At 64.3% G+C, this 115,343-nt stretch carries 100 protein-coding genes, 1 tRNA gene and 1 riboswitch (1 of these 102 cut by a window edge); of the genes, 61 read left to right on the top strand and 40 right to left on the bottom strand.

Annotation, left to right across the window (positions count from 1 at the left end):
• Positions 1–49 precede the first annotated feature (49 nt).
• Positions 50–1,309: a polyamine ABC transporter substrate-binding protein gene (locus A8950_RS14135; RefSeq protein ID WP_133614322.1), complete on the bottom strand. Its 1,260-nt coding sequence runs from the start codon at positions 1,307–1,309 to the stop codon at positions 50–52.
• Between the two features lie 369 nt (positions 1,310–1,678).
• Between A8950_RS14135 and A8950_RS14130 the strand changes: the two genes are divergently transcribed.
• Positions 1,679–2,773 carry a TRAP transporter substrate-binding protein gene (locus tag A8950_RS14130; RefSeq protein ID WP_133614321.1) on the top strand — a complete coding sequence of 365 codons (1,095 nt, stop codon included), beginning with the start codon at positions 1,679–1,681 and terminating at the stop codon, positions 2,771–2,773.
• A 64-nt stretch (positions 2,774–2,837) separates the two neighbouring features.
• Here A8950_RS14130 and A8950_RS14125 read toward each other — a convergent pair whose 3' ends face one another.
• The 11 genes from A8950_RS14125 to A8950_RS14075 all read right to left on the bottom strand — a co-directional run bounded on the left by A8950_RS14125 (position 2,838) and on the right by A8950_RS14075 (position 15,478).
• Entirely contained in the window at positions 2,838–4,526 is a 1,689-nt protein-coding gene (locus A8950_RS14125) for a TRAP transporter large permease (RefSeq protein WP_133614320.1), read from the bottom strand.
• Positions 4,523–5,110 carry a TRAP transporter small permease subunit gene (locus tag A8950_RS14120; protein ID WP_133614319.1) on the bottom strand — a complete coding sequence of 196 codons (588 nt, stop codon included), beginning with the start codon at positions 5,108–5,110 and terminating at the stop codon, positions 4,523–4,525. The genes A8950_RS14125 and A8950_RS14120 overlap by 4 nt, the downstream gene beginning before the upstream one ends.
• Positions 5,111–5,256: 146 nt before the next feature.
• Entirely contained in the window at positions 5,257–5,883 is a 627-nt protein-coding gene (locus tag A8950_RS14115) for a LysE family translocator (RefSeq protein WP_133614318.1), read from the bottom strand.
• An 88-nt stretch (positions 5,884–5,971) separates the two neighbouring features.
• Positions 5,972–7,099, bottom strand: coding sequence for a TRAP transporter substrate-binding protein (locus A8950_RS14110; protein WP_133614317.1), 1,128 nt, complete (start codon positions 7,097–7,099; stop codon positions 5,972–5,974).
• Positions 7,100–7,233: 134 nt separating this feature from the next.
• The gene (locus A8950_RS14105) at positions 7,234–7,956 is read right to left on the bottom strand and encodes an arginyltransferase (RefSeq protein ID WP_133614316.1); all 723 of its coding nucleotides are present in this window, start codon (positions 7,954–7,956) and stop codon (positions 7,234–7,236) included.
• Positions 7,957–8,019: 63 nt separating this feature from the next.
• Positions 8,020–8,472: an RDD family protein gene (locus tag A8950_RS14100; RefSeq protein WP_166645183.1), complete on the bottom strand. Its 453-nt coding sequence runs from the start codon at positions 8,470–8,472 to the stop codon at positions 8,020–8,022.
• Between the two features lie 221 nt (positions 8,473–8,693).
• Positions 8,694–9,674, bottom strand: coding sequence for a flagellar motor protein MotB (gene motB / locus A8950_RS14095; RefSeq protein ID WP_133614314.1), 981 nt, complete (start codon positions 9,672–9,674; stop codon positions 8,694–8,696).
• 33 nt (positions 9,675–9,707) lie between these two features.
• Positions 9,708–10,568: a flagellar motor stator protein MotA gene (gene motA / locus A8950_RS14090; RefSeq protein ID WP_133614313.1), complete on the bottom strand. Its 861-nt coding sequence runs from the start codon at positions 10,566–10,568 to the stop codon at positions 9,708–9,710.
• Between the two features lie 124 nt (positions 10,569–10,692).
• Positions 10,693–11,943, bottom strand: coding sequence for a threonine ammonia-lyase (locus tag A8950_RS14085; RefSeq protein ID WP_133614312.1), 1,251 nt, complete (start codon positions 11,941–11,943; stop codon positions 10,693–10,695).
• Positions 11,940–14,243 (bottom strand): penicillin acylase family protein, encoded by a 2,304-nt coding sequence (locus tag A8950_RS14080; protein ID WP_133614311.1) that lies wholly within the window; start codon positions 14,241–14,243, stop codon positions 11,940–11,942. The genes A8950_RS14085 and A8950_RS14080 overlap by 4 nt, the downstream gene beginning before the upstream one ends.
• 41 nt (positions 14,244–14,284) lie before the next feature.
• The gene (locus tag A8950_RS14075) at positions 14,285–15,478 is read right to left on the bottom strand and encodes a CaiB/BaiF CoA transferase family protein (protein ID WP_133614310.1); all 1,194 of its coding nucleotides are present in this window, start codon (positions 15,476–15,478) and stop codon (positions 14,285–14,287) included.
• Positions 15,479–15,602: 124 nt separating this feature from the next.
• On the opposite strand from A8950_RS14075, the gene A8950_RS14070 reads away from it, so the two are divergent.
• From A8950_RS14070 to A8950_RS14055, 4 genes are all read left to right on the top strand, one after another.
• Positions 15,603–16,754: a type III PLP-dependent enzyme domain-containing protein gene (locus A8950_RS14070; RefSeq protein ID WP_133614309.1), complete on the top strand. Its 1,152-nt coding sequence runs from the start codon at positions 15,603–15,605 to the stop codon at positions 16,752–16,754.
• Between the two features lie 3 nt (positions 16,755–16,757).
• The gene (locus A8950_RS14065; RefSeq protein WP_133614308.1) at positions 16,758–17,600 is read left to right on the top strand and encodes an alpha/beta fold hydrolase; all 843 of its coding nucleotides are present in this window, start codon (positions 16,758–16,760) and stop codon (positions 17,598–17,600) included.
• Positions 17,582–18,553, top strand: a complete 972-nt coding sequence (locus tag A8950_RS14060; RefSeq protein ID WP_133614307.1) for a YheT family hydrolase — start codon at positions 17,582–17,584, stop codon at positions 18,551–18,553. The genes A8950_RS14065 and A8950_RS14060 overlap by 19 nt, the downstream gene beginning before the upstream one ends.
• Positions 18,554–18,669: 116 nt before the next feature.
• Positions 18,670–18,888, top strand: a complete 219-nt coding sequence (locus A8950_RS14055) for a hypothetical protein (protein WP_133614306.1) — start codon at positions 18,670–18,672, stop codon at positions 18,886–18,888.
• 5 nt (positions 18,889–18,893) lie between these two features.
• Here A8950_RS14055 and hemB read toward each other — a convergent pair whose 3' ends face one another.
• From hemB to A8950_RS14040, 3 genes are all read right to left on the bottom strand, one after another.
• Positions 18,894–19,925: a porphobilinogen synthase gene (gene hemB / locus A8950_RS14050; RefSeq protein WP_133614305.1), complete on the bottom strand. Its 1,032-nt coding sequence runs from the start codon at positions 19,923–19,925 to the stop codon at positions 18,894–18,896.
• Between the two features lie 120 nt (positions 19,926–20,045).
• A complete protein-coding gene (locus A8950_RS14045; protein ID WP_133614304.1) occupies positions 20,046–21,359 on the bottom strand; it encodes an O-acetylhomoserine aminocarboxypropyltransferase/cysteine synthase family protein in 1,314 nt (437 codons plus the stop codon).
• Between the two features lie 26 nt (positions 21,360–21,385).
• The gene (locus tag A8950_RS14040; protein ID WP_133614303.1) at positions 21,386–21,799 is read right to left on the bottom strand and encodes an OsmC family protein; all 414 of its coding nucleotides are present in this window, start codon (positions 21,797–21,799) and stop codon (positions 21,386–21,388) included.
• A gap of 183 nt (positions 21,800–21,982) precedes the next feature.
• Positions 21,983–22,056: riboswitch (SAM riboswitch) on the bottom strand.
• A gap of 127 nt (positions 22,057–22,183) precedes the next feature.
• Between A8950_RS14040 and A8950_RS14035 the strand changes: the two genes are divergently transcribed.
• Together A8950_RS14035 and A8950_RS14030 are read left to right on the top strand one after the other, a co-directional pair.
• Positions 22,184–23,206, top strand: coding sequence for an enoyl-CoA hydratase/isomerase family protein (locus tag A8950_RS14035; RefSeq protein WP_166645182.1), 1,023 nt, complete (start codon positions 22,184–22,186; stop codon positions 23,204–23,206).
• 175 nt (positions 23,207–23,381) lie between these two features.
• On the top strand, positions 23,382–23,837 hold the full coding sequence (locus A8950_RS14030; RefSeq protein WP_133614301.1) for a MarR family winged helix-turn-helix transcriptional regulator: 456 nt from the start codon (positions 23,382–23,384) through the stop codon (positions 23,835–23,837).
• Positions 23,838–23,880: 43 nt separating this feature from the next.
• On the opposite strand, the gene A8950_RS14025 is transcribed toward A8950_RS14030, so the two are convergent.
• The 8 genes from A8950_RS14025 to A8950_RS13990 all read right to left on the bottom strand — a co-directional run bounded on the left by A8950_RS14025 (position 23,881) and on the right by A8950_RS13990 (position 36,494).
• Positions 23,881–26,544, bottom strand: a complete 2,664-nt coding sequence (locus A8950_RS14025; protein WP_133614300.1) for a bifunctional acetate--CoA ligase family protein/GNAT family N-acetyltransferase — start codon at positions 26,542–26,544, stop codon at positions 23,881–23,883.
• 88 nt (positions 26,545–26,632) lie between these two features.
• Positions 26,633–27,961, bottom strand: coding sequence for a serine hydroxymethyltransferase (locus A8950_RS14020; protein ID WP_133614299.1), 1,329 nt, complete (start codon positions 27,959–27,961; stop codon positions 26,633–26,635).
• Positions 27,962–29,014, bottom strand: coding sequence for a pseudaminic acid synthase (gene pseI, locus A8950_RS14015; protein WP_208109863.1), 1,053 nt, complete (start codon positions 29,012–29,014; stop codon positions 27,962–27,964).
• 36 nt (positions 29,015–29,050) lie between these two features.
• Entirely contained in the window at positions 29,051–32,077 is a 3,027-nt protein-coding gene (gene pseG / locus A8950_RS14010) for a UDP-2,4-diacetamido-2,4,6-trideoxy-beta-L-altropyranose hydrolase (RefSeq protein ID WP_133614298.1), read from the bottom strand.
• Positions 32,078–32,746, bottom strand: coding sequence for an HAD family hydrolase (locus A8950_RS14005; protein ID WP_166645181.1), 669 nt, complete (start codon positions 32,744–32,746; stop codon positions 32,078–32,080).
• A 48-nt stretch (positions 32,747–32,794) separates the two neighbouring features.
• Positions 32,795–33,619, bottom strand: a complete 825-nt coding sequence (locus A8950_RS14000; RefSeq protein WP_133614296.1) for a class I SAM-dependent methyltransferase — start codon at positions 33,617–33,619, stop codon at positions 32,795–32,797.
• A gap of 14 nt (positions 33,620–33,633) precedes the next feature.
• Positions 33,634–35,079, bottom strand: coding sequence for a surface carbohydrate biosynthesis protein (locus tag A8950_RS13995; protein ID WP_133614295.1), 1,446 nt, complete (start codon positions 35,077–35,079; stop codon positions 33,634–33,636).
• 215 nt (positions 35,080–35,294) lie between these two features.
• Positions 35,295–36,494, bottom strand: coding sequence for an acyl-CoA dehydrogenase (locus tag A8950_RS13990; protein WP_133614294.1), 1,200 nt, complete (start codon positions 36,492–36,494; stop codon positions 35,295–35,297).
• 165 nt (positions 36,495–36,659) lie between these two features.
• Between A8950_RS13990 and A8950_RS13985 the strand changes: the two genes are divergently transcribed.
• The 26 genes from A8950_RS13985 (at position 36,660) to A8950_RS13860 (ending at position 62,380) form a co-directional block, all read left to right on the top strand.
• Positions 36,660–36,920 (top strand): DUF6898 family protein, encoded by a 261-nt coding sequence (locus A8950_RS13985; RefSeq protein WP_243735646.1) that lies wholly within the window; start codon positions 36,660–36,662, stop codon positions 36,918–36,920.
• A 215-nt stretch (positions 36,921–37,135) separates the two neighbouring features.
• Positions 37,136–38,095, top strand: a complete 960-nt coding sequence (locus tag A8950_RS13980; protein ID WP_133614293.1) for an ABC transporter permease subunit — start codon at positions 37,136–37,138, stop codon at positions 38,093–38,095.
• Between the two features lie 4 nt (positions 38,096–38,099).
• Entirely contained in the window at positions 38,100–39,614 is a 1,515-nt protein-coding gene (gene livM, locus A8950_RS13975; protein WP_243735645.1) for a high-affinity branched-chain amino acid ABC transporter permease LivM, read from the top strand.
• On the top strand, positions 39,611–40,444 hold the full coding sequence (locus A8950_RS13970) for an ABC transporter ATP-binding protein (RefSeq protein ID WP_166645180.1): 834 nt from the start codon (positions 39,611–39,613) through the stop codon (positions 40,442–40,444). The genes livM and A8950_RS13970 overlap by 4 nt, the downstream gene beginning before the upstream one ends.
• 6 nt (positions 40,445–40,450) lie before the next feature.
• A complete protein-coding gene (locus A8950_RS13965) occupies positions 40,451–41,161 on the top strand; it encodes an ABC transporter ATP-binding protein (protein ID WP_133614292.1) in 711 nt (236 codons plus the stop codon).
• A gap of 42 nt (positions 41,162–41,203) precedes the next feature.
• The gene (locus A8950_RS13960; protein ID WP_133614291.1) at positions 41,204–41,530 is read left to right on the top strand and encodes a DUF6867 family protein; all 327 of its coding nucleotides are present in this window, start codon (positions 41,204–41,206) and stop codon (positions 41,528–41,530) included.
• A 161-nt stretch (positions 41,531–41,691) separates the two neighbouring features.
• A complete protein-coding gene (locus A8950_RS13955; protein WP_133614290.1) occupies positions 41,692–42,936 on the top strand; it encodes a branched-chain amino acid ABC transporter substrate-binding protein in 1,245 nt (414 codons plus the stop codon).
• A 176-nt stretch (positions 42,937–43,112) separates the two neighbouring features.
• Entirely contained in the window at positions 43,113–43,544 is a 432-nt protein-coding gene (gene rpiB / locus A8950_RS13950; RefSeq protein WP_133614289.1) for a ribose 5-phosphate isomerase B, read from the top strand.
• 101 nt (positions 43,545–43,645) lie between these two features.
• The gene (gene glyA / locus A8950_RS13945) at positions 43,646–44,917 is read left to right on the top strand and encodes a serine hydroxymethyltransferase (RefSeq protein WP_133614398.1); all 1,272 of its coding nucleotides are present in this window, start codon (positions 43,646–43,648) and stop codon (positions 44,915–44,917) included.
• Between the two features lie 31 nt (positions 44,918–44,948).
• On the top strand, positions 44,949–45,407 hold the full coding sequence (gene nrdR, locus A8950_RS13940; RefSeq protein WP_133614288.1) for a transcriptional regulator NrdR: 459 nt from the start codon (positions 44,949–44,951) through the stop codon (positions 45,405–45,407).
• Entirely contained in the window at positions 45,391–46,506 is a 1,116-nt protein-coding gene (ribD, locus tag A8950_RS13935) for a bifunctional diaminohydroxyphosphoribosylaminopyrimidine deaminase/5-amino-6-(5-phosphoribosylamino)uracil reductase RibD (protein ID WP_322090935.1), read from the top strand. The genes nrdR and ribD overlap by 17 nt, the downstream gene beginning before the upstream one ends.
• A gap of 17 nt (positions 46,507–46,523) precedes the next feature.
• Complete coding sequence (locus tag A8950_RS13930; RefSeq protein ID WP_133614287.1) at positions 46,524–47,117, top strand: riboflavin synthase; 594 nt, start codon at positions 46,524–46,526, stop codon at positions 47,115–47,117.
• Positions 47,118–47,197: 80 nt separating this feature from the next.
• Complete coding sequence (gene ribH, locus A8950_RS13925) at positions 47,198–47,656, top strand: 6,7-dimethyl-8-ribityllumazine synthase (protein ID WP_133614286.1); 459 nt, start codon at positions 47,198–47,200, stop codon at positions 47,654–47,656.
• A 3-nt stretch (positions 47,657–47,659) separates the two neighbouring features.
• The gene (nusB, locus tag A8950_RS13920) at positions 47,660–48,205 is read left to right on the top strand and encodes a transcription antitermination factor NusB (protein WP_133614285.1); all 546 of its coding nucleotides are present in this window, start codon (positions 47,660–47,662) and stop codon (positions 48,203–48,205) included.
• 1 nt (position 48,206) lies between these two features.
• Complete coding sequence (thiL, locus tag A8950_RS13915) at positions 48,207–49,217, top strand: thiamine-phosphate kinase (protein WP_243735644.1); 1,011 nt, start codon at positions 48,207–48,209, stop codon at positions 49,215–49,217.
• 72 nt (positions 49,218–49,289) lie between these two features.
• Positions 49,290–49,739, top strand: a complete 450-nt coding sequence (locus A8950_RS13910) for a flagellar basal body-associated FliL family protein (RefSeq protein ID WP_133614283.1) — start codon at positions 49,290–49,292, stop codon at positions 49,737–49,739.
• A 17-nt stretch (positions 49,740–49,756) separates the two neighbouring features.
• Positions 49,757–50,965 (top strand): MFS transporter, encoded by a 1,209-nt coding sequence (locus A8950_RS13905; protein WP_133614282.1) that lies wholly within the window; start codon positions 49,757–49,759, stop codon positions 50,963–50,965.
• Positions 50,966–50,997: 32 nt separating this feature from the next.
• Entirely contained in the window at positions 50,998–51,777 is a 780-nt protein-coding gene (locus A8950_RS13900; RefSeq protein WP_133614281.1) for a methyltransferase domain-containing protein, read from the top strand.
• Between the two features lie 113 nt (positions 51,778–51,890).
• Positions 51,891–53,096, top strand: a complete 1,206-nt coding sequence (locus tag A8950_RS13895) for an MHYT domain-containing protein (RefSeq protein WP_133614280.1) — start codon at positions 51,891–51,893, stop codon at positions 53,094–53,096.
• A 228-nt stretch (positions 53,097–53,324) separates the two neighbouring features.
• Positions 53,325–54,182, top strand: coding sequence for an FAD binding domain-containing protein (locus A8950_RS13890; RefSeq protein ID WP_133614279.1), 858 nt, complete (start codon positions 53,325–53,327; stop codon positions 54,180–54,182).
• A gap of 12 nt (positions 54,183–54,194) precedes the next feature.
• A complete protein-coding gene (locus A8950_RS13885) occupies positions 54,195–54,695 on the top strand; it encodes a (2Fe-2S)-binding protein (protein ID WP_133614278.1) in 501 nt (166 codons plus the stop codon).
• Positions 54,692–57,112 carry an aerobic carbon-monoxide dehydrogenase large subunit gene (locus A8950_RS13880; protein ID WP_133614277.1) on the top strand — a complete coding sequence of 807 codons (2,421 nt, stop codon included), beginning with the start codon at positions 54,692–54,694 and terminating at the stop codon, positions 57,110–57,112. Before A8950_RS13885 ends, A8950_RS13880 begins: the two co-directional genes overlap by 4 nt.
• A 12-nt stretch (positions 57,113–57,124) precedes the next feature.
• The gene (locus A8950_RS13875; protein WP_133614276.1) at positions 57,125–58,015 is read left to right on the top strand and encodes an AAA family ATPase; all 891 of its coding nucleotides are present in this window, start codon (positions 57,125–57,127) and stop codon (positions 58,013–58,015) included.
• On the top strand, positions 58,012–59,199 hold the full coding sequence (locus A8950_RS13870) for a vWA domain-containing protein (RefSeq protein ID WP_133614275.1): 1,188 nt from the start codon (positions 58,012–58,014) through the stop codon (positions 59,197–59,199). Before A8950_RS13875 ends, A8950_RS13870 begins: the two co-directional genes overlap by 4 nt.
• Before the next feature lie 9 nt (positions 59,200–59,208).
• Positions 59,209–60,069: an XdhC family protein gene (locus tag A8950_RS13865; protein WP_133614274.1), complete on the top strand. Its 861-nt coding sequence runs from the start codon at positions 59,209–59,211 to the stop codon at positions 60,067–60,069.
• 235 nt (positions 60,070–60,304) lie between these two features.
• Positions 60,305–62,380: a sodium-translocating pyrophosphatase gene (locus A8950_RS13860; RefSeq protein WP_133614273.1), complete on the top strand. Its 2,076-nt coding sequence runs from the start codon at positions 60,305–60,307 to the stop codon at positions 62,378–62,380.
• A 100-nt stretch (positions 62,381–62,480) separates the two neighbouring features.
• Here the strand turns inward: A8950_RS13860 and A8950_RS13855 are convergent, their stop codons facing one another.
• Complete coding sequence (locus tag A8950_RS13855) at positions 62,481–63,002, bottom strand: outer membrane protein assembly factor BamE (RefSeq protein ID WP_133614272.1); 522 nt, start codon at positions 63,000–63,002, stop codon at positions 62,481–62,483.
• A gap of 81 nt (positions 63,003–63,083) precedes the next feature.
• On the opposite strand from A8950_RS13855, the gene A8950_RS13850 reads away from it, so the two are divergent.
• From A8950_RS13850 to A8950_RS13805, 10 genes are all read left to right on the top strand, one after another.
• On the top strand, positions 63,084–63,776 hold the full coding sequence (locus tag A8950_RS13850) for a ubiquinol-cytochrome C chaperone family protein (protein ID WP_133614271.1): 693 nt from the start codon (positions 63,084–63,086) through the stop codon (positions 63,774–63,776).
• Between the two features lie 211 nt (positions 63,777–63,987).
• Positions 63,988–64,356: a DUF177 domain-containing protein gene (locus tag A8950_RS13845; RefSeq protein WP_166645179.1), complete on the top strand. Its 369-nt coding sequence runs from the start codon at positions 63,988–63,990 to the stop codon at positions 64,354–64,356.
• 153 nt (positions 64,357–64,509) lie between these two features.
• Positions 64,510–64,704 carry a 50S ribosomal protein L32 gene (rpmF, locus tag A8950_RS13840; protein WP_133614269.1) on the top strand — a complete coding sequence of 65 codons (195 nt, stop codon included), beginning with the start codon at positions 64,510–64,512 and terminating at the stop codon, positions 64,702–64,704.
• A 40-nt stretch (positions 64,705–64,744) separates the two neighbouring features.
• On the top strand, positions 64,745–65,794 hold the full coding sequence (gene plsX, locus A8950_RS13835; RefSeq protein ID WP_133614268.1) for a phosphate acyltransferase PlsX: 1,050 nt from the start codon (positions 64,745–64,747) through the stop codon (positions 65,792–65,794).
• A gap of 3 nt (positions 65,795–65,797) precedes the next feature.
• Positions 65,798–66,775 carry a beta-ketoacyl-ACP synthase III gene (locus tag A8950_RS13830; RefSeq protein ID WP_133614267.1) on the top strand — a complete coding sequence of 326 codons (978 nt, stop codon included), beginning with the start codon at positions 65,798–65,800 and terminating at the stop codon, positions 66,773–66,775.
• Between the two features lie 163 nt (positions 66,776–66,938).
• Positions 66,939–67,277, top strand: coding sequence for an integration host factor subunit alpha (locus A8950_RS13825; RefSeq protein ID WP_133614266.1), 339 nt, complete (start codon positions 66,939–66,941; stop codon positions 67,275–67,277).
• Positions 67,274–67,906 carry a MerR family transcriptional regulator gene (locus A8950_RS13820; RefSeq protein WP_133614265.1) on the top strand — a complete coding sequence of 211 codons (633 nt, stop codon included), beginning with the start codon at positions 67,274–67,276 and terminating at the stop codon, positions 67,904–67,906. Before A8950_RS13825 ends, A8950_RS13820 begins: the two co-directional genes overlap by 4 nt.
• A 179-nt stretch (positions 67,907–68,085) precedes the next feature.
• Positions 68,086–68,162, top strand: a tRNA-Pro gene (locus tag A8950_RS13815).
• 177 nt (positions 68,163–68,339) lie between these two features.
• Positions 68,340–69,185, top strand: a complete 846-nt coding sequence (locus A8950_RS13810) for a FecR family protein (protein WP_166645178.1) — start codon at positions 68,340–68,342, stop codon at positions 69,183–69,185.
• Between the two features lie 256 nt (positions 69,186–69,441).
• The gene (locus tag A8950_RS13805) at positions 69,442–69,774 is read left to right on the top strand and encodes a hypothetical protein (protein ID WP_133614263.1); all 333 of its coding nucleotides are present in this window, start codon (positions 69,442–69,444) and stop codon (positions 69,772–69,774) included.
• A 90-nt stretch (positions 69,775–69,864) separates the two neighbouring features.
• Here the strand turns inward: A8950_RS13805 and A8950_RS13800 are convergent, their stop codons facing one another.
• From A8950_RS13800 to A8950_RS13790, 3 genes are all read right to left on the bottom strand, one after another.
• Positions 69,865–70,731: a FecR family protein gene (locus tag A8950_RS13800; protein ID WP_166645177.1), complete on the bottom strand. Its 867-nt coding sequence runs from the start codon at positions 70,729–70,731 to the stop codon at positions 69,865–69,867.
• Positions 70,732–70,944: 213 nt separating this feature from the next.
• Entirely contained in the window at positions 70,945–72,930 is a 1,986-nt protein-coding gene (gene parE / locus A8950_RS13795; protein ID WP_133614261.1) for a DNA topoisomerase IV subunit B, read from the bottom strand.
• A gap of 131 nt (positions 72,931–73,061) precedes the next feature.
• Positions 73,062–73,730 (bottom strand): pentapeptide repeat-containing protein, encoded by a 669-nt coding sequence (locus tag A8950_RS13790; protein WP_133614260.1) that lies wholly within the window; start codon positions 73,728–73,730, stop codon positions 73,062–73,064.
• Between the two features lie 185 nt (positions 73,731–73,915).
• Between A8950_RS13790 and pseC the strand changes: the two genes are divergently transcribed.
• Complete coding sequence (pseC, locus tag A8950_RS13785) at positions 73,916–75,127, top strand: UDP-4-amino-4,6-dideoxy-N-acetyl-beta-L-altrosamine transaminase (protein WP_133614259.1); 1,212 nt, start codon at positions 73,916–73,918, stop codon at positions 75,125–75,127.
• Positions 75,128–75,174: 47 nt separating this feature from the next.
• A complete protein-coding gene (gene mscL, locus A8950_RS13780; RefSeq protein WP_133614258.1) occupies positions 75,175–75,588 on the top strand; it encodes a large conductance mechanosensitive channel protein MscL in 414 nt (137 codons plus the stop codon).
• 17 nt (positions 75,589–75,605) lie between these two features.
• Here the strand turns inward: mscL and A8950_RS13775 are convergent, their stop codons facing one another.
• Complete coding sequence (locus A8950_RS13775; RefSeq protein WP_133614257.1) at positions 75,606–77,087, bottom strand: MBOAT family O-acyltransferase; 1,482 nt, start codon at positions 77,085–77,087, stop codon at positions 75,606–75,608.
• 58 nt (positions 77,088–77,145) lie between these two features.
• A complete protein-coding gene (locus tag A8950_RS13770) occupies positions 77,146–78,372 on the bottom strand; it encodes a hypothetical protein (protein ID WP_133614256.1) in 1,227 nt (408 codons plus the stop codon).
• An 85-nt stretch (positions 78,373–78,457) separates the two neighbouring features.
• On the opposite strand from A8950_RS13770, the gene A8950_RS13765 reads away from it, so the two are divergent.
• The 3 genes from A8950_RS13765 to glpK are packed head-to-tail and all read left to right on the top strand — an operon-like array spanning position 78,458 to position 81,641.
• A complete protein-coding gene (locus A8950_RS13765) occupies positions 78,458–79,459 on the top strand; it encodes a 4-hydroxyproline epimerase (protein ID WP_133614255.1) in 1,002 nt (333 codons plus the stop codon).
• Positions 79,460–79,494: 35 nt separating this feature from the next.
• Entirely contained in the window at positions 79,495–80,148 is a 654-nt protein-coding gene (gene upp, locus A8950_RS13760; RefSeq protein WP_133614254.1) for a uracil phosphoribosyltransferase, read from the top strand.
• Positions 80,149–80,159: 11 nt separating this feature from the next.
• The gene (glpK, locus tag A8950_RS13755; protein ID WP_133614253.1) at positions 80,160–81,641 is read left to right on the top strand and encodes a glycerol kinase GlpK; all 1,482 of its coding nucleotides are present in this window, start codon (positions 80,160–80,162) and stop codon (positions 81,639–81,641) included.
• A gap of 9 nt (positions 81,642–81,650) precedes the next feature.
• On the opposite strand, the gene trmFO is transcribed toward glpK, so the two are convergent.
• Positions 81,651–83,021: a methylenetetrahydrofolate--tRNA-(uracil(54)-C(5))-methyltransferase (FADH(2)-oxidizing) TrmFO gene (gene trmFO, locus A8950_RS13750; RefSeq protein ID WP_133614252.1), complete on the bottom strand. Its 1,371-nt coding sequence runs from the start codon at positions 83,019–83,021 to the stop codon at positions 81,651–81,653.
• 47 nt (positions 83,022–83,068) lie between these two features.
• Between trmFO and A8950_RS13745 the strand changes: the two genes are divergently transcribed.
• Positions 83,069–83,458 (top strand): RidA family protein, encoded by a 390-nt coding sequence (locus A8950_RS13745; RefSeq protein WP_133614251.1) that lies wholly within the window; start codon positions 83,069–83,071, stop codon positions 83,456–83,458.
• A 32-nt stretch (positions 83,459–83,490) separates the two neighbouring features.
• Here A8950_RS13745 and A8950_RS13740 read toward each other — a convergent pair whose 3' ends face one another.
• Positions 83,491–83,859, bottom strand: coding sequence for a DsrE family protein (locus tag A8950_RS13740; protein WP_133614250.1), 369 nt, complete (start codon positions 83,857–83,859; stop codon positions 83,491–83,493).
• Between the two features lie 147 nt (positions 83,860–84,006).
• Between A8950_RS13740 and A8950_RS13735 the strand changes: the two genes are divergently transcribed.
• Together A8950_RS13735 and A8950_RS13730 are read left to right on the top strand one after the other, a co-directional pair.
• Positions 84,007–84,960 carry an AraC family transcriptional regulator gene (locus A8950_RS13735; protein ID WP_279513061.1) on the top strand — a complete coding sequence of 318 codons (954 nt, stop codon included), beginning with the start codon at positions 84,007–84,009 and terminating at the stop codon, positions 84,958–84,960.
• A 20-nt stretch (positions 84,961–84,980) separates the two neighbouring features.
• Positions 84,981–85,241, top strand: coding sequence for a PilZ domain-containing protein (locus A8950_RS13730; protein WP_133614248.1), 261 nt, complete (start codon positions 84,981–84,983; stop codon positions 85,239–85,241).
• Between the two features lie 126 nt (positions 85,242–85,367).
• Here the strand turns inward: A8950_RS13730 and A8950_RS13725 are convergent, their stop codons facing one another.
• Positions 85,368–86,006: a glutathione S-transferase family protein gene (locus tag A8950_RS13725; protein WP_133614247.1), complete on the bottom strand. Its 639-nt coding sequence runs from the start codon at positions 86,004–86,006 to the stop codon at positions 85,368–85,370.
• A gap of 4 nt (positions 86,007–86,010) precedes the next feature.
• Complete coding sequence (gene uvrA / locus A8950_RS13720; RefSeq protein WP_166645176.1) at positions 86,011–88,884, bottom strand: excinuclease ABC subunit UvrA; 2,874 nt, start codon at positions 88,882–88,884, stop codon at positions 86,011–86,013.
• 185 nt (positions 88,885–89,069) lie between these two features.
• Between uvrA and A8950_RS13715 the strand changes: the two genes are divergently transcribed.
• From A8950_RS13715 to A8950_RS13700, 4 genes are all read left to right on the top strand, one after another.
• A complete protein-coding gene (locus tag A8950_RS13715) occupies positions 89,070–89,579 on the top strand; it encodes a single-stranded DNA-binding protein (RefSeq protein ID WP_133614246.1) in 510 nt (169 codons plus the stop codon).
• A 374-nt stretch (positions 89,580–89,953) separates the two neighbouring features.
• A complete protein-coding gene (locus A8950_RS19990) occupies positions 89,954–97,072 on the top strand; it encodes a M10 family metallopeptidase C-terminal domain-containing protein (protein ID WP_133614245.1) in 7,119 nt (2,372 codons plus the stop codon).
• Between the two features lie 278 nt (positions 97,073–97,350).
• Positions 97,351–98,208 carry a GNAT family N-acetyltransferase gene (locus A8950_RS13705; RefSeq protein WP_133614244.1) on the top strand — a complete coding sequence of 286 codons (858 nt, stop codon included), beginning with the start codon at positions 97,351–97,353 and terminating at the stop codon, positions 98,206–98,208.
• 19 nt (positions 98,209–98,227) lie between these two features.
• Entirely contained in the window at positions 98,228–98,602 is a 375-nt protein-coding gene (locus A8950_RS13700; RefSeq protein ID WP_133614243.1) for a VOC family protein, read from the top strand.
• Here A8950_RS13700 and A8950_RS13695 read toward each other — a convergent pair.
• Genes A8950_RS13695 through A8950_RS13685 form a run of 3 tightly spaced genes read right to left on the bottom strand, consistent with a single transcriptional unit; the run spans position 98,589 to position 101,458 of the window.
• Positions 98,589–99,788 (bottom strand): TIGR03862 family flavoprotein, encoded by a 1,200-nt coding sequence (locus A8950_RS13695; protein WP_243735643.1) that lies wholly within the window; start codon positions 99,786–99,788, stop codon positions 98,589–98,591. The two genes, A8950_RS13700 and A8950_RS13695, sit on opposite strands and share 14 nt — an antisense overlap.
• 4 nt (positions 99,789–99,792) lie before the next feature.
• Entirely contained in the window at positions 99,793–100,962 is a 1,170-nt protein-coding gene (locus A8950_RS13690; protein ID WP_133614241.1) for a GNAT family N-acetyltransferase, read from the bottom strand.
• Positions 100,963–100,993: 31 nt separating this feature from the next.
• Positions 100,994–101,458 (bottom strand): RidA family protein, encoded by a 465-nt coding sequence (locus A8950_RS13685; protein WP_133614240.1) that lies wholly within the window; start codon positions 101,456–101,458, stop codon positions 100,994–100,996.
• 184 nt (positions 101,459–101,642) lie between these two features.
• On the opposite strand from A8950_RS13685, the gene A8950_RS13680 reads away from it, so the two are divergent.
• From A8950_RS13680 to A8950_RS13665, 4 genes are all read left to right on the top strand, one after another.
• The gene (locus tag A8950_RS13680) at positions 101,643–102,683 is read left to right on the top strand and encodes a phosphotransferase (protein ID WP_133614239.1); all 1,041 of its coding nucleotides are present in this window, start codon (positions 101,643–101,645) and stop codon (positions 102,681–102,683) included.
• Positions 102,684–102,837: 154 nt separating this feature from the next.
• Positions 102,838–104,157: an aspartate aminotransferase family protein gene (locus A8950_RS13675; RefSeq protein WP_133614238.1), complete on the top strand. Its 1,320-nt coding sequence runs from the start codon at positions 102,838–102,840 to the stop codon at positions 104,155–104,157.
• Positions 104,158–104,159: 2 nt separating this feature from the next.
• Entirely contained in the window at positions 104,160–105,125 is a 966-nt protein-coding gene (gene pip, locus A8950_RS13670) for a prolyl aminopeptidase (RefSeq protein ID WP_133614237.1), read from the top strand.
• A 561-nt stretch (positions 105,126–105,686) separates the two neighbouring features.
• Positions 105,687–107,723, top strand: coding sequence for a HAMP domain-containing methyl-accepting chemotaxis protein (locus A8950_RS13665; protein ID WP_133614236.1), 2,037 nt, complete (start codon positions 105,687–105,689; stop codon positions 107,721–107,723).
• A gap of 78 nt (positions 107,724–107,801) precedes the next feature.
• On the opposite strand, the gene A8950_RS13660 is transcribed toward A8950_RS13665, so the two are convergent.
• The 4 genes from A8950_RS13660 to A8950_RS13645 all read right to left on the bottom strand — a co-directional run bounded on the left by A8950_RS13660 (position 107,802) and on the right by A8950_RS13645 (position 114,286).
• Complete coding sequence (locus A8950_RS13660) at positions 107,802–108,290, bottom strand: GNAT family N-acetyltransferase (RefSeq protein WP_166645175.1); 489 nt, start codon at positions 108,288–108,290, stop codon at positions 107,802–107,804.
• A gap of 8 nt (positions 108,291–108,298) precedes the next feature.
• On the bottom strand, positions 108,299–109,120 hold the full coding sequence (locus A8950_RS13655) for a metallophosphoesterase (RefSeq protein ID WP_133614234.1): 822 nt from the start codon (positions 109,118–109,120) through the stop codon (positions 108,299–108,301).
• 179 nt (positions 109,121–109,299) lie between these two features.
• Positions 109,300–112,998, bottom strand: a complete 3,699-nt coding sequence (locus tag A8950_RS13650; RefSeq protein WP_133614233.1) for a vitamin B12-dependent ribonucleotide reductase — start codon at positions 112,996–112,998, stop codon at positions 109,300–109,302.
• Between the two features lie 352 nt (positions 112,999–113,350).
• Positions 113,351–114,286 carry a DMT family transporter gene (locus A8950_RS13645; RefSeq protein ID WP_166645174.1) on the bottom strand — a complete coding sequence of 312 codons (936 nt, stop codon included), beginning with the start codon at positions 114,284–114,286 and terminating at the stop codon, positions 113,351–113,353.
• 127 nt (positions 114,287–114,413) lie between these two features.
• On the opposite strand from A8950_RS13645, the gene A8950_RS13640 reads away from it, so the two are divergent.
• Both A8950_RS13640 and A8950_RS13635 read left to right on the top strand, forming a co-directional pair.
• Complete coding sequence (locus A8950_RS13640; RefSeq protein WP_166645173.1) at positions 114,414–114,875, top strand: GNAT family N-acetyltransferase; 462 nt, start codon at positions 114,414–114,416, stop codon at positions 114,873–114,875.
• 115 nt (positions 114,876–114,990) lie between these two features.
• Positions 114,991–115,343, top strand: the 5' portion of a protein-coding gene (locus A8950_RS13635) for an NADH:ubiquinone oxidoreductase subunit NDUFA12 (protein WP_133614230.1). The gene runs 1 nt beyond the window's last position; the window shows 353 of its 354 coding nt (coding positions 1–353); the start codon lies at positions 114,991–114,993; only part of the stop codon is in view: it crosses the right edge, with 2 bases visible at positions 115,342–115,343.

The raw sequence follows: 115,343 nt of genomic DNA, 5'->3' as shown, positions 1-115,343 counted from the left end.
CCCAGGTTTCCTGGCCGAGTCTGTTGACCGGACTTGCCGGCGGCCGGACTTACTGGCCGGTCTTGATCTTGGTCCAGGTCCGGGTGCGCAAGCGCTCCACCTCCGCCGAGGCGACCTTGTCGGCGAACAGTTTCGCCTTCACTTCCTCGGGCGGGTAGACGTTGGGATCTTCCAGCAACTCCTTGTCGATCTTCGGCAATGCCGCCGCGACCGGGCTGCCATAGGCGACATAATTGGCGTTGGTGGTGGCCACATCGGCATCCAGGTTGAAGTCGATCCAGGCATGGGCCTGGTCGACATTCACGGCATCCGCCGGGATCGCCATGGCGTCCAGCCACAGAATGGTGCCTTCCTTGGGAATGGAATAGAGCACCTCGATCCCGTTCTGCGCCTCCTCCGCACGGACGGCCGCAATGCCGAAATCACCCGACCAGCCGAGGGCCAGGCAGATGCCGCCATTGGCGATGTCGTTGATGTAGCTGGAGGAATGGAAGTACTTCACATAGGGGCGGACACCCATCAGCAGCTTTTCCGCCTCGGCATAGTCATCGGCACTGGCGGTATAGGGATCCTTGCCGAGATAATGCAGCGCGATCTGCAGCACCTCGCTGGGCGCGTCGAGCATGGAAATACCGCAATCGGCGAATTTCTGCGCCAGTTCCGGCTTGAACAGGATGTCGAGGCTGTTGACCGGCGCATCCGGCATGCGCTTCTCGATCTCGGCCTTGTTGTAGCCGATGCCGGTGGTGCCCCAGAACCAGGGCACCGAGTACTTCAATTCGGGATCGAAGGCCTTCAGGATCTCCATGATCGCCGGGTCGAGATTCTTGTAGTTCGGAATCTTGGAGGTATCGAGCGGCTGGTAGATGCCGGCCTGGATCTGGCGGCCGAGGAAGGCGCCGGAGGGATGCACGAGATCATAGCCCGTGCCGCCGGCCATCAGCTTGGCTTCCAGCATCTCGTTTGAATCATAGACGTCGTACTGCACGGTGATGCCGGTCGCCTTCTCGAAGGCGGGCTGCGTGCTCTCGTCGATATAATCCGACCAGTTATAGATGTTCAGCTTGCCGCCCGAACCGGCCGCCGCCGCGGCGGGCTCGGCAGAAGCGGTCTCGGTCGTTGCCGCAGGCGCCGCGGCGGGTTCAGCAGCCGGCTCGGCGGCCGGCTCTGCAGCCGGTTGCGCTGCGGCCTGTTCGGTCGCTGCCGGCTCGGCGGCTTGCTGGGATTCGGCCGCCTTTTCCTCCTCGCCACAGGCGGCGAGCAGCAGAGCCGAGATGAATGCGACGGCAGTAATCCTGGGTGTTGGCAATCTTGCCTCCTCGTTTTTGCGCAACCTCAATAACGGGTCGCCATTTTCTGGTCCCGGTTCGTTCCCCGCAAATCCGGGGCCCGGCCAGTTCGTCAGACCTTATTCTCACACCGCCTGTCGGTCATGTGTCAACACAGCATGAAGTAAGAAGCAGCGGATTGCGCGGGATCTGTCGCGCCGGGCGACGAGGTCGCGAGCCTCTTCCCCCTGCTTTCGGAGCACTTGCGCGGGGGTTCAGAATCGGCACACTGTCCGGCAGGTGCAGCTGGCCGCGAACCCCTTGATTTTTCAGGGTTAACACGAGCGGCCGGCGCCCCCGAACGACAATCGACCTGAAACCGACATCCAGGATTGGGAGGAAATCATCTGATGCTTCGTCGAAACTTTCTGAAAGGCGCCGGAATCGGCGTTGCGGCCAGTGCCGTTGCTGCGCCGGCCATCGCGCAAAGCGCGCCCGAGATCAATTGGCGCCTGACGTCCAGCTTCCCGAAGAGCCTCGACACCATTTATGGCGCGGCCGAAGTCTTTGCCAAATATGTCTCCGATGCGACCGACGGCAAGTTCAAGATCCAGGTATTCCCGGCTGGCGAGCTGGCGCCGGGCCTCGAGGCTGCCAACGAGGTCTCCAAGGGCACGGTCGAGATCTGCCATACCTGCAGCTACTACTACTGGGGCAAGGACCCGGCCTTCGCCTTCGGCACTGCCGTGCCCTTCGGCCTCAACAGCCGCATGCAGAATGCCTGGATGTATCATGGCGGCGGCATCGAATTGATGAACGAGTTCTATGCCGGGCATAACCTCTTTGGCCTGCCCTGCGGCAATACCGGCGCGCAGATGGGCGGCTGGTTCCGCAAGGAGATCAAGACCGTCGACGACCTCAAGGGCGTCAAGATGCGCATCGCCGGTTTCGCCGGCAAGGTGATGTCGGGGGTCGGTGTGGTGCCGCAGCAGATCGCGGGTGGCGAAATCTACCCGGCGCTGGAGAAGGGGACCATCGACGCCGCCGAATGGGTCGGGCCCTATGACGACGAGAAGCTCGGCTTCTACAAGGTGGCGCCCTACTACTACTATCCGGGCTGGTGGGAAGGCGGCGCCTATCTCCACATCATGATCAACACCGAGAAGTGGAACTCGCTGCCGAAGAACTACCAGGCGATCGTCTGGGCGGCGGCGCAGGCGGCCAACAGCGACACCCAGGCCAAGTACGATTTCCTCAATCCGACGGCGTTGAAGAAGCTGGCCGCCTCCGGTGCGCAGCTGCGGCCCTATCCGCAGGACGTGCTGGAAGCCTGTTTCGCCTCGGCCAAGGCTGCCTATGAGGAGATCAGCGCCAGCAATGCCGCGTTCAAGAAGATGTACGATGCGATGTCGGCAGTGCGCGCCGACCAGTATCTGTGGTTCCAGGTGTCGGAACACACCTTCGACACCTTCATGATGAACCAGCAGCGCAAGAAGGCGCTCTGAGCGTTCTCTCGCCGCCAAGTGCGAAAGGCCCGGAACCTTGGTTCCGGGCCTTTTTCGTGGCGGTTCAGTTGAAATCCGGCGGCTGCGACAGGTCGAGCGGCGGCGGTCCCTCGATCACCGGCAGTTCGCCCAGCCCCTCGCTGGGTGGGATCAGGATTTCGATCTGGTTGGGATCGACGGTCGGCAGGTCCGATTTGTAGTGCAGCACCATGTCGGGATAGAGCAGGGCGGCGGCGACCATGATCGCCTGCAGCACGATGAACACCACCGCGCCGCGATAGATTTCCTCTGTCCTGACGCCGGCGATGGTCCGGCCGGTGACCTTGTCGATCCAGGGCGCCGTCGGCGCCACCGAACGCATGTAGAAAAGAGCAAAGCCGAAGGGCGGTGTCAGGAAGCTGGTCTGCATGTTGATGGCCAGCAGTACGCCGAACCAGATCGGGTCGATGCCGAGATTGATCGCCACCGGCGCCAGCAGCGGGATGACGATGAAAGCGATTTCGAAGAAATCGATGAAGCAGCCCAGGATGAAGACCAGGATGTTGACGGCGATCAGGAAGCCCCAGACGCCGCCGGGCAGGCCCGACATCAATTCCTCGACCCAGACATGGCCGTTGACACCGTAGAAGGTCAGCGAGAAGACGCGCGCGCCGATGAGGATGAACAGCACGAAGCAGGACAGCTTGGTCGTCGATTCCAGCGCCTGTTTCAGCAGGTCCCAGCTCAAACGACGCTTGGCCAGCGCCATCACCAGGGCGCCGCTCGCCCCCATCGCACCACCCTCGGTCGGTGTCGCGATGCCGAGAAAGATGGTGCCGAGGACCAGGAAGATCAGGGCCAGCGGCGGGATCAGCGTAATGATGACCTGCTGCGCGAGGCGCGACAGCAGGTTGAGGCCGAAGGCGCGATTGGCCAGGGCGATGGCATAGGCGACGCTGGCGGCGATCGTCGCCGCCCAGATGTCGGCGCCTGAGCCGATGCGATTCACGAGCAGGTGGTGCGCGGCGAGGCCGATCACGATCGCAAGGGCCACCATGGCGAGCAGCGAAGCCGTCCCGCTGCCCAGCGTCCTCGCCTCCTTCGGCAAGGCCGGCGCGGCGTCGGGACGGAAGATGGAAATCACCAGCACGTAGCCGCAATAGAGTGCGGTCAGAATGAGGCCGGGAACGATCGCCCCGGCATACATGTCGCCGACCGAGCGACCGAGCTGGTCGGCAAGGACGATCAGCACAAGCGATGGCGGGATGATCTGTGCCAGCGTGCCCGACGCCGTAATGACGCCGGTCGCCAGCGAGCGGTCATAGCCATAGCGCAGCATGATCGGCAGCGAGATGAGGCCCATCGCCATAACCGAGGCGGCGACCACGCCGGTCGTGGCGGCCAGGACGGCGCCCACCAGGATGGCGGCATAGGCGAGGCCACCGCGCACCGGGCCGAACAACTGGCCGACCGTGTCGAGCAGATCCTCCGCCATATTAGATTTCTCCAATATGATGCCCATGAAGGTGAAGAACGGGATGGCCAGCAGCGTCTCGTTGTTCATGACGCCGAGCAGGCGCCCGGGCGAGGCCTGGAGGAGCGGCCAGGACAGGGTAATCTCGCCATTGGAGAGCGGCGCCAGCTCGACCCCGATGAAAAAGAAAAACAGGCCGTTGGCGGCGAGCGCAAAGGCGACGGGATAGCCCAGGATCAGGAACAGCACCAGGGAGGCGAACATGATCGGGGCGAGGTTGTGGGCGATGAATTCGATCATCGGCCGCGCCCCCCGTGCTGGTCGCCGCCCATCGATTCCTGCACCAGCGGTGGCACCGCATGCTGCGGGTATGGTTCGTCGATCAGGCCGGCGATGACCGCGGCACGCTTGATGATCTCGGAGAAGGCCTGGGCGAGCAGCAGGATGAACCCGGCCAGAATGATCGCCTTGGCCGGCCAGATGATGAGGCCGCCCGCGTTCATCGACATTTCCTGGCTGGCATAGGAATCGATCAGGAAAGGCGTGCTTAGCCAGACCATCATGCCGACGAAGGGCAGCAGGAAGACGATGTGGCAGACAAGATCGATCCAGTCGCGCGTGCGCTTGCTGAGCCGGCTGGAGAGCACGTCGATGCGGATATGCTCGTTCCTCTGCAGGGTATAGGCCGCCGCCAGCATGAAGACGGCGCCGAACAGGTACCATTGCAGTTCCAGCCAGGCGTTCGAACTGGTGTCGAACGCCTTGCGGATGATGGCGTTGCCGGCGCTGACCAGTACGGCGACAAGGATGAGCCATTTGACCGCGCGGCCGACAAAAGCCGTCACGGCATCAATGCCGCGGCTGACCGCGAGCAATGCCTGCATGCCCCTTTCCTCCCGAAACGGCGCCGTTCGCGGCGCATCTTGAGCCTCGGTTAGAACCTAGCTAATGCCTTGAATTGGCGCAATGATTTAGGTCCTCGGCCGGATGAGACTTTAGTCGGGCGAGGAAAGTGTCGCGGGCGACCGGCTCAACCCTGGCTGCCGCGCAGGCTGACTGTCAGGATGCCGGCACCGATCAGAAGGCTGCCGCCGACCCGGTTGACCGTGCGGATCAGGCTCTGGTTGCGGATTGCCGCCCGCGCCCGCGAGGCGACCAGGGCGTAGACCAGCACGTTGGCAAAGGCGAGTACCAGGAACGTTGCCTCAAAAATGATCATCTGCGTCAGGAAGGGTGCGGTCGGATTGATGAATTGTGGCAGGAAGGCGACGAAGAAGGTGATCCCCTTGGGGTTGAGGGCCGTCACGATCCAGGCATGCCCAACCATCTTCAGGGCGGTCGCCCGGTCGCTGCGCGGGCTGGCCTGGAGGGTGCCGCCAGCCCGCCACAATTTAATGCCGAGCCAGACCAGATAGGCGGCGCCGACCCATTTCAGGGCAGTGAAGATCGTCGCCGACGTGGCGAGCAGGGCGCCCAGGCCCAGAAGCGAAACGGTCATGGCGGTGAAATCGCCCATGGCGACGCCGATCGCCATGGGGAGGGCGCTGCGCCAGCCCTGGCCCAGGGCATAGGAAACGACCAGCAGGATGGTGGGGCCGGGGATCACCAGCAGAATTGTGGTTGCCGCCGTAAAGGCCGCCCATGTTTCCCAAGCCATCGCGCACCTCGCCCATGCCCCGTGAGGGGCACCAAGCCACAGCCGGCCGGGGTTGGCAATCCCGATCGGGGAAGCGGCCTGCGGCCGCTCAGGACGTGGAACCGTCGGGGAAGCGGAAGCCGAGGTCGCGCGCGGCCAAATAGCCGCCATCGGTGATCCGGCTCCAGACCAGGGCGGATTTGCGGTGGCGCAGATAGGAGGTGACGATGCGCCTGGTGATATCGTCGCCGCCCTCGAGCACTTCGCCGACAACGTCACTCGCCGCCGACCCGAAGGCCATCAGCAGGTCGCGCGAGAATTTCTTCAGCTTCACCCCGTGTTCGTTGACCAGGGTGGCGAGGGCGCCGGGGCTGCGGCCGCTGTATTCCGCCGAGGTCAGGTCGTTCTCCGCCTGGCAGGCAGCCGCCACGATCTGGCGCAGATCGTCCGGCAGGGCCGCAAATTTGGCCTTGTCGACGACGCATTCGAGGCCGGTACCGGGCTCCTGGAATCCCGGCCAGTAATAGAGCTTGGTGATCTTGTAGAGGCCGAGGGATAGGTCGTTATAGGGGCCGATCCACTCGGCACCGTCGATGCTGCGGTCCTGCAGCCGGCCGAACAATTCGCCGCTGGAAAGCGTCACCGTCTCGACGCCGAGCTTCTTCAGGGCGTCGCCGCCATAGCCGGGAATGCTGAAGCGGCGGCCCTTGAGGTCGGCGACGTCATTCACCTCGTCAAGGAACCAGCCGCCCATCTGGACGCCGGTATTGCCGGCCAGGAACGGCTTGGCGCCGACGGAATCATAAAGTTCGTCCCATAATTCCTGACCGCCGCCGAAATTGATCCAGCCATTGAACTCGGCCGGTGTCAGGCCGAAGGGCACGGCGCTGAAGAAGCCGGCCGCTGGCAACTGGCCGATATGGTAGAGGGCAAAGTCATGGGCCATCTCGGCCATGCCTTGGGAAACGGCGGCCAGACCCTGCAGCGGCGATACAAGTTCGCCGCCGGCGAACACCTTCACCGTCAGCCGACCGGCGGAGAGCTGGCCGATGCGCTCGGCCAGTCGCTCGGCGCTGGAACCAAGGCCGGGCAGACCCTTCGGCCAGGCCGTGACCATGCGCCATTCGATGCGGCTCTGGGCGAGGGCGGGTCTGGGATAGCTGCCGGCGATTGCCGCGGCACCAGCGCCAGCGGCGCCGGCAGTAAGGGCCCCGGTCAGAAAACGGCGACGTCGCATGAATGGTCCTCGATAAATCTTCCGGCCGTCGCGTGGCGCGTGCCGGCAATCACCTTCAACATGCGGCGGAAGCTATCAGTTCCTGAATGGCAAGAAAAGCGACGCCAGGGTGAACCGGGCCAGCCTGCGGCAGCCTAGCTTTCGATCCGCTGCCAGCCGTCCGGGCCGTACCGCTCCAGCGGGCGGAACCGCCGCTTGTAGTCCATCTTCTGGCTGCCATCGACCCAATAGCCGAGATAGAGATAGGGGAGCTGGGCCTGGCGGGCCAGATCGAGGAGGCGCAGCACCACATAGGTGCCAAGGCTGTTTTGCGGCCGGTCGGTGGTGAAGAAGCTGTAGACCGCCGAGATGCCGTCGCTGCTCCAGTCGGTCAGGCAGGCGGCGATCAGGTTGCGGGCACGGTCGCGGAATTCCACCATCCGGGTATCGACCGGGCTGTCGGCCACCATGCTGGCATAATCCTGCGGCCCCATGCCGACCATCTCGCCGTCATTGTGGCGCATCTCCAGATACTGGCTGAACAGCTGGTACTGCTCCTGCGTCGGATGCGCCGGCCGGACCTCGGCCGTCAGGCCGGCATTGCGGGCAAGGACCCGGCGCATCGAGCGCGATGGCCGGAAACCGGCGATGTCGATCCGTACCGGGACGCAGGCCTGGCAGGCCGCACAGGCCGGGCGGTAGGCGATGGAATGGCTGCGGCGGAACCCGGCGCGGGACAGCAACTCGAACATCTCGCCGACCTGTGTGCCGGCGAGTTCGGTGATGATCTTGCGCTCCATGCGATCAGGCAGATAGGGACACGGTACCTCCGTCGTCACCATGAAGCTGACCGGGAAGCTGCGGCTCTGGACGCTCATGGCATTATCCTACGACAGCGCAGAACCGAGAGCCAGAGGGCTGCGAAGGGGAGGGGGGTGCGATCAGCCGCGGCGGCGGATCACCACCGTGCCGGCAACCAGATCGTGCAGCAGGCGGCTTTTCTCCAGAAACAGTCCGAGCAGCAGCACGGGGAAGAAGATGCTGATGCTGGCCAGGAACATCGCCACCATCAGGAAAGCCTGAACGGTATCGATCGGACGGCCGTTGGCGGTAGCCACCCTGAGATCGAAGGCGCGCATGCCCCATGTACCATTGTTCGTACCGGCGATCATGAAGGTTGCCAGGATGGCGTGGATGACGATGGGGGCTACCAGGAACGCGGGGATGCTGAGCAGGCCCAGGGTGAAGACCGCGGCGGTGCACGAACCCAGCCAGAGAACGAAGGATAGAATGCCGACCAACACGAAATCGAGGATTGCCGCACAACAGCGCCGCAGCAGGATGCCGTCATAGAGTGCCGGGGAATCGAGATCGGGGCTATCGGAATCCGGCACGGCGCCAAATCCGCGCGAAGCCCGGTGATCACGGCTGTCCCGCCCGCCGCCGTTGCCAGCGCGTCCGCTGCCGGATTGGAGCGGTGCTAGGTCGATCGATGGGGGGCGGCGCTCGGTCAATGCTGGTGTCAATCCTCGGTGGGCGCGTGCAACAACATATGGTAGGGCAGGCTGCCGCGTGCAAGTGATGCCCCGGCGGCTCGCCGCTGGTCACGCGAATGTCAGCCGCCGGAATTGCTGGGCGGGATGATTTCGGCCGGCGGGCCGGCCGGAACGGCAGGCGCCGGCGCCTCGGTCGAAGGAGCCGGCGCAACGGCCGGCACGTCGCTCAGCAACACGATGGAAATGCGGCGGTTCTGCGGGTCGTTGGGATTTTCCTTGATGAAGGGGTCGGTTTCGGCGCGGCCCTGGACGGTAGCGATCTTTGCGGGGGCGACGCCGCCCTGAACCAGGACGCGCCTGGCGGCATTGGCTCGATCGCTGGACAATTCCCAATTGCCGCGGCCATCGCTGGTGACGAAGGGGGTCGCGTCGGTATGACCGGAAATGGCCAGCTTGTTGGGCATGTCCTTGACCGCCTGGGCGACCAGGCCCAGCAATTGCTGGCTCCGCCCCTCCAGCGTGGCGCTGCCGGAGGCGAACATGGATTCCTTCTCCTTGTCCAGCAGTTGGATGCGCAGCCCCTCGGGCGTCTGGTCGATCTGCAGATTGTCCTTCAATCCGGAAAGCTCCGGCGTCTGGTCGATCACCTGCCGGATCTGTTCCTTGACCTGCTCGAAGCGCTGTGCCTCCTCGGCGCGCAGGGCTTCTGCTGCCTGCTCCGCGTCGACTGGCGTGGCGCCTTCCGGTCCGGTCTGGCTGTCCGGGCCCTCGCCACCGGCACCGGCGACAGATTCCTCGTCATCGCCTTCGATATCGGCCTGGGCTGCGGCGGCCCCGCTCATGGTTTCCAGAACCTGCGGCTGGCCGTCGAGCACGGCGACGGTGGCGGATTGGTCGGAAATGGCGATGGTCGGCGTGAAATAGTCCGAAAGGCCCTTCTTCTGATCCTCGGTCGTGGAACTGAGCAGCCAGAGCAGCAGGAAGAAGGCCATCATCGCGGTGACGAAATCGGCATAGGCGACCTTCCAGGCACCGCCGTGATGGCCGCCGCCCGATTTCTTGATCCGCTTGATGATGATCGGTCTTTCATCGGCCGCCATGGCCAGGACCTCTCATGACTTCCGGGGGCCGCGTCACGGCGCCGGCAGGGCGCTGACCGCCTGTTCGACCTCGTAGAAGCTCGGCCGTTCGGTCGACCACAGCACCTTGCGGGCGAATTCGACCGAGACGGCCGGCGGATAGCCCTGCATATGTGCCAGCAGCCCAGCCTTCATACACTGGTAGTATTTGGCATCGGCATTATCGACGCCGGCGATCGCATTGGCCAGCGGCCCGGCAAAGCCGTAGGCGACGAAGACACCGAAAAACGTGCCGACCAGTGCGGCACCGATCAATCCACCCAGGATGATCGGCGGCTGATCGATCGATCCCATCGTGTGAATCACGCCCAGCACCGCGGCGACAATGCCGAGAGCGGGCAGGGCGTCTGCCATGCTCTGGATACCGTGGCTGCCGACATGCAGTTCGGCGTGATGCGTCTCGAGTTCCGAATCGATCAGGGTTTCGACCTCATTCGGGTTCTCGGTCCCCAGTGTCATCATGCGCAGATAGTCGCACAGGAATTCCACTGCGTGATGGTCGTGCTGGAACTTCGGGAACTGGCCGAAGAGGGTACTTTCGTCCGGCTTCTCGACATGTTGCTCGAGAGCCAGCATGCCCTTCGTCTTGGCCAGGCGAAACACCTGGTAGAGCACCGAGAGCAGTTCGACGTAATGCTCTTTCTTGTAGGTCGGCCCCTTGATCGCGCGCTTGACGCCTTTGCCGATGGCCTTCAGGCCGGTCTTGGTGTTGCCGATGATCATGGCGCCGATTGCGGCGCCCAGAATGATAATGAATTCCAGGGGCTGCCACAAAATACCAAGATGGCCGCCATGCACCGCATACGGAACAAGCACACAGAGAGTGACAAAGATGGCGCCGACAATGACCAGCATGGATAGCCCGAACCCGCCCCAATGAACAGCCGACCCCAAAATGGCCAATCTTAGTTAACACAAGGTTTAGGATTCGGGGCAAGGGGCTAGGATTGCTGCCGATTTTTCGTTTTTTGCGACGATTTCAGTTCGGCACGTCATCTGACCGGCTGGACAGGCGTCGTGTGTCGAATCCGGCCCCTTCCAGGGCGGCGATGATCTCCTCGGCGTGGCTGGCATTGCGGGTCTCGATCACCACGTCGATTTCGGCCCGCTTGGCCGGCAGGTCGAAGAACATGCGCTGGTGATGCACCTCGATGATGTTGCCGCCGGTGCTGCCGATCAGCCTGGCAACCAGGGCGAGCACCCCCGGCTGGTCGGAGATCTCGATGCGCAGCGTGACGACGCGGCCATCGCGGAACAGGCCGCGCATCAATACCTGGGCCAGGAGGCGGGAATCGATATTGCCGCCCGAGACGATTGCCGCCACTTTCCGGCCGCGGAAATGCTCGGGATAGGCGGCGATGGCGGCCAGCGCCGTGGCGCCAGCCCCCTCGGTCACCAGGCGTTGCACCTCGACCAGCAGGTTGACCGCGGCCTCGATCTGTTCTTCCTCCAGCAGGAGCACGTCCTTGACGTGCTTCTCGACGATGGCGCGAGTGAGCACGCCCGGCGATTTGACCGCGATACCGTCGGCCAGGGTCTGGCCCCCATTGTTGGGCGGCAGCTTCTTCACGGCATGATGCATCGAGGGATAGAGGCGGCATTCGGCGCCATAGATCTCGATCTCCGGGTGCCTTGCCTTCAGCGCCGTGGCGATGCCGCCGATGAGTCCGCCGCCGCCGATCGGCGCCACCAGCACGTCGATCTCGGGCGCCTGCTCCAGCAATTCGAGGCCGATCGTCCCTTGGCCCGCGACAATGAGGGGGTCGTCATAGGGATGCACGAAGACGAGGTCATGCGCCTTGGCGAGTTCGCGCGCATGCAGCGCCGCGGCGTCGATGGTATCGCCCTGCAGCACCACCCGGGCGCCCAGCGCCGCGGTGCGTTCGGCCTTGGTGAAGGGGGTGCCTTCCGGCATCACGATGGTCGCCGGGATGCCGAGTCGCTGGGCGTGGTAGGCGACACCCTGGGCGTGGTTGCCGGCCGACATGGCGATGACGCCGCGCCGCGCCTCCTCCGGCGTCAGGCTCTTCAGCTTGTTGAGCGAGCCGCGATCCTTGAACGAGCCGGTGAATTGCTGGCTCTCCAGCTTCAGCCACAGCCCGGCAAGGCCGAATTGCTGGGCGAGGCGCGGTGCCGCGACGGCGGGGGTGCGGACCACCTCGCCCAGGATGCGGGCAGCGGCGGCTTCGATATCGGCGAAGGTCGGGAGGGGAAGCTCGGTCGTGCTCATGGTGCACTCTGCAGCGGTTTGAGGGTCAGCAATCTGGCCCCGTCCTGGCCGATCGGCCGCAGGCGGCCGGCCTGCCAGTCATCGAGCCAATCGGCATAATGGGACGAGAATGGATTACCGGACTGGCCGCCGGCAATGACGAAACGCGGACCGGCGGGATCGCCCAGATCATGCACGAAGCGCAGACCGGGACCATGCACATGCGGGAGGGCGACGCCGTCGCGGGGCGGCAGCGGGGTGCCGCGGTTGATGGTGAAGAAATCGCCGTCGGTAGCCATGTCCGCGTCGAGCCAGTCGCGCAACAGCGGCACGTTGCGAAAGACAGGGTGGCGGAAATACGCCCGGTGGCTGTCGCCCCAGCGCCAGGACGCCATGTCGGCGCCATAGGCCGCGGTCAGGTCGGTGACCGCCTGGCGCAGCGCGCCGGCGACGATGTCATCGCAGGTCTCGACCACGTCGCTGCCCAGGTCGTCGCAGAAGCGACGGTCATTCAGCACTGCCTCGACCCGGTCAATCTGCCAGAACCACCATTCGTCGAAGGCGCCGCCCATCTCGTCCAGCAGCAGGGCGCGGGCAGTCCGGTCCAGCCACAGCGCAGCGATGAGGGGGGCGGCCTGGTCCCGCGCCATGGCGCCGTTCCAGGATGCCAGGATCCGGGCCGCGTCCGGGGCTGCGCGCGCGGCCAGCGCCTGCCAGCGTCGGGCGAAGGCAAGCATCGGCGCCGAGTGGTTGTCCATCTGCATGCCGGCAAAATCCGCCGCCGCGAGCCCCTCGGTCTGCGCCAGCAGCGTCCTGATCTGCCGTGTCCGCGTATCGTCCGGCCAATCCGCGGTCAGAAACGGCTGATAGCCGGGCGGCCGGATGTCGCTGTTGGCCGTGACGATGATGTCGTCGCCGCCACCCCGGATCTGGGGCAGTTCGGCAAAGGGCAGCACGCCCAGCCAGTCATGGGCGCCGGTCCAGCCGGGTGCCGGCAGGCGGCTGTTCGCATGCGGCGCGCGCCGCACCGGGACGCGTCCGGCGGCGATCATGCCGGTAACGCCGTCCTGGTCGGCGAAAACGATGTTCTGCTGCGGCGCATGGAAATCTGTGAGGGCCACCTCGAGCGCCGCCGCATCGACCGCGTGGTTGATGGCGAGGATGGCCTCGGCTGTGCGGTCGTCGGGCAGCAATGCGGTCCAGGCCAGGGCCAGGACGGTTTCCGCCGCCGGGTCGACGTCGGAGACGACCGGGCCATGCCGTGTCGCCCGCACGGTGACAACCACATCCTCAGCGTCCTTGACGCGAATGCGTTCCTCGCGGGTGGAAAACGGCATCGGGCCATCTGGCGTTTCGTAGCGATCCGGCTGTCCTGCGACCAGCCGCTCGACGAACAGGTCCTGCGTGTCGCTATGAGTCGTGGTGAAGGACCAGCTGACCCGGCCGTTGCTGCCGATGACGATGAAAGGCAAGCCCGGCGCGGTGGCGCCCTGCCAGTCCCAATCGGGTGTGGTCAGGCGCGCGAGATACCAGGTGCTGGGCAATCCCAGGCCAAGATGCGGATCATTGGCCAGCATCGCGCCGCCGCTACCGGCCAGCAGCGGGCCCACGCTCCAGCTGTTCGAGGCAAGGCCGATTGGCTGGCGCCAATCGCTCCGCGCCGCGTTGACGACGGGTCGGTCTACCAGGAGGTCAAAGAGCGGCGCGGGCAGCAAGTCGCGCAGCCGCCGGTTCTGCAGCTCTCCCTCCCAATTGGCCGAGAGGTCGAGCGCCATCAGGCGCCCCCAGATGAGCGAATCAACCGGGTGCCACGGCTCGGGATCGTAGCCGAGCAGACGGAATTCGGGCGGCAGGGCGCCCTGGCGGGTGCCGAGTTGTGCATTGACGCCGGCGGCATAGGCTTCGAGGGCCTCGCGCAGGGCCGGGCTCGCGGCCCGGAACTGCGCCTCGGCCGAGCGGTGGAGGCCGAGGATGCGCATGCGCCGGTCGATGGCGAGGACATCCGGCCCGATCACCTCGGCCAGGCGGCCGGCACCGAGGCGGCGCATCGCATCCATCTGGAACAGCCGATCCTGGGCGTGGAGAAAGCCGAGGGTGAAATAGGCGTCGTGGCTCGAGGCGGCGGTGACGCTGGGCACGCCCCGATCATCACGGCGAATGGTGACTGCGGCCTGCAGCCCCGGTACCTGCAATTCACCCGTTTCCTGCGGCAGGCTGCTGCGCAGATAGAGGAACCCGGCACCCCCCGCCAGGCCAGCCAGCCCGACCAGCCCCAGGATGCAGATAAGGCTTCGGCGCAGCCAGCGGCGCATTCTTGTCATTCGAGCCCTTGCCGGACGTGATGGGCGGGAATTTAGCCCGATCAGGGAAAATCGGCCAGAATGCGCGCGCGGTCCTCGTCGAGATCAGGCGCGCGCGGGCGTTTCTCGGGTACCGGATAGGCCGAGAACTTGATCGGCGATCCGGCCACTTCCAGGGGCGCTACGCTGGCATCATCCAGCGGCAGGACGACCTTGCGATGGCGCACCTGCGGGTCGTTGATGGCTTGCTCGACATCGTTGATCGGCGCCGAGGGAATGCCGGCCTTGCCCAGGAGGTCGAGCCAGTACTGCCTGGTTTGCGTCTTCAGGAAGGCCTCCATCGCCGCCTTGAGGGCGACGACGTTTTCCGACCGCTTCGTGTTGGTCGCGAAGAGCGGGTCGTCGGCTAGCTGGTCGTGGCCGACGGCGCGGCAGAACTGACGGAACAGAGGATCGTTGCCGCAGGCGATGACGATGTGGCCGTCGGCGACTTCATAAGCCTCGAAGGGGGCGATCGACGGATGCCGGGCCCCCAACGGCTTGGGCGAGGTGCCGGTCGAATAGTAGCGGGCGATGGCGTTCTCGAGCAGCGCCAGCTGGCTGTCCAGCATGGCGACATCGACGGCGATACCCTCGCCGGTTCGGCTGCGGTGATGCAGCGCCGAGACGATGCCAAGCGCCGTGAACAGGCCGGCGCCGAGATCGCCGATCGACGCGCCAACCCTTGTGGGCGGCGAGCCTTCATGGCCGGTCAGGCTCATGATGCCGCCCATGGCCTGGGCGATGATGTCGTAGGCCGGGCGGTCGGCATAGGGGCCGGTCTGGCCGAAACCGGAGGTCGCGGCATAGATGAGCTGGGGGTAGAGCAGCTTGAGGGATTCCTGGCCGAATCCCAGCCGCGCCATGGTGCCGGGGCGAAAATTCTCGACCAGCACGTCGGCGCGCCTCAGCAGGCGGTGCAGGATGGCCTGGTCGTCCGGATTCTTGAGATCGAGGGCGATCGATTCCTTTCCCCGGTTCTGGGCGATGAAATAGCCCGATTTTCCGTTGATGAATGGGCCATAGGCGCGCGAATCGTCACCGGATCTGGGATTTTCCACCTTGATCACGCGGGCGCCGAGATCGGCCAGCAGCATGGTGCAGAACGGACCGGCCAGAACCCGTGTCAGGTCGACCACAATGATCCCCGACAGCGGACCGGCCGCAGACCCGACATTTGCCCCGGCTGGCGACCCGGCCCCTGGTTGCGCAATCATCAATTCCCCCGATATGCCTTCTTGTCATTGATCTGACTTGATAGCGGAATTGCCCGACGAGTGACAACAGCAGGCCGATCCGCTAGAAGCCAGCCAGTTCAGATCGCCATTTGGAGCACCGGCCATGGTGAAGGAATTCGACAGCGTTCGCGCAATGATCGAGACGCTGAAGCCCAGCTACCCGGTCTATTGCCTGCGGCCGGAATTGATCAACCGTGCCGCGCAGCGGTTCCTGGAATCGTTTCCCGGGCGCGTGCTCTATGCCGTCAAATGCAATCCGCACCCCGAGGTGCTGCGCGCGCTGCACCGCGCCGGGATCCGGCATTTCGACACCGCCTCGCTGCCGGAGATCGCGCAGGTGCGGGAAAGTTATCCTGACGCCGCCTGCTATTTCATGCATCCGGTGAAGGGCCGCGCCGTAATCGGCACCGCGGCCAAGGTTTATGAGATCGACACCTATGTGATCGACCATCCCCGGGAACTCGACAAGATCCTGGCCGAGACCGGCGGGGCCGAGGGCCTCACCATCTATGTCCGCCTCACCACGCCGCCGGTCGACGGCGCCTTCTATCACCTCGCCGCCAAGTTCGGTGCCGGGGTGGACGAGGCGGCGGCCATGCTGCGCGACGCCGCCTCGCGCGGCTGTCGGGTCGGCCTTGCCTTCCATGTCGGCTCGCAATGCCTCGTGCCCGGCGCCTATGCGACGGCGCTCGGCATCGTCGGCGAAGTGCTGGAGAAGGCCAGGGTCGACATCGTCGGCCTCGATGTCGGCGGCGGTTTCCCGGCGGAATATCTTGGCACCAACATGCCGCCCTTCGAGGACTACATCGCCGAGATCGAGGAGGGTCTGAAGAAACTGAAGCTCAGGCGCGACTGCGTCATCATGTGCGAGCCGGGCCGTGCCCTGGTGGCACCCGCGATCTCGGTGGTGACCCAGGTGCAGCTCCGCAAGGACAACCAGCTCTACATCAATGACGGCATCTATGGCTCGCTCTCCGAGACGGTCGATGCCGGGCTTAAGCTGCCCGCGCGGGCGCACCGACTGAATGGCGAACTCGGCGGCAGCCCGAAGGATTTCATCCTCAACGGCCCGACCTGCGATTCCCTCGACGTGCTGCCATCGACCTTTTCCCTGCCCGGCGATATCGACGAGGGCGACTGGATCGAGATCGACCGTGTCGGCGCCTATTCCAATGCGCTCGCCACCCGTTTCAACGGCTTCACCCCGGAAACGCTGGTGGTGGTACATGACCAGCCGGTGGGCGGGGTGCGCTGAGCGATGCGGCAGGGCTCGGTTCTCGGCCTCAGCCCCGCGGGCTTTCACCGAGTTGCGTATACGGAGTGGGGCGATCCGGCCAACCCGCGCGTGGTTGTCTGCTGCCACGGCCTGACGCGGAACGGGCGGGATTTCGATGCGCTGGCAGCCGATCTCGCCGCCGACTTCCGGGTGATTTGTCCGGACATCGTCGGTCGCGGGGCGAGCGACTGGCTGGCCGATCCGCAGCATTACGGCTATCCGCAATATTGTGCCGACATGAACGTACTGATCGCGCGGCTCGCTGTCCCGGACTTGCTGTGGGTCGGCACCTCGATGGGCGGCCTCATCGGCATGACGCTGGCAGCCCAGGCGGGATCGCCGATCCGGCGTCTTGTCATCAACGATGTCGGGCCCTTCGTGCCGAAGGCGGCCCTGCTGCGTATCGCCGACTATGTCGGCCTCGACAACCGGTTCTCGTCCCTTGACGCTGTCGAGAACCATTTGCGGAAGGTGCTGGCCCCGTTCGGCCCGCTGACCGATGCGCAATGGCGGCACCTTGTGGAGCATGGCCACCGCCGGCGCGCAGACGGTACCTTTGGCCTAGCCTATGATCCGGCCATCGCCGGCAATGTAAAGCTCGCCGTGCAAGATTGGGATTTGTGGGCGCTGTGGGATCGCGTGGCTTGTCCCGCCCTGGTTATCCGCGGCGCGCAATCGGACCTGCTGCTGCCCGAGACGGCGCAGGAGATGACCCGGCGCGGGCCGCAGGCGGAACTCGTCACCTGGGAAGGCATGGGCCATGCGCCGGCCCTGATGGCGCCCGAACAGATCGCGGCTGTACGCCAATGGCTGACTCGCGCCTGATCGTCTTCCAGCATTTCGACCTGCCGCCGTTCCGGCCGCTGCCGCTGTGGCGTGGCGGCGATCTGCAGACCCTGCGCAACTGGCTGAAGCCGCCAAAGGAAACGCTGGACGACTGGCCCGGCACGGAATTGATCCTGGATTGCCGGGATGGCAGCGGCGATCGCCTTTCCGCGAAACTGCACCAGCCGGAAGAGGGCGGGCATCGCCCGCTCATCCTCCTGGTACATGGCCTGTCCGGCTCAGAGGACAGTTTTTATGTGCGGGTGAGTGCTGCGCATCTGCTGCGGGCCGGCTATCCCGTCCTGCGCCTCAACCTGCGCGGGGCGGGGCCGGGGCGGCGCCTTGCCAGGGCGAACTACCATGCCGGCCGCAGTGCGGATATTGCCGCCTGCCTCGCCGGGCTGGATGAGGGGCTGAAGCGCCATGGCGTCGTTGCTGTCGGCTATTCGCTGGGCGGCAATGTACTGTTGAAGTATCTGGGCGAGGCCGGTGCCCATGCCGAGGTAATGGCGGGCATCAGTGTTTCCGCGCCGATCGACCTCAAAGCAGCGCAGGCGCGCCTCGGCACCCATCGCAACCGGCTTTATCACGCGCATCTGCTGGCCAACCTGCGGGACGAAACCGGGCCCGCCGCGCGGCGCATCCGCTCGATCCGCGAATATGATGCGCGCATCGTGGCGCCGGCCAACGGCTTTGCCTCGGCCGATGACTATTATGCGCGCTCCTCGGCCAACCGGTTCCTCATGGGAATCCGCCGCCCGACCCTGGTGATCCATGCCGGCGATGATCCCTGGATCCCCGCCATGTGTTATGCCGAGGTGAAATGGGGCGCCAATCCGGATTTGATGCTGAAACTGCCGGTCTCCGGCGGCCATGTCGGCTTTCATGGCCAGGGCCTCGACCGGCCCTGGTACGACCTCGCGATCCTGCGCTTTCTCGATCGCCTGGTGTGACCTCGGGTCGCAGCCGGCAACTGCATCCGCGACAATTTGGCGGCATCGATCCGGCTTCACTTGATGCTAGTCAATGACGCACATCAAGTTTCTGGACTGTTCCGGAGTTTGCCATCATGTCCCTCACTGAAACCGGCGCCGCATCCGCAGAGGGCGCCCGGCGCCGCAAGTCGGAACTCGACGACAAGCTGTTCTGGATCATTGTCAATTTCGTTCTTGCGGTGGCGCTGGCGGCGATCCTGTGGTCGCCGGCAGTGATCTTCTACGTGGCGCTGGCCCTGGTGCCGGTCCTGTTCGCCGCGATCATCCTGATCACGCTGAAGCCGGAAGCCTGAATTCGTCAGCCCTTGGCCAGCCTCTCCGCCACCTCGATGGCGGAATAGGTGAGGATGCCATCGGCGCCGGCGCGCTTGAAGCAGAGCAGGCTTTCCAGTACGACGCGGTCATTGTCCAGCCAGCCATTGACGCTTGCTGCCTTGATCATCGCGTATTCGCCCGACACCTGATAGGCATAGGTCGGCAGGCGGAATTCATGCTTCACGCGCCAGATGACGTCGAGATAGGGCAGGCCCGGCTTCACCATCAGCATGTCAGCACCCTCGGCGACGTCGAGGGCGCATTCGCGCAGGGCCTCGTCGCCATTGGCCGGGTCCATCTGATAGGTGCGCTTGTCGCCCTTGCCGAGCGATGATTTCGAGCCGACCGCGTCGCGGAACGGGCCATAGAATCCACTGGCATATTTGGCGGCGTAGGAAAGCAGCTTCACGCGCTGGAAGCCATTGGCATCGAGGGCGTCACGCAGGCGCCCGATGCGGCCATCCATCATGTCGGAAGGGGCGACGACGTCGACCCCGGCGGTTGCCTGGGCGAGGGCCTGCTTCACCAGCGCGTCGATTGTCTCGTCATTAAGGATGACGTTGTTATGCATCAGCCCGTCATGGCCGTGATCGGTGTAGGGGTCGAGGGCGACGTCACAGATGATGCCGATTTCCGGGACTACCTTCTTGATGGCGGCGACGGCACGGTTGACCAGATTGTCGGCGCGCCAGGCTTCCTCGGCACGGGGCGATTTCCTGTCGCGCGGCACCACCGGGAAAATCGCCAGGGCCGGAATGCCGAGCTTGGCCGCCTTCTCGGCCGCCTTCACCAGGGCCGGGATGGTGTGACGGAAGACGCCCGGCATCGATGGCACGGGCTCGCGGGCGGCACCACCTTCCTTCACGAAAACCGGCCAGATCAGGTCATTGACCGTCAGCAGGTTCTCGGCCACCAGCCGGCGCGACCATTCCTCCTGCCGGTTGCGGCGCAGGCGGACACGCGGAAACTGGCCGAATGGCTGGCGTTTGTGGCCGTCGCGGGAGAGGTCAGTCATGGCTGTCGCTCGGAATGGGATAGCTATGACAAAGGAATTACAGCGCCACCTGAACGAACGCAATGGATGACGCGCCGCTGGCGTGGGGGCCGGCGCGGGGCCGGCCCCCGATCAGCGCGGTTACTCAGCCGCCTTCGCCTTGCCCGTCGCGGCGTCGAGGGCCTGGGTGAGGTCGGCGAGGATGTCGTCGATATGCTCGAGCCCGATGGAGAGGCGCACATAGCTGTCGTTGACGCCGGTCGCCAGCTGTTCCTCTCCCGTCAGCTGCGAATGCGTCGTGGATGCCGGATGAATGGCGAGGCTGCGCGCATCGCCGATATTGGCGACATGGTAGAACAGCTTCAGCGCATCGATGAACTTGCGGCCGGCCTCAAGCCCGCCCTTGATCTCGAAGCCGAGCAGCCCACCATAGCCGCCCTTGAGATAGGTGTCGGCGCGGCGCTTCTCCTCGCCGGTGGAGAGCCCCGGGAAGATCACCTTGGTGACCGCCGGATGCTGGTTGAGGAAATCGGCGACCGATTGCGCGTTGCGCACATGCTCGCGCATGCGCAGGGGCAGTGTCTCCATGCCCTGGATGAACATGAAGGCGTTGAAGGGGCTCATCGCGGCGCCGAGATCGCGCAGGAGCGTCACGCGCGCCTTGATGATATAGGCGATGGGTCCCAGGGGTTTTACTGCCTGGGTCCAGACGGCGCCGTGATAGGAGGGATCCGGCTGGTTGAGGCCGGGGAAGCGTGCGGCATTGGCCTCCCAGTCGAAATTTCCGCCATCGACGATGGCGCCCCCGATCGAGGTGCCGTGGCCGCCGATATATTTTGTGGTCGAATAGACGACGATGGCCGCGCCATGGTCGAGCGGCCGGCAGAGGATCGGTGCTGCCGTATTGTCCATGATAAGCGGCACGCCCAGCTTGCGGCCGATATCGGCCACTTCCTTGATCGGGAAAACGCGCAGCTTCGGGTTGGGCAGGGTCTCGGCGTAATAGGCGCGGGTCTTGTCGTCGGTCGCCTTGGCGAAGGCCTCCGGGTCCTTCGGGTCGACGAAGCGCACCTCGATCCCCATGTCCTTCAGCGTGTTGGCAAAGAGGTTCCAGGTGCCGCCGTATAGGTCGGTCGAGGAGACGATGTTGTCGCCGGCCTTGGCGATGTTCTGAATGGCGAAGGCCGAGGCGGCCTGGCCCGACGAGACGGCAAGTGCCGCGACACCGCCTTCGAGTGCGGCAAGGCGCTCCTCCAGCACGGCGGTGGTCGGGTTCATGATGCGGGTATAGATGTTGCCGAAGCGCTTCAGGCCGAAGAGGTCGGCGGCATGGGCCGTGTCGTCAAACTGGTAGGAGGTGGTCTGGTAGATCGGCACGGCGACCGAATTGGTGGCGCTGTCGCGGCGGTGCCCGACATGGAGCACGATGGTTTCCGGATGCTTGCTGGCAGACATTGTACTTCTCCCCGATGTAATTCTTTTCACGCTGCGATGGACCGAGTTTCCCGTAAGTCGAGCGCAATCTCAAGCCGCGTCGGGATGGCCTGGCGCACCAGCCTTATCAGAGGGTCGCGATCCTCCACCGCCAGGCGCAGGGCCTCCAGGGCGGCGATGCCAGCCGGGCTTTGCAGGCGCACCTCGATCCGCAGATGGGCGGGATCCAATCTGTCAAAATCCAGACCGGCCTCCACCCGGATATCGACCTGCTCAAGCGGAATGCCGGCTGAAAGTGCCTCCCCGCGATAGGTGGCGGCGAGGCTGTCGGCGAGCGCTGCCAGCACCCGGCGGACCGGCTCCATGTCAGGACGATTTTCATGGCCGGCGAGGTTGGTGCGGGCCGTCAGCGTTATCCGCGCCGACGGCTGGGAGGTGCTGGTTTTGGTATCTCGTGACATGGCGTGCCCCTCGTTGATAGCACAACTAAGCCCCGGGGCCCGGGCGGAAAGCGCTTTAGCCCTTGGTGACGCGGTGCAAGCTGCCCCTCAAATGCCGCGGGTCCCGGAAGCGGGCGGGACCAGACCCAAACGAAAAACCCGCCGATCCGGTTGGGGATCCAGCGGGCAGCCAAGGTCGAGGTTTCACCTGAAACCACGCTTTAGCTGCATTTTTAACGCGCCCGCAAGCTGAGGCTCAAATCGGCGCGGGGCCGAGAATGGGCCAGGGCGCCCCGCCTGTCAAGCAACTGGCCTATCCAGCATCGGTCCAGCATCGCTCTTGACGCCGCCGCGGCCATGCCCGAAGAGTTCCGGCGCCCCACCATGCGGATATCGAATTGCGCCATGACCGAGTTTACCGACGTCCTTTTTTCCATCGCTGATGGCCATGGTCACATCACCCTCAATCGCCCCGAAGCCCTCAATGCCCTGACCCTGCCCATGATCGACGCGATCGCGGCCCAGCTTTCGGCCTGGGAGCGGCGGGTCGATATCAAGGCGATCGTCATCACCGGGGGTGGCGGCAAGGCCTTCTGCGCCGGCGGCGACGTCAAGGCGCTGCATGCCGCGAAAGCGCGCGGCGATCTCCAGCATCTCGAGGATTTCTATCGGCGCGAATACACGCTGAACTACCGCCTTGCCACCTATCCAAAGCCGATCATCGCCGTGATGGACGGCATCACGATGGGCGGCGGTGCCGGGATTGCGCTCAACTGCTCGCACCCGATCGTCACCCACAAGACGCTCTTTGCCATGCCGGAATGCCGTATCGGGTTCTTTCCCGATGTGGGCGCCGCGCTTTTCCTCAACAAGTGCTCGCGCGCGGTCGCCATGGCCCTCGGCCTGACCGGCCTCAGCCTGCGCGGCCCGGGCGTCATCAAGGTGGGCCTCGCCGATCGCTTCATCGGCAGCGGCCGCGTGAACGAGATCAGGTTGGACAATCTGGATGCCCTGGCCCTGCCGGTCGAGACCGCCGGTATCGAGCAGATATTGCCGCAGATCGAAACGGTCTTCGGCCTCGCCGGCGTCGACGAAATCGTGACCGCGCTGGCGGCGCGCCGGGATTCCTGGGGCACGGAAACCCTCAAGCTGATGGCGGATCATTCGCCGACCAGCCTGAAGGTAACCTTTGCACACCTGACCAGGTCGCGCGGCCAGAGCCTATCATCCATCCTCGCCGCCGATTTTCGCATCGCCCAGCATTTCGTCGCCGGCAGCGATTTCTTCGAGGGCGTGCGGGCGCACCTCATCGACCGGGACGGGGCGCCGAAATGGCAGCCAGATACGCTCGCCGCCGTCACGGATGACCGAGTCGAGGCATTCTTTGGCCAGGCACCGGGCATCCGCGACTGGTCGCCGCCAAACTGAAAATGGGCTTGAAGATGGGCAGATTTTGCCGCCGAATCGCCCTGCAACGGCCGGGAATCACTGATTTTTGGCCGAACCGGGCTGGCGTCCGCTTAACCATTGCTTTACGATACAGCCCTAGCTTTGGTCCGACTCGCGGCCTTGTTCGGCCGGATTACGCTATTGGGGATTAGCGGTGAAAAAGGCATATCTGGAGACAATCGCGCTGGTCGAGCGCCTGCATCGCGAGTGCCTTGAAGTGATCAAGGCCGATCTCGACCGCCAGGGAATTCGCGATCTGAACAACGTCCAGGCGATGATCCTGTTCAATATCGGCAGCGATGTGCTGTCGGTCGGCGAACTGACCAATCGCGGCTACTATCTCGGCTCCAACGTCTCCTACAACGTCAAGAAGATGGTGGAGAACGGCTATCTGATCCAGGAGCGTTCACCCCATGACCGCCGCGCGGTCCATGTGAAGCTGTCGGACAAGGCGCTGGCCGTGGTGCAGAAGATGCACGAGATGTACGACCGTCACCTGCAGGCCCTCAACTCCGAGACCTTCAAGGATGACGAGCTCGACAGCGTCAACCTGACCCTGCGGCGCCTGGAGCGCTTCTGGGCAGCCTCGATGGATTACACCCCGCGCTGATCCGCGGGCCGGGCTGGCGCCGCCAGATCCCCCGCGACCGGGTTCATCCAAGCTTCAGGCTCACCCGATACGAATCGAAATCGTCCGGCTGGGTCGCAACGCCGAAACCCAGCGCCTGGCAGAGCGCCAGCATGTTCGCGTTCTCCTTCATCACATAGCCGAACACCTCCTGGATGCCGCGGGTGCGGGCATAGCCCAGTATCCGGTGCATCAGGGCGGTGCCGACGCCCCGCCCGGTAAGCCGGTCCTCGACCACGATGGAATACTCCGCCATTTCGTTGTCCGGGTCGGCCATCAGGCGAACGACACCATGAATCGGCACCTTGCCGGCATCGCCGCGCGTGGTCAGGACCAGCGCCATTTCGCGGTCATAGTCGATCTGGGTGAAGCGCGCCGCGTCGCGATGCGACAGTTCGCGAATGGTGGAAAAATAGCGGAAGCGGATCGCTTCCGGCGAAAGCCTGGTTATGAGGGCCTGCACCTCGGGTTCGTCCTCCGGCACGATCGGGCGCAGCAGATAGGTCGTGCCGTCGCTGGTGGCAAGTTCGGTTTCGAGCTCGCGCGGATAGGGCGAGATGGCAAGGCGCGCCGCACCGGAGCGACCACTCGGCTTCAGGCGGATGCGGGCATCGACCGCGGTGACCCCCTGCGGGTCGGCCAGTAGCGGGTTGATGTCGAGTTCTGCCACTTCCGGAATGTCGACAATGAGCTGTGCCACCTTCACCAGGGTGAGGGCGATGGCCTCGATGTCGGCAGGCGGGCGGTCGCGATAGCCGGCGAGGCGCTTCCATACCCGGGTCGAGGCCATCAGGTCGCGAGCCAGCTTGAGGTTGAGCGGCGGCAGTGCGAGAGCCCGGTCGCCGATGATCTCAACGGCGGTGCCGCCCTCGCCGAACAGGATGACCGGGCCGAACTGGGGGTCCTCGGTAACGCCGAGGATGAGTTCGATGCCGCCCGCCAGCTGCACCATGGGTTCGACGGTGACGCCGATGATGCGGGCATCGGGCCGCTTTGCCCGGGCCCGCGCCAGGATTTCCAGCGTCGCCCTCGCCACCTTGCCCGGCCCGCGAACATTGAGGGCCACGCCGCCGACATCGGATTTGTGACTGATGTCCGGCGACAGGATCTTGATGGCGACCGGACCGCCCAGGCGTTCGGCGATGCCAACCGCAGCCGGCGCATCGGTGGCGATCTCGGTACCGCTGGTTGTGATGCCATAGGCGGCGAGCACCGCCTGCGCCTCCGGCGAGGTCAGCATGGCGCGACCCTCGGCGAGTGCTGGCGCAATGATGCGCTCCACCGCCTTGGCGTCGAAGGCAAAGGAAGTCGGCATCGACGGCGGCGTCTCCATCAGCAGTTCCTGGTTCCGCCGATAGCGCGCTACATGCGAAAAGCCGCGCACGGCAGCCTCCGGCGTCTCGAAGCTGGGGATGTGGAAACGCGAGAACATGGCGCGTGCGTCTGCCGCGGTCGCATCGCCGATCCAGGCGGCGAAAATCGGCTTCGAGGCCTTGGCGCAGGCCTCGATCACGGCCGCCGCCGAGGCGCTGGCATCGGCGGTTGCGGTCGGACAGTTGAGCGCGATGATGGCATCGCAGCCGGGGGCGTCGAGCAAGGCGGAGAGGGCGGCGGCGTAACGTTCCGGCGGTGCGTCGCCGATCACGTCGACCGGATTTCCCTTGGACCAGGTGTCGGGCAGCACGGCATCCAGCCGCGCCATCGTCTGCGGGTCGATTTCCGCCAGGCTGATGCCGGCGTCGACCGCGGCATCCGTCGCCAGGATGCCGATGCCGCCACCATTGGTCAGGATCGCCGCGCGGTCGCCCTTCGGCATCACCTTCAACTGGGCCAGAGTCTCGAAGGCGGTGAACAATTGCGGCAGTCCGTAGACCCGCAACATGCCGGCCCGGCGGAAGGCGGCGTCATAGACATCGTCCGCGCCCGCCATGGCCCCGGTATGCGAGGCGACGGCCCGGGCGGTCTGTGGATGACGCCCGGCCTTGATGACGATGACGGGCTTGACGCGGGCGGCGCGACGGGCGGCGGACATGAATTTCCGCGCACTCGTGATCGCCTCGGCATACATCAGGATCGCGCTTACATTGGGGTCGACCGCAAGATAGTCCAGCAGGTCGCCGAAATCGACGTCGGCCATCTCGCCCAGCGAGACCAGATGCGAGAAGCCAATACCGCGCGGCCCCGCCCAGTCGATCACAGAGGTCAGGATGGCCCCGGATTGCGACAGGAAGGCGATGCCGCCGGTACCGGGCATCAGCTGCGCGAAACTGCCGTTGAGGCCGAGTGGCGGCACGATCAGACCGAGGCAATTGGGACCCTGCAGCCGCATGACATAGGGCCTGGCGGCGTCCAGGGCCTGCTGCCGCAACTCCGCCGTGACGCCCGCACTGATGACGACCGCGGCGCGCGTACCGGCGGCGCCGGCCTCGGCGACGATGCCGGGAACCAATTGCGGCGGCGTCACGATGATGGCGAGATCGGGTGCCTCCGGCAGGGCGGCGAAACCCCTGTAAGCGACGATGCCGCCGACGGATTTGCGCCGCGGATTGACGGGGTAGAGCATGCCTTTGAAACCGGCGCGGGTCAGGTTGCGCCAGATCAGCGATCCCAGCGAGCCTTCGCGATCGCTGGCGCCGACCAGGGCGACCGAGCGCGGGTTCATCAGGGCGTCAAGATTGCGAACCGACATGGCTGTGCGCACTCCGATCCTGGCCGATGCGCGTCAGTGTGACAGCATGATTGCCCGCTGTCAGCCGCTGCCTGCCATGGCGTGGCGATCAGCCGCGAACGAAATGGATCTGCTGGAAACGACGACGGAAGGCGATGACATCCGGCCGCACGCGCGCCGGATCCTCGTCCTGCACCAGGACGCGGGCGGCGAGAGCCGCGATCTCCGCCATGTCGGTTGGCTGCATGCCCCAGCGGGTGATTTCCTGGGTGCCGATGCGGATGCCGTTGGCGTCGCCGTCAACGGACGGCAACGGCAGGCCGATGCTGGTGAATAGTATGTTGGCGGATTCGATCCGGGCGCTGGCACGATTGCCGCCGCCATAGGGGGCGGCGTCCAGCGCCACATGTTGCGAATTCGTGAAGGCATCGCGCGCAGCCGGGCGAAACACGGCAATTCCGGCTCGGTCCATGGCGGCGGCGAGTTCCTGGGCATTGGCGATACAGGCAGCGGCATAGGCGCGTCCATGCGCCAGCAGGTCCAGGACCGCGACGATCATCGCTGATGTGCGACCGAGATCGAAATTGGCGGTGAGGCCTGGAAAGGCAATGCGATCCAGCCTTGCTGCCAGTTCCGCCTCGTTGGTGAGGACGATCCCGGAGGGCGGGCCGCCGAAGGACTTGTAGGTCGAGCCCGTCATCAGGTGGGCGCCCTCGGCGAGCGGCTGCTGGAAGGCGCCGCCGGCAATCAGGCCGCCCATATGCGCGGCATCGTAGAGCACATGCGCCCCGATCTCGTCGGCGATCCCGCGCACCGCGCGCAGGTTGTAGGGAAAGAGGCACATGCTGCCGGCAACGATGATGAGGCGCGGGCGGATGCGCCTTGCCGCCTCGCGCAGGGCGTCGGCATCCACATCCATGCGCGCGGCGTCGAACGGCACCTCGTGCACCTTGAGACCGTAAAGCCCGGCGGCGCCCACCTCGTGATGGGTGGGGTGGCCGGCGGCGGCGTCCGAGAACGCCATGATGGCATCGCCCGGCCGGCAGGTCGCCATGAAGGCATAGAGGTTGGCAAGCGAGCCGCTGCCGACGCGGTGCTCGACGAAGCGCGCATTGAAGAGGCGTCGCAGCAGCATCGACAGCATGACCTCAAGCTGCTCGGCATGCTGCATGCCCTTGTTGTACTTGGCGCCGGGATGGCCGAGATTGGGCCGGCTGCCGATGCTGGAGGCAAGCAGGGCGCCGGCGCGGGGATTGGGGATGTTGGTGCCGGCATAGAGGTTGATGCTCTCGCGATCGACCTGACGCTCCTGCGCCGCCACCAGAAGGTGCAGCTCGCGGTCAAGTTCATCGAGCGACAGGGAGGCGAGGCGCGCTTCCTGCGCAGCGATGAAGCGGGCGGCCGCTGTCGGTATCCAGTCGGGGCCGGTTCCGGTCATTCAGTTCGCCGCAAACATGGTCCAGTCGACCGCGGTGCCGCGCGCCAGATCGCGGGCGGCGATGCGGCCGATCACCTCGGGCAGGTGTTTCGGCGCCAGGCCCTTGCCGGGCCGGATCGAGCGCACATGCTCGGGACCGATCTTTTCGCCGGCCTTCACGTCCTTGACGACGTAGAGCGAGCGGCGCAGCGGCCGGATTCCCGCCTCGGATGCCGTCGGGCCGTAATGGACCGCGCCCAGCGCATCCCAGGCGACATTGACCGCCTCGATCATCTGGCCGAGTTCCGCCGGTTCGAGGCTGAAGGCGGAATCGACGCCGCCATCGGCTCGGGCCAGGGTGAAGTGCTTCTCGACCACCGCCGAGCCGAGGGCCGTCGCCGCCACCGGTACGGCCGTGCCCATGGTGTGGTCGGACAGGCCGACCACGCAGTCGAACATCTCGGCCAGGTGCGGGATGGTGCGCAGGTTGCTCTCGGTCGGCGGCGTCGGATAGCCGCTGGTGCATTTCAGCAGGATCAGTTCCCTGCACCCGGCCTTGCGCGCGGCAGCCACGGCTTCGGCGATCTCGCCCAGTTCCGAGGCGCCGGTCGACATGATCATCGGCTTGCCGGTCCGCGCGACATACTCGATCAGGGGAATGTCGATCAGTTCCAGCGAGGCGATCTTGTAGGCCGGTGCCCCCAGCTGTTCCAGCATGTCGACGGCGGTATGGTCGAAGGGCGAGCTGAACACCGCGATGCCAAGTTCGCGCCCCAGTTCGAACAGCGGCTGGTGCCAATCCCAGGGCATTGCCGCCTGCTCGTAAAGGTCATAGAGGCGCGCGCCATCCCACAACCCGCCCTTGACGCGGAAATCCGGCCCGTCATGGTCGATGGTAATGGTATCGGCCCGGTAGCTCTGCAGCTTCAGGGCGTCGGCGCCGGCCTTCTTGGCTGCGCGCATGATGTCCATGGCGCGTTCCAGGCTGCCATTGTGGTTGGCCGACAGTTCGGCGATCACATAGGGCCTGTGGTCGCGGCCAATGGTCCGACCGGCAATAGTCACCTGCTGCATGCCATCACTCTCCTGAAACTGGTCTCATGGCCGCGCCTAGTCCGGCCGGGCATGGAAGTATCCATCCGCTCCCAACGTATACCCCGCCCGGATGAAGAGGGCGAGGGAGGCGACGTTCTCCGGCAGAATCTTGGCCAGGAAATGTGCACTGGGCGACAACTGGCGGATGGCATGGAGAAGTCCGGCGCCAAGACCCTGACGGTGATGCCACGGCGAGGTGGCAATCGAGACGACGAATTCCGGGCGGCCGGAATCCTCGCCGATCCAGTCGATGCGGACAAAAGCCAGGGGTTCGCCGGCGCGCTCTGCCATCAGGAACCAGTCAATGCTGGAAAGCAGGCGGTCCTGCAGCCACACATGGTGCTCCTGGGAAGACGGCACGGCCGGATTGAGGGCGAAGCGGCGGGTCTCCGGGTTGCGCTGCCAGTCCAGGAGCAGCGCCTCGTCACGCGCCTCGACAATACGGATGGTCATGTCGCCGCTGGCCGTCCGGTACGGCGGCAGCAATGCCGCGATGATACGCTGGCAGCCCCGGCCGTCGCACACCGCGAATGCCGCCCGGGCCATGCGCTGCCTGCGTCGCGGCCAGGCGACAACCTCGTGAAGCTGTTCCTTCAGTCTGGCGCCAACCTGATCCGGTGCCTCGTCGGTCAGGAAACCGGCGACCAACCCGGCCCCCGCGCTGGCAACAAAGGCCGCATTGGCGCGCTGGTTCTCGGCAATGCCGATCAACAGGCTGGGCAGGCCAAGGCAGGCACGTTCCCAGGTCGAGGTGCCGGGCGCACCAATGACGATATCGGCCCCGGCCAGAAGCCCGGCCATGTCGGCAACGTCGGTGATGACGCGGCAACGCGGGCCGAGCTCCGCGGCCTGCCGGCGCACATCGGCCAGATGCGGGGCCGCGCTGCCCAGCACGGCGTCGACCTCGATCTCCGGAAATTCGGCGAGGACCTGCAGCGCCACGGCCGTGCCGTTCAGCGGGTCGACGCCACCGAAGGCCACGACGATGCGGCGGACCGGCCCCGCGATTTCCTCTGCCAATCGGCGGTATGCGTTGGCACGATGCACGGAAAACTGTTGCCGCAGCAGGGCGAAATCGGCGCCCAGCAGCACCTTCGCCGGCCGGGCGTTAAGCCCACCGTATTCCGCTTCCGAGAAGCCCGGATTGGGGTTGATGATGACGTCCGCGTCCAGCGGGCGATCGGCCAGATCGTCAAACCAGACGATCTGGTCGGCAACGGTCCGCATTTCCCGGCCGAGTTCCGCGCCGGCGCCATAGTGGTCGATCACGAAAATGCCGCAGCTTCCAATCGCGGCCGCGATGTCCTTGGCGATCGTGCAGGGGTCAGCGCTGCTCAGCCTGATCAACGAGTTCCTCGGCACGGCACTGCCCAGAAATTCCTCGGTGGCGGCGTCGATTGCCCACAGGCAGCGCCAGCCCATCGGCTCCAGCCGGCTCTGCAGGGCGTTGCAGCGCATGGCGTGACCGGTGCCGATCCTGGCGTTCGCCTCGAAATGGAAAACCACCGTCGCCGCGGCCTCGCGGGATGCGAGGCCCAACGGCAGCCGACGATGGGCATTTACCAGACCCTGCTTGCCATGTGCGCCGATGGTCGTCACGACCTCCTGCCAGCCGGGAAGGCTGCCCGGCGCAAACCTGGCGAAGACATCGTTGAAGAATGTCATGTCCTCGGCATAGTCGAGGGTCCAGCGCTGCTGGTTGGCTGGCCAGCCCGGACCCATCAGGCCGACGCGGCGCAGGCCAGCATCGCGGCGCATCCAGGGGGTCACGTGCTCGCGGTCGAGCGCCAACGTCGCCTCGCGCGCGGATTCTTCCAGCGCCTCGATCGTGAAGGCCTCGCAATCGAGTCCATGCGGGAACAGGCGCGGAAAATTGTTGGCCGCGAAATCGGCCGCATTCCGTTCACGCAGTTCGAGGACGGCATCGCACAATTCCGGGTCAATCAGTGGGCAGTCGCTGGTGACGCGGAGGATGATGTCTGCCCGCACCATGCGCGCCGCCCCGAGATAGCGGAACATCACGTCGCTTTCATCGCCGCGATAGACGCGCAGGCCAAGCGCGGCGGACAGTTCCGCGATGCAGTCGTCGGCCGGGTCGCTGGTGGTCGCGATGACCACTTCGTCCGCCCGCCGGACTTTTTGCAGCCGCTCGACGACATGTTCCAGGACCCTCTTGCCGGCCAGCATCTGCATGGCCTTGCCCGGAAGCCGGGTCGAGCGCGTGCGCGCCTGGACAATGATCGCGGTATGCAGCTTGCGCGGTTGCGGCGTCGCACCTGCAGGAGCGCCGGCAGGTGGTGCGGCCAGGGTCGCAAGCTTGGCCTCGTTCTCCAGCAGTTTCAGCAGCGAAATGGTGAGCGGGGTGATCTCGCCCATCTGCGACTGCGCGAATGCGACGATGTCGCGCAGCGGCAGGATGTCGAGGCTCTCGTATTCGGAGTTCCCATCCGCGGCGTAGGAGGCGAGGATCTGCGGCCAAGGCCTGCTGGTCCGCAGGATGAAGCAGACATCGAATACCTGGCTGTCGGTGTCGCAGGCGATCGCGAGCGGTTCCACCTCGGCGATGTCCGTGGCCGACAGCCCGATTTCCTCCTTGAGTTCCTGCATCAACTGGTTGAGCAGGTTGATGTTGCCCTGTTCGTCCATGGTACCCAGGTCGACCGAGCCGGAGGGCGCCAGTTCCCACAGGCCGGGCGACTGGAAGACCGACTTGCTGCGACGGCCGATGACGACACCTTCCGGGCAGATCAGGATGCCGGTGACGGCGAGCGGCCGGACCTGGAGCCAGCGGAAGATATCAGGGTCACGCGACTGTGCCAGGAGCGAGCGATATTCGGCGCGACGGCCGACGATGGCGGTGTTGTTGAGCGACGTGACGGACACGATTTCGCCGTTGAACAGATCGGCGCTGCGCCGCTGCAACTCCTCGTCCCAGATGGCCTGGGCGCGGCTGGCGACCGCATCCGGCGGCACGAGGGCCGGATCGGCGAGGTGGCAGGTCGGAGTGCTGTGGATCCGGGTCAGCGAAATCGCAAGTGTCATCTAGTCACCGGTTCTGCCGTGCAGGCGCCGAATCAGCGCCGCGGCTGCCGAAAGGTCGGCGGCAATATAGCAGTTTTTGTCGTCCTGCCACTCGGACGCGGGGGCGCCCAGCAGGATAACGGGCAGGCCCGCCGCCCGCGCCGCGCGGGCGCCATTGGTCGAATCCTCGATCGCGATGCTGGCGCCGGCCGTGGCGCCCAGACGGTCCATCAGGGAGAGATAGACGTCAGGGTGCGGTTTGGCGCGGGAGACCAGGTCTGCACCGACAACTTCGTGGATGTACCTTTCGAGCCGATGCCGTCGCAGCCATTCCGCGATCAGGTCGGAGCGCCCGGAGGTGGCGATGCCGATCTTCCAGCCGCCGGCCATTGTCCAGTCGAGCAGGGGCAGCAGGCCGGCGCAGGGCGGTGCCGCGAGGATGGCCCCGCGCACGTCTTGCCAGTATTCCTCCCAGACCAGTTGCGGATCCCGTTCCGGCACGAAGCGGCCGGCCAGTTCAACGATGAGCCCGGCGAGGTCGCGGCCATTGGCTTCCTGGAAGCTGGGTGCTGCGTCGCCGGCGCCGAGGCGCGCCACGAAACCTGCGTAGATCTCGGCCAGCGGCAGGACGGTATCGGCCATGGTGCCATCGAAATCGAGCAGCAGCGCGGTGGGCGATCCTGAGGCCATTGGTTCGCTGTTTCCGCCCAAGCTGTTCTGGCCCATGCAGTAGATCGCCTAGCCGGCCCGACGCCTGCCGACGACATTCCGGTTCTGGCCGATATTGCCGAGGCTGTCGTCGCGGGCGGCGTTCATCGCGATGTTGAGGCGCGCCGCTGCCTCGACGATCGGGTGTTCGTAATCGACCTTGCCGCCATTGATCATCGGCAGGAGAACGTAAAGGACAACGTCATGCAGCGAACTGATCGTTTCGCTGGTGACGATCTCGAAGCCCAGTTCGTCGAGGATGTGCTCGATCGCTCCGTCATGGATGAAGGTGTTGAAGACGTCGATCGGCCTAGCCGGCAGCTCCACCGCGTTGCGCAAGGCGTCCTGACGCAGGCGCTGCTCGTATGAGTTCTCGATCAGCATCACATGGCCTTCCAGCGCGACCCGCTGGCACAGTTTCTCGATCGCCCGGCGCTGCAGTTCCGGCGTATTCAGGTTGATGATACAGCGATTGGTGAAGACGATTTCGAACTGGCCGTCGACATGGTCGAGCGAGAGGGCGTCGTCGACGGCGAAATGCAGCCGCGCCGGGTCGATGCCTTCGTCGCGGCGGCGTTGTTTGGCCGCTTCGATCATGTCCGGAATATAATCGACACCCGTCACGATAGTGTCGGGAAACTGCGTGGCTATCCAACTGCAGTTGAAGCCGTTGCCGCAGCCGACTTCGAGAACCCGCAGCTTTCCGCCGGCGGACCCGGCCGCGCGCGCGACCGTGCGGCCGATCGCGGCGCATTCGATCATCTTTGCTGTGCGTCCCTTAGTGGTCGCGCGCAGATCCTTGCCGAAGGAACTCGCCCAGTTCTGCCAATGCTGCCTGATGTCGTCCAACTGCATATGGCTGTGTTTCCCTAGGCCACGTTCTTCATGATGAACTGGCGCATGCGCACGGACATCGGCGCGTTGCGCTCGGTAATGAGGGCGACCTTGCTGCCGCAGGCATAGGTTCTGGGGTTTATCCTGATGCCCGTTTGTCGCGCCACCTCGGCGAGGCGGGCGGCCAGAACCTGGTGGCTGAAGCCCGGGAACAGGGTGCCGCGAACATTCTTATCGCGCATGATCCATTTGTAGTTGCGGCCCGGACTCCAATGGCTGCGTTCGTCGCTGCCGGCGCCGCCGCGGCTGGCGGCGCCGCGCTGCTCGAACTCCTCGATCAGGCGCTCGATGATTGTGACTGCGCCGAGCTTGTGCTCATCGAAACTCATGCTCGTGGCGAAAAAGTCGAACATCTCCCGGCTGAACGAGATCTGATCCGTGCCGCCGACATGCCTTTTCAGTACATCAAGCGCCTCCTGAGCCGACCGTGCTACCGGGTTGACGCGGTTGGCGAGATAGCGCCGGTTGACGGGCTCGTCGGTCGCGAGGACGCACAGCGCCGGCTGGCCGAGTGCGATCGCTTCGACTCCGGTGGTGCAATTGGTGTGGACCAGGGCGTCGGCAGCGATGATCCAGGGGATCGAGGCGCCTTCGCGGATGATCGTCAGGCGCGGGCTGCTGCCGATTGCATTCTGCCAGGTATCGATGCGCTCGCTGGGATGCGGGCGCAGGACCACGGAGACGTTGGGGATGTCGGTAAGGACATGGCGGACGATTTCGCGGATCGCGGCGAAATTGGCGCGCTCCATGCGAATGACCTGGTCGACATAGTCGCGAACCGTGGGGTTGGCGAGGTCCAGCTTTCCGGTCCGGGCCTGTTCCTCGACGATGCTTTCCGTCGGGCCCTTCTCGGAATTGCTGAAGCCGAGATTGGTGTTGATCAGAATGAACCGGCCAAACCGCTCGCGAATGCGGCTGGCCTCGCGGCGATAGATTTCACGCAGACCCGGCTTCAACAGGTCCCAGCGGGGGTTGAGGCAGGGCACGATCTTTTCGGCAGCTTGCGGAAAGCGGCTGCGGTAGGCGCCGACATTGTTCTCGCCGCCGACGAAAATGAAATCGGCATTGGCGACGCCTTCGTCAGACACCCAGCGCAATTCGTCAGGCTTGGCCACCAGGCCGGGGACCTCCTCGTCGATGGCAGCGATAATCGAGCCGCGCTCGCGCGCCCGCTCCATGATGCGGCCGTCGCGCTGGGTCAGGGTCTTCGACAGGTAGAGGCCGGGCGGCATGGCGTCGAGGTTGCGCTCGATCAGCCATTTCTGGCCCAGCACGATGTCGAAACCCCGTTCGAGCGCGATGGCAGCCAGGAGCAACCGCGAATCCATCTCGCGGGAGGCGATTTCCATCGGCAAATAGAGGATCCGCCGGAGGTGGTCGCGCGCGTTGGTGTTTGCCGTCCGTTCTCTAAGTTGTGTCATGCCTTCAGATCAGGAGTATCGCAGCTCAAAAATTTGGGTCTCGGCCATGCGCCCCGCCGGCGCCTAAACCGCCGGCAGAATCGCCTGCACCATGCCCCATTTTGACCGGAAAGGCATTGATTTTTCACGGGGACCGGCGCCCTGGCGCGGTTTGTCGCGGCGGCCCGGCGGCGTGCCGCCGCCGGGGTCAGGAATCGGCACCGATCCGCTTTGCCTCAGGCGCCGGTGAAGGCCTGCAGGCCGGTCTGGGCCCGACCCAAGATCAGGGCATGGATGTCGTGGGTGCCCTCATAGGTGTTCACGGCTTCCAGGTTCATGACATGGCGGATGACATGGAATTCATCCGACACGCCGTTGCCGCCGTGCATGTCCCGCGCCATCCGGGCAATCTCCAGCGACTTGCCGCAGGAATTGCGCTTGATGAGCGAGATCGCTTCCGGCGGGCAATTGCCGGCATCCTTCATCCGTCCGACCTGGAGGCAGGCCTGCAGGCCCAGCGTGATCTCGGTCTGCATGTCGGCAAGTTTCTTTTGAATCAACTGGTTGGCGGCCAGCGGGCGGCCGAACTGCTTGCGGTCGAGCGTGTATTGGCGGGCGGCATGCCAGCAGAATTCGGCGGCGCCCAGGGCCCCCCAGGCGATGCCGTAGCGGGCGTTGTTCAGGCAGCCGAACGGCCCCTTGAGGCCCGAAACATTGGGCAGCAGATTGGCTTCCGGCACCTCGACATTGTCCATGACGATTTCGCCGGTGACCGAGGCGCGCAAGCTGAACTTGCCCTCGATCTTCGGGGTCGAGAAGCCCTTCATGCCGCGTTCCAGCACGAAGCCGCGGATCACGTCATCCTCGGTCTTGGCCCAGACCACCGCGATGTCGGCAATGGGAGAGTTCGTGATCCACATTTTGGCGCCGGTCAGGAGATAGCCGCCGCTCACCTTCTTGGCGCGCGTCTTCATGCCGCCGGGGTCGGAGCCGTGATCGGGCTCGGTCAGGCCGAAACAGCCGACAATCTCGCCGGTGGCGAGGCGGGGCAGGTATTTCTGGCGCTGTTCCTCGGTGCCATAGGCATGGATCGGGTGCATGACCAAGCTGGACTGCACCGACATGGCCGAACGATAGCCGGAATCCACCCGTTCGATTTCGCGCGCGACCAGGCCATAGCTGACGTAATTGGTGCCGGCGCAACCATATCCGTCGATGGTCGAGCCAAGCAGGCCGAGTTCGCCAAGTTCGTTCATGATCTCGCGGTCGAACTTCTCATGGCGGTTCGCCAGCAGCACCCGCGACATCAGCCGGTCCTGGGCATAGCCGCGGGCGGTGTCGCGGACCAGACGCTCTTCCTCGCTCAATTGGGAATCCAGCAGCAGCGGGTCGTCCCACTGGAATTCTGGCTTGGCGGCATGGCGGGCTGAACTCATGGTCTCGTACTCCGGATTCTCAAGTGAGGACGGCGGGTGCTATATCATGCGCCATATTCGGCTGACAGGCCGCAGGGCACAAGGCCGCCATGCCCTCCGCGTGGAGGTAATGCGGCTGCGCATGGGAGCCATGCCCTGGCAGCGCTATTCCGTGGTAGCGGTGTCATGGTCGACATGCCGCGCGGCAGGGGCGGTTTCGGGCAGGATCGGATGCGTCACCAAGGCTATATACTGGAGTTCCACCAGGTCGGCAGTTACGTCAAGGTCTCTGCCTTTGATCCGGTCACCCTGACCGAGGTTTCGACCATGGGGCCGGCAAATCTCTCGCAGGCGGAACTCGGCCGGCTGGCCATTCGCAAGCTGGAATTTGTCCTGGCCCGGCAGAATGCGGATTCCGCCGGCGGAACGCCCGGCGAACGCAAATAACGCCTTGTCGCATTCCGGAGGCCGGGATAGTTTCCGGCCAACAACGAGCTGCGCGGGCACCGGCAAGCATTTGACCGGTTTTCAAGCGGCCGGAATGGGGGCCTCTTCGCAATCTGGGTGACGGAATCGGGACAAGTTTCCTGACGCCGTTTCCGGGGCATTTCCGATCCGACCGCATGTGCCGCGGCTGCCGGGCGAAGGAGTTGGCGCGTCAGATGGAATGGCTTTTCGAGTTGTTTCACCAGGTCAATTATGAACTCCCAAAATTCGTCCAGTTCCTGATCGTCGGCCTGACCCTGGGCTCCATCTACGGCCTGATCGCCATCGGCTACACGATGGTCTACGGCATCATCGGCATGATCAATTTCGCCCATGGCGACATCTATATGATCGGCGCCTTCCAGGCGATGATCGTGCTGCTCATCTGCGGCACTCTCGGCATCTCCTGGGTGCCGCTGCAATTGCTGCTGATGCTGGTGGTGGCGGTGGCGCTGACGGCCGCCTATGGCTGGTCGGTGGAGCGGATCGCCTACCGGCCCTTGCGCGGGACGCAGCGCCTGGCGCCGCTGATCTCCGCCATCGGCATGTCGATCTTCCTGCAGAATTATGTGCAGTTGGTGCAGGGGCCGCGCCCGAAACCGGTCGAGCCGGTGATTTCGGGCGGCGTCACCGTGCTGACCCGCGCCGACGGCTTCGTCGCCCAACTCGGCTATCTGCAGATCGTCATCGTGCTGCTGACCGTGGCGCTGATGGCCGGCTTTACGCTGCTCATCACCCGCACCTCGCTGGGCCGCGCGCAGCGCGCCTGCGAGCAGGACATGAAGATGGCATCGCTGCTCGGCGTCAATGTCGACCGAACCATCTCACTGACCTTCGTCATGGGCGCCGGACTGGCCGCGGTCGCCGGCATGATGGTGACGCTCTACTGGGGCAACAACGACTTCCACATGGGCTTCAACGCCGGCATCAAGGCGTTCACGGCTGCGGTCCTCGGTGGCATCGGCTCGCTGCCCGGAGCCATGCTTGGCGGCGTGCTGATCGGCCTCATCGAGGCCTTCTGGTCCGGCTACTTTACCGCGGAATACAAGGATGTCGCGGCCTTCAGCATCCTCGTGCTGGTGCTGATCTTCCGCCCCACTGGCCTGCTCGGCCGACCGGAAGTGGAGAAGGTGTGACGTCATGACCGCAGTTCCGAGCACCAGCGCCCCGCTCGTCATCCAGGCCGCCAAGGAGGCCGCCTGGACGATCCTCGTCGTCGGCCTGTTGAGCTTTCTCATGGTCGGCTACCAGACCGAAGTGCTCCAGGGCCAGCAGATGAGCTTCGTCAACCGGTTCGGTGACGTGATCTGGGCCATGGTACTGATCCCGATCGGTCGCTTCCTGCTGGTTCTGGCACGTGGCGGCCTGTTGCTGCCACCGGCCGTTCTGGGCGGCATTGCCACGCTCTATCTGTTCGGGGCGGCCGTTCTCGGTCTCGCCGGTTCGCCGCTCTATGGGCAGCTGCCGCTGCCCTACGATCAGCCGATGGTCAACGCGATCTTCGGCGTCGGCGCCGTCTTCATCCTGGCGGCGGCGATCAAGGGACAGCGCGATCGCCGGCGCGGCGCGCAGACCCTGGAGATGCGCGAGGCGGCGGAAGCGCGGCAAGCGCGCATCGCCCGCAACATGTCGAGCATCCTGGGGCCCATCCTGATCGTGCTGGCGATCGTCATTCCCTGGACCCCCTGGGGTGATCGCGCCGTGGTCGACAGCCTGGTCCTGGTCATGACCTATGTCATGCTCGGCTGGGGCCTCAACATCGTGGTCGGTCTCGCTGGCCTCCTCGATCTGGGCTATGTCGCGTTCTATGCCGTCGGAGCCTACACCTATGCCAAGCTCTCCATCGCCCTGGGCTTCACCTTCTGGGAAAGCCTGCCGATCGCCGGTGCGCTTGCGGCCCTGTTCGGTGTTCTGCTCGGCTTCCCGGTGCTGCGATTGCGCGGCGACTACCTCGCCATCGTGACCCTGGGCTTCGGCGAGATCATCCGCATCGTGCTGATCAACTGGCAGTCTTTTACCGGCGGCCCGAACGGCCTTGGCAACATCACGCGAATCGATTTCTTCGGCCTGCCGTTCGAGCGCAATCCGGCACCCGGTACCGAAAGCTTCCACACCTTCTTTGGCCTGGAGTTCGCCTCAACGCACCGCGTCTTCTTCCTCTACTACGTCATCATCGTCCTGGCCCTCATCACCAATTTCGTGACAATCCGTCTGCGTAAAATGCCGATCGGCCGCGCCTGGGAGGCCCTGCGCGAGGACGAGACCGCCTGCCGGGCACTCGGCATCAATCCGACCAACACCAAGCTGACCGCGTTCGCGATCGGCGCCATGTTTGCCGGCTTCGCCGGCTCGTTCTTCGCAGCACGGCAGGGATTCGTCAGCCCGGAAAGCTTTACCTTCATCGAATCGGCGGTGATCCTCGCCATCGTCGTTCTCGGCGGTATGGGCAGCCAGGTCGGCGTCGCGCTCGCGGCATTGCTGCTGATCGGACTGCCCGAGGTGCTGCGCGATCTCTCGCTCTATCGCATGCTGGTATTCGGCGGCGTCATGGTCCTCATCATGCTGTGGCGCCCGAAGGGGCTGCTGGCCTATCGCGAACCCACGCTGCTGCTGCACGGCAGACGAAAGCGGAACAAGGCGGGGGTGCAGTCATGAGCGCGGCCATGGCGGCGGTGTCCCCGGCAGCGGACACTCTCCTGAATGTCGAGCGCCTGACCATGCGCTTCGGCGGCCTCATCGCCATCAACGATGTCAGTTTCGTCGCCAAGCGCCGCCAGATCACCGGCATCATCGGGCCAAACGGCGCCGGCAAGACGACGCTGTTCAATTGCATCACCGGTTTCTACAAGCCGACGGTCGGTCGCCTGACGCTGCATGGCGATGCCGGGCACACCTATCTGCTGGAACAGATGGACGGGTTCCGCATCGGCCAAAAGGCACGGGTCGCGCGCACCTTCCAGAACATCCGTCTCTTTACCGGGATGTCGGTGCTGGAGAACCTGATGGTGGCCCAGCATAACAAGTTGATGCTGGCCTCGGGCTATACGGTGCTCGGCCTGTTCGGCTGGCCGTCCTTCCGCCGGGCCGAGCGCGATGCGCGCGACAAGGCGGTGCACTGGCTGGAGAAGACCAGGCTGATCGGCGTCGCCGACCAACCGGCGGGCAGCCTGCCTTATGGCGACCAGCGCCGGCTGGAAATCGCGCGCGCGATGTGCACCGACCCGATCATGCTCTGCCTCGACGAGCCGGCGGCGGGCCTCAATCCGCGCGAATCCGCCGACCTCAACAGCCTGCTGCTGTCGATCAGGGACGAATTCGGTATCGGCCTGCTGCTGATCGAGCATGACATGAGCGTCGTCATGGGTATCTCCGACCATATCGTCGTGCTGGATTACGGCCGCAAGATTGCCGAGGGAACGCCGCTGGATATCCGCAACGATCCCGCCGTCATTCGCGCCTATCTCGGCGAAGACGGGCAGGAGTAGGCCGCCATGCTGAAGATTTCCGGCGTTCATACGTTCTACGGCCATATCGAAGCGCTGAAGGGCGTCGACATCGAGGTGAACGAGGGCGAGATCGTGACCCTGATCGGCGCCAACGGTGCCGGCAAGTCGACCTTGCTGATGACCATCTGCGGTACGCCGCGCGCACGGTCCGGCAGCATTGTCTTCAATGGCCGCGACATCGCGCAGATGCCGACCTACGAAATCATGCGCCTCGGCATCGCCCAGTCGCCGGAAGGTCGCCGCATCTTCCCGCGCATGTCGGTGATGGAAAACCTGCGCATGGGGGCAATCACCTCCCAGCCGCAATTCTTCGACGCCGATCTGGAGCGTGTCTTCGCCATCTTCCCGCGCCTCAAGGAGCGCGCGCAGCAGCGCGGCGGTACGCTGTCGGGCGGCGAGCAGCAGATGCTGGCGATCGCGCGTGCGCTGATGAGCCGGCCGCGACTCCTGCTGCTGGACGAGCCGAGCCTCGGCCTGGCGCCACTCATCGTGCGGCAGATCTTCGAGATCATCCGCGAGATCAATCGAGAGCAGGGCATGACGGTGTTTCTGGTCGAACAGAACGCCAATCACGCTCTGAAACTCGCGCATCGCGGCTATGTCCTGGTGAACGGCGTGGTTACGCTGTCCGGAACGGGACAGGAATTGCTCAGCAATGCCGAGGTTCGCGCCGCCTATCTCGAAGGCGGCCATTGAGGGGTTTGGGAACAGGAACGTGAGAGCAGGGCAGGGGCGGACATGAACTGGTGGGTCTTCATCCTCTTGACCGTGATCATTTTCGGCGGCGCCGCCTTTCTCATGGGGCAAGCCATTGCGGAGACCTGGCGGCCGGCTTGGCAGAACATAGCCTACGGCTTCCCGCTGGCCGCGGCGAACCGCTTTCTGGATGGCGCCCTTTTTGGTGGTGACTGGCTGGATATCTGGCAATATGTGCTGGATGCGGCGGTCATCATCGCCATCGCTCTCTTTGCGCACCGCATCACGCTGGCGCGCAAGATGGTGACCCAGTACCCATGGCTGTACGAACCGGCCGGGATCCTGTCCTGGCGGGACCGGGCTGGTTAACGGGTCGCGACCAACCCTGACCGACGCGTCAATTCGTTTGACGGTTGCAGGGCAAATGCTAATTTGTGGCGCAGGCGAACAGGCCTGACCCACAAAAATGGACGACGGGACGCACCCGCCGTAAATCATCACTGGGTAAAACGAGACAAAGGGAGCTCACCATGAGCAAGAAATTCTCGCTGGCGACGCTAGCGGTCGCAGCCACGCTGGTCGTGGCCTGCGGTGAGGAGAAGAAGGAAGAAGCTGCCGCCGAACAAGCCCCCGCGACGACCGAGCAGGCTGCTGCCGAGCCGGCCGCCGCCGAACCGGCTGCGACGCAGGAAGCCGCTGCCACGCCGGCCGCAACGGGTGGCGAGATCGTGGTTGCCGTGGCCGGCCCCATGACCGGTGATCTGGCAGCCTTCGGCGAACAGCTGAAGCGCGGCGCCGAGAAGGCGATCGCCGACATCAACGCCAAGGGCGGTGTCAACGGCAAGCAGCTGAAGCTCGAGATCGGCGACGACCAGTGCGATCCGAAGCAGGCCGTCCAGGTTGCCAACGACCTGGTGAAGAAGGGCGTCGCCTTCGTCGCCGGCCATTTCTGCTCCGGCTCCTCGATCCCGGCCTCGGACATCTATGCCGAGGAAGGCATCGTCCAGATCACCCCGGCCTCGACCAATCCGGACTTCACCGAAGTTCCGGCCTCGAAGGGGGTCAAGACCATCTTCCGCACCTGCGGTCGTGATGACGCCCAGGGCGTCTTCGCCGGTCCGTGGCTGGCCAAGACCTATGCCGGCAAGAAGGTCGCCATCCTCGACGACAAGTCGGCCTATGGCCAGGGTCTCGCCAACGAGACCGCCAAGAACTTCGAGGCGAGCGGTGGCACCATCACCATCCGCGACACCTACACCGCCAAGGAGAAGGACTTCTCGGCGCTGATCAGCAAGCTGAAGGACGCCGCGATCGACGTCGTCTACATCGGCGGGTATCACAACGACGTGGGCCTGATCACCCGCCAGTCGCGCGAGCAGGGTTTCAACGCCGACATCGTTTCGGCTGACGCCCTCAACACGGCCGAGTTCTGGTCGATCTCCGGCCCGGCCGGCGAAGGCGTGCGCTACAGCGACGGCGCCTCTGCGGTCAATCTCGACTCCGCCAAGGACGTCGTGGCGGCGTTCCGAGCCGAGAACTACGAGCCGGAAGGCTATACCCTAAACTCCTATGCTGCGATCCAGGCTTGGGCGGAAGCCGCCAATAAGGCTGGCAGCGTCGAGGGTGCCAAGGTGGCCGACGCGCTCCGCGCCGCGCCGATCCCGACTGTGCTGGGCGAACTCTCGTTCAACGAAAAGGGTGACCTGACCAAGGTCAACTACGCCTGGTATGTCTGGGGTGCCGACGGCAAGGCCGTTCAGGAGCCCCTGAACTAAGCCCCGGCTCTGAAGCCAAACTGGGAAAAGCCCGGGCCTCGGCCCGGGCTTTTTCTTTGCCGGGTTCAGCATAGTTTGTGGTTGGCGGGGGCCCCATGCCGGCTATATGGTAGGCTCCTTCCCGGACCCGCCGCGTTTTGGCGGGTTCCGGCGTTTCTGCGGAGATAATGAGGAATATGGCCGAGAAGATCGCCATCGCCAGTGACCATGCCGGGTTCGAGCTGAAAGCTGTTTTGAAGCAAGAGCTTGAAAAGCTTGGCTTCGAGCCGCTGGACCTTGGCACGGACGGCCCGGCCTCGGTGGACTACCCGGATTTCGGCAACAAGCTCGCCGTTGCCCTCGAGGGCGGCGCGGCGCGGCGCGGCGTTCTCGTTTGCGGCTCCGGCATCGGCATCTCGATCGCCGCCAACCGGCATACCCATATCCGGGCGGCTCTCTGCCATGACGCGCTCTCGGCGCGCCTGTCGCGCCAGCATAACGACGCCAATGTGCTCTGCCTCGGTGCCCGCCTCATCGGGGTCGATGTCGCTCGGGACTGTTTGGCGGTGTTTCTTGGGACAGATTTCGAAGGTGGCCGTCACCAGAATCGTGTCGCCAAACTCGGCTAGCGAGGCCGAGGCGCCGGCGTGGCGGAAGCCCCACGCCAGGAAGCGGCGGTGATGGTCATGAACTGAAGGACAAAAGCGAAATGAGCAGCAATTGCAAGCCGATGCCGGGCTTTTTCGACAAGGCTCTGGCGGCCCAGGACCCCGAGATCTTCGCCGCGATCGGCAAGGAACTGACGCGCCAGAAGGACCAGATCGAACTGATCGCCTCGGAGAACATCGTCTCCCGGGCGGTCCTCGAGGCTCAGGGCTCGGTCCTCACCAACAAATATGCCGAGGGCTATCCGTCGCGCCGCTATTACGGCGGCTGCGAATATGTCGACATCGCCGAGGAACTGGCGATCAACCGCGCCCGGCAGCTGTTCAACTGCAAGTTCGCCAATGTGCAGCCGCATTCCGGCGCCCAGGCGAACCAGGCCGTCTTCATGGCGCTGCTGCAGCCGGGCGATACCTTCATGGGTCTCAACTTGGCCGCGGGCGGTCACCTGACCCACGGTTCGCCGGCCAACCAGTCGGGCAAGTGGTTCAAGCCGGTGCCCTATACCGTTGACCCGGCGACCCTGCGCATCGACATGGACGAGGTCGAGAAGCTGGCCCTCGAAGCCAAGCCGAAGCTGATCCTGGCCGGCGGTTCGGGCTATCCCCGGGTCTGGGATTTCGCCCGCTTCCGCAAGATCGCCGATGCGGTCGGTGCCTATTTCATGGTCGATATGGCGCATTTCGCCGGGCTGGTCGCGGCCGGCCTGCATCCGAGCCCGTTCCCGCACGCCCATGTCGTCACCACGACGACGCACAAGACCCTGCGCGGTCCCCGTGGCGGCATGATCCTCGCGGATGACGAGGATCTGGGCAAGAAGATCAACTCAGCTGTCTTCCCAGGCCTGCAGGGTGGCCCGCTGATGCATGTCATCGCCGCCAAGGCCGTCGCCTTCGGCGAGGCGCTGAAGCCGGAATTCAAGGTCTATGCCCAGCAGGTCATCGACAATGCCAGGGTGCTGGCCGAAACCGTGATCGAAGGCGGCTTCGCCATCACCACCGGCGGCACCGACAACCATCTGATGCTGGTCGATTTGCGACCGAAGAAGCTGACCGGCAAGGCGGCCGAACTGACCCTCGACCATGCCGGCATTACCTGCAACAAGAACGGCATTCCCTACGACACCGAAAAGCCGATGATCACTTCGGGCATCCGTCTCGGCACGCCCGCCGGCACGTCGCGCGGCTTCGGTACCGGGGAATTCCGTCAGATCGGCAAACTGATCTGCCGCGTGCTGGATGGGCTCGCGGCCAATCCCGAGGATAATTCGGCGGTCGAGAAAGCCGTGCGCAAGGAGGTTGAGACCTTGTGCCGCCAGTTCCCGATCTATCCGAACTGACAATCGGGGCAAAAGGGGAAAGAGGGGACCAATGCGCTGCCCGTTCTGCGGCAATGAAGACACCCAGGTAAAGGATTCGCGGCCGACCGATGACAACGCCGCCATCCGCCGGCGCCGGCAATGCAGCAATTGCGGCGCCCGCTTCACCACCTTCGAGCGCGTGCAGTTGCGCGAGCTCGTCGTGGTGAAGGGCAATGGGCAGCGCGAACCCTTTGATCGTGAAAAGCTGCTGCGTTCCATGCAGATCGCACTCAGGAAGCGCCCGGTGGATGCCGAGCGGCTCGAACGGGTGGTGAACGGCATCGTCCGGCGCCTGGAAAGCTCGGGCGAACCCGAGATCCAGACCTCGATGATCGGTGAGGCGGTGATGGACGCCCTCGCCAATCTCGACAAGGTCGCCTATGTGCGCTTTGCCTCGGTCTATCGCAATTTCCGCGAGGCGAAGGATTTCGAGACCTTCGTCGGCAAGCTCGGTGGCGAAGCCGACTAAGCCGGCCGGCGACCTCGATCGCGGCCATATGGCGGCCGCGTTGGGGCTTGCCCGGCGCGGCCTCGGCCGGACCTGGCCCAATCCCAGCGTCGGCTGTGTCATCCTGGATGCGGCGGGGGAAGTCGTCGGCCGTGGCTTCACGCGGCCGACCGGCCGGCCCCATGCCGAGACGGAAGCCCTCAAGGAAGCAGGCGACCGGGCCCGGGGCGGGACGGCCTATGTCTCCCTGGAGCCCTGCGCCCATCATGGCGAGACGCCGCCCTGTGCCGAGGCGCTGGCCAAGGCCGGCATCGCGCGCTGCGTCGTCGCCGTCGGCGATCCGGATCCGCGTGTCGCCGGCGGCGGCATCGCCATCCTGGAGAGGGCCGGGATCGAGGTCGTCCGCGACGTGCTCCGGGACGACGCTGCTGAACTCAATGCCGGCTTCTTCAGGCGGGTGATTGCGGGGCGTCCGCTGGTCACGTTGAAGCTGGCCACGACCCTGGACGGCAAGATCGCCACCTTGAGCGGAGAGAGCAAATGGATCACCGGGCCGCAGGCGCGGGCCATCGGGCACCAGCTCCGCGCCAGCCATGACGCCATCTTGGTGGGGTCCGGCACGGTGCTGGCCGACGACCCGGAACTGGCCTGCCGCCTGCCGGGGCTGGGTGCGCGGTCGCCGGTCCCGGTCATCCTGGATGGCAGGCTGCGCCTGCCGCTCTCGGCCAGATTGGCGCGGCCGGGTACCTGGCTGGTGACGCGGGCTGATCACGGCCCGGCAACCCTGGCGCCCTATCGCCAGGCCGGCATGGAGGTCATTCAGGTGGGCGATGGCGAGGGCGGACTGGATATGGCGTCCTTGATGCTGGCGCTTGGGCGCCAGGGATTGACCCGCCTGCTGGTCGAAGGTGGCGCCGGCGTTGCAACCGCCCTCATCCGCCAGGATCTGGCGGATCGCCTGGCCTGGTTCCAGGCGCCGCTGGTGCTCGGCAATGACGGCATGGCTGCCATCGCCGGGATGGCGGTGAGCCAGCTTGACCGAGCACACCGCTTTACGCTTCTGTCGCGCCAGGAAGCCGGCGAAGACAGCTTCGCGTTTTATCGTCGCAACGGGTCATAACAAGCAGAATTTAAAGCATGTTCACTGGAATTGTGACCGATCTCGGCAAGGTGCGGGCGATCAGGGACGGTACTGTCCGGCGCCTCGAAATCGCCACCGCCTATGAGACCGGCGACATCGCCCTTGGTGCTTCCGTGGCCTGCAATGGCTGCTGCCTCAGCGTGGTGGAGAAGGGGCCCGGCTGGCTCGCTTTCGAGGCGGCGCAGGAGACCCTCGCGGTCACCACCCTCCGGGATTGGCAGCCCGGTACCGAGGTCAATCTCGAGCGGCCGATGAAGATCGGCGACGAACTGGGCGGCCATATCGTTGCCGGCCATGTCGACGGGATCGGCACGGTCACGCGCGCGGTCGAGGATGGCGGATCTCTGAGATTAACCGTCGAAGCACCTGAAAATCTGGCAAAATATATTGCCTCCAAGGGCTCGGTGACGATCGATGGCGTGTCGCTGACGGTGAACGAGGTGGCGGGGAACAGCTTCGGCGTCTGCCTAATCCCGATTACCCAGGAGGCAACCAATCTGGGGCGCGCCCGGAGCGGTCAGCGGGTCAATCTGGAGATCGACCTGATCGCCCGCTATGTCGCCCGCCTTTTGGGCCAGGACGGCAAGTAGACCTGAACGGCGGAAGCCGCTAAGTAAGGCGCCAATCAAACAATCGGGTCCCGGCGGACCCTTTCGGAATATTAGGAATCATGACCGACAAGCCGCATATCATGGTCGTCGAGGCGCGCTTCTACGACGACATTTCCGACGCCCTGTGGGAAGGCGCCGAGCGCGCCCTGAAGGCGGCGGGCGCCAGCTATGAGCGCTTCACCGTGCCAGGCGCCCTGGAAATACCGCCCGCCATCCGCCTCGCCCATCTCGCCGCCGAGGCGGGGACGCTGAAGCGTCCGTTCGACGGTTATGTGGCGTTGGGTTGTGTGCTCAGGGGCGAGACCACCCATTACGACACGGTCTGCAACGAAAGCGCCCGCGGCATCATGGATCTCGGCACCCGCTTCGGCCTTGCCATCGGCAACGGCATCCTGACCTGCGAGACCGAGGAGCAGGCCTGGACCCGGGCCCGCGCCAATGAACTCGACAAGGGCGGCGGCGCTGCCCAGGCGGCCCTTGCCCTGGTCGCCACCCGTCGGCGCCTGGCCCAGGGCTGAGCGATGTCCACCAAGGAAGCAAAGGGCGACAAACCACTCTCTGGCAAGGAACGCAGCCAGCAACTGGCCCTGGAGCGTCGGGCGGCGCGGCTTGCCGCCGTACAGGCGCTCTACCAGTGGGAGCAGACCGGTGCCAAGGCCGAGGCGGTGATTGCCGAATTCGGCGCCCACCGCATGGCAAAGGGCCAAGGCGCCGAGGAAGTGTCCGACCTGGCCCCGGCCGACCGCAAGCTGTTCGCCGAGATCGTGCGCGGCGTTGCCGCGGATGTCGCCCAACTCGACGACATGCTCTCCGCGGTTTTGTCAGAGGAGTGGCGGATCGAGCGGCTGGAATCGATCCTGCGCGCCATCATGCGGGCAGGTGCCTTTGAACTGGTGCACCGGCCGGATGTGCCGCCGCGCGTCGTCATCAGCGAGTATCTGGCGGTCACCGACGCCTTCTTTGGTGATCGCGAGACAGCCATGGTCAATGGGGTTCTCGACAAGCTGGCGCACGAATTGCGGCCGGACGAGATGGGAGCCACGCGCGGTGGCCCAGGCACCAGGTAAGTTGCCCGGAGCCTCAGAACTGCCGGGCGAGTTCGACCTGATCGCCCGCTATTTCGCGCCGCTGAGCGCCGGGATGCCGGGTGCCCTCGGCCTAACCGACGACGCCTGCACCTATGCGCCGCCGCCCGGATACGACCTGGTCCTGACCGTCGATGCGATGGTGGCCGGCATCCATTTCCTGCCCGACGATCCCGCGGCATCGGTGGCGCGCAAGCTGCTGCGGGTCAATCTCTCCGATCTCGCGGCCAAGGGGGCAATGCCGGTCGGCTACCTGATGACGACCGCCTTCACGGCCGAGACCGACGCGGATTGGGTGGCTGGCTTCGCCGCCGGCCTGGCCGCCGATCAGCGCGAGTACGGGATCGGTCTGATGGGCGGCGATACCATTGCGACGCCGGGACCCCTCAGCCTGACATTGACCGCCCTCGGCATCGTCCCGACGGGGCGCGCCCTGCGCCGAAATGGCGCCAGACCGGGCGATGTCGTCCTGGTATCGGGCACCATCGGCGACGGGGCGCTGGGCCTCAAGGTGTTGCGCCACGAGTTCCTTGACCTGCCGCCGGCCGAGCGGCGTTTCCTTGAGGACCGCTATCACCTGCCGCAGCCGCGGCTACGCCTCGGTCAGGCGCTGCTCGCCAGCAACCTGGTCCATGCGATGATGGATGTGTCGGATGGGCTGGTTGGCGACCTCGGACATATTGCCGAGGCATCCGGCGTTGGGGCGATACTGGAAGCGGCGGCGGTGCCGCTTTCCGCGGCCGCTGCCGGCCTGCTGGCCGACGCGCCGGATCTGCTGCCGCTCATCCTGACCGGCGGTGACGATTACGAGCTATTGCTGACGGCGGCGCCCGATGCCGTGAACGACCTCCTCGCCCTCGGCGCCGAGATCGGGACGCCGCTCTCGGTTGTCGGCTGCATCCCGGGCCATGCCGCAGGGGAGAGGCCGGTCCGTGTGATTGATCGCGACGGCGTTGAACTGAACCTGGCCACCGGCGGCTACCGTCACTTTTGAGCGGCGGCTCCCGCCTATTGGTGAATCGCCGGCCTCGTGTAGAGTGTGCCGCTGGGGTTTTCGGTGCGGCGCATGAAGAAACTTCTCATCATCCTGGTGCTTCTGATCCTGCTGGGCGGCGGCGGTGCCGCGGCCTGGTGGTTCTTCCTGCGTCCGCAGGAAGAGGGGGCTGAGCCCGTCGTGGAGGAGGCGCCGCCGCCGGTCCTCAGCCAGATCGGAATTGGTCCGTTTCCGGTTTCCGTGATCAAGGACGGGTCGCCGACGCGCGAATTCTGGTTCCAGATCAATCTGACCTTCGACAACCCGGAAAATCAGGCCTGGGTCAGCGAGCGCCTGCCGCTGGTGCAGGACACGATGATCGCCGAGTTGCACGGCCTGCTGCCGCGCAAGATCGTCGAGCAGGAAGGCTACAACCCCGAATTCCTGCGCGAACGATTGCGCAAGGTTCTGGCGGAGAAGTACGGCACCGGCCGGTTCTATGACGTCACCATCGTCAATATGGAGATCAGGGAGCTGAAATAGCCATCCCGACAGCGCCGATGAATGCTTCCACAAGACATGCCACGCATCGCGTCGTCCTGATCCTGGCGCTGGCCCAGGCGACGGCGATGACCTGCAATTCGATCATGATCGTGACCTCGGCCTTGACCGGGCAGCTGCTTGCCCCCAACGGCGGCATTGCGACCCTGCCGCTGGCCCTGCAGTTCATCGCGACCATGGCGACCACCTTCCCGGCCTCGTTCCTGATGAAGAAGTGGGGGCGCCGGAAGGGCTTCATGCTGGGTGCCTGGATCGGTATCCTGGGCGGTCTGGTCATGGCCGCCGCCGCTTATGCGGCAAACTTCTGGCTGTTTGCGCTTGGCAACACCATCTTCGGCGTGTCGGCGGCCTTTACGCTGTTCTATCGCTTCGCCGCGGCCGAGGCGTCCGACGATGCCTTCCGGCCGAAGGCGATCTCGCTGGTGATGGCGGGCGGCATCATCGCCGCGATCTTCGGCCCGGAACTGGCCAAGCTCGGCCAGGATTTCCTGACGCCGCACATGTTTGCCGGCGGCTTCGTTTTCATCACCTTGCTCTCCGTCCTGGTCGTTCTGCTGCTCCTGCCGCTGCGCCTTCCGCCGGTCGCCGGCGACACGCCGGCAGCGTTGTCGGAAACGCCGCGCCCGCTCTGGGAAATCGCGGCCCAGCCATTGGCCGTCTCGGCCATTGCCGCTGCCATGCTTGGCTATGGCGTCATGTCCTTTGTTATGACGGCAACACCGCTGGCAATGGCGTTCTGCGGTTTCGACCTGGATAGCGGCATCGCCTTTGTCATCCAGTGGCATGTGCTGGCCATGTTCGCCCCCAGCTTCGTCACCGGACACATCATCAAGCGCCTGGGCGAGTTTCGCGTGATGAGCATCGGGGTTGCCTGCTATGCGATCTGCATTGCGATCGGGCTTTATGGCATCGACATCCGGCATTTCTGGGGCGCTCTCGTTCTCCTCGGCCTCGGCTGGAACTTCCTCTATGTCGCCGGCACCAGCCAGCTGACCAAATGCTATCGGCCGAGCGAGCGGGCGAAGGTGCAGGCCTTCAACGATTGCGCCACCTTTTCCGGCGTGGCGCTCTGTTCGTTCGTCGCCGGGACGGTCGAACAGGTCTTCGGCTGGGATTGGGTGCTGCTGGGCGCCATCGTGCCGGTCGCGCTGATCGCGCTGGCACTCGCCTATGGCTATCATCAACATTATCGGGTGGTTCGGGTTTGACCCGCGGATGACGGTGTGAGGGAAAACGGCATATGAGCGATAACGCGACTGAAGAATATGACGGCCGCATGCTGACGCTTCTGCAGATGGTCTGGGGCGAGGGCTTTCTGTCGCCCGGCGGGCCGCAGGCGGTGCGCGAGATCATGAGCGGTGTGGCACTCGAGGGAAAGCGCGTGCTCGATATCGGCTGCGGCCTGGGCGGGCTCGACCAGGTACTTCTTACGCTGGGTGCCGCCCATGTCACCGGCCTCGATGTCGCCGGCCTCATCGTCGAGATGGGCCAGGAGCGGATCCGCCGCGCCGGGCTTGCCAACCGCATCGAGATCAAGCTGGTGGAGCCTGGCCCGCTGCCCTTCGCTGACAACAGCTTCGATATCGTCTTCGGCAAGGACGCCTGGCTGCACATCCCGGACAAGGCAGCGCATTTTGCCGAGATTCACCGCGTCCTCAAGCCGGGTGGCCGCATCGCCGCCGGCGACTGGATGAAATCGCCTGGCCCCTACAGCCGTGACATGGAATACTTCTTCGAGATGGAGGGGCTTACCTACCATCTGGTGACGCTGGCGGAGTATGGCACCCTGCTGCACGCGGCGGGCTTCGTCGACGTGAAGCTCGAAGACATCACCGAGATCTACCGGCGCGAGGCCCAGGACGAACTCGCCCGCATGAAGGGGGAACTGGCCCCGGTCATGCTGGCGGAACTGGGTGAGGCGGGAAACGCCCATTTTCTGGAGGATTGGCGCTCGCTCACCGTCGTCCTCGACAAGGGCGAATTGCGGCCGGCCCGCATCTGGGCGACCAAGCCGGCGTGATCGCCGCCGGCTCTCCGGGCTTCCCTTGGGTAACATTGCGGAGGTAACATCCCCGGCCGGATGATGTCGCCACCTGATATGCGGCAGCGACAATGGGTGAATGGTCTACCGCAATGACGGTTACGCACGAGCCTTGGCTCGTTCTGCTATCGATCCTGATTGCCATCCAGGGCAGCTTCGTCGGCCTGCGCCTGGCCGTGCAGATTCCGTTGGCCGTCGGTATGCGTCGACGTGCACTCCTGGCAGGTGCTGCCCTGTCGCTCGGCATCGGCATCTGGTCGATGCACTTCATCGGCATGCTGGCGGCACGCTTGCCGGCCGAGATCGACTTTCTCGTCTTTCCGACCCTGCTCTCCTTCCTGGTCTGCGTCCTTGTCGTCGGCCTCGCGCTGGTGGCGGTGGCTATCGAGGGCCGCGCCGCCTGGCGTCTCGCGGCATCGGCCATCTTCATGGGGGCAGGGATCGCCACCATGCACTATATCGGCATGAGCGCCCTCCATGGTGCGGCGCATCTCGACCACGCCGCCTGGTCGGTCGTTGCCAGTGTCGGCATCGCCATTGTCACCTCGGGTGGTGCGCTATGGCTTGCCTTCGAGGGCGGCCGGCGCGTGGTCTTGCCGGTTTCCGCCTCGGCGGTGGCGCTTGGGCTTGCCATATCGGGCATGCACTACACGGCGATGGCGGGTTTGACCCTGCACCCGCTGGGATTGCCGGCGGCGGCGCAATCGCCGGTTCTCTCCAGCGATCTTCTCGCCATCCTGGTGGCGGTGGTCGCCTTCCTGGTGACCGGCATCTTCTTTCTGATCCTGGTGCCCGACCGCGCCGCGCGGCTTGCCATCGAGCCGGGACCGGCGGCGGCGCCATCATTGCCAATGGTTCCGAAAATGCCCGCCGACCTGCCGCAGACCACCTCGCTGGGGCCGCTGGGCGGGGCCGGCAGCGCGCCGCTGCGCTACAGCGACCGGATCCCGGCCGAGCGCGACGGGGTCACGCTGATGGTTCCGGCCGACCAGATCCTGGCGGTCCATGCCAATGCCCACTACACCTATATCTTCACCGGCGCGGACCAGCTCTTCTGTTCGCTCTCGATCGGCGAGGTCGAGCGTCGGCTGGATCCCGGCCAGTTTGCCCGGGTGCATCGCAGCCACATCGTCAGCCTGCGCCATGTGGCCGCCCTCCGGCGGGTGGGTGATCACGGGGTGGTGCAGTTGAATTCCAGGCCGCCGGTCGACGTACCGGTGAGCCGCGCCAAGATCCCGACCCTGCGCCGCATCCTGTCGATGCCAGAGCCGCCGACCCTGAGCGAAGCGGCCTCCTGACCTGACTCATCCTGCTGCGCCGCAACAAGGTGCGGGGCGCAATGGCCGTGATTGCGCCTCAGTTCCGGAATTTCGTGAATATTGTCAGCAGTACTGACGCAGTTCATGCGGCAATCCGGCGTTTGATGCGCGTTCCGGTAGGTTGATGCATGCAAAATTGCCGCCGCACCGCAGCATCCGCCACTTTTCCTCCCAACAACAAGAATCACTCAAGGGAGGAGCTGCGCAATGATTCCGGGTGCCTTCGACTATCACCGGCCCAAGAGCGTGGCCGAGGCCATCGCCCTGCTCAATGATCTGGGCGACGACGCCAGGCCGATCGCCGGCGGCCATTCCCTGATCCCCATGATGAAGATGCGCCTCGCCAGCCCGAGCCATCTCGTTGACCTCCGGGGGCTCGCCGACCTTGCCTTCATTCGGGCGGAGGGGGGCGAGGTGGTGATCGGCGCCATGACCACCCAGCATCAGGTCATCGCCTCGGCCGATCTTGCCGCCCGGCTGCCGCTGCTGCGCGAGACCGCGCTGCAAATCGCCGATCCGCAGATCCGCTATCTCGGTACCATCGGCGGCAATGTCGCCAATGGCGATCCCGGCAACGACATGCCGGCCGTCATGATGTGCCTTGATGCGCAATACGAGGTGCAGGGCCAGGGTGGCAGCCGCCGCGTGGCGGCGCGGGAGTTCTATCAGGGAGCCTATTTCACCGCGCTGGAGCCGGGCGAATTGGTGACGGCGATCCGCATCCCGGTGCCGCCGGCCGGTCACAAGGCGGCCTATGAGAAGCTGAAGCGCAAGATTGGCGACTATGCCATTGCGGCGGCGGCCGTCTTGCTGGAAGTGTCGGGTGGCAAGATCACCCGCGCCAGCATCGCGCTTACCAATGTCGGGGAAACGCCCCTGCTGGCTGATGCCGCGTCCGACCTGCTGGTCGGCCAGGCGCCGGACAAGGCGTTGTGCAAGAAGGCGGGTCAGGCCGCGGCAGCGATCGCCGCGCCGGCCAGTGACGCCCGCGGCCCTGTCGCCTATCGCCGCCAGATGGCAGGCATCATGACCGAGCGCGCGCTCATCCGCGCCCTCGGCCTGTGAGGAGCAAAAAAAATGGCGAAATCCCATGTGAAGATGACCATCAACGGCAAGCCGGTCGAGGCGCTGGTCGAGCCGCGGACGCTTTTGATCCATTTCCTGCGCGAACAACTGGGCCTGACCGGGCCGCATATCGGCTGCGAAACCACGCATTGCGGCGCCTGCACGGTCGATCTCGACGGCAAGTCGGTCAAGGCCTGCACCATCTTCGCGGTCCAGGCCGATGGCGGCGAGATGCTGACCATCGAGGGCATGGCCAACCCGGACGGTTCGCTGCATGTGCTGCAGGAAACCTTTCGCGAGCATCATGGCCTGCAATGCGGCTATTGCACGCCCGGCATGATCACCCGCGCCCATCGCCTGCTGCAGGAGAACAAGGATCCCAGCGAGAGCGAGATCCGCCACGGCATTGCCGGCAATCTCTGCCGCTGCACCGGCTACCAGAACATCGTGAAGGCCATCCAGGCCGCCGCCGCCAAGCTCAATGGCCGCGAATTCAAGGAGGCCGCGGAATGAACGACATGACCCCCAATCAGAAGGAACGCGCCGACAAGCTGGAAGGCATGGGCTGCAAGCGAAAGCGCGTCGAGGACGTGCGCTTCGTCCAGGGCAAGGGCAATTACGTCGACGACCTGAAGCTGCCCGGCATGGTGTTCGGCGATTTCGTCCGCTCGCCCTACGCCCATGCGCGGATCAAGAAGATCGACGTCTCCAAGGCATTGGCCCTGCCGGGTGTGAAGGCGGTGCTGACGGCGGCGGAACTGAAGCCGCTGAAGCTGCATTACATGCCGACGCTGGCCGGCGACGTGCAGGCGGTGCTGGCGGAAGAAAAGGTCCTGTTTCAGAACCAGGAAGTAGCCTTCGTGGTGGCCGAGGACCGCTATATCGCGGCGGATGCCATCGAACTGGTCGAGGTGGAATACGAGGAACTGCCGGTCGTGATCGACCCCTTCAAGGCGATGGCGCCGGATGCGCCGCTGCTGAGGGAGGACATCAAGGACAAGACCGACGGCGCCCATGGCAAGCGCAAGCACCACAACCACATCTTCACCTGGGAGGTGGGCGACAAATCAGCGACCGATGCCGTCTTCGCCAAGGCCGAGGTGACGGTGAAGGAGATGATCTCCTACCAGCGGGTGCATCCCTGTCCGCTGGAGACCTGCGCCGCCGTGGCGTCCATGGACAAGATCAAGGGCGAACTGACCCTCTGGGGTACCTTCCAGGCGCCGCATGTGATCCGCACGGTGGGATCGCTGCTCTCCGGCATTCCGGAGCACAAGATCCATGTCATCGCGCCGGATATCGGCGGCGGCTTCGGCAACAAGGTCGGCGCCTATCCCGGTTATATCTGCGCCATCGTCGCCTCCATCGTGCTGGGCCAGCCGGTGAAATGGGTCGAGGACCGCATCGAAAATCTGTCGGCGACCGCCTTTGCCCGCGACTATCACATGACGACGGAACTGGCCGCGACCAAGGACGGCCGGATCACCGGCATGCGCGTCCATGTGCTGGCTGATCACGGCGCCTTCGATGCCTGCGCCGACCCCAGCAAATACCCGGCCGGTTTCTTCAACATCGTCACCGGCTCCTATGACATCCCGGTGGCGCATCTTTCCGTCGACGGCATCTATACCAACAAGGCACCGGGCGGGGTCGCCTATCGCTGCTCGTTCCGCGTGACCGAGGCGTCCTACTGCATCGAGCGGATCATGGATGTGCTGGCCCAGAAGCTGGGCATGGACCCGGCCGAACTCCGCCTCAAGAACTTCGTGCGGCCGGAGCAGTTCCCGTATCAATCTGCCCTCGGCTGGGAATACGATTCCGGCGATTATCACACCGCGATGCAGAAGGCACTGAAGGCCGTCGGCTATGACCAGCTGCGTGCCGAGCAGAAAGCCAAGCGCGAGGCCTTCAAGCGCGGCGAGACCCGGGAATTGATGGGAATCGGGGTTGCCTTCTTCACCGAGATCGTGGGGGCGGGACCCTCGAAGAACTGCGACATCCTCGGCATCGCCATGTTCGATTCGGCCGAGATCCGCATCCATCCCACCGGCTCGATCATCGCCCGCATGGGTACCAAGAGCCAGGGCCAGGGGCACGAAACGACCTATGCCCAGATCCTGGCGACAGAGCTCGGCATTCCCGCCGCCGATATCATGATCGAGGAGGGGAATACCGACACGGCGCCCTATGGCCTCGGCACCTATGGCTCGCGCTCGACCCCGGTTGCGGGCGGCGCCATCGCCATGGCGGCCCGGAAGATCCGCGCCAAGGCGCAGATGATCGCGGCGCATCTGCTGGAAGTTTCGGAATACGATCTCGAATGGGATATCGACGGCTTCCGGGTCAAGGGCGCGCCGGACAAGTTCAAATCGATGAAGGAGATCGCCTGGGCGTCCTACAACAGCCCGCCGGCAGGGCTGGAGCCGGGGCTGGAGGCGGTCAACTACTACGATCCGCCCAACATGACCTATCCCTTCGGCGCCTATATCTGTGTGGCCGATGTCGATGTCGATACCGGCAGCACCAAGATCCGGCGTTTCTACGCACTCGACGATTGCGGCACGCGCATCAATCCCATGATCATCGAGGGCCAGGTGCATGGCGGCCTCACCGAAGCCTTCGGCATCGCCATGGGCCAGGAGATCCGCTATGACGAGACGGGCAATGTCGTCACCGCCTCGCTGATGGACTACTTCCTGCCGACGGCCGTCGAGACGCCAAAATGGGAAACCGATTTCACCGTTACCCCTTCGCCGCACCATCCGATCGGCGCCAAGGGGGTGGGCGAAAGCCCCAATGTCGGCGGCGTGCCCTGCTTCTCGAACGCGATCAACGATGCGTTCTCGTTCCTCGGCTCGACGCATATCCAGATGCCGCATGACAACTGGCGCACCTGGATGGCGGCGGAGAAGCTGGGCCTGCATGGCTGAGGCATAGGCGCCATGCCGGCAGGACTTCCCGGCGATCGCGACGAGATCGCCCGCCTTCTGGTCGAAGCGGGTTACATACCGGATGCCGAATTGCCGACCGCCATCTGGCTGATGGGCCTGCTGGGACGGCCCCTGCTGCTGGAGGGCGAGGCGGGTGTCGGCAAGACGGAGGTGGCGAAAGCCCTCTCCGCCTTGCTGGCAACGCCGCTCATCCGCCTGCAATGCTATGAGGGCCTCGACCAGCAGGCGGCCCTCTATGAATGGAACTATCAGCGGCAATTGCTGGCGATCAAGGCACGCGAGCAATCAGGCGACGCGGCGGCGGTCGAACGGCACGTGTTCGGACCGGAATATCTGCTGGAGCGGCCGCTGCTGACGGCGATCCGGCAGGACAAGCCACCCGTCCTGCTGATCGACGAGATCGACCGGGCCGACCAGGAATTCGAGGCGCTGCTACTGGAGGTGCTGTCGGATTTCCAGATCTCGATTCCGGAACTCGGCACAGTGACGGCCAAGGCGCGGCCCTTCGTCATCCTGACCTCGAACGGCACGCGCGAGCTGTCCGACGCCCTGCGCCGGCGCTGCCTGTACCATCACATCGACTATCCCGACGAGGCGCGCGAGGCTCGCATCATCCGCACGCGCCTGCCTGCGATCGACAGCGACCTTGCTGCCCAGATCGCGGCTGTCATCGCGCGCCTGCGCAAGGAGAACCTGGTGAAGGTGCCGGGGGTGGCCGAGACACTGGACTGGGCGGCAGCACTCATGGGCCTCGGCATCCGGGATCTCGGCGCCAATGTCGAAGCGGCCTATGCGGTGATCGCGACATTGATCAAGACGGAGCAGGACCGCGCCGCCCTGCCGCGCGAGGTCTGGGTGCGCCTGCTGGAGCGGGTGGCATGAGCGTGGCAACGGTCCAGGCACAGGATGCCGGCGCGCTGATGCGCCGAAACCTCATCCGATTCCTGCGGACCTTGCGCGGCTATGGCTTCGGTGTGGGCCCCGCCGACAGTGCCGATGCCCTGACAGCCCTGGCGGCGGGCGCCGGCGCCAACCCGCATCTCTGGCGCCAGGCGCTGAAGACGATCTGCTGCCGCAATGCGCGGCAATGGTCGGCCTTCGATGAAATTTTCGATGCCTTCTGGCAGCGGCGCGAGATGCGCACGCTGTTGCGCCAGAGGGATTTGCCCCATAAACCGCGCGGTCCGACGTTCACGCAGGCCGGGCAGGGGGGCGGCCGTCCCGCCGGGCTGCAGGTCGAGGCCTGGCGGCGCGGACAATCTGGGGATGATGCCGCGCGACCGGCCGAGAGTCCGAGCGACGGCGCCTCGCAGCAGGACGCCAGGCGCCAGGCCGATTTCAAGGATTTGGCCGATCCCGAGGCCTTGCGGGCGGCAGAAGAGGTGGCGGTTTTGCTGGCGGCGTCGCTACGGGCGAGGCGCACGCGCCGCTTCCGGCGCGCAGCAAGGGGGCAAGTCGATCTGCGTCGCACCATCCGCCGCAGCGTCGCGCGGGGCGGCGTACCGATCGATCTCGTGCGTCGCCGGCGCCGCGAGGAACCGATGCGGATCGTGGCGCTGCTCGACGCCTCAGGTTCGATGGAACCCTATCTGCGCGCCTTTGCGCGTTTCCTGCGCGGCCTCGTCATGCACGCGCGCGTGGCGGACGCCTACCTCTTCCATACCCATCTCGTCCATGTGACGCCGGCACTCAAGGAGCGGGATCCGCAGCGCGCCATCGACCGGATGGTGCTGATGGCCCAGGGGTTGGGCGGTGGCACCCTGATTGGCGAAAGCCTTGCCGCCTTCAATGCGCGCTATGCCCAATCGGCACTCAAGGGTCGCGCCTGCGTCATCATCCTGTCCGATGGCTTCGATGCGGGCGATCCCGATCTGCTGGCGACGGAACTGGCGCAGTTGAAGCGCCGCTGCCGGCGCCTCGTCTGGCTCAACCCCCTGCTCGGCACAGCTGGCTACCGGCCGGAAGCGCGCGGCATGCAGGCGGCCTTGCCCTATGTCGATCTTTTCGCCAGCGCCCACAATCTCGACAGCCTGGCGGCCCTCGCGCCGCAACTGGCGCGGCTCTAGGAGGCCGGCATGGTCAGCAGCGACAATATCCTCGACCTCGTCAGCAGCATGAAGGGCGGCAGCAGGCCGTTTGCCATGGCGACCGTGGTGCGTACAGTGGCGGCGACGGCGGCGAAGCCGGGCGCCAAGGCTGTGATCCTGGCAGATGGCTCGATCGAGGGTGGCTGGATCGGTGGCGGCTGCGCGCGCGCCGCGGTGCTGAAGGCGGCACAGGCATCCCTCGAGGATGGCCGACCGCGCCTGGTCTCGATCCAGCCGATGGACCTCCTCAAGGATCAGGGATTGCGGCCCGGCGATGAGCGCTCCGGCATCGCCTTTGCCAAGAACATGTGCCCGAGTCAGGGGACCATGGATGTTTTTGTCGAGCCGTTCCTGCCGCAACCGCGGCTGGTCGTCTGCGGGGCAAGCCCGGTCGCGGTGGCGCTGGCGCGTCAGGCGAGCGGGCTTGGCCTTGCCTTGACGATCGCGGCGCCGCCTGCAGAACTGGCGACCTTTCCGGGCACCGATGGCAGCCGCCTCGACACCTACGACCTAGCCGCCCTGCCAGCCGGCGAGCGTTTCATCGTGGTGTCGACCCAGGGCAAGGGCGACAGTGCCGCCCTCAAGGCAGCGCTGTCGGTTGAGGCCGACTATGTCGCCTTCGTCGGCAGTCCGAAAAAGGCGGCAGCCCTGCGTGCCGAAATGGCGGAGGCGGGCATGCCCCCGGCGCGGCTGGAAGATCTGCGGGCACCGGCCGGCCTCGACCTTGGCGCCATCTCGCCGGAGGAGATCGCCCTTTCCATCCTGGCCGAAATCATCCAGGTCCGGCGGCGCGGACAACGGCGCCAATTGGCCCGGGCCGACGACTCGGCAAGCCGCAGATTGCCTTGATTTTCGCTACATCTAGGGGCGCGCCGGCGGGCGGGCCCAGATATTGCCACGTCTGGGCGATTCCATTAAGGTCGCGGCACTTTGAGTGACCGCTGCAGGCTGTTTTGGGGGGCCTGTCAGAGCCAGGAGGCCGTGGTCCAATAAAAGATTGGCACGGCCTTTCCTCTGGGTACCCGAGGCAGGCACTAGGCGTCGGCCCAAGAATGAATGAAGTTCTGATGGAGGGGATGCACTAATGAATTCGTTACTCTGGTTGGTCATCGGATGCGGCGTGCTCGCGCTGATCTATGGCATCTGGGCGACCCGGTCCGTGCTGGCGGCAAGCGCCGGCACCGCACGCATGCAGGAAATTGCCGCGGCGGTACAGGAAGGGGCGCAGGCCTATCTCAACAAGCAATACACCGCGATCGGCATCGTCGGCGTCATCGTGGCGGTGATCCTCGGGTTGGCGCTGTCCGGGCTTTCGGCCCTTGGCTTCGTCATCGGCGCCGTGCTCTCGGGCCTCGCCGGCTATATCGGCATGAATGTCTCGGTGCGCTCGAATGTCCGCACGGCGGAAGCCGCGCGCCAGGGCATGTCGCAGGCGCTCGACATCGCTGCCAAGGCAGGTGCCATCACCGGCATGCTGGTGGTCGGTCTGGGCCTGCTCGGCGTCGCCGGCTACTACATGTTCCTGCAGTCGATTGGCACGGAAATGCGCCCGATGCTGGAGGCCCTGGTCGGTCTCTCCTTCGGCGCCTCGCTGATCTCGATCTTCGCGCGTCTGGGTGGTGGTATCTTCACCAAGGGTGCCGATGTCGGCGCCGATCTCGTGGGCAAGATCGAGGCGGGCATCCCCGAGGATGACCCCCGCAACCCGGCCGTGATCGCCGACAATGTGGGCGACAATGTGGGCGATTGCGCCGGCATGGCCGCCGACCTGTTCGAGACCTTTGCCGTGACGGTGGTCGCCACCATGCTGCTGGGCTCGATCTTCTATACCGGTGTCGCGCAGGAGCAGTTGATGCTGCTGCCGCTGCTGGTCTGCGGCGCCAGCATCGTCGGTTCCGTCATCGGTACCTTCTTCATCAAGCTGGGCTCCAGCAACAACATCATGGGTGCCCTCTATAAGGGCCTCATCGCAGCCAGCGTGATCTCGATCGCACTCATCGCGCTGCTGATCAACCAGGTGACGGGCTTCGGCCAGATTGGCGATTCGCCGTTGACCGGCACCGCCATGTTCTGGTGCGCCGTGATCGGCCTTGCCGTGACCGGGCTCCTGGTCTGGATCACCGAGTACTACACCTCGACGGCCTACCGCCCGGTGAAGTCGGTCGCCCAGGCGTCGACCACCGGCCATGCCACCAACATCATTCAGGGTCTTGCGGTTTCGATGGAAGCCTGCGCGCTGCCGGTGCTGGTGATTTCGGCGGCCATCATCGCGGCCTATGCCCTGGGGGGGCTCTATGGCATCGCCATGGCTGCCACCACGATGCTGTCGCTGGCCGGCATCATCGTGGCACTCGACGCCTATGGCCCGGTGACCGACAATGCCGGCGGCATCGCCGAAATGGCGGAACTGCCGCCCGACGTGCGCAAGGTGACCGACGCGCTGGACGCGGTCGGCAACACCACCAAGGCGGTCACCAAGGGGTACGCGATCGGTTCTGCCGGTCTCGCCGCCCTGGTGTTGTTCGCAGCCTATACCGAGGACCTGAAGCACTATTTCCCGGACCTCAGTGATGCGATCAAGTTCGAGCTCAACAACCCCTATGTGGTCATCGGCCTGTTCATCGGCGGCGCCCTGCCGTTCCTGTTCGGTGCCATGGGCATGATGGCGGTGGGCCGGGCCGCAGGTGCGGTCGTGGTTGAAGTTCGCCGGCAGTTCAAGGAAATCCCCGGCATCATGGAAGGCAAGGCCAAGCCGGAATACGGCAAGGCGGTCGCCATGCTGACCACGGCGGCGATCAAGGAGATGATCGTCCCGTCGCTGCTGCCGGTGGTGGCACCGATCGTGCTCTATTTCGTGATCGCGGCTGTTGCCGGCCAGGCGGCGGGCTTCATCTCGCTCGGCGCCATGCTGCTCGGCACGATCGTGACGGGTCTCTTCGTTGCCATCCAGATGACCTCTGGTGGCGGCGCCTGGGACAATGCCAAGAAGTACATCGAGGACGGCCATCACGGCGGCAAGGGCTCTGACGCCCACAAGGCCGCGGTGACCGGCGACACGGTCGGCGATCCCTACAAGGATACGGCCGGTCCCGCGGTCAACCCGATGATCAAGATCACCAACATCGTAGCACTTCTGCTGCTGGCCGCCCTGGCGGCCTGACCGGAGATCGCACGATCCCGACGAGAAAGCCCCGGTCGCGAGACCGGGGCTTTTTCATGTGACCAGCCGCATCCCGTCGGCCGGGATACGGGATGCAATCTCAGTTGCTCGCGCCGGGCAGGGAGGGGCCGGTGCCGCCGGGCGCTTTCGGCGCAGACGAGCTGTCCGGATCGAAACGGCCGAAATTGCCAAGCAATTGTTGGATAATGGTCAATTGGTTGCCGTGGGTGGGAGTCTCGCGGTCGACCATCGCGACCAGGCGGCCGTCATTCCGGTCATAGATCTTGAGGTCGTTGACGATGCCCTCCTGGTCGAACGAGATGGCCAGGACGCCCTGGTCCACGACCTCCGGTTCGAAGAAGGCGGTCTGATGCGTGCGCTTGGATACGTAGTACCAAACTTCCTCGCCAAAGGTCCCGCGCGTCGAGGGCGAGCCCAGCAATTGCTGTACCCTTGCCATGTTGTCCTGGCCGGGCTGGATCTGCACCACCTGGTCCTCGTCCGGCACGTTGCCATGCTGGACGATCTTGGGCGCGCAGGCGCCCAGCGCGAGCGCAAATGCCACGGCTGCCAGCCAGGCGTGTCGCCCCTGATTACCCATCCTGCCCCTGCTGGCCGTCATGCCTGAGAACCCGTACCTTGCGTTGGTGTTGCAACACGCCACCCGCCCCGCTACCGTCGGGCGGATTCTGGGGCCCGGCCGATGCCGGACGTGTGCTCAGCGGAAATTCGCACCCGCGCCGGCGATCGTCAAGGTGCGGCTGCAGATGGCGGAAATGGCGAAAATGGAAGGGACCAGCGCGTGACGTCGCGTACCTTGGGCGATCTCGTGGCCCGGCTCCTTGGCGGAACAAGCGACACAAGGAAGGCGGCGGATAAGCTGTTTCTCCGATTGGTCGGACAGGCGCGCCAGCCGGCCTTTTTCCGGAACATGGCAGTGCCGGATTCGATCGACGGCCGTTTCGAACTGCTGGTGCTGCACCTGTTCCTGGTTTTCCAGCGCCTGAAGCCGGAAGGCGCCAGGGGGGGCGATCTGGCGCAGTCGCTTTATGATGTGGCGATGCAGGATCTCGAAGCCTCGTTGCGCCAGCTCGGCGCCGGGGATGCGGGCGTGGGCAAGAGAATCCGGGTGATGACCGAGGCGATGCAGGGGAGGATCCTGGCTTACGAGAGAGCCCTGGGCGGCTCGCAGCTTGACGTCGAGGCAGCCCTGCGCCGGAATCTTTTTGGCACGAGCGAGCCCGAAATCGATGCGCTGCGACGCATGGCGGCTTACCTTAGGGCGGGCAAGGAACTGGCCGACAGCCAGCCGCTCGACCGGATCCTGCGCGGCGACTTCCAGTTTCCGCCGCCGCCCGTGGTGGAACATGCTGCCGGCGTCACGTTTGACGATTGATCTCGGCCTCCAGAAAGAACTGTAATTGTCTGATAATAAAGAATTTACTGCGCTAATAGATGTCGCCTCGATCGGCCCCCGACCGGTTCGCCGGCAGATCGCGACAACCCCCGCCGATCGTGCAGCAATCGCGCAATCGCTCGGTCTGCTGGCTCTCAACGCGCTGACCGCGGAATTGTCGCTGCGGCGCACGCCAGCCGGACAGATAGAGTTGACCGGCGAATTGCAGGCGGAGGTCGAGCAAGCCTGCGTGGTAACGCTGGAACCCGTGGCCGCGTCGATCTCGGAATCATTCCGCATGCGTTTTGCCGAGGATGCGGCCGAGCCGGATCTTGCCGAGATCGACCTCGATTTCGAGGCGGCGGATCCCCCCGACCCGATTGTCGGGGGAACAATCGATCTGGGCCAAGTGGTTGTCGAGCACCTGGCCTTGGCCCTCGATCCCTACCCGCGCAAGCCGGACGCGGCATTGTCAAAGGAATTTGAGCCCAAACCGGACGAGTTGCCCGAGGCGGCGCCGAAAGCAAAGCCCGACAAGACCCATCGGCCATTTTCAGGGTTGGATAAATTATTGAAATAAAACAAGATATATCCAGAGTGACGCGGATGAACCGGAATTCTTCACGGCGCTGTCGGAGCGATCACCCCCTTGCTATCCCTCGGGAATTTGGTTATCTACCCGCCAATTGGCGGCAGGCGGTGCTGCCTCGTTTTTTTTTGAAGAGAGTGGATCATGGCAGTCCCCAAGAAGAAGGTCAGCAAGTCGCGCCGCAACATGCGTCGTTCCCATCACGCGCTGACCGTGTCGGCTTCGGCCGAATGCCCGAATTGTGGCGAACTGAAGCGCCCGCATCATGTCTGCGGTTCCTGCGGTCATTACGACGGCCGCGAAGTGGTTGCGCAGGGCTCGGAAGCCGAGGCAGCCTAACTCCAGACCCGTTCGCAGCATGGCCGGGAAGGAGTAAGGGGTGAGCGCCAGCCTGGCTATTTCATTGGACGCAATGGGTGGCGACAACGCGCCTGACATGGTGGTCAGGGGTGCCGAGATCGCACGCCAGCGCTTTCCCGATGTCCACTTCCTGCTGTTCGGCGACGAGGCGCGGCTGCAGCCGCTGCTGCGCGAGCTGCCCGAACTCGCCAAGGTCAGCACTATCCGTCATACCGACATTGTCGTCGCCATGGACGACAAGCCGAGCCAGGCGCTTCGCGCCGGTCGAGGTTCCTCGATGCGGCTAGCCATCGACGCCGTTCAGGACGGCGAGGCGGCCGCGGTCGTCTCCGCCGGCAATACGGGTGCCCTCATGGCGATGGCGAAATTCGTGCTGAAGACCATGCCCGGCATTGATCGCCCGGCCATTGCCTCGTTTTTCCCGACCATGCGCTCGGAAAGCGTCATGCTGGATCTGGGTGCCAACGTGCAATGCGACGCCAACAACCTGGTCCAGTTCGCGGTCATGGGAAATGTCTTCGCCCGTGCCGTGCTCGGCGTGCAGCAACCCAGCATGGGCATCCTCAATGTCGGTGCTGAAGAACTGAAAGGCCATGACGCGGTAAAGGTTGCGGCCTCGATGCTTCGCGACGTGCCGCTGCCCGGCCGCTTCGTCGGCTTCGTCGAGGGAGATGACATCGCCAAGGGCACGGTCGACGTTGTGGTGACCGACGGCTTTACCGGCAATATTGCGCTCAAAACCATCGAAGGGACGGTCAAGCTCTATGGCCACTGGCTGAAGCAGACCTTTTCCATGTCGATCTGGTCCAAGCTGGCCTATCTGTTTGCGCGCCCGGCTCTCAACGGCCTGCGCGCCCAGGTTGACCCGCGTCGCTACAACGGGGCGATTCTCATGGGCCTCAACGGCATTTGCGTCAAAAGCCATGGCGGGACGGATTCCTTCGGCTTTGCCAATGCAATTGGCGTGGCGGTCAATATGGTGCAGAACGACGCCATGGAACGGATGCGGCAGGATCTCGCCCAGTTGATGGCGGTGCCGGGTGGCGAAGCCATGGCGGCGGCGCTCTAGATCATGAATACGCGTCGCTCCATCGTCCTGTCGGCCGGCAGTTACCTGCCCAGGAACATCGTCACCAACGCCGATCTGGCGGCGCGCATCGACACCAGTGACGAATGGATCCGGCAGCGCACCGGGATCGGCCAGCGCCACATTGCGGCGGATGGCGAGCTGACCTCGGATCTGGCGGTCCACGCCGCCGAGCAGGCCCTGCACCATGCCGGGCTCCGGGGTGCAGATCTCGACGTCATCGTGCTGGCGACGACGACGCCGGACCATACCTTTCCGGCCACGGCCACCAAGGTCCAGGACCGCCTCGGCATGAAGGGCGGCTTTGCCCTCGACGTACAGGCAGTCTGCTCGGGCTTCGTCTATGCCCTCGCCGTGGCCGACAATTTCCTGCGCTGCGGCCAGGCGAAACGGGCGCTCGTCATCGGCGCCGAGACATTCTCGCGCATCCTCGACTGGAACGACCGCAACACCTGCGTGCTGTTCGGCGACGGCGCCGGTGCGGTGATCCTGGAGGCGGGCGAGGGCGAGGGCAATGCCAAGGACCGCGGCGTCCTATGCACCCATCTCTTCTCCGACGGTGCGCATTACGACAAGCTCTATGTAGATGGCGGCCCATCGGCGACACAAACGACCGGGGTCGTGCACATGGAAGGCAAGGAAGTCTTTCGTCACGCCGTGGTCAATCTGGCGGCGGCGGTCGATGCCGCGATCGCATCTGCCGGCATCAGCCCGGAGGACGTCGACTGGCTGGTGCCGCACCAGGCCAACCGCCGCATCATCGACAGCATGGGCAACAAGCTGAAGCTGCCGCCTGAGAAGGTGGTGGTGACGGTCGATCGTCACGCCAATACCTCGGCTGCCTCGATCCCGCTGGCCTTTGCCGAAGCGGTGAATGACGGCCGCATCCAGCGCGGCCAGTTGGTGCTGATGGAGGCCATGGGCGGCGGCTTCACCTGGGGCTCGGCGCTGATTCGCTACTGAATCCAAGGATTCCCGGCCGCGCGCAGGTTCACACATGGGAGCATAGATCAATATCGCTCTCTAATTGACTGATTTCAGAGTAAACGATACGCTCTCACTGCAATTCGGTGACAGGCCCGGAATATGGCCGTTTGAACGCGAAATCGAACTGGCAGGTGGGGAGATGAAGGGCAACACAATCACGCGCGCGCATCTGGCCGAAGCCGTCTACCAGGAAGTCGGTCTATCGCGGAACGAATCGGCCGAGCTGGTCGACACGGTGCTCGATGAAGTGTCGAACGCGCTGGTGCGTGGCGAGAGCGTCAAGATCTCCTCCTTCGGCAGTTTCCTGGTGCGCATGAAGGGCGAGCGGATCGGCCGCAATCCAAAGACCGGCGAAGAGGTACCGATCAAGCCGCGCCGCGTGCTGGTGTTCCGCGCCTCGCATGTCCTCAAGGACCGGGTCAACAAGGGCGCCGAGAGCAAGGTGCCCGACAATCAGGGCGCAGATAGACAATCATGAGCTCGCCAGCCGAACGAGTCCGGGCCGTGGCGGCCGACGCTGCCGAGTCGCGGACAGCCGCGAAGAACGAGGCCGGCAGGATCGATTCCCGGCGCCCCAGCGCGCGACGGGTCGAGAAGGCTGCCGGTGCGTTCCGCACCATCAGCGAGGTCGCCGACGATCTCGAAGTACCGCAGCATGTCCTGCGCTTCTGGGAAACCAAGTTCCCGCAGATCAAGCCGATGAAGCGCGGCGGCGGCCGGCGCTACTACCGGCCCGAAGACGTGGACCTGCTCCGCGCCATCCGCGGCCTGCTTTACGATCAGGGCTATACCATCAAGGGCGTCCAGAAGCTGATCCGCGAGGGCGCCTTGCGGCTGGGCCCGGACGGACCCGAACTGGACGGTGTCGGTGGTGGCGAGGCGGCCCTGGCGGCCGCAATGGTTGCGGGATCCGCCGAGGATGGCCAGCCGGCGGCAGATCATGCGCTGGATCCGGCCCTTGCCGCCAAGGTGGGCCAGGCGCAGGCCATGCTCGACCTGCCGCTGTTCAAGGCTGCCGCACTGGACGAGCGGCAGATCCGCGAAGTGAAGGCGATCACCGCCGAACTCGAGGAATTGCGCGACCGCCTGCGCAAGGTCCTGGGCTGAGGGGTGGACCGGCAGCTGCCGGTCCATGCCATTGGCCCGCACGGGTCCTTTTCATTGCATGCGCCCATGAGGGTCGCTATATAGGGCCCGCCATCGGCACCCCCTGGTCCGGACCACGTCCGGACCCAGCCGAGCGGCAACGGGGCGGCCGGCGGGCTGTCACCCGAGATTGAGAGTGTCGGAGCGTAGCGCAGCCTGGTAGCGCATCAGACTGGGGGTCTGGGGGTCGCTGGTTCGAATCCAGTCGCTCCGACCATCTCTCTCCTTTATTTCATGATATCAGAAAGTTAACTGATTGGCGCCGGTGCTGAGATGCAGCGTGCGCTGCGGCGCGCAGCGCATCAGATAGGTTCAGTGATTCGCGTCACAAATATGTATGATCTCCGGATCATGTCCTTGCTGCCGACGGCGGCATCGCCATATCGGGGTCATGATGAACGCGCACACTCACAACACTGGCCGATGCAGTATCTCGATTTCGGGGCTGCTGGCCCTCACCGTGCTTTCCTTCACCTCGCCCGTACTGGCTGACGGGCCAGCCGGCGCCGCGACACTTGTCGTCAACAATGCGTCGGCCGGTGACGGCCAGCTTGAGCCCGGTGGCGGTGTCAACGCGGCGGATACCATCCGCACGGGCGCCGGCAGCGCTGCCTTGTTGGCGATGGCGGATGGTACCGAGCTAGCCCTCGGCGAGGAGGCGGAACTGACGGTGCTCGATTTCGTCGGCCAGGCAGCCGACAGCATCGGCAAGTTCACCCTGGAGGTAACATCGGGCGCGGTTCGCTTTGCCACCGGAAGTTTCGCCAAGCCCGCCTACACCATACGGACGCCCTCGGCCGTCGCTGCCGTGCGCGGCACGATCTTCAGCATGTATGTGACCGATATCGGTGAAACCTACATCGCCGTCGAAGAGGGCAGCGTTGAAATCCGCAGCCGTCGCGGCACCAAATTCACCGTGCCTGCGGGTGCCGCCATGTTCCTGAACACGCGCGGTGACGTTGATGGTTCGCTCTTCAATCCGCTGGCCGGCGCCGACCTTTCCGCATTGCCGCGCGGTGCGGTGCCGACGGATGCCATCCGCCGCATGGATCGCACGCTTTTGGCCGCGACATCCGTGCCGGGCCAGCCGGCCACCCCACGCGCCCTGGGCCTGCCCGCGGCAATCGAGGCCGGCGTCATAAAGGCAGAAGACCTGCCGCCCTTTGCCACAAAGACTCCGGCCTACGGCAAGAGCAAATACGGCACGGACAAGGACCGGGACAAGGATGGCGGCTACTGAGCCCCGACCCACCAATCCCTGCAAATTCAAGTCACCCAGCAGAGCCACCGGCCTACCAGCCGGTGGCTCTTTGCGTCGCTGCCAGTCTTTCCATCAAATTTGATGGAATTACGACGAAAATGCGATTTGTCACAAAATAGTGTGCTTGAATCGCGGAACTTCCACTGGATGCAGGTACAAAGCCCGACAGGAAAGGGCTATCCTCAACTAGCGGTCGGAATGGGCCGCAACATCTTTGCAACGGGTGGGACGGAACATGAGTGGCATTGGCGATATTCTGGAGCCGAGCGGGGAACTGGCTGAGGGCTTGCCGCCCGCGGCCGAGCCAGTGGCCGACAATGCCATCAGCCTGTCGCTTGCCGACCTGCTGCCGGATAGTTCCGGGGCCATCGTCATCGAAGGCGAGGCCGAGGATCTGAGCGTTCGCATCGTTACCGACGCCACCGTCGTTGATGCCGGCGTTGTCGAGCAACTGGTCACTGCGACAGGCGAAGACGTCTCCGGCCATGCCTATTTCGCTTTCGAGAATGGCACGACGCTTTATGCCCCGCGCGACCTCGACCTGCTGATCGTGAACAGCGACGTCTAGCGCGCCGCGCAAATCAACCTATCATCCTGCCAAGTGCTGTTGCAGCGAACCTGTCTGCAACGCCGTTGTCGCTGCAGTGCGCCAGTTCACCTAGCTATTGTTGTCGTTTCCGGATTCGTGCTCGCCACCTTTCTCGCCATTGTGGCCGCCATATCCGCCTCCACGATCGCCCCGCCCGCCGATATTGCTGCAACCCGGATTGGTCGGGTTGATGCAGTGCGTGGCCTTCTTCCCGTCATCCGCGCCCGCCTTGCGCGGCGCCGGCGGGATGGGAGCCAGATTCAACGCCGGCGCGGCATCCGGGTTGAACGGAATCTCGGCGCCGGGGACAGCGGTCGCCGCGTCGAACTCGGCCATCTGATCGGGTGACCAGCGGCCGACGGGGCCGAGCCCCTCGGCCGTCACGCGGGTACCGAGGCTCCGGGTCAGCGAAATGGCGCTTTCGCCCGAGATGATGTTGCGCCTGATGCCGACGCGCCCGGAAAGGATGATGACGTCACTGTACTGGCTATTGGCAAGGATGCCCCATTCCGTGCCGCGAACTGCAGTGACAGCCAGCGGCGTCCTGATTTCGAAGCGCGACTTGGGCGTCGCGGGCGCCGCGAAAGTCCTGATCGCACCCTGGCCGAGTTCCAGTTCGATCTGCCGGTCGGTACCCGGGCCGGCCGACTGAACGGCCGCCATGGTCAGGGTGGATTGCGATCCCAGATTGATGGTCGAGCCATCGATGAGCTGCAAACGCAGCCGGCCGTCCGCGGCAGTGACGACAATGTCGCCGGGCTCGAGTGCTGCGCCCAGTAGCAATGGCCCCTTGCTGTTTCCACGCTGGATTTCGGCATTGCCTGACAGGCGGATGACCTGAGCAACCGGTTCGGCCGTTGCTGCCGTCGCACCGGCCAGGATGATTGCCAGGGCGCCAATGAATGATTTGAATGAAATGTGCTGAACGAGCGACATGGCCGCCATACCTCAACCGGGAGTTACTAGGGATTATAAGGCAAGTACGCTGGCCGGCGTGAGCCGCAAGTCTGAACTGGCCAGGTACAGTCATCCCGTTAGTCGATCCACCGGCTGTTCGGTTCGGATGGCGGCCCACACAATAATGTTAGGCCGTGAGGCGTGAAATGGTTTAACGACGCTGGACGCCCAGGTCCTCAGACATCCAGATTCTTAAATGTCCAGATTCTGTGCAAACCGGGCGTTCTCCTGGATGTACTGGAAACGCAGCTCCGGCTTCCGGCCCATCAGGCGTTCAACCAGATCCGCAGTCTCCCGCGCCTCGTCGCGCTCTTCCTCATTGTACTTGTGCGGGATGCGGACCTTGAGCAGCGTCCGCCGCTTCGGGTCCATGGTGGTTTCCTTCAGCTGCGTCGCCGGCATTTCGCCCAAGCCCTTGAACCGGCTGATCTCGACCTTGCCGCGGCCCGAGAAATCCCCGGCCAGCAGGGCTTCCTTGTGGGCGTCGTCCTGGGCATAGGCGATCTTGCCGCCCTGGGCGAGGCGGTAGAGCGGCGGCTGCGCGAGATAGAGATGACCGTTCTCGATCAGCTGCGGCATCTCGCGATAGAAGAAGGTCATCAGCAGCGAGGCGATATGGGCGCCGTCGACATCGGCGTCCGTCATGATGATGATCTTCTCGTAACGCAACCGCTCTTCGCTGTACTTGTCGCGCGTTCCGCAGCCCAGCGCCTGCAGGAGGTCGATCAGTTCCTGGTTGGCGGCGAGCTTGTCGGCCGAGGCGGCGGCCACGTTGAGGATTTTCCCGCGCAGCGGCAGCACTGCCTGGGTCTCGCGGTTGCGTGCCTGCTTGGCCGAGCCACCGGCACTGTCGCCTTCGACCAGGAACAATTCGGTTCCCGCCATCGCATCCTTGGAGCAATCGGCGAGCTTGCCGGGCAGGCGAAGGCGCCGCGTCGCCGTCTTGCGGGACAATTCCTTGTCCTGCTTCTTGCGCTGGCGCTCTTCCGCCTTCTCGATCACCCGCTCCAGGAGATCCCTGGCGCGATTGGGGTCGTTCGACAGCCAGTGGTCGAAATGATCCTTGATCATGTTGTCGACCAGACGCGTTGCCTCGGGCGAGGCCAGCCTTTCCTTGGTCTGGCCCTGGAACTGCGGATCGCGGATGAAAACCGAAAGCAGCATCGCAGCGCCGCCGCAGATATCGTCCGAGGTGACGAGGCCGATCTTGCGATTGCCGACCAGTTCGCCATAGGCCTTCAGTGAACGCGTGATGCCGGTGCGCAAGCCGCTTTCATGGGTGCCGCCCTCGGGCGTCGGCACCGTGTTGCAGTAGGAGTTCATGAAGCCGTCTTCATCGACCGGCCAGGCAATCGCCCATTCCAGGCGCCCCTGTTCGTCGGGAAATTCAGCCTGGCCGGAGAAAGGCGCCGCCGTGATCGTCTTGCGGTTGCCCAGCGTCATGGCAAGGTAGTCCATGAGCCCGCCGGGGAAGTGCAGAACCGCCTCGGCCGGGATCTCGTCACTTTCATTCACAAGTGCCGGGTCGCATTTCCACCTGATCTCGACGCCGCGGTAGAGATAGGCCTTGGAGCGGCACATGCGGTAAAGCCGGGCCGGCTTGAAATGTGCCTGCTTGCCGAAGATCTCGGGGTCCGGGTGAAAGCGTATCGAGGTGCCGCGCCGATTGACGTTGCCTCTGTTCTCCAACTTGCTGGTGGGCTTGCCGCGCTTGTAGCTCTGCACCCAGAGCTGCTTCTCCTTTGCCACCTCGACCACAAGGTCGTCGGCCAGCGCGTTCACGACCGATGAGCCGACACCATGTAGGCCGCCCGAGGTCTGGTAGACCTTGCCCGAGAATTTGCCACCGGAGTGCAGCGTGGTGAGGATCACCTCGAGCGCCGACTTGTCCTTGAACTTGGGATGCGGGTCGATCGGGATACCGCGGCCATTGTCACGCACGGTGACATAGCCATCCCTGTCGAGTTCGACTTCGATGCGGCTGGCATGGCCGGCGACGGCCTCGTCCATCGAGTTGTCGAGCACTTCGGCAACCAGGTGATGCAGCGCGCGCTCATCCGTGCCGCCGATATACATGCCGGGACGGCGCCGGACCGGTTCCAGCCCTTCGAGGACCTCGATGTCCTTGGCCGAATAGTCGCTGCCCTTCCTGCCGGCATTCTCGAAAAGATCGCTCATGGTACTCCGGTGCGCCAGAATCTTGGGAAATCACCCGACTCGGATCAGCCGGCCGGGTGTCGTGGGGCGCAGTGATAGCGACCTCAGCCTGCCCCTCGCAAGCCATTGCTAGTCGATTGATTTAAAAAGGCTTACTGCTCCGGCGGCTGGTTGCTGCCGGGATGCCGGCAGGACAGCGCGCGGTGCAGCACCTCGGGCGCCACTTCGACTCCCATCAGATTGGCGCGCCACAGATCGGCGCCTTCCAGATTGGCGCCGGCAAGGTTCGCTGCCTTCATGTTGGCGTCCGAGAGGTCGGCACCGGAAAGGTCGGCATCCCGCAGGTTGGCCCCCGCCAGGTTGACCCCGGCCAGATTGGCCCCCTGCAGCTTGCTTTCCGACAGATCGGCGCCCGAAAAATCGCACCCGGCCAGATTGGCCATGGAGAGATCGAGGCGCGGCAATTTGAGCCCGGAGAGATTGCGGCCGGTAAAATCGGCCCGCTCGCCACCCAGTCCGCGCAGCCAATCGTGGTGGGCGCGCAGGATATCCAGCAATTGCCGCAGGTTGCGGCGCTTGGCGGCCCTTTCTGCGGCTTCGATCTCGGCCCGTTCCCGCAGATCGACATGGGCGGGGATCTGCGGCGAGAGCAGTTTCAGGCGCAATTGCCGCTCGGCATCCGCCTCGTCGGTGGCCGTGATCTCGCCGCGCAGGGGCGGCAGGCCCTTGCGCTGCTGGATGCGGTAGACGAACACCCGGGCCTGGGTGCTGCCATTGTCCTCGATGATGGCGGCGGCGTCGGTCAGATCCAGTTCCGACATTGCGCTGGCGCACTCCTTCCCGACCGGGCGTCGAATCAAGGTTTCCTGTTTTGACTATACCAAGGCGCCCCACGGCGTGCTTGCGGTAATATTGGTTAACCCGAATGTGCGACAAGCCGGTAGGCTGGCATCGGGCCCGGCCCCGGGCTATAGCTTGCCGATCACCCATTCCGCAGCAGCACTCCATGGACAACCATCAGAAATTCCTGCCTTACGGCCGCCAAAGCATAGACGAGGCCGATCTCGCCAGCGTGACCGCGGCCCTGCAGGCCGATTACCTGACCACCGGCCCGACGGTCGGTCGATTCGAGGCCGCCTTTGCCGCAGCCGTGGGCGCCCGCTACGCCGTCGCCAGCAACAGCGGCACCGCGGCCCTGCATCTGGCCTGTCTCGCCCTGGGATTGGCGCCGGGCGACACCGTCATCGTACCCAGCGTCACCTTTCTGGCCACTGCCAATGCCGCGCGTTTTTGCGGGGCCGAAGTGGTCTTTGCCGATGTCGATCCCGATAGCGGCCGCCTGACGGCAGAGCATTTTGCTGCGGCCCTGACGCGAGCCGGCGACCGCAAGGTGAAAGCCGTTCTGCCGGTCCACCTCAACGGCCATTGTGCCGACATGCTCGCCATCGCCAGCCTTGCCGAGCGGCATGGCATTCGGGTGGTCGAGGATGCCTGCCATGCCCTAGGCGGCGCGCAGCGGGCTGGCAATGACAGCGCGGCGCCGGTCGGCGCCTGCGCGCATTCCGACCTTGCCTGTTTCTCGCTGCACCCGGTCAAGACCATGACGACGGGCGAGGGGGGTGTCACCACGACCAATGACGAGCGCCAGTATCAGGCCATGCAGATGTTCCGCAGTCACGGCATGACGCGCGATCCGGCGACCTTCCGCCACCGGGAACTGGCCTTCGCACCCGACGGTCAGGCCAATCCCTGGTATTACGAGATGCACGCGCTCGGCTGGAACTATCGCATCACCGATTTTGCCTGTGCGCTTGGCGAGAGCCAGTTGAAGAAACTGCCGGGCTTCGTCGCGCGGCGGCGTGAACTGGCGGCTCTCTATGACCGCCTGCTGGCGCCGCTGGCGCCTCGCCTCAAGACGGTGCCGGCCCAGTCCGGCGACGATCCGACCCTGCACCTCTACGCCGTCCTCATCGATTTTCCTGCCATCGGCAAGTCACGGGCGCAGTTCATGGCGGAACTGCGGGGGCTCGGCATTGGCACCATGGTCCACTACCTGCCGGTCCACCAGCAGCCCTACTACCGTGACCGCTATGGCCGGGTAGATCTCCCCGGTGCCGATTCCTATTACGCCCGCCAGCTTTCGATTCCACTTTACCCGGACATGACACAAGATGATGTGGCGCGCGTGGTGGAGGCCTTGCGGCGCTGTCTCGGCTGACCTAACGTTCCATTGGGGTCAGCTGCAAAGACAAACGGGGGCGCAGGATGCTGAAGGAATTTCGCGATTTCGCGATGCGCGGCAATGTCGTCGATCTTGCCGTTGGTATCATTATCGGTGCTGCCTTCACCAGCATCGTCAACTCGCTGGTCAAGGATATCCTGATGCCGCCCATCGGCTTCATCATGGGCGGGATCGATTTCAGCAATTTTTTCATCACCATTTCGGGCGAGGATTACACCACGCTGAAAGCGGCCCAGGATGCCGGGGCCGTCACCATCAATTACGGCATGTTCCTCAATGCGGTCATCAACTTCCTGATCGTCGCCTTCGCCATCTTCATCCTGGTGAAGCAGATCAACCGCTTCAAGAAGGCCGAGCAGCCGGCGCCGCCACCCGGCCCCAGCGAGAGTGAAAAGCTGCTGGCAGAAATCCGCGATCTGCTAAAGGCCAGCCGCTGACTGCCTAGAATGACTGCCTAGAACTGGAAATACAGGAACTCCGACTGCCAGCCGAGAATGGCGACGGCGCCCGCCGTTGCCAGCAGGCCGATGATGACGGCCCAGGGCAGCGTGGGGCGCCATTGCAGCCAGCTTTCAAGGCGGCCGAGGCGCCGCTTGCCGAGCGTTACCAGTTTCAGGGTGGCGCCATAACGTCCGAAGATTTCGATCACGTTCGGCGCGGCCACGGCGATGATCGCCGCGGCCGCCACGATCGGAATGCCATCCGCCGGCAGACCGTCGATGTTCGGCGTCTTGAGTGAAAGACCATTGCCACCCACCATGCTGCCCAGCATGGCATGGGCGGCGTCGAGATCCGCCGCGCGGAAATAGACCCAGGCGACGAGCACGGCCAGCATGGTCGTGGCCCAGGCAAGCGACCTTGGCATCCTGAGCCCGGCCCCCGACCAAAGGCGATGGATCACCAGGAAGGCACCGTGCAGGGCGCCCCAGAGCACGAACGTCCAGCCGGCCCCGTGCCACAGGCCGCCCAGCAGCATGGTGATCATCAGATTGGTGACTTGTCGTACACGCCCGCGCCGATTGCCACCGAGGGGAATGTAGAGATAGTCGCGAAGGAAGCGCGACAGGGTCATATGCCAGCGGCGCCAGAAATCGGCGATGTTGGCAGCCTTGTAGGGCGAATAGAAATTGGCCGGCAGGCGGATATTGAACATGCGTGCAAGGCCAATCGCCATGTCGGAATAGGCCGAGAAATCGAAATAGAGCTGCAAGCTGTAGGCGAGGGCGCCGAGCCAGGCTTCGGCCAGGGTCGGCTCGATACCCGACGCGGCAGCATTGAAAACCGGCGATGCCACCTGCGCCAGGCTGTCGGCGATCACCGTTTTCTTGAACAGGCCGACACCGAAAATGGAGAGGCCGACGACGAGATTGATGCCTCGCGCCCGTACGATGCTGTCCCGGCGAATCTGCGGCAGCGCTTCATAGTGATGCACGATCGGCCCGGCGATGAGCTGCGGAAAGAAGGTCACGAACAGGCAGTAGTCGACAAAGGTGTAATGCTGCGCGCGGCGCTGATAGGCGTCCACCAGATAGGCGATCTGCTGGAAGGTATGGAACGAAATACCGAGGGGCAGGATGATGAGGCCGATGCTCAACTCGCTACCGGCGAGGTCGTTGAAGATGCCGAGCAGGAACTGGGTATATTTGAAGTAGCCGAGCACGAGCAGAATCAGGGCAACCGCCATGGCGAGGATGAGCCGGCGGGAACCGGCGGAATGGTCGCGACGTTCGAGCTGGCGGCCGATCAGGAAGCTGAACACCACCTCGCCCAGGATCAGCCAGACATAGACCGGATTCCACCAGGCATAGAAAAAGGCCGATGCCGCCGACAGGAAGCCGATGGCGATCGTCCGGTGCGCAAAGCGCCCGAGAAGGAAAAAGATCGCCAGGGTCGCCGGCAGGAAGGCCAGGAGGAACTCAAATGAGTTGAACAGCATGTCGGGCGGTCCTGGATTTGCAGTCTGGGTCTGGTGGAACTTGCTGGGATGGGACCGGTCAGGATTTCTCGCAACCCAGGGCCAGGAAATCGGCCTCGGGCCGGGCCCCGGGCCGCAATTCGTCAATGCGCGCGTGGCCGGTATTGCTTTCGATCAGGCCCTGGACCGCCGCGCGGTCTATGGCCCGGGCGATCAGCAGGTCCTGCTGACTGGCAATTCGGTCGAGAATACGCAGATAGGTGACCTCGCCGCCATGGAACCCGTCGATGAACTCACATGGCCCGGAGCCGATTTCGGCCGGGTCCTGCGCATCGATGACCGGGGCGCCAGTGGCCCAGACCGAATCCACCCAGGCGGGGATCAGCAAATCGTCCGGATTGTCGGTCAATTGGGAAAGCACAGGCGGCGCCACGGGCGGGAGGAACAGCACCACCTCGATGCCTTCGGCGCGAAGCTTGCCGACGATGGTGTTAAGTTCGGCGATCGATTCCTCGAATGGCAGGACCGCCACGTTGAACTTGCTCGATGCCTTGGCCTTGCGCAGTCGTTCCAGCGTCCGCTCGAAATTCTCGTCCTCGCTGTGCAGACCGCCTTCATACAGCATGCCGTAGTCATAGCGGCCGTGGCGGTCCCATCCCTGGCCCACGAACTGGGCGAGGGCGCCAATTCCCGGTGGCGCCTGATAGCCAGGCAGCATGCCGGCGACAAGCTGGCCCGGGGAAATGCGGCCATCGGACAGCCATTGCAGCGGCTCGGCCAATTGCGTCAGGCTGATGCGGATGGCGTCCGTATCCTGCATCGTGGTGTCGATCTCGTCGTCGCGATTGGGGTTGAACCACCAGAAGTCCAGGCCCAGCAGGACGGATTTCGGCTTGTGCAGCGCGAGCGCTGCGTCGATGAACGCCATCGCCTGATCGATCGTGTTGGCCGCTCCGCCGGCATTGTAGACACTGGCCGAGAAGCCTTCGCCGGCGAAGGCCATGACCCGGGACGAGCCGACCAGAAGCACGTCCGGCTGCACCATGCGATAGCGTTCCAGCTTGAATGCATAGGGACGATAGGCCAGGGCGGCGCCGTATTTCTCGCCGGTTTCGGCCTGGCGATGTGCCGCCGCGACGGGCCCCATCGTTTCTCCGGTCCGCTCCAGGAACTTGTAAAGTCCGGAGACAACCAAGCCGGCCAAGACGAGCGGCACCGAGAAGACGGCCATGTACAGCCATAGGCGTGCCGGGCGCATCCTGGCGTGGCTGGCGGGGCGAAGGCGCTGGGTGGCTAGCTGGGTCATCGGGGCGGGCGCGTTGTCGATTGCCAAGGTAGGAGCCGGGTTATATCAATTGCCGTCAAGCTTGCCCATGCACAAGGTTAACCTGATGGCCCGTTTCACCTTTTCCTGTATCGACGCGCATACCTGCGGCAACCCGGTCCGGGTCGTCTCCGGCGGCGGTCCACGGCTTCAGGGCGCCAGCATGACCGAGCGCCGCCAGCATTTTCTTGCGGAATTCGACTGGGTTCGGACCGGACTGATGTTCGAGCCCCGGGGGCACGACATGATGTCGGGCAGCATCCTCTATCCGCCGACGCGGGAAGATTGCGATGTTGCCATCCTGTTCATCGAGACCTCGGGCTGCCTGCCGATGTGTGGCCACGGCACGATCGGCACGGTCACCATCGCCATCGAGAATGGGCTGGTGACGCCGAGGAAACCGGGGGAGTTGCGACTCGATACGCCGGCCGGCCTGGTCGTGGCGCAATACGACCAGGTGGGCGAGCATGTCGAATCCGTGCGCCTCACCAATGTGCCCGGCTATCTCCATGCCGAGGGCCTCGAGATCGACTGTCCGGAACTCGGGCCGATCAAGGTCGACGTCGCCTATGGCGGCAATTTCTATTGCATCGTCGAGGAACAGCCGGGCTATCGCGACATGGCGGATTTTTCCGCCGGGCAGTTGATCGCGATGAGCCGCGAACTCCGGCGCCGGATGAACGAGCGCTACAGCTTCGTTCACCTCGAGAACCCGGCGATCAAGGGGTTGTCGCATATCCTGTGGACCGGCAAGCCGACGCAGGCGGGCGCCGATGCGCGCAATGCGGTCTTCTACGGCGACAAGGCGATCGACCGGTCGCCCTGCGGCACCGGCACCTCGGCACGCATGGCGCAATTGGCGGCCAAGGGACGGCTGAAGGTCGGGCAGAGCTTCGTGCATGAGAGCATCATCGGCTCGTTGTTCAAGGGTCGGGTCGAGGCTGCGGCCAATGTCGGCAATCGGCCGGCCATCATTCCCTCGATCGAGGGCTGGGCGCGCGTCACCGGCTACAACACCATCTTCATCGACGACCGCGACCCCTACAGGCACGGTTTCCAGGTAATCTGAAAAGGCAAGAACAACAGGCAGGGCAGGGGCAGAACATGGTCAAGACCTTCAAGGAATTCCCGTCGCTCAATGTGCTGGATCATCCGCTGATCCAGCACAAGCTCTCCATGATGCGCGACAAGGCGACGCCGACCACGCTGTTCCGGCAGCTGCTGAAGGAGATCGCGCTGCTGATGGGCTATGAGCTCACCCGCAACCTGCCGATGACGACGCAGGAGATCGAGACACCGATCACGGCCATGCAGGCGCCGGTGATCAAGGGCAAAAAGATCGCCATCGTGCCGATCCTGCGCGCTGGCCTCGGCATGGCGGATGGCCTGATGGAACTGGTGCCGGCGGCGCGCATGGGCCATATCGGCCTCTATCGCGATCACGACACCAAGCGGCCGGTCGAATACTTCGTCAAGCTGCCGGAGCCCGAGGGCCGCATCTTCATCCTGGTGGACCCGATGCTGGCGACGGGGCATTCGGCGGCGGCCGCGATCGATACGCTGAACAAGCGCGGCATCAGCGACGACAACATTCGCCTGATGTCCCTGGTGGCGGCACCCGAGGGCGTCAAGGTGGTGCAGGCGGCGCATCCGGAGGTGCCGATCTTTGTCGCGGCGCTGGATTCACATCTCAACGAGAACGCCTATATCGTGCCCGGCCTCGGCGATGCCGGTGACCGCCTGTTCGGCACGAAGTGAAGGTGGGCGACATGGCAAAGGCCGATCTCATCCTCGCCATCGACCAGGGCACCACCAGCACCCGGGCCATCGCATTCGCTCTCTCCGGCGAGCCACAGGCGAGCGCGCAGAAGGAACTGCCGCAGATCTATCCGGATGACGGCTGGGTCGAGCACGATCCGGAGGAGATCTGGCGTGCGACGGTCGAGGTGACGAAGAGCGTGCTGGCCAAGGTTGGCGCCGCGCGCGTCGCCGCCATCGGCATCACCAACCAGCGCGAGACGGCGGTAGTCTGGGACCGGAAGTCCGGCAAGCCGGTGCACAATGCCATCGTCTGGCAGGACCGGCGTGGGGCGCCCCTGTGCAAGAAGCTGCTGGCCGATGGCCTCGAGCCGGTGATCCAGCGGAAGACCGGGCTCCTTATCGACAGCTATTTCTCGGCCACCAAGATTGCCTGGATCCTGGAGAATGTCGCTGGCGCCCGCGCCGCTGCGGAGCGTGGCGAGCTTGCTTTCGGCACGATCGACACCTTTCTGCTCTGGCGGCTAACCGGCGGCAGGGTGCATGCGACCGATGTCACCAATGCCTCGCGCACCATGCTGTGCGACATCCATCGCCTCGACTGGGACGACGAGTTGCTGAGAGTCTTCGGCGTGCCGCGATCCATGCTGCCGGAGATCCGCGAGAATGCGGCCGATTTCGGTACCACCGATCCGCGGGAAATCGATGTCGCTCTGCCGGTGGCCGGCATGGCCGGCGACCAGCAGGCCGCCGTCATCGGGCAAGCCTGCTTCCAGCCTGGCATGATCAAGAGCACCTATGGCACGGGTTGTTTCGCCCTCATGAACACCGGTGCGACGCCCGTTCTATCAAAGAACCGCCTACTCACCACTGTGGGCTACAAGTTGCAGGGCGAAACGGCCTATGCGGTCGAAGGCTCGATCTTCATCGCGGGAGCCGCCGTGCAATGGCTGCGCGATGGATTGAAGCTCATTCAGCAGGCGGGCGAGACCGAGCGCCTCGCGCGCTCGGTCCGCGGCACCGGCGGTGTCTATCTGGTGCCGGCCTTCACCGGACTCGGTGCGCCCTATTGGGACCCGATGGCGCGCGGCGCGCTATTGGGGTTGACTCGCGACACCGGGATTGCCGAGATCGTGCGCGCGGCCCTCGAAGCGGTCTGCTACCAGACCCGCGATCTGATGAGCGCGATGGTGGCCGATACCGGCACCGAGGTCAAAAGCCTGCGCGTCGATGGCGGCATGGTGCGCAATGACTGGGTGATGCAGTTCCTCTCCGATCTCCTCGCCGTGCCGATCGGGCGCCCTGTCGTGATCGAGACGACGGCATTGGGTGCTGCCATGGCGGCGGCACTGGGAGTCGGCCTGCTGCCCGATCTGAAGGCGGCCGCCGCCAACTGGCAGCAGGAACGCCTGTTCAATCCCGACATGCCGGCGGAGGAGCGCGAGCGCCTCTATGCCGGCTGGCAGGCGGCGATCAGGCGGATCAGGAGTTGAGGCGCTGCGTTAAGCCGATTCCAGCCATCCGGCCAGGTCGCCCAGCGCCCGCGCGCTCAGGCGCGGCTTGCGGCCCGCTTTCCACTCGCGCAAGAGTGCCTTGGTGAGGCCTTCCGGTGGATCGATCTCCGGGAACAGGCCGAAATTCACGTTCATCGGCTGGAAATGTTTCGCATCGGCGCTGCCGGTGATGTGGCCGATGAGGGCGCCCAGCGCCGTCGTGGGCGGGGGTGGGGTGACGGCCCGGCCGAGACGCTCGGCGGCGGCGAAGCGGCCGGCGAGCAGGCCGATGGCGGCACTCTCGACATAGCCCTCAACGCCGGTCACCTGGCCGGCGAAGCGCAGGCGCGGCTCCGCCTTCAGGCGCAGGCTGGTGTCGAGCAGCCTGGGGCTGTTGATGAAGGTATTGCGGTGGAGACCGCCGAGCCTGGCGAACTCGGCATGCTCGAGGCCGGGGATCATGCGGAAGATCCGCACCTGCTCGGCATATTTCAATTTCGTCTGGAAGCCGACCATGTTGTAGAGCGTGCCCAGTGCATTGTCCTGGCGCAGCTGCACCACGGCATAGGGCCGGCGCTGCTCCTTCGGGTCGAAGAGCCCGATCGGCTTCATCGGGCCGAAGCGGAGCGTGTTCGGTCCCCGCGCCGCCATGATCTCGATCGGCAGGCAGCCCTCGAAATAGGGTGTGCCTTCCCACTCCTTGAACTCGGTCTTCTCGCCGGCAAGGATCGCCTCGATAAAGGCGAGATATTGCGGCTTGTCGAGGGGGCAGTTGATGTAATCGGCGCCGTCGCCTTCCGGTCCCACCTTGTCATAGCGCGACTGGAACCAGGCCTTCTCCAGATCGATGCTGTCCTTATGGACGATGGGGGCGATGGCGTCGAAGAAACTCAGGGCCTGTTCGCCGGTTAGTTTCAGGATCGCCTCGGCCAAGGAGGGCGAGGTGAGGGGGCCGGTGGCAATGATGACATTGTCCCAATCCGCAGGCGGCAGGCCGGTGACCTCCTCGCGCGCGAGGGTGACGAGCGGATGCGCGGCCAGGCGCTCGGTGACGGCGGCGGCGAAACCGTCGCGGTCGACGGCCAGCGCGCCCCCCGCCGGCAGCTTGTGCCGGTCGGCGCAGGATAGAATCAGCGAGCCGGCACGCCGCATTTCCTCGTGCAGCAATCCGACGGCATTATTCTCGGCATCGTCCGAGCGGAAGGAGTTGGAGCAGACCAACTCGGCGCATTTGTCGGTCTGGTGCGCATCGGTGCCACGCACCGGGCGCATTTCGTGGAGAATGACGGGGATTCCGGCCGAGGCCAATTGCCAGGCGGATTCCGAGCCGGCAAGGCCGGCACCGATCACATGTACGGGATTTTTGCTAAAGTCGATCATGGCCGGGGTGATAGCGCCCGCCGGCCGTTTAGGCAAGGAACCCGGAAATGCTCAATTTTCTCAACCCACCCTCGGCACCGCCGCCCTTCAGCCGCTATTCGCAGATGGTCGCGGCGCCTTCCGGCTGCCGCTGGCTCCATGTCAGCGGCCAGGTCGGCTGCGACCGCCAGCACCAGACGGCCGAAGGATTCGAGGCGCAGGCGGAACTGGCCTGGGGAAATCTGATTGCCTGCCTTGAGGCGGACGGCATGTCGGTCCATGACCTGGTCAAGGTCAATGTTATCCTGACCCGCGCCGGCGATGTTGCCGCCTCGCGCGTCATCCGCGATCGCATGCTGGCCGGCGCGCAACCCGCCTCGACGCTGATCGTGGTCCAGGCCCTTGCCTCGCCAGATTGGCTGATCGAGGTGGAGGGAATCGCGGCACAGGCGATTTAACCCCCGCGCCGCGTGGTAGCCGAGCCGTCCCCTCAGAACGAGAGGGTGGCGGCCCCCTGCTTCAACTCGGCATGCATCACGCTGGCGCCGGCGATGATGACACCGTCCAACAGATCGGCCTGCTCGTAACCGCGCGCGGTGACACAGGGCGGGCATGCCCAGATGGTGCCGCCGCGCTGCATGAAGTCCGTGATCAGCTTCAGCAGCGGATCAAGCGGCGGCACGTGGGTCATCGCCTGGCCCCTGCGGCGGACGAGGTCGATGGCGGCGCTGGTCAGGAACATATAGACCTTGAGCCCGGCGGTAATCCCGCCATTGGCAATAGTGAAGGCCACCGAGGACAGTTCGGAATCGATGCCCCGGGTGACCAGAATGACAAGCTTGTCGGTTTCGGAAGCCATGGTCGCAAACTCCACTTTCGGTTTATGATTGAGACGGCGGTTTCATAATTCCGTGCGGGAGATTGGTCATTGGCCGGAGCGCCAGAAGAATTGATTGAAAATCCGAAAAAGGTTAACGCGAGAACCGAAACGCTCGGCGCGGAGGACGTGCTGTCGGATGTCTTGCGTACCATTCGACTCAATTCCGCCGTCCAGTTTTGCTTCATGCCGCAAGGGGATTGGGAAACGGACCGGGCGCCGAGGTTGGGCGCCAGTGGCGCCGATTCCAACGCGGCAATCCCATTTCACATCGTCGTGCGCGGAAAATGCTGGGTAAGGATTGGCGCCGAAACGACGCATCTCGAAGAGGGTGATATCGTCGCCTTCCCCTTCTGCACGGGGCATCAATTGGGTGCCGGCCAGGGTGGTCAATTGATCGTGCCGACGCGCGATCTGCCACCGCTTCCCTGGCGCGACCTGCCGGTGCTGCGCTATGGCGATGGCGAGCCCGATCTGCGCCTGCTCTGCGGCTATCTGGAGTGCAGCGTCATCAACTTCCAGCCGCTGCGCGCCGCTCTGCCGGTCATGCTGCATGTGAAGACACGCGGCCAGACAGTTACCGGCTGGCTGGGTGCCGTGATCGGCCAGATCACGGCGGAGGTCGATCGCCCGCGCACCGGCGGCCAGTCGATGCTGGAGCGGCTGACCGAGATCGCCTTCATCGAGATCCTGCGCCACTACATCATCTCGGCCCGCCTGGGGCCTGTGGGCTGGCTGGCAGCACTTGCCGATCCGCAGCTCGCACGCTGCCTTGCCCTCATCCATACCGAGCCGCAACGGGACTGGTCGATCCAGGACCTCGCCGCCGCTGCTGGCATGTCGCGGAGCTCGCTCGCTGGAAAATTCGACTCCGTGCTGCAGACCTCGCCGATCCGATACCTGCGCGACTGGCGCCTGTTCCTCGCGAGCGTCGCTCTTGCGAATGGCGGGCAGCCCATCATCGCCATCGCCGAAGAGGCGGGATATGGCACGGAGGCCGCCTTCAATCGCGCCTTCAGCCGCGCCTTCGGCCTGCCGCCGGCGGCCTGGCGGCAACGGGCGCGGGATGCGGGCACAGCCTGATGGGATGAGGCGGACGGGAAATGGTGGATCAGGGTAGTGACAAAAGGCGGCATCCACGCCGCAAGGTGCTGAAGAGCGCCAAGGCTTTCTTCCGCGGCGGCGCCAGCCTCTACGATTGCCAGGTACGCGACTGGTCGGAAGGCGGGGCCAGGCTGGTCTTCCCGGAACTCACCCCCTTGCCCAGACGCTTCACGCTGCAGCTCAGCGACGGCACTGAGCGCCGCTGCGAAGTCGTGCGTGCTGCCGGCCCCGTCATCGGCGTGCGGTTTGTCGGGAAATAGGGTGGCCCCCTATCGTCACGGCCCGCGAAGGCGGGCTATCCGCGGGTTTGCCGAGAAATGAAGAGAGCAATTCGCGGATCACCCGCCTTCGCTGGGGATCACGGAATTTTAATGTCGCATCCGATTTCAAACCGCCTGATCGATTCCCTGCAACGCCAGCATCTTCGCATAGGCGGGGCGCTTGAGCGTCTCGCGGATGAGGGCGTTGAGGTGCGGGTAGGCGTGGCCGGGTTTCGCCATCATTCGCGACCAGCGGATCAGCATCACCAGGAAATAGTCGCAGGCATAAAAGGGTTCACCGCAGAGATGCGGACCCCTGGTTGCGATCTCGTTGTCGAGGAAGGTCCACATCCTGGCGAGACGTTCTTCCGATTTCGCCTTCAGCTTCGCCTGTTCCGGCTCGCCGTCGATGAAATTCTCGCCATGCCACCAATGCATGATCGCTTCCTGCACGGTATTGGTAAGGTACGCCATCCATTGCAGATAGCGCGCCCGGTCCGGGGCCCCCACCGCCGGCGCCAGATTGAGCTCCGGGTGCTGCTCGACCAGGAACTGGCAGATGGCCGCACTCTCATACATCACCTGGTCGTTGTCATAGACCAGGGTCGGCACGCGGCCATGGGGGTTGAGCTTCAGATAGTCGGCGCCCTTCTGCTCGTTCCTGTCGCTGTCGATCTTCACGAACTCGGCCCTGGCGCCGGATTCCAGGATGATCGCCTGCGGCGCCATGGCGGCACTGCCGGCGCTCCAATAGAGCTTGTACATTGGTTTATCCTCTCGCGGCCTTTTTCTTCACGCGCTTACTAAGATATGGCGCCAGGTACTGCCCGGTATAGCTGCCCGGTGTGTCGGCGACATCCTCGGGCGTACCCTCGGCGACGATGCGGCCGCCCTTGTCGCCACCTTCCGGCCCCAAATCGATGATCCAGTCGGCCACCTTGATGACCTCGAGGTTGTGCTCGATGACGACGATGGTATTGCCCTGGTCGACCAGATGCTGCAGCACTTCCAGGAGTTTTCGCACGTCCTCGAAATGCAGGCCCGTGGTGGGCTCGTCGAGGATATAGAGCGTGCGCCCCGTGGCGCGGCGGGAGAGCTCCTTGGCGAGTTTCACGCGCTGTGCCTCGCCACCCGATAGCGTCGTTGCCGCCTGGCCGATATGGACATAGCCGAGGCCGACCTGGTTGAGCATGGCAAGCTTTTCGCGGATGGCCGGCACCGCCTTGAAGAACTCGACCCCTTCCTCGACCGTCATGTCGAGCACGTCGGCGATGGATTTGTGCTTGAACTGCACTTCCAGCGTCTCGCGATTGTAGCGCTTGCCCTTGCACTGGTCGCATTGCACATAGACGTCGGGCAGGAAGTGCATTTCGATCTTGATGACGCCGTCGCCCTCGCAGGCCTCGCAGCGCCCGCCCTTGACGTTGAAGGAGAAGCGGCCAGCCTTGTAGCCGCGCGCCTGGGCCTCAGGGAGGCCGGCGAACCAGTCGCGGATCGGCGTGAAAGCGCCGGTATAGGTGGCGGGATTCGAGCGCGGCGTGCGGCCGATGGGCGACTGGTCGATGTCGATGACCTTGTCGAGGAACTCGATGCCCTCGATGCGGTCGTGCTCGCCGGGATGTGTGCGCGCATCGTGCAGGCGCTTGGCCAAGGCATTGTAGAGCGTCTCGATGATGAGGGTCGACTTGCCGCCGCCCGACACGCCGGTGACGCAGGTCATGGTGCCGAGGGGGATGTCGACGCTGATATTCTTGAGGTTGTTGTGCCTGGCTCCGACGATGCGCAGTCTCGCCTGCTTGCCGGCCCCCTTGCGTCGTTCGGACGGCACCGGAATGCTGCGCGAGCCGTTGAGATATTGTGCGGTGAGGCTGTCCGACTTCATCACCTCGGCCGGTGTGCCTTGCGCCACCACCGTGCCGCCATGGATGCCGGCGGCGGGACCCATGTCGATGAGGTAATCGGCGTTGCGGATGGCATCCTCGTCATGCTCGACCACCAGCACGGTGTTGCCGAGGTCGCGCAGGCGTTTGAGGGTCGCCAGCAGCCGGTCATTGTCGCGCTGGTGGAGGCCGATCGAAGGCTCGTCCAGCACATAGAGTACGCCGGTGAGGCCGGAGCCGATCTGGGAGGCGAGGCGAATGCGCTGGCTCTCGCCGCCGGAGAGGGTCGCCGAGGCGCGGGAGAGGGTGAGGTATTCGAGGCCGACCGAGTTGAGGAAACCAAGGCGCTCGTTGATCTCCTTCAGGATGCGATAGGCGATGTCGTTCTGTTTCTTGCTGAGTTTCTTCGAAAGGCCGCCGAACCACTCGGCCGCCTGCAGGATCGAATACTCGGCCACGTCGGCGATGTTCTTGCCGTCGATCCTGACGGCGAGCGCTTCCGGTTTCAGGCGGCGGCCTTCGCAGGCCTCGCAGGGGCTGGTCGACTGGAAGCGGCCAAGTTCCTCGCGCACCCAGGCGCTGTCGGTTTCGCGAAAGCGGCGGTCCATATTGGTGATGACGCCCTCGAAGGGTCGCGTCGTCTTGTAGGAGCGCGTGCCGTCATCGAAGGTCATCGTGACGGCTTCCTCGCCCGAGCCGTAGAGGATGATGTCGCGGGTCTTCTTCGGCAGATCCTTCCATGCGGTGCCCAGCGAGAACTTGAAATGCCGGGCAAGGCTTTCCAGGGCTTGGACGTAATAGTTGGAGCTGGAATTGGCCCAGGGCGCGATGGCGCCGTCGCGCAGGCTCTTCGACGCATCCGGCACCACCATCTCGGGATCGAAATAGAGCTTTGATCCCAGCCCGTCGCAGACCGGGCAGGCGCCGAACGGGTTGTTGAAGGAGAAGAGGCGCGGTTCGATCTCGTCAATGGTGAAGCCGGAGACCGGGCAGGCGAAGCGCGAGGAAAACAGAATGCGCTCATCAGGCTTGTCGGCGTAATCGGCATAGAGCAGGCCATCCGCAAGGCCGAGCGCAGTCTCGACGCTGCCAGCCAGACGCGTCTCCAGCCCCGGCTTCACGGCGATGCGGTCGACCACCACCTCGATATCGTGCTTCAGTTTCTTGTTGAGATTGGGCACCTCGGCGATCTCGTGGATCTTGCCGTCGACGCGGACGCGCTGGAAGCCGCGCTTCTGCAGGTCCTGGAATTCCTTCTTGTATTCGCCCTTGCGGCCGCGCGCGATGGGAGCAAGAAGCAGCAGGCGCGTGCCCTCGGGCAGTGCCATGATGCGGTCGACCATCTGGCTAATCGTCTGGCTCTCGATGGGCAGGCCCGTCGCCGGCGAATAGGGGATGCCGATGCGCGCGAACAGCAGGCGCATATAGTCGTAGATCTCGGTGACCGTGCCGACGGTCGAGCGCGGATTCTTCGAGGTGGTCTTCTGCTCGATCGAAATCGCCGGCGAAAGGCCGTCGATCGAATCGACATCCGGCTTTTGCATCAGTTCCAGGAATTGCCGGGCGTAGGCCGAGAGGCTCTCGACATAGCGCCGCTGCCCCTCGGCATAGATGGTGTCGAAGGCCAGCGAGGACTTGCCGGAACCGGAGAGGCCGGTGATCACCACCAGGGCGTCCCGCGGCATGTCGATATCGACATTCTTGAGGTTGTGCTCGCGCGCGCCGCGAACCGAAATCTTGTGACCGGTCAACTGGTTAGCCATGGGGACCTGGGCTGGAAGACGGAAGGAATCGGCGGCCATGCCGTGCCGCAGCAGGGCCGCATCATAGCGATGATCGGCGGGGTGGAATACCCCTTTTGTTCTACTCCACTGGGTGCTAGGAAAGGAGCCGGCGACGCGCTATACGGGCGCATTCACGCATCGGTTCTTCAGCAGGGGGCACATCCATGGCGGGCAGCGTCAACAAGGTCATTCTGGTCGGTAATCTGGGGCGCGACCCGGAAATCCGCTCGACCCAGGACGGCACCAAGGTGGCCAACCTCTCGGTCGCGACGTCGGAAAGCTGGCGCGACAAGAATTCCGGCGAGCGCCGGGAGAAGACCGAATGGCATCGCGTCGTCATCTTCAATGAGCGCCTGGTCGATGTGGCCGAACGCTTCCTGAAGAAGGGCAGCAAGATCTACCTCGAGGGCCAGCTGCAGACCCGCAAATGGACAGACCAGTCGGGTGCCGAGAAATACACGACCGAAGTGGTGCTGCAGCGTTTCCGCGGCGAACTCACCATGCTCGACGGCAAGGGCGAGGGTGGCGGTGGTGGCGGCATGGGAGGCGGTGACGATTACGGCAATGGCGGCGGCTTCGGCGGTGGTTCGGGCGGCGGCGGTGGCTATGGCGGCGGCTCGTCGGGCGGCGGTGGCGGCCGTGGCGGCGACCTCGACGACGACATTCCGTTCTGAAGTACCGGCTCTGCCGCGCCAGATTTTGCGGCATTGAGCGCTGCGATGCATTGCAGGCGGCCGGAATGATGCCACCATCAGCGTGCGCTGGTGGCGCTGCAGATTGCAGTGGCACAGCGACTTCCGGGCAGCGCCGGACCCCCACTCAAATCAGCAACTGATCGCAAATTTCATCCCGCGATGGTTGAGCCGCGCGTACCGGCCCGGTTTGCGCGCCCCTGCTCGGCAACCCGGAAATTGCGCCAAGATAGCGGCATCGCGGCCGGCACCAAAGTGTCATCGACTTTCCACATTTTAACCATTCACATTTTAACTAAAATTGTTAACCTCGCGTTTTACTGGTGCTCTAAAAACCAAACTGAACCGGGTGTCCCTTGCCAAGTCCGAACCACAGCAGCCCCACCTCGACCGTTCCCAATCTCAGCGCTTCTTACAACTACATCAACGCCTTGCTGTCGGGCGGCAAATGGGGCGGCAGCGTCGGCACGGCGGCCCATGTGACCTACAGCTTCCCCGACGCCGGCGCGACCTGGAACAACTGGTTCTACAGCGGCTACGAACCCAGCGCGGCCGGCTATCGCGGCCTGACCGCCTATGAGCAGGAGCGATTCGAGGCGGCCCTGAAAGTCTTCTCGGACGTTGCCAACATCACCTTCGAAGAGGTGGCCGACACGGCCGCAAATGTCGGCGACATCCGCGTCGCCTTCAGCGGCATGGTGGGCGACGAGGGTGCTGCGGCCTGGGCCTATTACCCCGACCAGGGCAGCTACAAGGACCCGACCTATGATCAGTCGCCCTGGGCCGGCGACGTCTGGATCGATCCCTACTACGCGCCGAACCTGCAACTGAATGACGGCCAGTTCGGCTTCTCCACCCTGATTCACGAAATCGGGCATGCACTGGGGCTGCAGCATCCGTTCGACGACGGCGATGGCGAACCGATATTGACCGGCCAGTTCGAAACCCAAATGTATTCGATCATGGGCTACGATCTCAGCCCCTATGCCACGATCGAAGCCTATTCGCTGATGCTCTATGACATCGCGGCGATCCAGTATCTCTACGGTGCCAACATGTCGCATAACGCGGGCGACACGGTATACGAGTTCAGCAGCACGAAGGAATCCCTCTTTACCATCTGGGACGGTGGCGGCACCGACACGATCAGCGCGGCCAACCAGACGCGAGGGGTGACGATCGATCTGACCGATGGAAATTTCAGCTCCATCGGCATCAAGAACAATGGTCAGACCGCTCTCAGCAACATTGCCATCGCATACAATGCCATCATCGAAAACGCGATCGGCAGCAAAGGCAACGATACGATCAATGGCAATGGCGTCGATAACGAAATTTGGAGCGGTGCAGGAAACGATCGTATACGCAGTTTTGGTGGAAACGACAAACTATACGGTGAAGCGGGAAACGACACACTTGAGGGTGGCGATGGCAACGACTACCTGGATGGTGGTATCGGCGATGACATTCTTTGGTCCGGGCCTGGTGAAGACACGCTCATCGGCGGCGCCGGCAACGACAAGTACTATCACAACACCGGGACGATCGCGGACCTGAAAGAGTTCGCCAATGAGGGCATCGATACGGTCTACGTCTATAGCGGGTTTACGCTGGCCGAAAATTTCGAGAATCTCGTCTACAACGCTCCCAGCGGCGCCGCCAATGTGACGCTCAAGGGAAATGCGTCGAACAATGTCATCGAGACCCTTGGTTTCAAGGACGATGAGCTTTACGGCGAAGACGGAAACGATACGCTTCTGGGCGGCACCGGAAACAATCTCCTCGACGGTGGTGCCGGCAATGACAAGATGGTCGGCGGCCTCGGCGACGACACCTATATCGTCGACAGCCTCTTCGATCAGGTCGTCGAGCAGCTCAATGGCGGTATCGACCATGTGAAGGCCAGTGTTGCCTTCAACCTGGCCGGCAATATCCATGTCGAGAACCTGACCCTGTCGGGCAGTGCCAATATCGATATCACCGGCAATGCCCTTGCCAACGAGATCACCGGTAACGACGGCGACAACAAGCTGATCGGCGGTGCCGGCAACGACATTCTGGTGGGCGGCAAGGGCGATGATATCCTGGATGGTGGCGTCGGCGACGACGTGATGTCGGGCGGCGAAGGGAACGACACCTATTTCGTCGACAGCACCAAGGACCAGATCAACGGCGAAGACGGACTGGTCGGCCACGATATCGTCAAATCGACGATCAGCTACGCGCTGGCGGATGGGCTGGAGGAGTTGCATCTGCTCGGTACAGCGGCCGTCGGCACCGGCAATGCCGGCCATAACAGGATTATCGGCAATGCTGCCGCCAACACGCTCACTGGCGGCGAGGGGAACGACACGCTCGATGGCGGATCGGGTGCCGATATCATGATCGGCGGCAAGGGCGAAGACACCTATTTCGTCGACAGTCTGAAGGATGTCGTCGACGAAAGTGGCGGCGATGGCCACGACACCGTCAAGTCGACCGTGACCTTCACGCTGGCGGTGGGGCTGGAGGATCTCTATCTGCTGGGCACCGCTGCCGCCAACGCGACCGGCAATGAAGGCAACAACAAGCTGGTCGGCAATGACGGCAACAATATCCTTGACGGCGGCCTCGGCGCCGACACGATGTCCGGTGGCAAGGGCAACGACACCTATATCGTCGACGATATCGGCGATGTGGTGGATGAATCGGTCGCCGGCGCTACCGGCGGCATCGACCTGGTCATCAGCGCCATCGGCTTCGACCTCGCCGCGCATGTCAATGTCGAGAACCTGACCCTGACGGATGACGGGGTGGACGCCGATATCGACGGTGGCGGCAATGACTCGAACAACGTGATTTCCGGCAATGCCGGCAACAACAAGCTCACCGGCGGCAAGGGCAACGACACACTGCTGGGCCTGGGCGGCGACGACACCCTGGAGGGCGGCGAAGGGATCGACAATTTGCAGGGCGGCCTTGGCGACGACACCTATATCGTCAACCTGGTCCTCGCCGGCACCGCGGCGAAGCTCGAAGATACCGTCACGGAGCAGGCGAACCAGGGCGAGGACACGATCCGCCTGGCGAGTGCCACGCTGGCCCTGGCGGTGCCGACGACCCTGACGCTGGCCGCCAATTTCGAGCATCTCGATGCCAGCGATACCGGCGCCACCAAGCTCAACCTGACCGGCAACACGCTTGCCAACACGCTGACCGGGAATGACGCCGACAACATCCTCGATGGCGGCGCGGGTGCCGACACGCTGATCGGCGGCAAGGGCGATGACACCTACCGGATCAACGACGAGGATCTGGTCACGGAGCAGGACGGGGAGGGCACCGACACAGTCGAGATGACCGCGAAGATCGCCGGCGCCCAGTTCGACATGGCCAGCGACTTTGCCTTTGTCGAGAATTTCAAGCTGACCGGCACGCTCGCCGGGAATGTGGCCGGCAACGATCTCGACAACAGCATCACCGGGAATGCCGCCGTCAACGATCTCTCCGGCGGCGACGGCAACGACACGCTGCTGGGCGGTGCCGGCAACGACACGCTGGATGGCGGCATCGGCGACGATACGCTGGATGGCGGTACCGGCAATGACGTGATGTCGGGCGGCGAGGGCAACGACACCTATCTGGTCGACAACGCCAAGGACGAGATTGTCGGCGAGGACGGTCTGGTCGGGCATGACACCGTCAAGGCGACGCTGAGCTACGCACTGGCCGACGGGCTGGAGGATCTGTACCTGCTGGGCACGGCAGCCAACGGCACCGGCAATGCGGAGGACAACAAGCTGGTCGGCAACGATGCCGCCAACCTGCTCGATGGCGGTGCCGGCAATGATATCCTGATCGGCGGCAAGGGCAACGACACCTATGTGATCGATTCGGCAGACGACGTGATCGACGAGGCGATCGGTGTCGGCGGCGGGATCGACACGGTGCGCAGTTCGATCGGCTTCAGCCTGGCGGCCCATGCCAATGTCGAGAACCTGACCCTGACGGATGACGGGGTGGACGCCGATATCGACGGCGAAGGCAACGACTCGAACAACGTGATTTCCGGCAATGCCGGCAACAACAAGCTCACCGGCGGCAAGGGCAACGACACACTGCTGGGCCTGGGCGGCGACGACACCCTGGAGGGCGGCGAAGGGATCGACAATTTGCAGGGCGGCAAGGGAGATGATCTCTATCTGGTCAACCTGGTCCAGGTGGGATCGGGGGCGACGGCTACCGTCAAGCTGGAAGACACGCTGTCCGAAAGTTCCAATGAGGGCGTGGATTCGATCGAGTTATCGAGCGGCAGCATTGCCCTGGCCAAGGCGACGACACTCGTACTTGCGGCGAACTTCGAGAACCTGGATGCGAGCGGCACGGCGGACACCAAACTGAACGTCACCGGCAATGCACTTGCCAATACCCTGATCGGCAACCAGGCCGACAACATCCTTGATGGCGGCGCCGGCAATGACGTCCTGCGCGGTGGCGCCGGCAACGATATCCTGATCGGTGGATTGGGCGTCGACGAGCTCTATGGCGGCGACGGCGACGACACCTACCGTGTCGACGAGAACGACCTGATCGACGAGGAGGGAAGCACCGGCACCGACACGGTCGAGATGACGGCAACCAAGGCAGGCCTCGCCTTCAGCCTCGGCGCTGATATCGAGAATTTCCGCCTGCTCGGCACGCTGGCAGGCGATGTCGCCGGCAATGAGCTCGACAATCACATTGTCGGCAATGCAGCCGCCAACAAGCTGGAAGGCGGCGACGGCGACGATACGCTGGACGGCGGCGCCGGCGCGGACACGCTGATCGGCGGCCTGGGCAATGACACCTATATTGTCGACAATCTGAAGGATAGCGTCGACGAAACCGGCGGCGACGGCGTCGATACGGTGAAGGCCAGCGCGCTTCTGGCCAGCGGAATTGCCGGCGTCGAGAACTATATCTATACCGGCACGGCGGCCTGGACCTTTACCGGTACCGATGACGACAACGAGATCACGGGTGGCATCGGTGCCGACAAGCTCTTCGGCGGCATCGGCAATGATCTGCTGGTCGGCAATGCCGGCAATGACTGGCTCGACGGCGGGGATGGCGACGATACCCTTGTCGGCGGCGCAGGCAACGACACCTATGTGATCGAATCCAACGACGATACGATCGTCGAGATCGGCGGCCCAGCCGGCGGCGTCGACACCATCCGCAGCCATATCGATCTCGAACTGGAAAACTATGCTGACATCGAGAATCTGGTCCTGCTGAGCGACGCCCAGAAGGGATATGGCAATTCTAGCGCCAACGTGATCATCGGCAATGACGAGAACAACGACCTCGACGGCAAGGAAGGCAACGACGTTCTCGAAGGCGGCCTAGGCGACGATACGCTGACCGGCGGCGAAGGCAACGACATCCTCAAGGGTGGCAAGGGTAACGACACCTATCGGGTCAACCTGGTCTCTGCCGCAGGCGCCGCCAAGCTGGAAGACACGATTACCGAGAACGCAAACGAGGGCGACGATACCCTGGTCCTGCTCGGCAGCGTCGCCACGAGCAAGACCACCACCATCCTGCTCGCGGCCAATCTCGAACATATCGATGCAAGCGGGGCGGATGTCGCCCTGCTCAATCTCACCGGCAATGCGGCGCACAACAAGCTGACCGGCAATGGCTTCGCTAACATCCTGGATGGGGGCATCGGCAACGACACGCTGATCGGCGGTGCCGGCAACGACACGCTGATCGGCGGCGCCGGGATCGATACGATGCAGGGTGGCAAGGACAACGATCTCTACAAGGCGGATGAGGACGATGTCCTGACCGAGGAAGTCGGCGAAGGCATCGACGCCATCGAGATGACGGTACGGACACTTGGCCGGACCTTCGATCTTGCGGCCGATTTTACGAATTTCGAGAACTTCACCCTGATGGGAACGCTTGCAGCGAATATCAGCGGCACTGACGAGGCGAACATCCTGATCGGCAATGCTGCGGCAAACTCGCTCAGCGGCGGCGAGGGCAACGATACGCTGGCGGGCGGTGCCGGCAACGATATTCTTTCGGGCGGTGCGGGCGACGACTATCTTGATGGCGGGACGGGCAACGACACGATGTCGGGTGGTGTCGGGGACGATACCTATGTAGTCGACAACGCCAAGGATGTCGTCGACGAATCCGGCGGTGATGGCATCGACACGGTGCGAACCAGCATCCTGCTGACGACGGCTTTCTCCGGGGTTGAAAACTATGTCTATACCGGCAGCAGTGCCTGGACCTTCACCGGAAGCGACGACGCCAACGAGATCACCGGCGGCAGCGGCGCCGACAAGCTTTCCGGCGGCAAGGGAGACGACATCCTGATTGGCAATGCCGGCAACGATGATCTGGCCGGTGGTGAAGGTAACGACACGCTGATCGGCGGGCTTGGCAACGACATCTATCGCATCGACCATGCGGACGACGTCGTGATCGAATTGGCCGGGCAGGGCATTGATACGCTGGTCGCGTCGGTGGACGTCGACCTCGACTCGGTCGAATTCGAGGAGGTGGAGAACGTCACTTATGTGGCCTTCACGCCGGGTTCGACCCAGTATGGCAACAAATACAACAACAACATCAATGCCGCCGCCATGATTGCCGGCATCACCATTCTTGCCGGAGATGGCCATGACATTGTGACCGGTGGCCAGGGGGATGATGAACTAGAGGGGGGGATTGGCAATGATACGCTTATTGGCGGCAGCGGCAACGATACGCTCACGGGTGGCTCCGGTATCGATTCTGTCCGGGGCGGCGCCGGCGACGATCGCTATTTCATCGATCTCATCCAGGTTGGCACGGGTGCGACGGCCACCGTTAAGTTGGAAGACACCGTGCTCGAAAATGCCAATGAGGGGCGCGATATCATTGAACTGCAGGGCGCAGTCGCGCTGACCAAGGCGACGACCCTGCTGCTGGGAGCAAACATCGAGGAAATCACCGCGGCGGCAACCGGCACGACCAAGCTCAACGTTACCGGCAATGTGCTCGACAATGTCATTGTCGGCAACGATGCCGACAATTTGCTGGATGGCGGCAGCGGCAACGATACGCTTCTCGGCCTGGCCGGCAACGATACGTTGCTGGGGGGGCTTGGGAACGATTTTCTGGCCGGCGGCAGCGGCAACGATGTCATGACCGGTGGTGCTGGAAACGATACCTATGCCTTCGGCAGCTTCGGCGAGGGTGACGATATCATCAAGGATTTCAACAAATCGCAGGATATCCTGTCCTTCGCCGATATCCTCGATGCCAACGACAACGGCATTCTCGACGAACTCAAGGATTCCATCACCGACATTCAGGATCTGGGCATTGGCAAGAACGTCGTGGTGATATTCGATAACGGATCGACCCTGACGTTCGAAAAGGCTGGGACCGGCGCCATAGCCGACATTGAGCAACTCGTGCAGAATGCTGCGACGCAGATCACCACTCATATTTAGGGGGAGGCGGATCGGGAGTGTCGGGAAGGCTGGCTGGCGGCGCCGCTGTGATGAGCGTGACGTAGGTCACAGCGCGGCATGGCCGGGTATTCGGCCTCAATTGCCAACGTCTTGAATGTAGCGCGCCATTTCGTCTGACCACGAAAGCGGGCTCCGGCCCTTAGCAGAAAATTAGGTATTCCGCCGAGTTTCTCGGCGCTAAGAGAGCCGGCGCCAACTGCAGTCCTTTGCTGCCGATTGGCCTTTGATCCATCCGGTGCGCGAAAAGAGATAACCACATGACTATTCAAATTCGGTCTGCGACCGCAACCGATGCCATCGCTTGCGGACGCATTGCCTATGAGGCCTTTGCTGCCATCGCCGGAACCCACGGCTTCCCCTACGACTTTCCCAGTGCCGAGGCGGCCCAGGGACTGGCTGCCGACCTGGTTGCCAATCCCGATGTCTACGGCGTCGTCGCTGAACAGGACGGCATGATCGTGGGGTCGAACTTCCTGATGGAAGATGATGAAATCCGGGGCGTCGGCCCGATTACGGTCGACCCAAGGGTGCAAGGCAGCGGCATCGGTCGCAGGTTGATGGAGGAAGTTCTGCAGCGCGCAGCCGGTGCCAGAGGTATCCGACTGCTTCAGGACTCGTTCAACATGCGCTCGATCGCGCTCTATGCAAGTCTCGGCTTTGCCGTCCGTGAGCCGGTGCTACTCATGCGGGGCCGGCCGATGGGCGACGTACCGGAAGGGGTCGTCGTTCGGCCCATGGACGCAGGCGACGTCGAGCCATGTGATGTTCTCTGCCGCCGCGCCCACGGCATATCCCGCCGCAATGAGATTTTGGCCGCCTTGCGGCGGTCGACACCGCTGATAGCGATGCGCGATGGTCAGATCGTCGCCTATATGACGGCGCCGGAGTTCTGGATCGGCAATCACGGCGTTGCAGCGGCGGTGGAGGACATGCAGGCGCTGGTCCTCGGGGCGGCGAAACTGACGCCGCTCTCGTTCCTCCTGCCGACGCGGCAGGAGGAGTTGTTCCGCTGGTGCCTCGCTATCGGCATGCAGGCAGTGAAGCCGATGACGCTCATGAGTATCGGCGACTACCGCGAGCCGGAGCAGGCATACATGCCATCTGTCTTTTACTGAGCGTTCAGGGAGAGAGTCGATGATCGGGTATGTGACCCTGGGAACCAACAACCTGCCACGGGCAGCGGCATTTTATGACGCCCTGGCGGATGTCATCGGCGCTTCGCGCATCTTCGCGACCGAGACGTCGATCGTTTGGGCGGCGTCCGAGGGCGCGGCCATCGATGTGACTCTGCCATTCGACGGCCAGCCGGCCAGTGTCGGCAATGGCGTCATGGTGGCATTGCGCTGCCGGGACAATGCCCAGGTTGATGCTGTCTATCGCCGCGCCATCGAATTGGGTGGTACGTGCGAGGGGAAGCCGGGGCCGCGACCGGGGATCGAGGGGTTCTATGCCGGCTATTTCCGCGATCCAGACGGCAACAAGTTGAACGCCTTTTTCATGCCGTCCTGAGACGGATGGCAGCACTCCTGCCGGCCACCAGACCGCTGGCGAAACAGGCCGTCAGCAGATAGCCGCCGGTTGGGGCTTCCCAATCCAGCATCTCGCCGGCGCAGAAGACGCCCGGCAAGGATTTCAGCATGAGGTGGTCGTCGAGGGCCGTGAAGGCGATTCCACCGGCAGTGCTGATCGCTTCGGCAAGGGGTCGGGGCGCCCTGACTCGGAGCGGCAGCGCCTTGAGAAGCGGCGCGAGGTCGGACGGCAGATCGGGGCCGAGAAGCTCACGGATGAGGGCCACCTTCACGCTGTCGAGGCGCAGGCGCGATTTCAGATGCGAGGAGAGGGAGCGACTGCCACGCGGGGCGGCGAGGGCGCCCGATACCTGTTCCAGGGAATGATTGGGGAGGAGGTCGAGGCTGAGGATTGCGGTGCCATCCTTCGTCAGTCTTTCCCGCAATGGTGCCGAAACAGCATAGACGGCGCCCCCTTCGATGCCGTATTCGGCGATCACCGCCTCGCCCCGGCGGCGCAAGCCGGATACATCGATGGCGATGTTCTTGAGCGGTGCACCGGCATATTTGGTCCGGAACGCTTCGCTCCACGCAATTTCGAAGCCGCAATTGGCGGGTTGCAGAGGGGAGACGGGGACGCCGCGCGCGGTGAGCAGGGAAACCCAGGATCCGTCCGAACCCAGCTGCGGCCATGACCCGCCGCCGAGCGCCAGGACCACCACCCTTGCCGCGCTTGTCGTCTTGCCGCCTGGTTTGGCGAATTCCAGGCTACCGGCACTGTTCCAGCCGAGCCAGCGGTGCCGCACATGGATGCGCAAACCCTGGCCGCGGAGACGGTGCAGCCAGGCGCGCAACAAGGGTGCCGCTTTCATTTCCGCCGGGAAGACGCGGCCAGAGCTTCCGACAAAGGTTTCGATGCCGAGGCCGCGGATCCAGTCGCGCAAGGCAATTGGACCAAAGGCATCGAGCCAGCAGGCGATCCGGGGCGCTGCGTCGCCATAGCGGGCGATGAAGCCGTCCATCGGTTCGGCATGCGTGATGTTGAGACCGCCCTTGCCGGCCATCAGGAATTTGCGGCCGAGGGAGGGCATCGCCTCGAAGAGATCGACCGTGATGCCTGCCGCGAGCAATTGCTCGGCTGCCATCAGCCCCGCCGGCCCACCGCCGATGACGATGGCGTCTGCCATGCGATCATTCGGCGGCATTGTCGCGCCGATAGGGCGATAGGGTAGCGAGTGCGGCCATTTCCTGCTCCAGCACGCGGCGTTCACGGAGCAGGTAGTCGCCGACTGCCGCGCTGAAATTGGGGTCGCGGATCCAGTGGGCGGAATGGGTGGCCACGGGCAGGTAGCCGCGCTGGATCTTGTGTTCGCCCTGGGCGCCGGCTTCTACCCGCCCGAGGCCGCGGGCGATGGCATAGTCGATGGCGCGGTAGTAGCAGCATTCGAAGTGGAGATAGGGCACTTCCTCGATGCAGCCCCAATTGCGGCCATAAAGCGCATCGCGGCCGAGCAGGTTGAGAGCACCGGCGATGGGCGCGCCATCACGGAATGCCATCACCAGCACCACGCGGTCGCGAAGGCTGTCATGCAGGGCTTCGAAAAAACCTCTGGTGAGGTAGGGCCGGCCCCATTTGCGCCCACCGGTATCCATGTAGAAAGCGAAGAATGCATCCCAATGGGCCGGCTTGAGGTCGTCCCCGCTGAGGGCACGGATATCGAGGCCGGCGGCGGCGACGGCCGCGCGCTCCCTGCGTATCGCCTTGCGCTTGCGTGAGGAGAGGGCGCCGAGGAAGTCCTCGAAATCGCCATAACCGGCATTGTGCCAGTGGTACTGGCAGCCGAGGCGATGAAGATATCCCTCGGCCACCAATTCGTCCGCCTCGGCCTTCAGGCAGAAGGTGACATGGAGCGAGGAGAGGCCGGCATTCTCCGCTGTACCGGTGAGCGCATTGATGAGGGCGCGGCGGATGGTGTCCTGATCGTGGCCGGGCCGAACCAGCAGGCGCGGTCCGGGCACCGGCGAAAACGGTACGGCCACCTGCAGCTTCGGGTAGTAGCGGCCCCCGGCACGCTCATAGGCTTCGGCCCAGCCATGGTCGAAGACATATTCGCCCTGGCTGTGTCCCTTGACGTAGAGCGGCGCGGCGGCGTGCAGCCTTCCGCTATCATCGGTAAGGAGGACATGCTGAGGCAGCCAGCCGCTGCCACGCCCGACCGAGCCGGAAACCTCCAGCGCGTCCAGGAAGGCGTGAGAGATGAACGGATTCTCGTCGCCTGCACAGGCGTCCCATTCGGCGGCATCGACCCTGCCGATGCGATCGACGATGCGGGCGGTGAGGGTGAGGTCAACTCTGGACATCACCATTTCCCGCCGCCCGCGTCTTGTGACCTCAAGCTATCTCAACGATGGCATCGACCTCAACCGCGACATTGAGCGGCAGGACATTGACGCCGACGGCGGAGCGGGCATGCTTGCCGGCCTCGCCGAAGACCTCGACCATCAGATCGGAGACGCCGTTCGCCACCTTGGGTTGTTCGGTGAAATCGGCGGCGCAGTTGACGAATACGCCGAGCTTGCAGACGCGCTTCACGCGGTCGAGATCGCCGAGTGCATTCTTCAACTGCGCGATGATGTTGAGGCCGCACAGGCGTGCGGCCTGTTGCGCCTGCTCAGCCGAAAAATCCTGGCCGACCTTGCCCTGGAACTTGAATTCGCCATTCAGCACGGTGACCTGGCCGGAGACATAGGCGGTATTGCCGCTGATGACGACAGGCACGTAATTGGCGACGGGCACGGCGGCCTTCGGCAATTCGATGTTGAGTTCGGCGAGTTTGGCGTCGATCTTGCCAGCCATGATGCATCTCCTTGGAATTAATGTTCGGGTGGTGATGTGGGGGCGATCCTAGCTGCTCGGCGGGTGCCAATCCAGGCCGGAACACGGCCAAAAATGCCCTGGAATCGCCATTACCGCCGGCGCCGGCTTGTGCTAAGGAATGGGCGGCATTCCATGATTTCCAGTCCCTGGCCCTTCCAAACCCGTGTCCCAGTCACCTGATTCCCTGTCTTCGCCCAAACCGACCCTGTCGGCAGAGGAGGCCGTCGTCCTTGCCGAGAGCCGTTTCGGGGTCCGTGGAACGGCGTACCAGCTCACCAGCGAGCGCGACGCGAATTTCCGCATCCGGACGGCGGATGGGGCAGGCTATGTGCTGAAACTGGCCAATCCGGCGGAAGAAGAGGCGGTCACCAACCTGCAGACCATGGCGCTGCTGCATATCGCGCAGAGGGACCCCGACCTGCCGGTGCAGCGGGTCTTCCCGAGCCTTTCCGGCCGCCATGAGGAGATTCTGACCGATGCCGAGGGCCGGCCGATGGTCCTGCGCCTGTTCTCCTACCTGGAAGGAACGCCGCTGCATCAGGTGCCGCGCAGTCCGACGCAACGGCGCAATCTCGGCGCGCACCTCGCCCGCCTCACCTGCGCACTGGCCGATTTCTCGCATTCCGCGACCCATCACGATCTGCAATGGGACATCAAGCACGCGCATCGCCTGTGGGATCTGCTGCCCTATGTCGAGGCGGGGGCGCGGCGTGGATTGGTCGAACAGATCCTGCGCAATTTCGACGAGTTCGCCTTGCCGGCGATGCCGCAGCTGAGGGCACATTTCGTCCATAACGACCTCAATCCCTACAACGTCCTGGTCGCCGAGGAGGATCACGACCGAATCGCCGGCATTCTCGATTTCGGCGACATGGTCTGGACACCGCTGGTCAATGACCTGGCGGTGGCGTCTTCCTACCAATTGGCACTGGAGGGTAATCCGCTCGAAGACGTGGCCGAGTTCATCGGCGCCTATCACGCCGTGCTGCCGCTGGAGGCGCGCGAGATCGATCTGCTCTATGACCTAATCGCTGCCCGCATGGCGACGACCATCTGCATCGCCAGCTGGCGGGCTTCACGCTATCCGGAAAACCGGGACTATATCCTGCGCAATGCTCCGCGTGCCTGGGCCGGGATCGAAGCCTTCGCGCGCCTGCCGCGCGAGGCGGCGCAGGCGCAGTTGCGCCGGGCATGCGTGGCTTGACATCAGGACGGGCGGGCGGTGGATCAACGCCTCACCCCGGCCCACTCGCCGCAAGCGGGGCGAGGAGGTTCGAACAGGCTCGCTTCCCAGTCCCTCGGCCCTATGGAAAAGGGGTTGGGGCAAGGGGTCTTATCAGTAGGCAGGAGACGACATCATGGCGATGGTGAATCAATATGTGCCAGGGCGCGAGGGTGATCTTTCCGCCGGAGACATGGACATTATCCGCCGGCGGCAGAAGCTGCTGGGGCCAGCCTACCGCCTGTTCTACGAGCAGCCGCTGCATATCGTAAGGGGCGAGGGGGTCTGGCTTTTCGATCCCGACGGCAGCCGCTATCTCGACGTCTACAACAACGTCGCCTCGGTCGGGCATTGCCATCCGCATGTGGTGAAGGCGCTGTGCGAGCAGGCATCCGTGCTCAATACCCACACCCGCTATCTGCACGAAACCATCGTTGACTATGCCGAGAAGCTGCTGGCGAAGTTTCCGTCGGAACTCGGTCATGTCATGTTTACCTGTACGGGGTCGGAGGCCAATGACCTCGCCATCCGCATCGCGCGTTCCCATACCGGGGGGACAGGTGTCGTCGTCACGAAGCTTGCCTATCACGGCCTCACCCTAGCCATCTCGGAGATGTCACCCTCGCTCGGTGACTATGTGCCGCGGGGCGAACATGTCCGCCTGGTCCCGGCACCCGATACCTATCGCATCGACGGCAATGTCGGGGCTGCCTTCGCGGCGGGGGTCAGGCAGGCCCTCGACGAGATGCGGCAGAGGAACATCAAACCCTGCGCATTGGTGGTGGACGGTATTTTCTCGAGCGACGGCGTCTTTCCCGGCGAGCCCGGTTTCCTGAAGGAGGCGGTCGCCGCCATGCGGGCGGCGGGCGGCATCTATATCGCCGACGAGGTGCAGCCCGGCTTTGCCCGCGTGGGGCCCGCATGGTGGGGCTTCGCGCGCCACGACCTCGTCCCCGACATGGTGACCATCGGCAAGCCCATGGGCAACGGCCATCCGATCGCCGCTGCCGTGATGCAGCCGCATATCGTCGCCGAGTTCGGCGCGAAGTCGCGTTACTTCAATACCTTTGGCGGCAACCCGGTTTCCTGCGCCGTGGGGCGCGCGGTGCTGGAGGTGATCGAGGCCGAGAACCTGGCCGAGAATGCCGGCAAGGTTGGCACATATATGCTGGAGGGGTTGCAGCGCCTTGCCGGGAGATACGAGATCATCGGCGATGTGCGCGGTGCCGGGCTGTTCCTGGGCCTTGAATTCGTGAAGGACCGGAAGACGAAGGAACCCTTGGCCGCCGCCGCGACCCATGTGGTCAACGATCTGAGGCGCCGCCGCATCCTGATCAGCGCCACCGGCCCCGGCGCCAATGTACTGAAGATCCGTCCGCCGCTGGTCTTCACCCGGGAACACGCGGACATCTTCCTGGATGCCATGGAGCAGGCGTTGGCTTCCTTCGGGGGCTGACATTGTCGAACGACCCGCTCTATCCTCCATGCGAACCCCATAGTTGGGGCCATCTTGCCGTCGGCGATGGACATCAGATCTATTGGGAAGAATGCGGCAACCCGGCGGGCAAGCCGGCGCTTGTGCTGCATGGCGGGCCGGGGTCGGGCTGCACACCGGGCTGGCGGCGCTATTTCGACCCCATGCGCTACCGCGTCATCCTGATGGACCAGCGCGGCTGCGGACGAAGCCGGCCCCATGCCGGCGATACCGTCGACGCGCTGGCCGCCAACACGACCGCGCATCTCATTGCCGATATCGAGCAATTGCGGCGGCATCTTGGCATCCAATGCTGGTTGGTACTGGGGGCCTCCTGGGGTTCGACCCTGGCGCTGGCCTATGCTGCGCGGCATGCCGAATGTGTGCGCGAGATGGTTCTGTTCAGCATCGCCACCACCACGTCCTTCGAGATCGACTGGATCACGCGCGGCGTCGGTATTTACTTCCCCGCGGCTTGGGAACGTTTCCGGGATGCCCTACCGGCGCATCTGCGTGACGGCGACATTGCCACCGCCTATCACCGACTGCTGATCGATCCCGATCCGGCCACACAGGAGAGGGCGGCGCGAGCCTGGTGTGATTGGGAAGCCGCGATCGTTGCCTTGCGCGCCGACCAGAAGCCGCATCCGCGCTATGCCGATCCGCGCTTCCGCCTCGGCTTTGCCCGGCTGGTGACGCTCTATTGGTCGCAACGGGCCTGGCTTGCCGACGGCGAATTACTGGCCGCCGTGGAGGGGCTGGGTCATGTTCCGGCGGTGCTCATTCATGGCCGTGTCGACCTCTGCAATCCCCTGGTGACACCTTGGCGCCTGGCGCGCGCTTGGCCGGAGGCGCGGCTGGTCACCATCGATCAGGGCGGGCACGATGCCGGGGATGAGGCGACGAGCGGCGCAATCGTGGCGGCGCTGGACGGGTTTGCGCGCAGCTGACCGGCGACGAGGGCAATGACGCGCCAACCCCCCGGCCTTAGTTGTGGCCGCCCCACCAATTCCATTCGAGCCCGACTTTGCCTACGCGCTGACCGATTTCAGTGAGTGCTTGCGTTCGTTGCGCATCCGGAACGCGATGTTCCGGAGGTCGGTTGTTCGTGCTGTTGGCGGTGCGCTGGGATCAGTCGTGGCCTTGGCTTCCATGATCCGTTGTCGCATCCCGCGCCCTGCATTGGCGCGCTGCCCCGCCGACCATTGACTCATCTTGCCTGCCCCCGCGGCGCTTCCGGATCGAGAGACTATTGCACTTTCGTTACAAGCGAAGGCACCGATCCTTGCCGAGGCGCCATCCCGCGTTAACGTGCAGTTAAGACGTATGAACGCTGCGTTAAGGGTTTGATGCGAAAACGAAAAAACTTGTCCCGAATAGTCGAATTCCGAAATCCGATCGCAGAACAGTGCCGTAACAGTCGCACTATTCGAGGCCGAGTCCGGGCCGTCGCGCCATGACGAACTCGACCGCATCAACTGACCCATAACGAAACCAAGGGAAATGCGGCTATGTCTATTGAGGCCACCAATGACCGAACGTTCCTGGGTAATGTCAGGATCCGGACAAAGATCCTGGCAGGATCGGGTATCGTGCTGGGTATGCTGGCAATCGTCGGCGGACTTTCCTTCTTTTCCTTTACCCATGTCGCGCGAAACTTCGAGGAGTACAGTGAAGCCGCCAAGCTGGGCGTTGTCAGCAAGGAGATCGCCGGCGACTTCACCGAGATCAATAGCCACGCCAAGGATTTCCTGTTGAGCGGCGATACCTCGATTCTCACCAAGGAGGAAGCGCTGGCGGCAGAGGTGGCGGCGAAGATCGATGATGCCATCGGTCTGGCCCATACCGACAGCGAGCGAGAGAAACTGCAACGCGTTCGCGAAGTCATTGGCCAATATGGCGATGTCTTCAAGAAGGTCGGCGCCCTCTCGGCTGAGGAACGCAAGCTGGTTGACGAAGTAATTATGCCCGACAGCGCCAAGCTGATGGCGGACCTGGAGGAGGTGAGCCGCAGGGCCGCGGCCAGCGGCAATTCGGAGGCTCTGGTCCTGGCGATGTCCGCCGAGATCGCCCTTGCTCGCGGGCATGGCGCGCTGTCGACCATTCTCGGCCTCGACAAGGAGGAAGCGAAGGCGACCTTCGAGGCATCTCTCCAGGAGATGCAGCAGGTCCTGGCCGGGATCGACAGGGCGACGCAAGGCAGCGAACTCCGCGGGATCTACGAAGAGATGGTCGTGGTTGCGAAGGAATATCGCGAAGCGGCCGAAACTGCGATCAAGGACCACATGGAGCTCCAGCGCATCATCGAAGTGGAGATGGTCGATATGGAGGCCGATGCAAGGGCGACGCTGGATGACGTGACAAACGAGATCACAGCCGAGGAAGAACGCCTGCGCAGCGACCTCAGCGACACCATCGTAACGACCGAGATCGTTATCGTCGTCATCGCGCTCAGCGGCTTTGCGCTTGGCATCGTCGTCTCGCTTCTGGTGGCCGGCGGCATTGCGAGGCCGGTCGTCATGATGGCGGATGTCATGAAGAAGTTGGGCGACGGTGATCGCGAAATCGGTGTCCCGGCAACGGCCAATCGTGACGAAATCGGCGAGATGGCGCGTTCCGTCCAGGTGTTCAAGGAGGGCCTGATCGAGGCAGAACGCCTGCGCACGATCCAGGAAGCCGAGCAGCGCCGTCAGGTCGAGCGCGGCAAGAAGATGGAAGCGGCCGTTGCCGAGTTCGACAAGGTGATCGGCGAGGTGGTGGGCGTCGTCAGTGCGGCGGCGACCGAGCTTCAGGCGACGGCGCAGTCGCTCTCCGCGACCGCCGAGGAAACGGCCCAGCAATCGAATGCCGTCGCTGCCGCCTCCGAGCAGATGACGCAGAACGTGCAGACGGTGGCCTCCGCCACCGAGGAATTGTCGGCCTCGATCAGGGAGATCAACCACCAGGTGTCGGAATCGACCCGAATCGTCGGCGCGGCCGTGGAGCAGGCCGAGGATACCAACGCCAAGGTCAACGGGCTCGCCGCCGCGGCACAGAAAATCGGCGAGGTGGTGACGCTGATCAACGAGATCGCCTCGCAGACCAATCTCCTGGCCCTCAACGCCACCATCGAGGCGGCGCGGGCCGGCGAGGCCGGCAAGGGGTTTGCCGTGGTGGCGTCGGAAGTCAAGAACCTGGCGACCCAGACCGCGCGCGCCACGGATGAGATCGCCGCGCAGGTAAAGGCCATCCAGGACTCGACGGAGGGTTCCGCCAAGGCAATCGTCAGCATCACCCAGACGATCAACCGGGTGAACGAAATTTCAACCGGAATCGCCTCGGCCGTGGAGGAACAGGGCGCCGCAACGGCCGAGATTTCGCGCAATGTCCAGCAGGCGGCGGCCGGAACGGCCGAGGTCACCTCGAACATCATCGGGGTCACCCAGGCGTCGCAGCAGACCAGTGCCGGCTCGTCGCAGGTCCTGTCGGCAGCGAGCGAACTCAGCGAGAACGGCGTCCGGCTGAAGCGCGAGGTGGAGAGCTTCCTGCAGACGGTGCGCAGCCTCTGACATTGCGCTGCCGCGCTGGAGACTTGACGACCGGCCGAACGCCCTTCGGCCGGTCGTCACCTGGTAGAAAGCGCAGCTTCAGCCGCCCGGCCTGTCAGCCAGCAGCGCGGCCATGGCCGGGGCATCCCAGCGCGCGATGATCTTGTCGCGGAGTTCCGCGCCGAGGCTGCGGTAGAAGGCCTGGGCGCTGCGGTTCTGCGGCACCACCTCCCAGCGCGCCTGCATGCCGCCGGCGAGGGCGCGGCGGGCGATCTCGGCCATCAGGCGGCGGCCCAGACCCTGGCCGCGATAGGCGGTTTCCAGATAGAGGTCGTCGATCCGCAGCACGTCGCTGGCGATCCAGATGGCAAAATCGATCGTGTAGGTGATGAAGCCGACGGGTTTGTCGCCATCCATCGTCAGGATGGCGCGCAGCCTCGGTGCCGGCGCGGTGAGCGCCAGTCGCAGCTGGTCGCTCGTGAAGTTTAAGTCGGCACTGCTGCCATCGTGGGCTGCCAGTGCGCGAATCATCGTCGCCAGTGCCGCCGCGTCCTCCGGGCCAGCATCGCGCAGTACGATTTCGTTCATCTGCATCCTCACGCATTGCCGCCCGGTGCCAAGCGCACCTGGTGAAAGCGCAGGCGATCTCCTTTGAGTTCCACGCAGGTCAGGGGACCGCCCTCGTAGGCACCTGTATCAACACCGATCTTGTTGGCGGTTACCAGCGGTTCGCGCTGAATGGTATGGCCGTGGACGACAACCACATCGCCGTCGAACGGCCCGTTATGGTCGAGAAACGGATACCTGCACCAGACCGGATGCCGGTGCTGGTTGTAGGGCATGGACTGCCAATCGCAGGCAAGGCTGTCGCGCAAGGAGTTCAGCGGATGCAGCCCGGCGTGAATGAAAAGGTAGTCGGTGTCCCGGTGCGCCAGATCGAGGGTCAGGAATTGCCGGATTGCATCCGCACCGAGATAGTCCCGGATCGCCTTCACAAAGGCGCCCGGGCGGCTGGCCGCACTCTCGGCCGATTGTCCCAATTCGCGCGCGATGGCGGCAGCCCCCCAGCGCAGCCAGTTCTCGACATGCTCCTCAAGGGCCGGCCCTTCCTCTCGGAGCACAGTCGCGAGCATCGTTTCGTGATTGCCAGGCAGGGTAAGTGTCTCGGCACCGGGAATGAGATCCGTCGTCAGAATCTGTTTCAGGATGGAAAGCGAAGCCGGCCCACGGTCGATGTAGTCGCCGAGCAATACCACCCGCGGCGCCTGCACTGATTCGGTGGCGATGATGTGCGCGATCCGTGACAGCAGGGCATCGAAATGGTGCCGCATGCCATGGATGTCGCCGATGGCAAAGCTATGCTGGTCAATCGTACCGGGCGCCGGCCGCCATTCCGTTGTTGCAGTTTCCGTATTCATGGCGGTTCATTCTAGCACGTCCTGGGATTTCACAAGCCGGGGATGCCGGTACCGCCAGAAGTGAAAAAAACAAAGCCGGGCCCGTGATCAACACGGACCCGGCGGTTTCTCGGCAACTGCGCCAGTTCGGAGAAGCGAGCGATCCCGCATACCGCCACTGGCCACGGCGCCGCGGCCGGTTACGAACAGCCGCTGGTCGAGCCGCAGGTGGTGCACTTCATGCAGGTGCCGTTGCGCACCAGGGTGAAGTTGCCGCATTCGCCGCAGGCATCGCCCTCATAGCCCTTCATCTTGGCTTCGCGGATCTTGTCGAGACGGCTGTCCACCGCCTGCACGACGGCGGCACCCACGGTCATGGTGCTGGTGACACTGGCGGTGACGGCGGCAATGCCGATGCCATCGCCGCCACCCGAACCCGCGCTGGCCTGGGCCTCATGGGCCGCGTCCATGGCAAGCGCATTGTTGCCGGCCACCATCGAGGCGTTCTTCAGCACGATGAGGTTCGAGCGCACAAAGCCGGTGGAGGCGATCTTCTTCACTGCCTCGACGCCGCGTTCGAACTTCTCCGGGATGGCCTGCTCGTCGGCACCGCCACCCATGGCGTCGGGATAGAGGTCCGACGGCTGGACATGGGCGAGGTCGTTGCGACCGAGATAGGAGACCGCGAGTTCGCGGAAGGTGTAGTCGAGGATCGAAGTCGCCATCTTGATGGCGTCGTTGCCCTCGACCATGCCGTTGGGCTCGAAACGGGTGAAGGTGAAGGCCTCGACGAATTCCTCAAGCGGCACGCCGTATTGCAGTCCGATCGAGATGGCGATGGCGAAATTGTTCATCAGGCTGCGGAAGGCGGCACCTTCCTTGTGCATGTCGATGAAGATTTCGCCCAGCTTGCCGTCCTCATATTCGCCGGTGCGCAGGTAGACCTTGTGGCCGCCGACGATGGCCTTCTGGGTGTAGCCCTTGCGGCGTTCCGGCAGGCGCCGCCGGCCGGCCTCGGCCACGCGCTCGATGATGCGCTCGACGATGCGCTCCGCCACGATCGGGGCACGCGCAGCGGCCGGCGCCTCGATCACGTCATCGACCAGATCCTCGTCGGAGAGGAGCGAGGAAGAGAGGGGCTGCGACAGCTTGGAGCCGTCGCGATAGAGCGCATTCGCTTTTACGCCCAGCTGCCAGGACAGCATATAGGCTGCCTTGCAATCCTCGACCGAGGCCCGGTTCGGCATGTTGATGGTCTTCGAGATGGCGCCGGAGATGAAGCTCTGCGCCACCGCCATCATGCGGATATGGCTCTCGACCGAGAGGAAGCGCTTGCCGATGCGGCCGCAGGGATTGGCGCAGTCGAACACCGGCAGATGCTCGTCCTTCAGGAAGGGCGCCCCCTCCAGCGTCATGGCGCCGCAGACGAAGGTGTTGGCGGCCTCGTATTCGGCCTTGGTGAAGCCGAGGGCGGCCAGCATGTCGAAGGTCGGGTTGCCGAGATCCTCCGCGCCGAGGCCAAGCTCGTTGCGGCAGAAATCCTCGCCTAAATTCCACTTGTTGAAGACAAAGCGGATGTCGAAGGCGCTTTCGAGCGAGGTCTCGATCCGCTCCAGCGCCTCGTCGGTGAAGCCGCGGGCCTTCAGGCTCTCGTGATTGATGTAGGGGGCCCCCTTGAGGGTGGCGTGGCCGACCGCGTAGCGCTCCATCTCCTCGATCTGCGCCGGGCTGTAGCCGAGTGTCGTGAGAGCGTCCGGCACCATGCGGTTGATGATCTTGAAATAGCCGCCGCCGGCCAGCTTCTTGAACTTCACCAGGGCGAAATCTGGCTCGATGCCGGTGGTGTCGCAATCCATGACCAAGCCGATCGTGCCGGTGGGCGCGATTACGGTGGCTTGCGCGTTGCGATAGCCGTGCTTTTCGCCAAGCGCCAGCGCGTCGTCCCAGGCCTTCTTGGCAGCCGTCACCAGACGCTGATCCGGGCAGTTGGCGGAATCGAGGGCGACGGGCAGAACCGAGAGGCCCTCATAGCCGGCCTTCTCGCCATAGGCGGCGCGGCGGTGGTTGCGAATGACGCGCAGCATGTGGTCGGCGTTCTTGGCATAGCCCGGGAAGGCGCCAAGCTCGCCCGCCATCTCGGCCGAGGTGGCGTAGGAAACGCCGGTCATGATCGCGGTGAGGGCAGCGGTGAGCGCGCGACCCTCGTCGCTGTCATAGGAGAGGCCGATCGACATCAAGAGGCCGCCGATATTGGCATAGCCGAGGCCAAGCGTCCGGAATTCGTAGGAGAGCTGGGCGATTTCCTTGGACGGGAACTGCGCCATCAGCACCGAGATTTCGAGCACGATGGTCCACAGCCGCACGGCGTGCTCATAGGCCTCGATGTCGATGCTGCCATCCGCGCCCTTGAAGGTCATCAGGTTGAGCGAGGCGAGGTTGCAGGCCGTGTCGTCCAGGAACATGTATTCCGAGCACGGATTGGACGCATTGATGCGTCCCGATTCCGGGCAGGTATGCCATTCGTTGATGGTGGTGTCGTATTGCACGCCGGGGTCGGCGCTGGCCCAGGCTGCCTGGCCGATCTTTTCCCAGAGGTCGCGGGCCTTCAGCGTCTTGTGCAGCTTGCCGTCGGTGCGGCGGATGAGGTTCCAGTCGCCGTCATCCAGCACGCGCTGGATGAAATCGTTCGAGACGCGCACCGAATTGTTCGAGTTCTGGCCGGAAACGGTGAGATAGGCATCCGAATCCCAATCGGTGTCATATGTCTTGAAGTCGATCTTGTCGTAGCCCTGTTCGGCAAAGTGGATCACGCGCTGGACGTAGTTCTCGGGAATCTTCGCCTTGCGCGCGTCGCGGATCGCGGCCTTCAAGGCCGGGTTGGTCTTCGGATCAATGCCGCCCTTTCCGGCATGGATGCCGTCATGGGCTGCTTTTATCACCTTGTTGAGGCATTCATTGCAGGCTTGCGAGCCGGCGACGAGGGCCGCCACCTTCTGCTCTTCCAGCACTTTCCAGTCGATATAGGCCTCGATATCCGGGTGGTCGAGATCGACCGTCACCATCTTCGCGGCACGGCGCGTGGTGCCGCCCGACTTGATGGCGCCGGCGGCACGGTCGCCGATCTTGAGGAAGCTCATCAGGCCCGAAGAGCGGCCGCCACCCGAGAGGCGCTCGCCGTCGCCGCGCAGGCGCGAGAAGTTGGAGCCTGTGCCGGAGCCGTATTTGAAGAGGCGCGCCTCGCGCACCCAGAGGTCCATGATGCCGCCTTCCTGCACCAGGTCGTCGGCCACCGACTGGATGAAGCAGGCATGGGGCTGCGGATGCTCGTAGGCCGAGGCCGAGACGGTCAGTTCGCCGGTGCGGTGGTCGACATAATGGTGGCCCTGGGCCGGCCCGTCGATGCCATAGGCCCAGTGCAGGCCGGTGTTGAACCATTGCGGGGAGTTCGGCGCCCCCATCTGGCACGCCATCATGAAGCGCATCTCGTCATAGAAGGCGAGGGCGTCATCCTCGGTGTCAAAATAGCCGCCCTTCCAGCCCCAATAGGTCCAGGTGCCGGCCATGCGGTCGAACACCTGCTTGGCCGACATCTCGCTGCCGAAGCGCTTTTCGGCGGGCAGTTTTACCAGGGCCTCGCGGTCGGCCTCGCGCCGCCACAGGAATTCCGGCACGTCGCCCTCGATCACCGGTCGCAGCTGCGCCGGGACACCCGCCTTGCGGAAGTATTTCTGCGCCAGCACATCGCTCGCCACCTGCGACCAATCGGCCGGGACCTCGATATCCTTCAACTGGAAGACGATCGAGCCGTCCGGATTCTTAATCTCGCTGGTCGTGCGGCGGAACAGGATCTCCGCATAGGGCGACTGGCCAGCTTTGGTGAAACGACGAGCAATGCGCATGAGAGGCGGCCCCCAAATCTTGTGTTTGACCCCGAATGAACCGAATCCTCTCCCGTCTGCAGAATCTGGTTCAGCAAATCGGTTTAAGGGATTGGTTCGCCGCGCCTATATCTGGGTGGCCAGACCGGCGCCATGGCTAGATATTGAGTCAGTTTGCGGTGCACCCGCAACCGAGAAATTTCTATATCTAGTGATTAATGCGCTTGACCTCGCCATATGTGGCGTAACGCGGGCATTTCTGGCTCGTGGGGGTGCTGTTTGCTTGGGGATAAACAGGTCATGATTTCGCCACGATTCGAAATCCTGTAAAATTACCTCATTTTGTCAGACGGTTAGGTGTCACCAAATATCGTTAATCTTTGTGGCGGCTGCCAAGGATGCTGGAGAGGATAATGGCGACCAGCAACACGAAAGTGCCGACCCATTGCTGGGTCGAGGTGGCCTCGCCAAGGATGACGCTGGCGGCGACCAGGCTGATCGCCGGCTCCAGGTTCAGAGTCATGGCGGTATCGGTCGGCGACAGGACCTTGAGCGAGGCGAACCAGCACACCATGGCGGTGACATAGCAGAGTGTCGCCGCCCCATAGCCGAACCAGCCAAGTCCGCTCGCGGGCAGGGTGATGCCGCCCTTCAGGATGACGAAAACGGCGACCAGCAGGATCATCCACAGATTGGCCCAGAAATTGACCACCCGGGAATCGACGTCGTTGAGATAGGCGCCGCCCCAAGTGACAAAGGCGGCGACACCCAAAGCGGCGATGAGGGCGAGGGCGGCGCCGCGCCAATCCAGGGTGATGGCGCCGGGATCGAAGCCGAGCGGCAGCAGGCTGAAGCCGAGGTCCTCCCCCAGCGCCACCAGCAGGCCCAGAAAGGCAACCACCAGCAAGGCAGCCCGGAGCGGTGACAGGCGCTCGCGCCCGGAGAGTGCGGCGAAAATCGCTACCAATAGGGGATAGGTGTAGAGGATGACGACGGCGAGGCTGACCTTGATATAGGCGACTGAGCTCAAGTAGCCGGCCGACATCATGAGGAGGCAGAGGGCGATCCAGTAGGTCGCCCGCATGTTGCGCTGCGGCAGGTGAAAGCGGGCGCCGGTCAGGCGCAGAATCAGCCCGAGGACCAGGACCAGGCCGATGAAGCGCGACCAGACCAGGGTCATGGGCGTGGCGCCGCCGGCATAGGCAAGGCTGGCGAAGGTGGTGATCAGGCTCACGAAGATGGTGCCGATCAGCAGGACGCCGAGGGCCGCCCAGCGCTGGCGGCCGGTTGTGCCGGTAGATGATGTCACGGGAAGTGATCCTCGACATGGCGCGCGCAGAACGAGGCTTGCCGCCACCTGCGTCACCGGAAAGAATGTTGCCCCCGATCATCGCAAGCGAACGTGTCCTTTGTCCAGCATGCCTCCTGCAGGGGTGGTGATTGCCCGCGCATCGGCGGCTGATTGCGCGGCCCTGGCTGCGCTTATCCACCTCGCTTTCGCGGCCTATCGCGGCGAGCTGGTGCCGGATTCCGGCGCACATGCCGAGACGGCCGAGAGCCTCGCGACGGCCCTTGAAAAGGGAGCAGCCTTCCGGGCGCTGTCAGGCGGGCACCTCATGGGTTGCGTCTTCACGGAACGGCGGGCGGACCGGCTCTATTTCGGTCGCCTCGCCGTGGCACCCGAGGCGCGGGGGCGGGGGATCGGCTCGGCCCTGCTGGCGGCGGTCGAGTCCGAGGCGCGGGCACTTGGCCTGCCGCGGCTGGAACTCGGCGTCCGGCTGGTCCTCCATGACAATATCCGGCTATTTCAACGGGCTGGCTTTGTCATCACCCGGCAGGAAAGCCATCCGGGTTTTGCGGTGCCGACCTATCATGTGATGGAGAAGTTGCTCGAGTGAGGGCGGACGGCGTCGAATCCCTTTCCTTGCCTCGCTGTAAGGTCTCCTTGTATATTCCGCCGCAACGACCTTAACCTGTTGGCCCTATTGGGCAAAAACGGCGGCGAATCACCTCATGAGCATCGGCACCCGTCTTTTCACCATGATCTATGGCGAGCGCGTCGGCAGCGACGAGTTCGGCAATACCTATTATGTCGACCGCCGTACCAAGGGCGGCAAGCGCGAGCGGCGCTGGGTGCTCTACAAGGGCGAGGTGGAGGCGAGCCGGGTGCCGCCGGAATGGCATGCCTGGTTGCACAGCAAGACCCTGCCGGTGCCAGTGACGCGCGCGACGCCCCGGGCCTGGCAGAAGCCGCACGAACCCAACCGGACCGGGACCGAGCTTGCCTACCGCCCGCCCGGCCATACGCTGATGGGCGGCCAGCGCGCCAGGGCGACCGGGGATTACGAGCCCTGGACTCCGGCCTG

Source organism: Dongia mobilis, from assembly GCF_004363235.1.
In the GTDB taxonomy this organism is placed as follows: domain Bacteria; phylum Pseudomonadota; class Alphaproteobacteria; order Dongiales; family Dongiaceae; genus Dongia; species Dongia mobilis.
Note: the sequence above shows the minus strand (reverse complement) of the source record. Positions and strands in the feature narration are given on the sequence as shown.

Bases quoted from the DNA above. Each gene is read 5' to 3' on its own strand.
- A8950_RS14045 (WP_133614304.1), bottom strand. From the start codon at position 21,359: ATGTCTGCCAGCAAGCATCCGGAAACCATCGTGCTCCATGTCGGGCAC.
- upp (WP_133614254.1), top strand. From the start codon at position 79,495: ATGGTCAAGACCTTCAAGGAATTCCCGTCGCTCAATGTGCTGGATCAT.
- A8950_RS13730 (WP_133614248.1), top strand. From the start codon at position 84,981: ATGGTGGATCAGGGTAGTGACAAAAGGCGGCATCCACGCCGCAAGGTG.
- A8950_RS13865 (WP_133614274.1), top strand. From the start codon at position 59,209: ATGGTCAGCAGCGACAATATCCTCGACCTCGTCAGCAGCATGAAGGGC.
- A8950_RS13675 (WP_133614238.1), top strand. From the start codon at position 102,838: ATGGCGATGGTGAATCAATATGTGCCAGGGCGCGAGGGTGATCTTTCC.
- A8950_RS14035 (WP_166645182.1), top strand. From the start codon at position 22,184: ATGACCGAGTTTACCGACGTCCTTTTTTCCATCGCTGATGGCCATGGT.
- A8950_RS14040 (WP_133614303.1), bottom strand. From the start codon at position 21,799: ATGTCACGAGATACCAAAACCAGCACCTCCCAGCCGTCGGCGCGGATA.
- A8950_RS13960 (WP_133614291.1), top strand. From the start codon at position 41,204: ATGAACTGGTGGGTCTTCATCCTCTTGACCGTGATCATTTTCGGCGGC.
- A8950_RS13930 (WP_133614287.1), top strand. From the start codon at position 46,524: ATGTTCACTGGAATTGTGACCGATCTCGGCAAGGTGCGGGCGATCAGG.
- A8950_RS13895 (WP_133614280.1), top strand. From the start codon at position 51,891: ATGACGGTTACGCACGAGCCTTGGCTCGTTCTGCTATCGATCCTGATT.
- motB (WP_133614314.1), bottom strand. From the start codon at position 9,674: ATGGCGGCCGATGAAAGACCGATCATCATCAAGCGGATCAAGAAATCG.
- A8950_RS14125 (WP_133614320.1), bottom strand. From the start codon at position 4,526: ATGATCGAATTCATCGCCCACAACCTCGCCCCGATCATGTTCGCCTCC.
- A8950_RS13970 (WP_166645180.1), top strand. From the start codon at position 39,611: ATGAGCGCGGCCATGGCGGCGGTGTCCCCGGCAGCGGACACTCTCCTG.
- A8950_RS13725 (WP_133614247.1), bottom strand. From the start codon at position 86,006: ATGTACAAGCTCTATTGGAGCGCCGGCAGTGCCGCCATGGCGCCGCAG.
- A8950_RS14055 (WP_133614306.1), top strand. From the start codon at position 18,670: ATGTCCCTCACTGAAACCGGCGCCGCATCCGCAGAGGGCGCCCGGCGC.
- A8950_RS13820 (WP_133614265.1), top strand. From the start codon at position 67,274: ATGAGCTCGCCAGCCGAACGAGTCCGGGCCGTGGCGGCCGACGCTGCC.
- A8950_RS13990 (WP_133614294.1), bottom strand. From the start codon at position 36,494: ATGAGTTCAGCCCGCCATGCCGCCAAGCCAGAATTCCAGTGGGACGAC.
- A8950_RS14000 (WP_133614296.1), bottom strand. From the start codon at position 33,619: ATGCAGTTGGACGACATCAGGCAGCATTGGCAGAACTGGGCGAGTTCC.
- nrdR (WP_133614288.1), top strand. From the start codon at position 44,949: ATGCGCTGCCCGTTCTGCGGCAATGAAGACACCCAGGTAAAGGATTCG.
- A8950_RS13995 (WP_133614295.1), bottom strand. From the start codon at position 35,079: ATGACACAACTTAGAGAACGGACGGCAAACACCAACGCGCGCGACCAC.
- A8950_RS14065 (WP_133614308.1), top strand. From the start codon at position 16,758: ATGCGGCAGGGCTCGGTTCTCGGCCTCAGCCCCGCGGGCTTTCACCGA.
- ribH (WP_133614286.1), top strand. From the start codon at position 47,198: ATGACCGACAAGCCGCATATCATGGTCGTCGAGGCGCGCTTCTACGAC.
- A8950_RS13825 (WP_133614266.1), top strand. From the start codon at position 66,939: ATGAAGGGCAACACAATCACGCGCGCGCATCTGGCCGAAGCCGTCTAC.
- A8950_RS14120 (WP_133614319.1), bottom strand. From the start codon at position 5,110: ATGCAGGCATTGCTCGCGGTCAGCCGCGGCATTGATGCCGTGACGGCT.
- A8950_RS13805 (WP_133614263.1), top strand. From the start codon at position 69,442: ATGAGTGGCATTGGCGATATTCTGGAGCCGAGCGGGGAACTGGCTGAG.
- glyA (WP_133614398.1), top strand. From the start codon at position 43,646: ATGCCGGGCTTTTTCGACAAGGCTCTGGCGGCCCAGGACCCCGAGATC.
- uvrA (WP_166645176.1), bottom strand. From the start codon at position 88,884: ATGGCTAACCAGTTGACCGGTCACAAGATTTCGGTTCGCGGCGCGCGC.
- A8950_RS13965 (WP_133614292.1), top strand. From the start codon at position 40,451: ATGCTGAAGATTTCCGGCGTTCATACGTTCTACGGCCATATCGAAGCG.
- A8950_RS13715 (WP_133614246.1), top strand. From the start codon at position 89,070: ATGGCGGGCAGCGTCAACAAGGTCATTCTGGTCGGTAATCTGGGGCGC.
- A8950_RS14005 (WP_166645181.1), bottom strand. From the start codon at position 32,746: ATGGCCTCAGGATCGCCCACCGCGCTGCTGCTCGATTTCGATGGCACC.
- A8950_RS14085 (WP_133614312.1), bottom strand. From the start codon at position 11,943: ATGAGCACGACCGAGCTTCCCCTCCCGACCTTCGCCGATATCGAAGCC.
- A8950_RS13830 (WP_133614267.1), top strand. From the start codon at position 65,798: ATGAATACGCGTCGCTCCATCGTCCTGTCGGCCGGCAGTTACCTGCCC.
- A8950_RS13690 (WP_133614241.1), bottom strand. From the start codon at position 100,962: ATGTCCAGAGTTGACCTCACCCTCACCGCCCGCATCGTCGATCGCATC.
- A8950_RS14070 (WP_133614309.1), top strand. From the start codon at position 15,603: ATGGTGAAGGAATTCGACAGCGTTCGCGCAATGATCGAGACGCTGAAG.
- A8950_RS13740 (WP_133614250.1), bottom strand. From the start codon at position 83,859: ATGGCTTCCGAAACCGACAAGCTTGTCATTCTGGTCACCCGGGGCATC.
- A8950_RS14080 (WP_133614311.1), bottom strand. From the start codon at position 14,243: ATGACAAGAATGCGCCGCTGGCTGCGCCGAAGCCTTATCTGCATCCTG.
- A8950_RS13665 (WP_133614236.1), top strand. From the start codon at position 105,687: ATGTCTATTGAGGCCACCAATGACCGAACGTTCCTGGGTAATGTCAGG.
- A8950_RS13705 (WP_133614244.1), top strand. From the start codon at position 97,351: ATGACTATTCAAATTCGGTCTGCGACCGCAACCGATGCCATCGCTTGC.
- trmFO (WP_133614252.1), bottom strand. From the start codon at position 83,021: ATGATCGACTTTAGCAAAAATCCCGTACATGTGATCGGTGCCGGCCTT.
- A8950_RS13700 (WP_133614243.1), top strand. From the start codon at position 98,228: ATGATCGGGTATGTGACCCTGGGAACCAACAACCTGCCACGGGCAGCG.
- A8950_RS13660 (WP_166645175.1), bottom strand. From the start codon at position 108,290: ATGAACGAAATCGTACTGCGCGATGCTGGCCCGGAGGACGCGGCGGCA.
- pseI (WP_208109863.1), bottom strand. From the start codon at position 29,014: ATGCAGCAGGTGACTATTGCCGGTCGGACCATTGGCCGCGACCACAGG.
- A8950_RS13890 (WP_133614279.1), top strand. From the start codon at position 53,325: ATGATTCCGGGTGCCTTCGACTATCACCGGCCCAAGAGCGTGGCCGAG.
- glpK (WP_133614253.1), top strand. From the start codon at position 80,160: ATGGCAAAGGCCGATCTCATCCTCGCCATCGACCAGGGCACCACCAGC.
- A8950_RS14025 (WP_133614300.1), bottom strand. From the start codon at position 26,544: ATGTCGGTTCGCAATCTTGACGCCCTGATGAACCCGCGCTCGGTCGCC.
- A8950_RS14115 (WP_133614318.1), bottom strand. From the start codon at position 5,883: ATGGCTTGGGAAACATGGGCGGCCTTTACGGCGGCAACCACAATTCTG.
- A8950_RS13860 (WP_133614273.1), top strand. From the start codon at position 60,305: ATGAATTCGTTACTCTGGTTGGTCATCGGATGCGGCGTGCTCGCGCTG.
- pseG (WP_133614298.1), bottom strand. From the start codon at position 32,077: ATGACACTTGCGATTTCGCTGACCCGGATCCACAGCACTCCGACCTGC.
- A8950_RS14110 (WP_133614317.1), bottom strand. From the start codon at position 7,099: ATGCGACGTCGCCGTTTTCTGACCGGGGCCCTTACTGCCGGCGCCGCT.
- A8950_RS13745 (WP_133614251.1), top strand. From the start codon at position 83,069: ATGCTCAATTTTCTCAACCCACCCTCGGCACCGCCGCCCTTCAGCCGC.
- A8950_RS13980 (WP_133614293.1), top strand. From the start codon at position 37,136: ATGGAATGGCTTTTCGAGTTGTTTCACCAGGTCAATTATGAACTCCCA.
- A8950_RS13770 (WP_133614256.1), bottom strand. From the start codon at position 78,372: ATGACCCAGCTAGCCACCCAGCGCCTTCGCCCCGCCAGCCACGCCAGG.
- pseC (WP_133614259.1), top strand. From the start codon at position 73,916: ATGGACAACCATCAGAAATTCCTGCCTTACGGCCGCCAAAGCATAGAC.
- A8950_RS13900 (WP_133614281.1), top strand. From the start codon at position 50,998: ATGAGCGATAACGCGACTGAAGAATATGACGGCCGCATGCTGACGCTT.
- A8950_RS13855 (WP_133614272.1), bottom strand. From the start codon at position 63,002: ATGACGGCCAGCAGGGGCAGGATGGGTAATCAGGGGCGACACGCCTGG.
- A8950_RS13765 (WP_133614255.1), top strand. From the start codon at position 78,458: ATGGCCCGTTTCACCTTTTCCTGTATCGACGCGCATACCTGCGGCAAC.
- A8950_RS14130 (WP_133614321.1), top strand. From the start codon at position 1,679: ATGCTTCGTCGAAACTTTCTGAAAGGCGCCGGAATCGGCGTTGCGGCC.
- nusB (WP_133614285.1), top strand. From the start codon at position 47,660: ATGTCCACCAAGGAAGCAAAGGGCGACAAACCACTCTCTGGCAAGGAA.
- A8950_RS13655 (WP_133614234.1), bottom strand. From the start codon at position 109,120: ATGAATACGGAAACTGCAACAACGGAATGGCGGCCGGCGCCCGGTACG.
- A8950_RS13955 (WP_133614290.1), top strand. From the start codon at position 41,692: ATGAGCAAGAAATTCTCGCTGGCGACGCTAGCGGTCGCAGCCACGCTG.
- A8950_RS14105 (WP_133614316.1), bottom strand. From the start codon at position 7,956: ATGAGCGTCCAGAGCCGCAGCTTCCCGGTCAGCTTCATGGTGACGACG.
- A8950_RS13800 (WP_166645177.1), bottom strand. From the start codon at position 70,731: ATGTCGCTCGTTCAGCACATTTCATTCAAATCATTCATTGGCGCCCTG.
- parE (WP_133614261.1), bottom strand. From the start codon at position 72,930: ATGAGCGATCTTTTCGAGAATGCCGGCAGGAAGGGCAGCGACTATTCG.
- A8950_RS14075 (WP_133614310.1), bottom strand. From the start codon at position 15,478: ATGATTGCGCAACCAGGGGCCGGGTCGCCAGCCGGGGCAAATGTCGGG.
- A8950_RS13885 (WP_133614278.1), top strand. From the start codon at position 54,195: ATGGCGAAATCCCATGTGAAGATGACCATCAACGGCAAGCCGGTCGAG.
- A8950_RS13910 (WP_133614283.1), top strand. From the start codon at position 49,290: ATGAAGAAACTTCTCATCATCCTGGTGCTTCTGATCCTGCTGGGCGGC.
- livM (WP_243735645.1), top strand. From the start codon at position 38,100: ATGACCGCAGTTCCGAGCACCAGCGCCCCGCTCGTCATCCAGGCCGCC.
- A8950_RS13870 (WP_133614275.1), top strand. From the start codon at position 58,012: ATGAGCGTGGCAACGGTCCAGGCACAGGATGCCGGCGCGCTGATGCGC.
- A8950_RS13650 (WP_133614233.1), bottom strand. From the start codon at position 112,998: ATGCGCATTGCTCGTCGTTTCACCAAAGCTGGCCAGTCGCCCTATGCG.
- A8950_RS13695 (WP_243735643.1), bottom strand. From the start codon at position 99,788: ATGGCAGACGCCATCGTCATCGGCGGTGGGCCGGCGGGGCTGATGGCA.
- A8950_RS13875 (WP_133614276.1), top strand. From the start codon at position 57,125: ATGCCGGCAGGACTTCCCGGCGATCGCGACGAGATCGCCCGCCTTCTG.
- rpmF (WP_133614269.1), top strand. From the start codon at position 64,510: ATGGCAGTCCCCAAGAAGAAGGTCAGCAAGTCGCGCCGCAACATGCGT.
- A8950_RS13905 (WP_133614282.1), top strand. From the start codon at position 49,757: ATGAATGCTTCCACAAGACATGCCACGCATCGCGTCGTCCTGATCCTG.
- motA (WP_133614313.1), bottom strand. From the start codon at position 10,568: ATGCTGGTCATTGTCGGCGCCATCTTTGTCACTCTCTGTGTGCTTGTT.
- A8950_RS13790 (WP_133614260.1), bottom strand. From the start codon at position 73,730: ATGTCGGAACTGGATCTGACCGACGCCGCCGCCATCATCGAGGACAAT.
- A8950_RS14020 (WP_133614299.1), bottom strand. From the start codon at position 27,961: ATGACCGGAACCGGCCCCGACTGGATACCGACAGCGGCCGCCCGCTTC.
- A8950_RS13880 (WP_133614277.1), top strand. From the start codon at position 54,692: ATGAACGACATGACCCCCAATCAGAAGGAACGCGCCGACAAGCTGGAA.
- hemB (WP_133614305.1), bottom strand. From the start codon at position 19,925: ATGACTGACCTCTCCCGCGACGGCCACAAACGCCAGCCATTCGGCCAG.
- A8950_RS14060 (WP_133614307.1), top strand. From the start codon at position 17,582: ATGGCTGACTCGCGCCTGATCGTCTTCCAGCATTTCGACCTGCCGCCG.
- mscL (WP_133614258.1), top strand. From the start codon at position 75,175: ATGCTGAAGGAATTTCGCGATTTCGCGATGCGCGGCAATGTCGTCGAT.
- rpiB (WP_133614289.1), top strand. From the start codon at position 43,113: ATGGCCGAGAAGATCGCCATCGCCAGTGACCATGCCGGGTTCGAGCTG.
- A8950_RS13685 (WP_133614240.1), bottom strand. From the start codon at position 101,458: ATGGCTGGCAAGATCGACGCCAAACTCGCCGAACTCAACATCGAATTG.
- A8950_RS13775 (WP_133614257.1), bottom strand. From the start codon at position 77,087: ATGCTGTTCAACTCATTTGAGTTCCTCCTGGCCTTCCTGCCGGCGACC.
- A8950_RS13850 (WP_133614271.1), top strand. From the start codon at position 63,084: ATGCCGGACGTGTGCTCAGCGGAAATTCGCACCCGCGCCGGCGATCGT.
- A8950_RS13985 (WP_243735646.1), top strand. From the start codon at position 36,660: ATGGTCGACATGCCGCGCGGCAGGGGCGGTTTCGGGCAGGATCGGATG.
- A8950_RS13810 (WP_166645178.1), top strand. From the start codon at position 68,340: ATGAACGCGCACACTCACAACACTGGCCGATGCAGTATCTCGATTTCG.